Origin of the sequence: Pseudomonas frederiksbergensis (assembly GCF_003732665.1) — a bacterium.
Lineage (GTDB): Bacteria > Pseudomonadota > Gammaproteobacteria > Pseudomonadales > Pseudomonadaceae > Aquipseudomonas > Aquipseudomonas frederiksbergensis_G.
Genome location: NZ_MOBP01000012.1, coordinates 1 through 115,343, shown reverse-complemented (window position 1 = coordinate 115,343; position 115,343 = coordinate 1). Strand labels below are relative to the sequence as shown.

The following is a 115,343-nucleotide window of genomic DNA, read 5'->3' as shown; positions in this document are numbered from 1 at the left end:
CTGGGGCACGTTGACCGTGTAACTGGTGAACAGATTCGCCAACTCCGGAACACTGCGGCTCTTGCCGATGATGTTCATGGTTTCTTTGTACAGTTCTTCGTAACCCAGGTTGCCCCGGTCTTCGATCTGCAGGCGGAAACCGCCGATGGTGCCCAGACCCTGGACGGGCGGCGGCGGGAACACCGCGATGTAGGCGTCCTGAATGCCGCCGAACTTGGCGTTCAACGAAGCGGAAATCGCCCCGGCGGACAGGCTCGGGTCTTTACGCTCATCGAACGGCCGCAAACCGATGAAGGCGATGCCGGCGTTCGGGCTGTTGGTGAAGCCGTTGATCGACAGGCCCGGGAACGCTACGGCACTGTCGAAACCTGGCTCGTTCATGGCGATGGTGCTCATGCGCCGGATCACGTTTTCGGTGCGATCCAGGCTGGCGGCGTCCGGCAATTGCGCGAAGGTCACCAGGTACTTTTTGTCCTGGGTCGGCACGAAACCGGTGGGCGTGGTGCTGAAGCCCATGTAGGTCATGGCGATAAGGCCGGCGTAGACCAGCAACGCCACGCTGCTGCCCCGAATGACCTTGGCCACGGCAATCACGTAGCCATGGCTGGCCTTGTCGAAGAAGCGGTTGAACGGCTTGAACAACCAGCCACCCAGCAAGCGATCCAGCACTTTGGAGAAGCGGTCTTTCGGTGCGCCGTGGGCCTTGAGCAACACGGCGGCCAAGGCTGGCGACAAGGTCAGGGAGTTGAACGCCGAGATCACCGTGGAAATGGCGATGGTCAGGGCGAACTGTTTATAGAACTGCCCGGTCAAGCCCGAGATAAACGCCGCAGGGACGAACACCGCACACAACACCAGTGCCGTGGCGATGATCGGGCCGGTCACCTCGCCCATGGCTTTTTTGGTCGCCTCGACCGGCTCCAGTCCCGACTCGATGTTGCGCTCGACGTTCTCCACCACCACGATCGCATCGTCGACCACAATCCCGATCGCCAGCACCAGCCCGAACAGCGACAGCGCATTCAGCGAGAACCCGAACAGGTGCATCACGGCAAACGTACCGATCAGCGACACCGGCACCGCCACCAACGGAATGATCGAAGCGCGCCAGGTTTGCAGGAACAGGATCACCACCAAAACAACGAGGATCAGCGCTTCGAACAGCGTATGCACCACCGCTTCGATGGAGCTGCGCACGAAGATCGTCGGGTCATAGACGATTTCGTAGTCCATGCCTTCCGGGAAGTTTTTCTTCAGCTCCGCCATCTTCGCCCGCACCTGGTTGGAGATGTCGATGGCGTTGGAGCCCGGGCGCTGGAAGATCGGCATCGCCACCGCTTCCTCGTTATTGAGCAACGCGCGCAAGGCGTACTGGTTGGAACCCAGCTCGATCCGGGCAATGTCTTTCAGGCGAGTGATTTCGCCGTTCGGGCCGGCGCGGACGATGACGTTTTCGAACTCTTCTTCGCTGACCAAACGCCCCTGGGAGTTGATCGACATCTGGAAGCTCGTGGCATTCGGTGCCGGCGGCGAACCCAGTTGCCCGGCCGCGACCTGACGGTTCTGCTCGCGTACGGCGTTGACCACATCGGTCGCCGTCAGATTGCGCGAAGCGGTTTTGTTCGGGTCGAGCCAAATACGCAGCGAGTAATCGCCGATACCGAACATCTTCACATCCCCGATACCGTCCAGGCGCGAGAGCTCATCCTTGACGTTGAGGATTGCGTAGTTCGACAGGTAGAGCATGTCGTAGCGCTTGTCCGGGGACACCAGATGCACCAGCAGTGTCAGCTCCGGAGACGCCTTGTCGACGGTGATGCCGATGCGCGTCACTTCCTCGGGCAGCTTGGGTTCGGTGCGGGTCACACGGTTCTGCACCTGGACCTGAGCGTTGTCCAGGTCGGTGCCGAGGGCGAACGTCACAGTCAGGGTGAGTCGGCCATCAGCCGTGGATTGCGAGGACATGTACAGCATGTTCTCGACGCCGGTGATGGCTTGCTCCAACGGCGCGGCGACGGTTTCACCGATGACTTTCGGGTTGGCGCCGGGGTAGTTGGCGTGAACGACGACGGTCGGCGGCACGACTTCCGGGTATTCGCTGATCGGTAACTGGAACAGCGAGATGGCGCCGGCAATCAGGATCAGCAGCGACAGCACCGCCGCGAAGATCGGTCGCGTGATAAAGAACTGGGAAAACTTCATGTCGAGGCTCCTTATCCGCGGGGTGCGGCGACAGATTCCGCTTTCACCAGGGCAGGTGATTTGGCGGAATCCGGCTGATTGGCGGCTTCGATGGCCTGACGTTTTTGCGCCAGGATCGACACGATTTCAGGACTGGCCATTGGCGCATCTTCAGGGCTGATCACCGCGCCGGGACGCACGCGCTGCAAGCCGTTGATGACGATGCGATCTTCTTTTTGCAGGCCGCTGCGCACGATGCGCAAGCCTTCAAGCTTCGGTCCGAGATCGACGCTGCGGTAAACGGCTTTGTTGTCCTGATCAACCACCAGCACGAATTTTTTGCCGAGGTCGGTGCCCACCGCTTCGTCTTTAATCAGCAGGCCGGGATAGGCGGCGCTGCCCACCAGTTTCAGGCGCGCATAGAGGCCGGGGGTGTACTGGCCGTCGGCGTTATCGAACACTGCACGACCACGGATGGTGCCGGTTTTCGGGTTGACCTGGTTGTCGACAAAGTTCATCTGCCCGAGGTGACTGTTGCCCTCCTCGTTCGACAGGCCCATGTACACCGGCGTCGCTTGACCGCGCTGGCCCTGGCGGGACAGTTGGCTGTACTTGAGGAACATGCGTTCGTCTGCGTCGAAATAGGCGTAGACCTTGTCGGTGGAAACCACGCTGGTCAGCGGTGTGGTGTCGGCGGTCACGATGTTGCCAGCGGTGATTTCCGCCCGGCTGACCCGGCCGCTGATCGGCGCGGTGACGCGGGTGAAACTGAGGTTCAGGCGCGCCAGGTCCAACTGTGCCTGGATGGCATCGACCCCGGCCCGGGCTTCCTGGGCGGTGGTGGTACGGGTGTCGGCCAGCTCGGCGGAGATCGCGTTGCTGCTCAACAAGCGCTGGCCGCGCTGCGCTTCGTTGCCGGTGCGGATAAGGGTGGCGCGAGCCTGTTGCAACTGCGCCTCGATGCGGTGCACTTCGTGTTCGAACGGACGTGGATCAATCTGGAACAGCAAATCGCCCTTCTTCACCAGCGCGCCGTCAGTAAAGGCTACGCGGTCTATCTGCCCGGTTACCCGTGGGCGAACCTCGACGGTTTCCGGTGCTTCCAGGCGCGCGGTGACTTCGTCCCATTCGGTAATGGGTTGCTCCAGCACCTTGGCCACGGTGACGTGCGGCGCACCCGGTGCCTGGGCGGCGCTGGGTGAGCGTTCACATGCGGTAAGCACCACCAGCGCCAGTGCAGCAAGGGGATAACGCAAAGGTTTGAGTGACTGTTCCATGGGGGTGTGTCCGCCAGACGGGTTAGGAATTTTCCGGATTCTCGGCGTCGCGCGAGGTCGCGACGAATTGAACGGAGTGAAGTTGGCTATCATCATTAATGATGGTCGTCATGTTTGAGGGCAAAAAAAGGGATTGAACCCGCTTAAACCCTGGTATTGGTGAGCACGGTGCAAACGGAATCCAGCGCCGGCCCCAATGCCTGCGCAGCATTCAACGCCCGCTCGGTGGGCACCATCCTGCGACCGATGCGCTCGAACAACGGGTCGTTGAACAGCTTGCGCAATCGCACCAGCGCCGCGCTGACCGCAGGCTGGCCCAGGGATAGTTGCTTGGCGGCGCGGGTGAGATTGCGCTCCTGGATGAGCGCCTCGAACACCACCAACAGGTTCAGATCGATACTGCGCAGATCATTGCGATTCATGAGTCCGGTCCACGTAGAGATTTTCGACTTGAGCCACAGGCTCGGGATCCGCCAGACTTGCGCCAATACTGGCAAAGCCGTTGCAGCAACTTTATATGACGATCATAATCAATACCAGCCTCTCAGCGAAGCTTTTCCCTAGCGTCGCCAAACTGGCTACAGGAGCAGTCTCATGAAAGTCACGAAAGACCAGGCCGCCGCGAACAAAGAGTCGATCCTCAAGGCTGCATCCCGGCTGTACCGGGAAAAAGGTATCGGCGGCATCGGCATCGGGGAACTGTCGCGTTCGGTGGGCCTGACCCATGGCGGCTTCTACGGACAGTTTCCGGGCGGCAAGGAGCAACTGGCCTCCGAGGCCGTCAGCCGGACATTCGAGTCCAATCTCATGGACTGGCGCAACGCCAAATCCATTCCCCAACTGATCAAGAGCTACCTGACACAAGCGCACGTGGACAACTGGACCGAGGGCTGCCCCATCCCCGCATTGGCCGCCGATGTGGCTCGCACGGGGGGGACCGTCAGCAGTTCCTTCACCCTGGGCGTCGAGGGTTTGATCGAAACGCTGATGAATCTGGTCGAGGGGGAAAGCCATGAGGCGAAATACCAGGAATCGATGCGCATCCTGTCATCCATCACCGGGGCAATACTGATTGCCAGAGCGCTGGACAAACCTGAACTGGCCGAACAGTTCCTGCAATCGGTTATCAATGCATGGCCTATCGTCCCCGAAGAAGAGCCGGCAGTCGAAGTCGAGCGTGCCTGAGCACACGAAAAGAGAAGCCACAAAAACGCGTAACAAAAGCGCCACTCAATGAGTGGCGGGCGATGTTCCGCAAGGAGCAGATATTGAAGTTCGCTTGTTTTTTAGCTCAACCCGCAGAAGGCGCAAGGGCTCCCTTGCGCTTGGCAAGATGAGCAACGGTGAGCCAGCCAGAAGCCAACGCCAGCAGCAATGCACACGTCGACAGAATCCCGCCGACCCAATTGGGCGCTGCATAACCGAAGCCTTGGGCGATCACCCAACCGCCCAGCCAGGCGCCGATAGCGTTGCCTAGATTGAACAACCCGATGTTAACGGACGCTGCGAGGTTGGGCGCCCCGGCGGCACGCGCCTTGTCCATCACCAGACGCTGAATCGGCGACACACTGGCAAAGCCGAATCCGGCCATCAGGAACACACACAAGGCTGACGCAACGCGGCTTTCCACGACGAAGAAAAACGCGAACAGCACCAGCGCCTGCCCCGCCAGGGTCACGTACAACAACGGCATCAAGGCGCGGTCGGCCAGTTTGCCGCCCAGCAAGTTGCCGATGAACAATCCCAGGCCAAACAGAAAGAGGACACCGGTTACACCGTGGTCGGTGTAGCCCGTCAACTCCGTCATCATGGGTGATATGTAGGTAATTGCTGTGAAGAACGCGGCGGGCCCGAGCACGGTAATGCCCATCGCCAGCAAAACGTGCACGTCGATGAAGGCTGAAAACTCGTGGCGCAGACTGGGAGCCTGGTGCGGCTTACCCTTCGGCACCAGCAATGCCAAGGCTAGCATCGCCACGACACCGATCACCGTGATCGCCAGAAAGGTTGCACGCCAGGACACCATCTGCCCCAGCCAGGTGCCGGCGGGCGTGCCGATCAGATTCGCCAGCGTCAAACCGCTGAACATGAAGGCAATGGCGCCGGTGCGACGGTTAGGTGCCACCAACTCTGAAGCGAGGATCGAGCCGATGCCGATGAAGGCGCCGTGTGTCAGCGAAGTGACGACTCGACCGGTCAAGGCCCAGGCAAAAGTCGGCGCGAGCGCGGTCAATAGATTGCCGACGATGAAGAATCCCATGAGCGACACCAGCATGGTTTTCTGAGGCAACCTCGCGCCCAGAATGATCAGCAGCGGCGCCCCTACAAACACCCCCAGTGCATAGCTGGTCGCCATATAGGCAGCAGCGGGTATGGAAAGGTCGAACTCGGCCGCAATCCCGGGTAGCAAACCGACAATGACGAACTCGGTGACACCAATGCCGAACGTAGCAATGGCCAGAGCCCAAATGGCAGCAGGCATGAAAAGTCCCTCTCAATTAAAGTGCGTGGTCGATAGGGGACTCTATAGGCATAGTACCTAATTGGAAATTAGGTACTATCAAGGGACATAGATACCAATTGGTAACCATAAAATGCCGAAAATCGATGATGTTCATTTAGTGTTTGACGCCAACTGCGCACCCCGCCGGGTCATGGGGCTCTTCGCCGTCAAGTGGGTCAGTATCGTGCTGCATGCGCTCGATCGCTGGCCGGGCGGACGTTGCCGTACCGGGCAATTACAGAGGGCGTTGCCCGGTATTTCCAAGAAAATGCTGGTGCAAACGTTGCGCGACGTGGAGGCCCGGGGCTTGGTCACGCGGCACGTTCACACCGTCGTGCCGCCCAAAGTGGAATACGAACTCACGCCCCTGGGTAAAACCTTCGCCGAAGCCGTGGAAATGCTCTATCGCTGGGGAGAGGAACATCAGGAAGCCTTGGACGAACTGGAAACCAATATGGCCAGCGCCCAGGCACTTATCGAATCCTCTGGCGACGAGCCAGTGTTGGAAGAAAACTGACCAGCGATGTCCTGAGTCTCTTGGCTGAGCGCAGAAGACCTTCGTAAACCTCCCTGCCCACGACCTTTCGGATGGCGTAAGCCGGGCTGTTGCACAGTGAGCATGCAACTTGACATGCGGAGCGTATGCAAAATAGTATGAACACATACGCCGCGTATAAACTAGCTGCCGCACGGACAGGCATCGTTAACCGAAGACCACCCTACCTAACGCGCCAGCAATCAGGAGCATTTATGATCGACAGCCTCACTGGATACCAGTCGCCGTCCATGATCACCGACACGGCAACCCGGGAATCGCTCAATGCGTTTATCACGAATATGTGGCGACCGGGGTCTTTCAACGCAATGGTGACGGCTGGACCTGGCTGTATTGGGGCGGCGGCGAACCGCAGAAAGTAGCCCGGCTGTAGTCAGCCAGATCTTGATTTCCCGCCCCTGTTTATCAACCCGCCATTAGGATTGCACCGGAGGCAACAGATGCCTTTTTTCAGAACGTCTGCCTTTCATCTTGACGGTGCTGCTCTTGAGAAGTGCCGACCCGCCGATTTTTTTGCCTGCGATACCTTGATGCAAGAGGACGCCGGCGCGCCTGACGCTACGCAGTCCAACGAACTTCACGAACTACCGACATCCCCTGCTCGACCACAACAAGGTCCGCCAGTGGCATCACCTGATTGCGGCTGAACGATACCGGGATATTCCGAACACGCGGTGGAACCCTGTGGACCGAGCCGGCATATCCCCATCCCGCCTATGTGCAACCTACGATCCACGCAGGTGTTTCCAAGTGGCGCTCTTGTCAGAGTGCCTTGGCCGAGTCGCGCAGCAAATACTTCTGGATCTTGCCCGTCGAGGTTTTCGGCAGCTCGCCGAACACCACGGTTTTGGGTAGCTTGAAACCCGCCAGATGCTCACGGCAGAACTGAATGACGTCGTCCTCTCGTGTGTCCTCATGCCCGACTTTGAGCGTGATAAACGCGCAGGGTGTTTCGCCCCATTTGTCATCCGGACGCGCAACCACTGCCGCTTCCAGGACCGCCGGGTGGCGATAGAGGACGTCTTCGACTTCGATGGTGGAAATGTTCTCGCCGCCCGAGATGATGATGTCCTTGAGGCGATCCTTGATTTCGACATAGCCGTCGGGGTGCCGAACCGCCAGGTCGCCGGTATGGAACCAGCCGCCCTTGAAGGCTTCGGCCGTGGCTTCGGCGTTTTTCAGATAGCCCTTCATTACCGTATTACCGCGCATGAAAATCTCACCCATGCTGTTGCCATCACAAGGCACGGGTTCCAGTGTTTGCGGATCGGCAACCATCAGCCCTTCGAGCGTCGGGTAGCGTACGCCCTGGCGCGACTTGATCTTCGCACGCTCATCCAGTGGCTGCTGATCCCATTGCTCATGCCAGGCGCACACGGTTACCGGACCGTAGACTTCGGTGAGCCCGTAAACGTGGGTAATCTTGATGCCCATTGCCTCCACCTCACCAATGACCTTGGCCGGTGGCGCCGCGCCCGCCACCATGGCGTTGACCGGATGATCGATGACGATCTTGGCCGAGTCCGGCAGGTTGACCAGCGCATTGAGGACGATGGGCGCACCGCACAGATGACTGACCCGATGTTTGTGAATCAGTGTGAGAATTTTTTGCGGGTCGACCCGACGCAGGAACACATGAGTCCCGGCCAACGCGGTGACGGTCCACGGATAGCACCAGCCATTGCAGTGGAACATCGGCAACGTCCAGAGGTACACCGGGTGGTTGCCCATGGCCCAGGTCATCTGATTACCCAAGGAATTGAGGTAGGCGCCACGGTGGTGGTAAATCACGCCCTTTGGGTTACCGGTGGTGCCGGACGTGTAGTTGAGGGAGATGGCTTGCCACTCGTCCTCGGGCCATTGCCAGGCAAACTGCGGGTCGCCCTCAGCCAGGAACGCTTCGTAGTCCAGTGCGCTGACGGCACTGCCTTCGCCGTACTCCGGATCGTTCACATCGACCACCAGCGGCGGATGGGAAAGCCCGCTCAAGGCCTCTCGGATTACCGCGTGGAACTCACGGTCGGTGATCAACACCTTGGCCTCGCCGTGATCCAGCATGAAGGCAATGGCCTGCGCATCCAGGCGTATGTTGAGGGTATTGAGCACCGCGCCGATCATCGGCACACCGAAGTGCGCTTCGAGCATCGCCGGGATGTTGGGCAGCATGACCGCCACCGTATCGCCCTTGCCGATACCCCGCCCGCTGAGCGCACTGGCCAGGCGCCTGCAGCGTTCATAGGTTTGTTGCCAGTTGCGCCGTACAGCACCGTGGATCACCGCCGGATACTGACCGTAAACAGAGGCCGTACGCTCGATGAAGCTCAGTGGCGAGAGGGCGATATGGTTGACTGACGAGGGCGCCAGTCCCGTTTCGAAAATCGACATGACGTTATCCTGTGAGGAAGGCGCCAGCCGTGTAGCGATGCTGGCAACCATCCGATGGCTGATTCTTAGCTCTGATCAGGTTTCGAGAACGTCCCCGCTTTATCGACGGGGACGCTACAACGGCTCAGGCAGTCTGCTTGTTGTTTTTGCGCAAGAACGAGCGCCAGGTCATGGCCCAGTGTTGCGGGTCTTCCAGGGGCGCGCTTTTCATCCGGTGAATCGCCTGGTTGTGCGGCGAGGTCTTGACGATCTCCGGGTTCGAGTAGGCCTCATCGCTAATGTGCGCGAGCACGGCAATCCACGTATCCAACGCTTCCTTGCCATACATTTCCCCCGCCTCGGGCGTGAAAGGCTCCGGCACCAGCCACGGATGATGGCTGCTCCACATCGGATCGATGCCGAAATCGCTCATGCGATTCTGCACGTCGTGGACGTCGACCCCGGTGTCTTCCTTGAGTTGCTCAAGGCTGTAGCGCGTCATCTCCATCCGCGGACTGGTGGCCTCGGGGTGGGAACGGGTTACGCCGCGTATCGCCAGCAAACCTTTTTCCATGTAGTTGTTGGCCAGGACCGAGATATCCGACGCTTCGGCCATGCCTTGCGCCCCCATAGCCCGCGACCAGGCGTAGGCCTTGAGGATGACGGGAACGTTGCCCCAGAACTCACGGATCTTGCCGGCGCTCTGCGGACGATCGTAATCCAGGCTGTAGCGCTCACCGTCGAACGCCACCACCGGTGCCGGCAGGAACGGCGCGAGTTCCGCCGAACAACCATAGGCACCCACGGCCGGGCCGCCTACTCCACTTTTCGGTGCGCCGAATGTTTTGTGCAGCATGAACATGCACGCATCGAAACCGAGTTCGCGAGCACGAATCTTGGTCATCGCGCCATTGAAGTTGGCGTGGTCGTAGAAGCACAGTCCGCCCGCCTCGTGCACCACCTGCACCCACTCGCGGATTTGCGGGTTGTAGACGCCCATGTCGTCGGGGTTATTCACCATCAACGCGGCGGTGCGATCAGACACAGCGGCCTTGAGTGATTCGAGCGACGGGTAACCGTTCTCCTCGATCATCAACGTGATCACCTTGAACCCGGCCGCAGCGGCGGTCGCTGCACTGCTCGGGTGCGTCTGGATCGTGGTGATGATCTCGTCACGCTGCGCCAGTTCGCCACGGGAGGCGTGGTAGGCACGGGTCACGGCGCAGTTGGTGTAGGCCGCATCGGCACCGCCACCCGCCTGGAAGATGAACTGATCCATCCCGGACAATTCACGCAGGATCGTGTCCATGCCATGCACCACTTCCAGCGCGCCTTGCAGGGTGTCTTCGTCCTGATACGGATGCACATGAGTGATTTCCGGGCGCCACGCCATCGCCTCGTTGATCTGGGCGTTGTACTTCATGGTGCAGGTGCCGAACAGGCTGATGTTCATCATGCCCAGGGTCTGTTGCGACAAACGCAAGTAGTGGTACAGCACCTCGGGCTCGGACATTTCCGGCAACGCCGGTTTGCGCGTGCGGCGCATATTTGCGGGAATCAAGCCGTCGGCACTGCCGACAGCGGCTTGCACCTCGGCTTCCACGTCAGAAAAAATCACGCCGCGACGGCCGGGATAGCCCATCTCCAGAATGACCGGTTCGCTCCAGACGGGAGCGTGGTATTCCTTGAGTGTCGTGCTCATTGTGCGATTACCTTTTTGAGTGCAGCGGTCAGACGCTCAAGGTCTGCCTGGGTGTGAATCTCGGTGACGCAGTAAAGGGCGCTGGCGCCCAGCTCCGGGAAGTCCTGTGTCAGGTCTTTGCCGCCGAAGATCCCGAGGGCGAGAAGCCGCTTGTTGATGTCCTTCACACTGAGTCTGGTGGCGTCGAAATTCACCACGAATTCCTTGAAGAAACCGCTTGGAAACGTCACGCGCACGCCTGGAATCTCAGCCAGCAGCTTCGTGGCAAAGTGAGCCCGTTGCAGGATCACTTTGCCCACGTCTTCAAAGCCTTGGGGCCCCATCATTGCCATGTACACGGCGTTGGCGATGGCCCACATGTACACCGAGTGCCCGGTCCAATCGTTGCCCTTGTCACGCAAGCCGTATGAAGATTGCTCGAACAGGCTCAGGCCAAAACCATATTCACCCGGCTTGGTGGTTTCGCCGATGCTGATGAACAGCGTTGGGTACTGGTGGGCGTACAGTTCTTCGTCGCGCGTCGCGATGAAACCGCTGACGCCGCCACCGCAATTCATATGCACCCCGAGTGGCTGCGTGGTGCCAACCACGATGTCCGCTCCGAAATCGATCGGTGCAGCCAGCACGCCCAGCGAAATAGGGTCGACACCGACGATCACTTCGGCACCCGCCGCATGGGCCATGGCGGCAATGTCGGCGCCTTGCTGTTCGATCACCCCGAAGTAAGACGGCGTTTCGAAATAGACGGCAGCGGTTTGCTCGCCGATCGAGGCGCGAAGATGATCAAGATCGAGCAAGCCGGTTGCCGGGTCATAGTCGACGAGGCGTACGACGATGTGGCTGGGCATGTCGACCGGTTCGCAGTAGTTGCGAATGATCGAAAGCCGCTCCGGGTCGATGGCGCGGACCACCGCCACTTCGTTGCGCCCGGTGATGCGTGTGGCCATGCGAATGGCGTGGCCCGCGGCGCAGCCCCAACTGCGCACCGGCAGGCCCACCAGGTCCATGTTCAGCAACTCGCCGAGCTGACTGCAGAACTCAAACCAGGCCTGGTTGCGCCCATGATCGGAGCTTGGCTCGCCGAACACCGACGTCAGCCACTCGTTGCGGCGCACAACCTCGTCGCACGCCGCCGGAACGTGGTGCTGCCAACAGCCGGCGCCCAGAAAGTTGAGATTTTGCTCGCACGTTTTGTTCTTCGATAGCGTACTGACCAGGTGCCGACGCAGCTCGCTCTCGTTGAGTGCCGGCGGCAGGTTGATCGGACGTTGCAGGCGATGGCCTTCGGGAATTTGCTGGAACAGTTCCTCGATGCTGGCGACGCCGATTGAATCGAGCATCTCCTGCTTGAGGGCGGGAACGGAGTTCGCCATGTAGGGGTGGGCAACATGATTACTCATGGGGTTATCCTCGTTTTTTCGGATGAAACAAATGATCAGGATCGAACCCTGAAAAAGACGGACCGGTCGGGTCCTGTGTGCACGCGTGTATGGCCACTGAGCATGGCGTCGATTTCGGCGTCGCCGGTGTCGACGCGCAGGCAGCCGGCGTCGAGGGAGATGAGCTTGTCCATCGAGGTGATCACGATGATGTTTTCGCGCCCGGTGCGGCGGATCACCTCGGCGCTGAGCTGTTGATTGCCGCGTCCGAACAAGCTGCCATGGCCGCCAAGCACGCCGACGATGATCCGTGTCTCATGGCCTTCCATCAGGCTGATCAACGCTTGCTCGTTGAGGTCGGCGCCTATCAGCGCGCCGTCCATTACCGCATCGACGCCAAGCAGCGTCGACGGCAGGCCGAGTTCGATCATTACCCGCCGTGTCGTGGTGCCGGGCCCCAGCAGGTAAAGGCAGCCGACTTTCATCTGGCGGACGATCTGCCGGGCCACGGCGTCGAGCGCCAGGTTTTCATTAAGGACGGAACCGGCCTTGGCGTTTTGCACCAGGTGACGCTCGTGGGGACTGAGCGCGTAGCCATACAGGCGCGCCGACATCTGATCAGTGCGCATGGCGGCCTCATCAATGTCCATGACCTCGGCCTCGCGAAAGCGCACCCTGGACTCGCCGGCCATGACACGTGCCGCGAGGCTTCCAGCGTTCTCGGGATTGGTGGCGAAGACGGCGGAATACATTTTCACGCCCGTCGGAATACCGAGGATGGGCACTCGATCGCTGACCATTTCCAGCACATCACGCGCAGTCCCATCGCCCCCGGCGAACAGCAACAGATCGACGGCAGCGTCTGCCATGACGAGCGCAGCCTTGCGAGTGTCTTCGGGCCGGCTCGATCCTGGTGAGGGGCGGTAGACGACAACAGGTTCAAGACCGGCTGCGCGGGCGATGTCTTCGCCCAGCGCCCCAGCGCCAGTCATCAATCGAAATGGCGTGGCCGAGGTCAATGCCGCCAGGCGCTTGAGCGCGAGAGCTGCCCGTTCGCTTGAGACCGGCCGCGCGCCACGGCGAATCGCTTCCTGCAAAACCTCAGGACCATCGGTGCCCTTCAAGCCAACACGCCCGCCCATGCCGGCAACAGGGTTGACAATCAGCCCGATGGTTTTGCCCTGGCCGGTGCTGAGGCTTGAAATATCGGAGTCGCGCTGCTCACGCATTGCTCGGTATCCTGTGCTGAATGACGGCGTTTCAGCGCCTGAGCAGCACACTGCCCAGACACATTGCATACGCCACGTATGTCAGCCACAATACGACATGCACAGCGTATGTCAACTCACATACGCCACGAATGTTATTTTTTATAAGGAAGAGGACTGATGGCGCAGAAGCGTGCGGACATGATTACCGAGACCCGCGGCAAGCTGATCAAGGCGGCGCGGGACGCATTCGCTGCGAAGGGTTATGCGGAGAGTTCGATGGATGATTTGACCGCTAAGGCCGGGCTGACCCGTGGCGCGCTTTACCATCACTTTGGTGACAAGAAAGGCTTGCTTCAGGCCGTCATCGCCCAAATTGATGAAGAGATGATGGCGCGACTGTCGGTCATCATCGCGCAGGCGAGCACCACCTGGGACGGCTTTATCGATGAGTCCATCGCTTATATCAAGATGTCCCTGGAACCTGAAATCCAGCGCATTGTGTTCCTCGACGGCCCATCGGTGCTGGGCGATCCCTCGCAATGGCCAAGCCAGAATGCTTGCATCCGCAGCACCCAGCGCAGCATCCAGAAGTTGATCGATGAAGGCACGATCCGCACGGTCAACACCGAAGCGACAGCACGCCTGATCATGGGCGCCCTGCTTGGCGCTTCCTTGTGGATTGCAAACGCTGAGGATCCGCAAACGGCTTCAGAACAAGTGGCCGAAGGTTTTGTGGCATTGGCTAGCGGATTGCTGCTGGAGAATAAAACGGCGTAATGCTTGCGGCTCGCAGAGGATGCGGTGTTTTTAAGGGTTCAGTCTGTTAAGCGCATCTCGCAACTCTGCATTACTGCCGCCCAGAGCGCTCGTTGCAATGGCCGCATTGCGCAGCAGAATTGATGCTGCGTGTTGGACATGCTCTTGCAGCAGGCGATCAGATGGGCCTGATAGTGTGAGTGCACCCTTAAGCTCGTAGCCGATCGAAAATACGGGGACCGATACAGCCGTCGTTTCCGGGTCCCGCTCACCAAAAGAACTGGCCCAAAAACGCTCACGTACGTCCGTCAAAGTTGGATCTCCCTGTCGAGAGAAAGCGCGAAGAATCTTCCCTGATGCACCGGAATGCAAAGGGAAGCGCGAGCCTTCCAATACCGAAACCCGCACGGCTCGTTTAGGCTCAACTCGAAACAGCACCACCCTGCTGCCGTTCTCAAGTACGTAGAAAGAGGACGTTTCACCGCTCTCCTCTGCTATTGACTCTAATAATGGATGGATGACATCACGAAGGCGGAAAGAGGCCTGGTACAACTGTGACAAACGAAGAGGCTCAGGCCCGACCGAATAACTACCGTCACTGAGGCGTCGCACAAAACCAGCCTTCTCCAACGAAGCAATCAAGCGCAGTATCGTACTTTTGTAGAGCCCGGTTCGCCTCGCCAGTTCGGCCAATGTCAGGCTTTCCTGTTCGACCTGAAAGGCCGCGAGAATCGAAAAAGCTCGATCGACAGCGGCGACTCCGCCACCTTCCACGCCGTTGGATTGATCAGAAAGGCTTGTTTCAGATTCGATGTTCATAGCTACTCAACGTCAGGTCTGAGCCCGAAAGCGATTCAGCGTCAGTCAGACAGCTATAATCGCCCGCAAGACAATTTCAATGAACTTAAGATACCTCCTGAGCAGCTATGGGGCCAGCGTGTCACTCCTCGCGCAGAAACAGGCGTAACGACACAACCATAGCTGCGGCCACAAACATGATGCATCCCATCACCATCAGCCCTGCTGTGAACGAGCCTGTGTAATCTTTGAGAAACCCCATCAGATAAGGGCCGACAAAACCACCGAAGGCACCAATCGAGTTGATCAAAGCGATCCCACCCGCGGCTGCCTGCCCCCGAAGAAACTTGCCTGGCAGGGTGTAAAAGATCGTTTTACCAGCAATCGTGCCAACCAAGGCCAACGTGATACCAGCCAATGCGGGAATCAATGCATTCATTTGCAATGCGAACAACAGCGCCAATCCCGCAAGCAGCATCGCAAGCGTAAGGTTGAAAATGCCCTTGCCAGTACGATCAACATGCTTGGCCCAGATCAACAGGCCAATGGTAGCGAAAAAGTAAGGAATCGCTGCTACCCAGCCGATCATGCTGACTTCTACGCCATGCGCCTTGAGCATCTGTGGCAACCAGATACCGATACCGTAGGAGCCCAAAGTAAAGCTGAACGTAATCGAGCTGAGAATCCACACCCGGGGATCCTTTAGCGCCATCTTGAAGCCGTGGCTGTGATGGCCCTTGCTTTGTTCTTCAGCCAGCATGCCGGCAATCAAATCACGTTCGCCAGGTGTCAGCCATTTGGCTTCTGCCGGATGATTGGTCAGCACTTTCAACGTGATCAACCCCAGGATGCAGGCTGGAATTCCTTCAATGATGAACATCCACTGCCAGCCCGCGAGTCCGAGGAAACCATGCATCTGCAAGAGCCAAATGGACAATGGCCCCCCTACCAGAAATGAAATAGGTGTGGCCACTGTGAACCATGCGAGCACCCTGGTGCGGTACTGCGCAGGAAACCACAACGTTAGGAAGAAGATGACGCCCGGAAAGAAACCTGCCTCGGCGATACCGAGGATCAGCCTTACTACATAGAAACTGTAAGGCCCGACCACCAGAGCCGTCGTGGCTGCGGCCAGTCCCCACGTGATCATAATCCGGGCCATCCACAGCCTGGCGCCGAATCGATACATTGCCAGGTTGCTGGGCACTTCGCACAAGCAGTAGCCAAAAAACATGATCCCTGCGCCAAGCCCGAACTGAGTAGCGGTCAGCCCCAGGTCACCGGTCATTTGCAGCGCGGCGTAACCTACGCTGGTGCGATCCAGGTAATTAAAGAAATAGGCAAGCGCAAGCAACGGAATCAAACGCCACGCAGCCTTGTGAAGGACGCGGGTTTGTTCTGCATCAAGAGGTTGCGCCGCGAAGCCTTTGGGACTTTTCGCAGATGTCGTCACAACAGCCATGACTGGTTTCCTCAGCTTTATTCTTATATGGCTGACGGCCGGGGAAACCATCAGCAAATTTGCTACAGGTTTGAAGGTCAGCGGACGATGCCGCGCCCCCGTAAGGACTCGATGTCCCCCGCGCAATAACCCATCTCTTCAAGTAGCTCCTCTGAATGGCTGCCTAACTCAGGCACATTCAGGCGAGCATCCATGCGCCGGCCGTTCATCTCGAACGGCAGCATCGGCACCTTCACTTCTTCGCCGTTTTCCAAAGAGAGATGTGCCAGGCCTCCAGAGGCATTCAGGTGTGGATCCTCGAACAGATCCTGGGGGCGCTGGATAGGAGAAAAAGGCAAGCCTGCTCGCTCGCACATGGCCATGACGTCATGTTTGCGCAGGCTGGCGAGCCGTTCCTTTACCAAGGGAAGGATCTTTGAACGGGCTTGAACACGTTGAGTGTTTTTCGCGAGATCGAGGTCACGGCCCAACTGATCGAAGCCGAAGGCATCGCAGAAACTGACCCATTGACTGTCGCTGACCACGCCCATGAAGACCTGCTCGTCATCCAGGGTGCTGAAGACGTCATAGATTGCCCACGCTGAAAGACGGCTGGGCATTGGAGCTGCGGGCTTGCCTGTGGTCGCCATTTGCATCATGTGCTGGCCGACTAGGAAAGCTGAGTTTTCAAAAAGGCCCGTTTGGACAAATTGCCCCTCACCGGTGGCCTTGCGTTGCCAAAGCGCTGCGAGGATTGAGATGGCGCTGAACATCCCCCCCATCACATCGTTAACCGAAGCACCCGCGCGCAATGGGCGACCTTCCGGGCCCGTCATGTAAGCCAGGCCGGTCATCATCTGCACCACTTCATCCAGCGCAGTCCGGTGCTCATAGGGGCCAGGCAAAAAACCTTTCATGGAGCTATAGATGATGTCGGGCTTGATAGCTTTCACGCCTTCATAACCCAGCCCAAGCTTTTCCATCGCGCCGGGCCGAAAGTTCTCGGTGACCACGTCCGCGCTTTCAATCAGCTTGCGTACCGCGGCCATGCCCTCTTCTGACTTGATGTCCACAGCAAAGCTTTTCTTATTGCGGTTGTAGGTCATCCAGTACCCCGCGCCAGAACCCGTCAGGCGGCGCGTGTTGTCGCCCTCAGGAGTGGGCTCGACTTTGATGACCTCCGCACCGAGATCGGCGAGTACCAAACCGCAAGTGGGGCCCATGACCATGTGCACGAACTCGACAACACGGATGCCAGCCAGCGGTAATGCCTGGATGTTCTGATTTTGCGTGCTCATCGAGCACCCCCGGCGTAGTGGAAGTTTTTACCCACGCCAGCGTCCGGGATAAACCCGTATAGCGGTTCACCAGGCAACCCTTGTTTAAGCCACTCACGAGCTGCCACCAGCTTGTCGATGTCGACACCTGTACGCAGCCCCATGGATTCGAGTAGATAGACGAGATCCTCGGTAACAATATTTCCCGAGGCGCCTGGTGCGTAGGGGCATCCTCCAAGGCCGCCCTGGGAAGCGTCGATAATCGTGACGCCTGCATCCAGCGCGGCAACCACGTTGGCCAGCCCTTGTCCGCGAGTGTTGTGGAAATGCGCACTGCCCGCTTTGGCTCCTATCTCGCTGCGCAATCGAGTGAAAAGACGGCGGACTTGAGCGGGATTTGCATAGCCGACAGTATCGGCCAGACCGACCTCATCAACGCCCAACTCCACCATGCGCAACGCCATGCGAATCACGTCGTATTCCGGGACTTCACCTTGAATGGTGCAGCCGAATACCGTAGACAAGCCTGATTCGATCTCGACATGCGGAAAGCGCTCGTTTCGAAGAGCGACAACGGAGCTCACCTCTTCGTAAACCTGCTCGTGGGTTTTTCGAATGTTGGCAAGTGAGTGTGGCTCGCTGACCGAGATTGGCATCGTGATTTTCTGAACACCAGCCATGAACGCTGCTTGCGCGCCCTTGAGGTTAGGCACCAGGGCGGTGACGAATACATCCTGTCTTTGCCGAAGATGAGCGACCAGCTCTGCTGCGTCAGCCATTTGTGGCAGCAGCTTGGGCGAAACAAAAGAGCCGACCTCGATTTCTTGAAGCCCGGCATCTGCCAGCGCAGTCAGCCACTGCTTCTTCAGCTCAGTGGGCATCGCTGCATTGACGCTCTGCAACCCATCCCTTGGGCCTACCTCGCTGATCAGAATATCTATGTTGTTTTTATCGTTCATCGCCGGCTCTCCGGGTGTTAATGCCATTCGTTCTATTGGACAGAACAACGTTCTGATTAAAATAATGGTCTTATCATTTCTAACTGTCAACGCCTCCCATCTGGAAATACATTGATACAGGCTTTTCACTTGAAATGATGCGGGCACGGTTGGTTCTGATTAGTGCCATACGGCAGAAGATGGGTTGACAGAACGCTAGATTAGATCAACATTTGTTCTGTCAGGAGACATATTATTCTGTCTGACAGAACAATAATAACGCTACGAACAAGCTCTCCCACCCTAGAAGGTCGATAGCTGCCTTGTTCGGCGCCAGTGTAGGAGTCGATTCTGTGAGCCTTTATGCCCCGCCGCGTGATTTAGCGACTCGCGTATTTACTACGTTGCCTGAAACGTTCTGGAAGGACGGTGACTCCGACTGGGTGCGCGCAAACAAGCCAGGACAGAAAGTCAAAAGCTTTCTGGAGGGGCCATCCTTCGACGTAAACGGAAATCTCTACGTAACGGACATTCCCTACGGTCGTATTTTTCAAATAGACCCACAGGGCAATTGGACGCTGGTTGCGGAATATGACGGTTGGCCGAACGGACTGAAAGTCCATCGGGACGGTCGAGTTTTCATCGCCGACTACAAGCAGGGCATTCTTGTACTCGATCCATACACAGGCTCAATCGCCCCATTTCTAACGCACAGCCGTAGCGAAGGGTTCAAGGGCGTAAACGATTTGTTCTTTGATGGAAGCGGAAGGCTTTACTTCACCGATCAAGGTCAGACCGGCCAACAGGATCCTACGGGTCGAGTGTTTGCCTACGACCTGGATAAAGAAATCCTGACCCGTTTGATAGACAACGGCCCAAGCCCTAACGGCTTGGTCATGAATCTCCAACAGAATGCGCTATTCGTTGCGATGACACGCGGCAATGCAATCTGGCGTCTGCCGATTCAAAGCGATGGCGGAACCAGCAAAGTTGGCATCTTCACCGCCATGGCCGGAGGTGTCAGCGGGGCCGATGGCCTGGCACTTGACTGCGTGGGTAATCTTTACGTGTGCGATGCCGGGAATGCCTGTGTCTGGGTTTTCGACCCACATGCTGTCCCGCTCTATCGCATTCGATCCTGCACCGATGGACGCACCCTGACCAACCTGGCGTTTGGTGGTGAAGGCAACAAGCAATTGTTCATCACTGACTCCTCTACCGGCTCGATATTGGTAGCCGATCTCGAACACGCCGGTCTGCCCATGTTTTCCCACGGCTAACCCCATGAAGCGGCGAACTCTGTGCGCTGCCCGCACGGGATTCGTTCGGCCAGAAAAAAGTGCGCGCTCACTGCGCCAGCCCTACAAGACTAATAAAAGGCACACCCATGTTGATCTTCTTAAGCTACGCAATGATTGTTTGTTTCATGTACCTGATCATGAGCAAACGCCTGTCCCCCTTGGTAGCGCTATTGCTCGTCCCTGTCGTATTCGGGTGCCTGGGAGGCTTTGCGACGCAACTCGGCGCAATGATGTACGACGGCGTAAAAATGCTCGCGCCGACAGGAATCATGCTGACGTTCGCGATCCTGTATTTCTGCCTGATGACGGATGCGGGGCTGTTCAATCCACTGATTAAAGTATTGCTGCGCTTGGTAAAAGGCGACCCTCGCAAGATCGTTGTCGGTACTGCTGTTCTGGGACTGTGTGTCGGTCTTGATGGCGACGGCGCAACCACCTACATCATCGCCACTGCGGCCTTCTTGCCGTTATACCGGCTGACGGGCATCCGGCTGCAGGTGATGGCGACCGTTTTGCTGATGGCCATCGGCGTGATGAATATCCTGCCGTGGGCAGGGCCGTTTTCTCGTGCGGCCAGTGCCATGCATGTGGACATCACAACGCTGTTTCTGGACATGGTTCCGATCATGATCGCCGGTGCTGTCTGGGTGCTCTTCGCCGCTTGGTGGCTGGGACGCATGGAGTATCGTCGGCTCGGCGTGGTGACAGTCAGTGAAGAGCAGGTGCTTGAAGGTTATGCGCACATTCGCCTCACCGATCCGAAGTTTTTGTTCAACGTCGTGCTGACCCTGACACTGATCGCCGGCATGATGCTCAGCCTGATGCCCCTGCCGATTCTGTTCATGCTCGCCTTTGGCCTGGCTTGCCTAGTCAATTACCCAAGCCTGAAACAGCAGAAAGAAGTCATCGCCCGTCATGCCGACAACGTCTTGGCCGTCACGTTGCTGATCTTCGCTGCGGGTATATTCGTCGGCATCATGAGCGGCACCGGAATGATCAAGGCCATCTCGGACAACCTCATCATGATCCTGCCGGAACAGGCCGGCCATTACATGTCGTTGATCACGGCGCTGCTGAGCATGCCGTTCACTTATGTGCTGACCAACGATGCGTTTTACTTTGGCGTGTTACCCATCCTTGCGGAGACGGCCGCTCACTATGGGATTGGCCCGAATGAAATGGCAATTGCGTCACTGATTGGCCAGCCAGTCCACCTCCTCAGCCCTCTGGTTGCATCGACTTACTTGCTATGCGGGCTATTGGATATCGACTACGGCGATAACCAGCGAGTCTCTCTGAAATGGACGTTCGGAACGGTCTTGGTGATGCTTTTGGCTGCAATCGCGATTGGGGCGATAACCGTCATTAACTGATGGGTGACATGCGCCAGCTCAATTCCCTGGCGCTATTCATGTCCTACGGACTGTACTGCCGATTTACGCAAAACCCAATGTGTTTTAACCGGAAGAGTTTGGTTAAAACTTAATTTGCTAATTGATGTGTAGCGACTACGGCGCCCTGTTCACTGGGGCGCTCAAGATAATGTATTTCCTTACGATCAGCAGCGGGCTGTTGCCCAAACTCACGTTTGAATGCTCGTGAAAAGTCTGAGCTTGATGAAAAACCGCAGCAGACAGAAACTTCAGTCACGCTAATGTTTGTCTGCCTGAGTAGCGATCGGGCTTTCTGCAATCGGAGGCTTCGATGATATGCCTGCGGCGAGGCATGGTGAGTTCCTGTGAGAGAGTCAGCACCTGATGCTCGTCTGGCGATCTGAAAGGATCAAGCAACAATACGAATTCGAGTCTGTCCTGAAAAGGGACTTAAAAAGGGACTTAAATGTACCGGCTTCTACTGGATTTCAGTGGTTTTCCGCAGAAACGAAAAAAGACGCCTAAGCGTCTATTTCGCTAACCCCCAGCGTCCGGTGGACATCTGTGGATCAATATTTGGAGCGGGAAACGAGACTGAAATCCGCGCTCTTTCTCCTTGAAAGCATTGACCTTTTTGTGTGGTCCGCGCTTTCGATGTACGGGATGATGTACGTATTTTACAAGGCTGCAAAGGAGTCTTTTTTGACAAATTGCTTCAGCATTTTTAACGAACACACTCCTTGTAGCTGATCGACGAATTGAGGACGAATTGAGTCTGCTGCGCAGAAAGGCGGGCAGCATCCGGCCAAAAGCAGCCGCCCACGCATGGCCTTTTCCAGCCCAAAAAGATAATAATCGGAGCGGAGACGGCCTATTGAAAATTGGCTACATGGCTGAATACGTCTCTTCTTCAGCATTCCATTATCGAAATCAGAGTAAGACTCATGGGCGCGCCCATCATTATCGGCAACAGCTATGACCTCTGGGTCAGCAACAGCATGAAAGATACTTTTTGCGAGGTACTCACCGCAGTCGCAACCTTGGAAGGCCATGATGTGAAGGCCATATATGAGGAGGCACCAGGTGTGGCCGGCACCTATGGTGTTCCAGGCGTGGGTATCCTTCTCGACGAGTTCTATCTCTATCTTGGCGGATTTTCCGGGGTTCGACGCCACCTCGATGTTTGCCGAGTACGGCTAGACGAAGTCAGAGAATCTTGCGGACTGTCGCCAGTTGCTGCCGAACGCATGGCACACCTACTGGCATGGGTCGCATACCATATGGATGGCAACCCGATCCCTGTAGGCGGCTCTTTCTATGAGAGCTGGCCTCCTGACGCAGCTGAAACAAGGTAATACCCGCCTGCTTTCGGCCATAAGCGGCCAGTCGGCTCAAGCCTGCCTGGGCCGTAACAAGGCATACGCACGAGAACGGGAAAGGTCACCTGCAGAAAGACCTGGCGAAGTCTAAAGACTGATATCAAATCGTTCTACAACTTCACTGCAAACCCGCGACGCACACAGCCTCCCTACGCACCTTTCAAATGTGCATAGCTATCAACGAAACGCTTAAATTTATGTTGGCCGCACGTATACGCTCCGTACTTCGCGGGCAATGCCTCACTCACACAAGTGGGCACCGGCTCGACAATCGCGTCGAAGTCCAAATCAATAAAGAAAGGTATTGAATAACGCTCCAGGCCGCTCGTATTGATCACACGATGCATGGTCGAGGTGTAGCGGTCATTGGTGAGGGTCTGAACCAGATCACCAATATTGACGATAAACGTACCTTCAACCGGTGGCGCAGTGACCCACTCCCCCGCACGGTTCATGACTTGCAGACCGCCAACGGCATCCTGGGACAGGACCGTCAGGAAACCATAGTCCGTGTGAGCCCCAATACCGATCTCTTCTTGGGTCACCCTTCCGATCTGGGGTGGGTAACGCAAAACCCGCTGAATAGTGATGGGCTTGCGCTGACGCTGTTCAAAGTAGTCTTGCGCTAAACCCAGGCTGAGCGCAATTCCGCCAATCAGCTTTCGTGCGAGCGCCAGTACCGCGCAGTGATAAGCCTCGGCGACCTTCTCGAATTGCGGCAATGCAGACGGCATTTGATTAGGGCCAAAAAAGGGACAAACCTCATCGTAATGGGCTCCACAATCAAAACACTCTTTGAAATCGCGGGTATTGGCCGGGTCGACGTTTTCCGCGTACATCGGTATGTAACCCCGTAGCGTGAGGCCGGAGTTCACGATATTGAGTTTGTTTTTTTCCTCGTAAGGCAGTTTGAAAAAGCGTTTGGTGAAGGTGTACATCTCATCAATCAATTGCTGATCGATGCCATGATTTTTTATATAAAAAAATCCCACCTTTTCGCAGGCATCACCTATTTGAGTGGCCACCTGCAGCGGATTTTCACCGTTGATCAGCGGCGCTATATCGATGACGGGGATCTCAGTGAACGCGGTCTGTTTGCTCGCCAAACGAATATCAAATAACTCTGTCACTTTTGCTTTCCTCTGCAAAACATCAATAGGACAGAAGATTCAGAAAGCACAACGGCGCCCTCTTTCATCTCACTGAATCACATCTGAACCGTCACCTTTAAACACTCACTGTTCCATTCAGGTCTTCGTTTCGATTGGGCGGATGTTAATCCTGGATTTTTTGTCACGCAAGCAAAATGTACACATGTGTCAGGAATCGTTGACACAGATGTACATTTATTCTAACTTCAAGTCACCGAGCCAGATGAAGCCCACCTTGGAGCGCACTGCGATGTCCAGCGATCCCTTGCTGCAACCCTATAAAATCAAGAACCTGACCCTTAGAAACCGGATCATGACCACCTCCCATGAACCGGCCTACCCTGTGGACGGCATGCCCAAGGATCTCTACCGCGCTTACCACGTGGAGCGCGCAAAAGCCGGAGTCGCCCTGACCATGACGGCCGGTTCCGCTGCCGTCTCAAGGGACAGCCCACCGGTGTTCAACAATGTGCTCGCCTACAAGGACGAAGTGGTCGGATGGCTGAAAGACCTGACCGATGAATGCCACGAACACGGTGCAGCGGTGATGATTCAACTGACGCACCTGGGCCGTCGCACCCGCTGGGACAAGGCCGACTGGTTACCCGTGGTGTCGCCTTCGCACCGCCGCGAGACATCGCACCGTTCCTTCCCGAAGAAAATGGAGGAATGGGACATCGAGCGGATCATCAAGGACTATGTCGACGCCGCGGAGCGCATGAAAGCGGCAGGTCTCGATGGCCTGGAGCTTCAGGCTTACGGCCATTTGATGGACCAGTTCTGGTCGCCGTTGACCAATGACCTCGACGGCCCTTACGGCGGCTCGCTGGAAAACCGCATGCGCTTCACCTTCGACGTCTTGCGTGGCATCCGCCAGCGGGTCGGCGAAGATTTTCTGTTGGGCGTTCGCTACACCGGTGATGAAGAGTTGCCCGGAGGCTTCACGGCCAGAGAGGGCATGCAGGTGTCTCACATGCTCAAGGACAGCGGGCTGGTTGATTTCCTGAACGTCGTGCGCGGTCACATTGATACGGATGCCGGCCTGACCGATGTGATCCCGATTCAGGGCATGCGCAACTCACCGCACCTCGACTTCGCGGGTGAGATTCGCTCGTCAACCGGCTTCCCGACCTTCCACGCCGCCAAGATCCCCGATGTGGCCACCGCGCGCTACGCGATCGCCTCGGGCAAAGTGGACATGGTGGGCATGACCCGGGCGCACATGACCGACCCACATATCGTGCGCAAAATCATCGAGAGGCGCGAAGAAGAGATTCGCCCGTGCGTAGGTGCCAACTACTGTCTGGACCGCATCTACCAGGGCGGTGCGGCCTATTGCATCCACAACGCGGCGACGGGTCGCGAAACCACCATGCCCCACGAAATTCCTAAAGCCGCCGTCAGGCGCAAGGTGCTGGTAATCGGCAGCGGCCCGGCGGGGCTGGAAGCAGCTCGGGTCGCCGGTGAGCGCGGCCATGACGTGACGGTGCTCGAGGCGGCTGACCAGCCCGGCGGGCAGATTCGCCTGACGGCGCTGAGCGAGCGACGTCGCGAGATGATCAGCATCATTGATTGGCGCATGGCGCAATGCGAACGGCTGGGGGTGAAGTTTCATTTCAACACCTGGGCCGAAGCCGACACCGTGCAAGCCTTCGAACCAGACGTGGTCATCGTTGCCACCGGCGGCCTGCCGGATACCGAGGTGCTCAGCGCAGGCAACGAACACATGGTTTCAACCTGGGACATCATTTCCGGCGACATCAAGCCGGGCCGCAACGTATTGATCTTCGACGATGCGGGGGATCATGCCGCCCTGCAGGCTGCCGAAGTCATCGCGCAAAGCGGTGCGACCGTGGAGATCGTCACACCAGACCGCTCGTTTGCACCTGAAGTCATGGCCATGAACCTGGTGCCCTACATGCGCAGCCTGCAGGACCTGGCCGTCACTTTCACCGTCACCTATTGGGTCGATACCGTGGAAAAACGCGATGGCGGGCTTGTTGCCACCTTGGGCAGCGATTACGGCAAGGTTCACAAGCAACGCGTGGTCGATCAGGTGGTCGTCAACCACGGCACCCTTCCTCTGGACGATTTGTACTTCGACCTGCGTCCGCTCTCCAGCAATGGCGGCGCGGTGGAGCAGCATGACTTGATCGCCGGCACGGCACAGAACATCGTCACCAATCCCGAGGGGCGCTTCCAGCTGTTCCGGATCGGCGATGCCGTGTCAGCTCGCAATACTCACGCGGCCATCTACGACGCTTTGCGCCTGGTGAAAGACCTCTGAATCCAGGCCTCCCTTCCGGGTGGAAGGGAGGTTCGCGATTAAAAACTGAAGGCCCTATAACGGGCCTTCAGTGCTAATTATTGCCCCGATTACAGACCGCCCCGCGCCACTTCAGCGCCCGCCTGGACCGCTCGGCCGACGATGGACTCGATGTCTTGATCGGCCATCGACTGCAACGCGGCTGCCGTCACACCCCGGTATGCCATCAACGATTCAATCATTTGCCGCGGATCGCGGTTGGCCAACATCTGCTTGCCGCCCACCACCACGCCTTGTGCTGCACGCTGCGCGATGGCAAGAGGAATTCCCGCCGCCACCGCCTGATTAGTCAGCGCCATCTGCAACATTGCCGGGAACGCCGGCCCCGTCCCGGACAATGCGCTGAGGTAATCAATACCGTCTTCGTCAGGCAGTTCGTCCGCCGCACCGACGCACTCGAATAAACGCTGCACCCATTCGCGGTCGCGTGCAACAAGGTTTCCGACACAGTACCAGGGCGTGAACGACTGTCTGATTTCCACGGCTGCATTCGGCATGGCCCGCACTATTACATCCGCCCCGGTGGCCGCGCTGATGGCTGCCGCCGAAACGCCAGCCATGAGAGAAATCACTAGCTTGCCACGGGCGTTGATCTGCAGCTCGCGAAACTGCTCCGGCCGGATGGAGAGCACGACAATATCGCAGAGGTCCACCAACTGCTGGTTGTCGGCGAGCAACTTCACACCTGGCTCGCAGGTACTGACACCGGAGCGGTTCGAAATCAACAAATGGTCAGGCTTGATGAAACTGCTTTCGAGGAGCGCCTCGGCAATTGCACGCCCGAGCCAGCCGGTGCCCCCAATGATACCCAGCATTCTATTCCCCATCGGCAGCGGACTCCTCGAATGTTTCGATCAACGAAACGAAAACGCCGGCCTCCTTTTCTGCGTAGCCGAACTTTCCATAGAAGCGATCCAGCTCGCGCCGTTTCGGTACTTTGCCGGTAAACACGCTCACGTACTGAGGAATCCGTCGAAATCGAACGATGATATCTTCATTCGTTTTCATGGAGATGTAGCCAATCTGCGTGAGGTAGATCGTCCTGGCCCGAACATCGGCCCCCTCGCCGTCGTAGCCAAACCGTCGGAACATCGCGGCCAGGGCATTAATTCGCGCCTCATCGGCCAGAGCGATTTCTGCTTTGACCTCGTCCGATTGCAGCGCCCAACTGCGCACCGCAAATTCGAACTGTGAGTCGAACAGCTCGGGGTTCACCCAGCACTCGAAGACGTTGAGAATCGCTTCGGAAATACTTTCCGCATAACTCTCACATTGGCTGATCATACCGCCGGTGTTCTTGTCCCGCCATCGAGCGAGGAGCGCCGCGAGCAGCTGTTCCCGATCTTCATAGAACCAATAGAAGCTGGTGCGAGACAAATTCAAGCGTTTCGCCAGCGGCATTACCCGCACAGCATCCACACCCGACTCTTTAAGGGCATCGTAGGCTGCGTCCAGCCAACCATCGACGGAGCCTCGCCAGCCTGCGTCCTGTGCTTTGGTTTTCGCCCTTCCTGTCTGTGACATTCGGGTTGCACCTTTAATTAAAAATTCAGCCCCACTGTACACTCCTCAAGCCGGTGGCGTACACGGCATGTACAGCGGCGTACATTTTTTAGACACTGATCCGCATTCGATCTCACAACGAACTACCACACTGGATACCGCCCGAGCCGGGCGACTGGTCACTTATGATCGGCTGTCGATTCCATCTTTCAGATAACAAAAGGTTATCTTTGCCCCTATAAAAAAGTTGCTAGACGATGAGAACCAATAAAACCAAATAATGGTTCTACCAAAAAACAATAATAGGTAGGTGCCATGAAGTTTAATAATAAAGTGGTGATCATCACCGGCGCTGCCGGGGGCGTCGGACAGGCGTTAGCATTACTGTTCGCCCGAGAAGGCGCAAAGCTTGTTTTGTCTGATCTTGATGAAGCTGGTTGCAAAACAATTTCCGCCAAAGTTCGTGACCTTGGCACTGAAGTGCACTACGTGGCTGGCGACTTACGCCGTAAAGAATATTGCGAAGCGATTGTCCAAACTGCCGTCGATGTTTTTTCGGGAATCGACATTGTATTGAACAATGCGGGCATCATTCCCCGCGGCACAATTGAGGAAACCACTGACGACATGTGGTTCGACGCCATGGGCGTAAACCTGAATGCGGTGTTCTTCATCTGCCGTGCCGCGATACCGCACATGAAAAATCGCCCGGGCGCTGCAATCGTCAACACATCATCTGTATGGGGTATTTATCCCGGCCCAGCTCACGTGGCGTATTGCACAAGCAAAGGGGCCGTCGCGGCTTTAACTAAAAATCTGGGCCGCGATTGCGCCCCTTTGGGCATCCGTGTCAACGCCGTGTGCCCGCACGAAATCAATACCCCGATGATACGCAGTGGCTTTGAGCGTCGAGGCCTGGATCCGGATAAAGCCGTGCAGGAACTGAACAAGAGCGTGCCATTGGGCCGTATCGCCGAGCCTGGAGACATTGCGGATGTCATCGCATTCCTGGCGTCCGACGAGGCCAGGTACATCGCCGGTGAAACGGTAGAAGTCACAGGCGCCAAGCCGGTATCCGGCTAAGGAGAGTAGCGATGCTCAAAGGTAAAAATGTAGTGGTGACCGGGGGCGGCAGAGGGATTGGCCGAGGCATCACCGAACAACTGCTGGAGGCGGGAGCTTCTGTGTTGATCGCTCAGCGTCAGGCACTGGACGCCGACTTGCAGAATCACCCTCAAGTCTGTTTCGTCGAGGCTGATCTCGCTTCGATGGAGTCACCGAGTTTGATTGCACAGTTTGCCCAGGAGCAGCTTGGCGGAATCGATGTATTGGTCAACAACGCCGGGTTCATGTTCGAGAAGTCCGTCGATGATATGACCGAGCAGGACTGGGATCGCATGATGGCTGTCAATCTGCGAGCGCCCGCGTTCCTGTGTAAGGCGTTGGTGCCTCAGATGCGTCAGCGAGGCGGTGGCAGCATTATCAACATCGGGTCGATCGAAGGGATAGGCGCCAACCCTGAACATGCCGCGTACTGTGCGTCCAAGGCGGGCATCCATGGGCTGACTCGAGCCTTGGCAATCGATCTCGGCCGCGACGGCATTCGCTGCAATGCCATTGCTCCGGGGTGGATCAACTCCGAGCTGAGTGATGCATACCTCTCAGCTCAAGCGGATCCGCGTACGGCTCGCCAGGCACTCCTGCGCCTTCACCCGGTCGGACGTACCGGGTTGCCAGCGGATGTGGGTGGGGCAGTCGTTTTCTTGGCCTGCGAATCATCGGCCTTCATCACCGGGCAGGTGCTGGTGGTGGATGGGGGGCGCACGGCGAAACTACCACTGCCGTTTTGATCGAATCCGCGCGAGCTGCAACGGAGGGAGGGACTTACCCTCCTCCGCTGCAAGATTCTGCGGTGGGATTTAATCCCTGAGCCCATGGCAGTCCGGTTGAATGCTCACGCCTTCGCTTTGATCGCATAAAGCCCACCGATAATCACCAACGCTGCGCCAACAACCAACCAGGTATCCGGGTGCTCGGCAAAAACGATTACACCAATCAACGTGGCGAACACCAGAAGCGCATAGTTGAAAGGCTGCAAGGTTGAAGCCGTCGCGTATTTCAGTGCTTGAATGAAGAGAATCTGTGCGACGACTCCCGTCAATGCCAGAATCCCCATCAAGAGGCCCTGGATCGGAGTCGGAGAAACCCATGCAGGCAGCCCCGCAAATGTGACCGTCAAGGCACCCACACACGCCATAAAGAGCATGTTCGTAGCAAAGGAGTCGTGCTGGCTGATTCGACGCGTCAGTACGTTGAATACCGCGAACGCCAAAGCAGCCAGCAGTGGGATCAGCGCCGCGAGTTCAAAAACTCCCGCGCCTGGCCGGAGGATGACCAGTGTGCCGGTGAATCCTATGGCCGCCGCAATCCAGCGCCGTAGACCTATGAACTCCCCAAGCACGGTCCCCGCCAAAGCCAGTGTCATCAGCGGAAATACGGCATAAAGTGCGTGCATTTCGGCCAGCCCCAAATATCGTAGCCCCACCGCAAACAGCAGTGTTTCACCCACGGCTAACAGCGCTCGAATGATTTGCAGCCAAGGGTGCTTACTGCGAAACGTTGCCTGGCCCCTGCCTAGGTAAGCGGCATATCCGAGAGCAAAAACGACAAACACCCAATAACGCACCATGACCAGTTGGGCGACGGGGAAGTCTTTGACCAGCACCTTGGTTACGCCGTCCTGGCTGGCGAAAATCAGCATTGAAAGCAGGCAGAGGAAAATCCCGAGTTGGGGCCTCGCGATCCCGGGATTAGCAGCAACGGTGGGCGTCGCTAAATGCACAATATTTTTTGTTCGGTCGCTATTCAATCAACCTTTCCTTCGTAGATCGTTCCGATCAGACTTTGAAGTCGGTAGATAGCCGACGACTTGAAATTGTCAGCCTTCTCGTCCGGCCCAAAACTCGTGCCAGCGAATAACCGAACTGACGCCCAGTTTCGTTATTATCCTGGGGGGTAGCTTGCTGGGGCCTGGCGCGTGACTGAAGCTATCGAGAAACTCCGAACGCGTACCCGAGGCCAACTCCGCAGCCATCACACCGGCCAGGGTGCTTTTCACAGTACCCAGTCCGTTTTCGCAGCAAGCCGAGTACAGGTTTTCTTCAATCTCGCCAAATGCAGCGGCGCTGTTACGACTCAGACACAGACGGCCGGCCCAACTGAATTCCAACGCGGTGGATTTCAATTCGGGAAAGCGCGCATCCAGGGAGTGTCGCTGTTCTTTGGCCACCGCCGCTACCCGCTCTGGAGTGACCTGGATACTCGGGTCATAGGTGAACTTGGTCCGGATGACGATACGCGAGAGACCGTCTGAAGAGATCTTGCGGACGGTCGCGCCCATTGGGTCCGCCGGCAACAAGGCCCATTTAGCTTTGCCGGGTACGTCTTTCCTGAGCTCATTATCACTGTACGCGGCCGTCATGGAGGCATAAGTGAAGACGTGCAACAGTCGTCCTTGATAATGGCCAAAGTCTTCAATGTGCCCGTTAACCCCCAGGATGACCTTGGGTGCATGCACCGTCCCGTTATGAGATAGAGCGCTCCAACCGCTACCCTGCCTGGTCAACTCAACAATCGGAGAGCGTTCGAAAAGCGTGATTTTCCCTTCGAGCCCTGCTGCCAGGTCTCTAATGTATTGCGCGGGTTGAATCATCACGGCGCCCGGCGTGTATATCCCACCGTGATAATAGGTAGACCCGGTGATTTCGCGCATTTGCGCAGCATCGAACATCTGGAACTTCTCGCCAATACGTTCAAGGGATTGAGCGTAATTGACGTTCAGTTTCAATCCCCGCTCAGTGGCGGCCGCGTTGATCTTCCCGGAAGGGTCGAACGTGTCGGCAGACATGCCGTACTCCCGCGCAGCGGCAGCGGCAAAAGCAATCGCAAAGCGGTTCTGCGCAATTTCCAGCGCCGTTGCAGACTCACTCGCCACCGAGTATTCCCCGGACGACAGACTGTGCGGCACATCGATCATGAAACCAGAGTTTCTGCCCGCCGGCCCCTTGGCGACTTCATGAGCATCGACCACGACAATGCTGTCACCGGGGTGCAGCTGTGAAAGTCTGCGAGCGGCGGACAGGCCGGCAAAACCGGCCCCGATAATCAGCCAGTCCGCCGTCACATTTCCATCAAGCATGCGGACAGGCGCAGTGCGTTCGGAAATCGCCTCCCAACCTGAAACCCCGGTATCTACCGGCAGGCGCTTGATGGTATGGGTGCTCATTTTTCGGTCTCTTCATCCGACCGATCAGACACATCGATCCAGATGGTTTTGATTTCGGTGTACTGGTCATGGGCGAAAATGGATTTGTCCCGACCGCCGAAGCCCGACTCCTTGTAGCCACCGAAGGGTGTCGATGCGTCGCCCTCACCAAAACAGTTCACAGTGACAATGCCCGCGCGAATTTCTCGCGACAACTTGATTGCCCGCCGCAGGCTGCCGGTATATACCGAGGCCGCGAGGCCGTAGACCGTGTCATTGGCCAGGGCAATGGCTTCGGAGATCGTGTTGAAGGTGGTGACCGAGAGAATCGGGCCGAAGATCTCTTCCTGGAACAGCCGGTTGTCTCGACCGACACCGTCAATCACCGTCGGCTCTACAAAGGCGCCGTCTTTGGTCGCGCCACCGTAAACCACTTCAAGCTTTCCGGCGGCGGCGTGCTCAAGGTACGACTTCACTTTGGCAAAATGCTCAGGGCTGACCAGCGACCCTACGCGGTTTTCCGGATCGAGTGGATCGCCCATTTTCCATTCGCGGATGTAGGCGCCCATGCGCTTCAGCAGCTCGTCCTTAACCGATGCATGGACGATCAGACGAGAAGTTGCGGAGCAGTTCTCGCCCATGTTCCAGAACGCGCCATTGACGACATGCTGAGCCACGAGATCCAGGTCTTGGGCATCGTCCATCACCACGGCCGGATTTTTTCCGCCGCACTCGAGGACGATGCGTTTCAGGTTCGAATCGGCGGCGTAATGCAGGAAACGACGGCCGGTCGCGGTGGAGCCGGTGAAGCTGACCATGTCGACATCGTTATGCAAACCAATCGGTTCACCGACGTCCTTGCCCGTGCCGGTGACAATGTTGAGTACGCCGGCAGGTACGCCGGCTTCAAACGCCAGCTGCGCGACACGCAACGTGGTCAGCGAGGTTTGCTCAGCAGGTTTGACTATGACCGAACAGCCCGCAGCGAGCGCCGGGCCGATTTTCCAGGCCAGCATCAGCAGCGGGAAGTTCCAGGGCAATACGCAGCCCACCACGCCGATTGGCTCCCGAACCACCATGGTCAGCGCGTCGCTGCCCACCGGAGCGGTGTTGTCGTAAATCTTGTCAATCAGTTCTGCGTGCCAGCGGATCGTGTGGATGGTGTCCGGGATGTCGACCAACTGGCATTCACTGACCGGTTTGCCGCTATCGAGACTTTCGAGGACAGCCAGTTCGTGTTGATGGCTTTCAAGCAGATTTGCAAACTTCAACAGGACCGCTTTGCGCTCCCGCGGAGAAACAGATCTCCAGCGTCCATCCTCAAAGGCCTCCTTGGCATTGCTCACCGCGAAGTCGACATCCTCGGACGAACACGCTGCGACGTCGGTCAAAAAGTCACCGGTCGCCGGGTTGTTCGTGGCGAAGGTTTTGCCAGAGATCGCAGGCTTGAATGCGCCATTGATGAACGCCTTGGACGGCAACGCAATGTCTTTGGCCAGCGCGGCATATTCGGCCTTGCTCAGAAGATCACCCATGGCTGGCTCCCGAAGAAATATTGGCTACGTTACGTTTGAGTTCAGTAATGACCGACGAGATACTCTGCTTTTCGTCCGCTTCCAGTGGCTGCAATGGCAGGCGCACGTTACCGACGTTCAATCCGGCAACTTCGCAGCCGTACTTGATCGACTGCACGAACTTGCCACCGTCCAGGGCATTCATCAGCGGCATCATTGCCGACATGATTTGACGGCCTTTATCGAAGTTCTTTTCGATCACGCAGGCTTCATAAAGCGCAACGTGTTCCCTGGGCAGGAAGTTAGAACCTGCGCACACCCAACTGCGGGCGCCCCAAGCAAAAAACTCGAGGGCCTGGTCGTCCCATCCGCAGGACAAGGCGATGTTGGGGAACTGCCGGGCCAGCATATGCACCTGACCCATGTCGCCGGAACTTTCCTTGATGGCGACGACGTTTTTCGATTGGCTGACACGCGTGAAATATTCTTCATCCATCGAAACGCACATGCGTCCCGGATAGTTGTAAAGCATGATCGGCAAGCCTGCTGCGCGATCGATAGTCAGCGCGTGAATCGCGTTTTCCTGTGAGGTTGGCAGCGCATAAGGCGGGGACGTGACGAGAATGGCGTCCGCTTTGATCGCTTTGGCATCCTTGGCGTACTGAACCGCATCTTCGGTGCGAATCGCCCCGGTACTGACGATCAGTTGCACCCGAGTGCCAATCACATCTTTGGCGTAGGCTGCCAACTCGGTGCGTTCTTCCGCAGTCTGCGCATAATACTCACCGGTCGACCCACCGATAATAATGCCGTGCACCTTCGCCTCGATCAGCGACTCCAAAACTTCCGAGTACACGTTCCAGTCAATCTCCCCATCAGAGTTATAAGGAGTTACTGCTGGCGTATAAATACCTTCAAATTTCAAGATAAATGCTCCGAATGCGAGTTAGGTGGGAGATCAACGAACGCGTCAGCTTTGATGCCTTGAGGCGCGACAAGAATCTTCATGTTTTCACGGGACGGTTCCCCCTGCTCAAACACGAGATCAATTGCGGCACTTTGCTTAACTGTTGAATCCAGACTGGCATGGGCCAAGAAGTCGGTCAATAGAGTGTATTTCCCGCGCATACATTTTCAGATGGATGCTTCACACGCCCTTGAAAATATCTTTTCCTTTGTTTTCAATAGTTTGAAATTTCCTTGCCGATGCCAAGACCTCAATCGATAACATTTGATTATGCATTGATAAGAGTAAATGTTTCTTGTTGATGCATGATTGCCGTCGTAGCCTTACAACAGCGATATTCTACTGACGAATTGGAAAATAGAATTTCTCGTACATTCGTTCCATTAGTTGGAAACTGTTTGTTCGGGGTCGAATAAGGTGCTGTAGCAACATTGCCCCGGATGCAAACATCGGCATTTCAGAATTGTCTGCCTTAATAAGGACTCGAACGAAATGAGTGCACGGATGGCACCGCCATCCAAGAAGGTACATTTTGCTTAAGACGCTTTCTGGACGTGGCAAAACGTTCCGGTTCGCGGATAGAAGCAGCACGGTTTGATGGGCTTGCATCCACAGGCGGTACTGCGAACTCAAGACCGTTTGGCCTCATCTCGCTGAGCAGGCTGAATGTGTCGCCCCCTTGGTATTTTGGAGTGTGTTGACCGTGAGCACTAAATCGGCAGTTTCAAATCTAATCGCGCAGCGCAAGCCTGACCACGCGCTGCCAGGTGCCCTTTATAGCGATCCCGACGTTTACAGGCAGGATCTGGAACGGATCTGGCACAAAAGCTGGATCTTCGCAGGGCACACATTTGAGCTGGAGAAGTCGGGTCAATACCTGTCGCTGCAAATCGGCGATTACCCTGTCGCTATCGTGCGCGGTGCAGACAGGCAGATTCGTGCGTTTCACAACGCCTGTCGCCATCGCGGTTCCAAGGTGTGCCCGGAAGCCAGCGGCAAGGTCGCCAAGCTGGTGTGCCCTTACCACAAATGGACATTCGAACTGGATGGCCGCCTGCTGTTCGCCGGCAACATGGCGGACGATTTCGACAAGTCTCAGCATGGGTTGAAGTCCGTGCACTGTGAGGTGGTCGAAACGTATATCTACGTGTGCGTGGCAGATATCGCCCCAGACTTTTCGTCGTTCAGAAAATCCGTCACCCCTTTCGTTGCGCCGCATAACCTGGACGACTGCAAAGTCGCGTTTGAGTCGAACATCATCGAAAAAGGCAACTGGAAACTGGTTTTCGAGAACAACCGCGAGTGCTACCACTGCGATTTTACTCACCCGGAATTGATGCACTCATTCGTGGACAACCCATCAGTGGGCGGCGCTGGAGGCGATGAAGATCTCGAACTCAAAGAGCATTGGGATCGCTGCGAGGCGGCAGGTTTGCCGAGCCGATTGGTCATGGATGATGACGGTCGCTTCCGCATGACGCGCATCCCCCTTTTTTCCGGGGCCGTCAGCTACACCATGGATGGCAAGCCTGCGGTTGCCGGTCGCTTGGATACTACCGGTGAAGCCAACATCGGTGCGCTGCTTTACTTCAACTATCCATCCACCTGGAACCACTTTCTGGGCGATCACGCGCTGAGCTTCCGCGTTCTGCCCATCGGTCCAGGCGAGACGATGGTCACTACAAAATGGCTCGTCAAGAAAGACGCGCAGGAAGGTGTCGACTACGACATCGATCGCCTGACCAAGGTTTGGCTTGCAACCAATGACCAGGATCGCACCTTGGTTGAAGGCGCACAGGTGGGTGTCAGCTCTCCAGCTTTCGAGCCAGGCCCTTTATCGGTGGCCAGCGAAATCGGTGTGTGCCAGTTTGATGACTGGTACTGCAAAACGATGCTTGAGCAGCTCAATGACACGATCCCGTTAAGATCTGTCGGCTAAGTGCAGGACTGCCGGTGGTGAGAACCACGAATGATCACCACCGGTATCTTGATTCGGACCTTCAATCCACACTCCCTCCCCGCCACTGCCCGTGCTCCTTTCTTCCAGGCGGCTCAGGAAAACTGGGCCAGAATCCAGTCGCGTAGCCGGCAACAAGCGTCGTCATTGATCCGGTCTTCACGAAATGTCAGATAGTGCTGACTTTCATGGAGAACCACTTCCTCTTCGATCGGCCGAATCAGCGTGCCGTTTTCAACCAGGGTTGCAACCAGATGATTCCATCCGAGGGCTACGCCCTGATGGGTCAGTACCATGCTGATGACCAGGTTGTAGTCGTTGGCGTTGAAAACGTGAGGGCTGTCGTGGGGGCGTTTTTCGATATCAACATCGTGATAAGCCAGCCAAACGCCCCAATCAACGTGCTCCGCCACCTGGGATCTGCCATATGGGCTTAGGTTAAGCAAAACCCCGTCGCGTAATCCTTCGAGGCTGGACAGCTCAGGGTGCTCCTCTTTGTAACGAGGTGTGCACACCGGATAGATGACGTCGTGAAACAACGGATAACTGCGGTAACCATCCTGAATCCTGGCCATTTTGGTGATGAAGATGTCTGGAGTGACACCCGGTTCCATCGACAGGAAGTTTTGAGTGGTGACCAGATTGAGGTCGATGTCTGTGTTCCTGGTAAAAAAACCTGGCAACTTCGCTGCGAGCCAGAGGGCTGAAAACGCCGGAGAACAGCAAAGTGTTAATGTGCGCTTGCCTGCATTGTTGGTGCGAATGCGCTCCGCCGCCTGGGAAATGTTGACGAAAGATAATTGTGCTGCATCAAAAAAGATCGATCCGGCTTCCGTCAACTCGACTGCTCGCCCCACCCTCTTGAAGAGATCCACCCCAAGGTACGTTTCAAGCTCCCGAATCTGACGACTGATTGCCGCTTGCGTAACGCACAGCGCTTCAGCCGCACGCGTAAAGCTTTGGTATTTGGCAGCGGCTACGAATGACTTCACTGCTTTCAGGGACGGCATTTTCAGCAGCGTCATGTCTGGATCGATGTGCTTAACCATAACCTAGAGTATTGAATATCCGGTTCGGGGCCGTTTGGAGGGCCGTTAGCGATGAGATCGGCGAGAAGGTTCCACCTAGAGCCTACGCCGGAGCGTAGCTGAAACAGAGGGTCTAAGACAGGGCCAGCAGTAGTCGCCTTCGCAAACAGTACTTTCGTAGTCGCAAATTGACACGATTCATTTATTGATAACATGACGTTATTGATTGGCGGGAAGAAATGTTGTTAGACGCTGACTCTATAAGGTAATAACTTGGGTCTCAAGGCAGCGATTAATACAGCGCCGATAAAACAAGAATAATAAACATCACATAATAAAGAGGATGGTCACAATGACTAACTCGCAACCTTTCTCCCCGCTTGACTGCCCCCATAAGCACCGTCTTCACTGATCAAGATACGTATATCCAAATTCTTGATCTTACGTCGTATTTGCAGCAGGAGGGGTTATGAGTCTTGGTGACGAGATACTCTCGGTAAAAAACATTTACAAAGTCTTTGGTGCTCAGCCAAAGCTCGCGATGGAGATGCTGGCTCGCGGTGCTGATAAAAGTGAAATCTTCAGCAAAACCGGGCAAGTCGTTGGCGTTTTTGATGCCAGTTTCTCCGTAAAACGTGGAGAGATTTTCGTCATCATGGGGCTTTCCGGTTCCGGGAAGTCGACGATGGTGCGGTTGTTCAATCGCCTGATCGAGCCAACCTCGGGAACCATTCATCTCAATGGCCAGGAAATCACCGGTCTGTCGGATGCTGATCTCCTCAGCGTTCGCCGCAAAGACATGAGCATGGTGTTCCAGTCGTTTGCCCTGATGCCCCACATGAGTGTGATCGACAACGTTGCCTTCGGCCTGGAAATCTCGGGCGTCGAGGAAAGTGAACGGCATAAGCGTGCACTCGATGCACTCAAACAGGTGGGGCTCGATGGCCACGCCTACAGCTATCCGCACCAACTGTCCGGCGGTATGCAACAGCGGGTAGGCCTGGCCCGAGCGCTGGCCAATGACCCCGCCATCCTGCTGATGGACGAAGCCTTCTCGGCACTCGACCCGTTGATTCGCCACGAAATGCAGGGCGAACTGATCCGCCTGCAGGCAGAACAGCATCGCACCATCATCTTCATCTCCCATGACATTGAAGAGGCGATTCGCATCGGCCATCGCATTGCAATCATGGAGGGTGGCCGGGTGGTACAGATCGGTACCCCGCAAGAGCTGCTTTGCAGCCCCGCGAACGATTACGTCAGAGCTTTCTTCAAAGGCTTTGATGCCTCGAAGATCCTCAAAGCTGGCGACGTTGCCAAGATCTGTGCCGAGCATCCGTATGCCATGGATCAATCTACGCCTACGCTGCGCGACGATGTACTCCTGCAGGACGTCTTTCACATTGTTGCTGATGCCATTAATCCAGTTGCTGTGCTGGATCGTCAGGGTGTGTTCAAAGGCACGATCTCCAAGAGCCTACTGCTTCAGACAATGAGCCGGCACTAATAATCTCTATTTGCTCGCTTGCCAGGCTCGGATATTCAGGTGATGACATGAACGAATTCAGTTTTCTAGACCCGTTTCAATCCCTCAACGTCCCTTTGGGCCAATGGGTAGAAGTTGCCCTGAATTACCTGGTTCATAATTTCCGCGAGATATTCCGTTCGATTAGATGGCCAATTGATCAGGTACTTAACGGAATTCAGTTCGGATTGTTGGCAATTCCTCCATCAATATTCATTATTTGTGCGACGCTCCTGGGCTGGCAGGTGGGAGGGAAAAAGATTGGAATTCTTTGTTTCGTCACCCTCACCCTCCTGGGAGTGATCGGCGTATGGAGTGACGCCATGGTCACCCTCGCCTTGGTGCTCACTTCACTGTTCTTCTGCGCCGTTATTGGCATACCGCTGGGAGTCCTGTGTGCCCGGAGTGACCGGCTGGAAATGCTTCTGCGGCCGGTACTCGATGCCATGCAAACACTGCCCGCATTTGTTTACCTGGTACCCGTGGTGATGCTGTTTGGTATCGGCAACGTACCTGGGGTGCTGGTCACGATCATCTTTTCGGTAGCGCCATTGGTCAGGCTTACCAATCTGGGCATTCGCCAGGTACCGGAAGACAAGATCGAGGCGGCCCGAGCTTTTGGATGCACCCCTCGCCAGATGCTGAGGCGGGTCCAACTTCCATTGGCGGCACCGACGATCATGGCCGGTCTGAATCAGGCATTGATGTTGTCACTTTCCATGGTCGTGATCGCATCAATGATTTCGGTGGGGGGCTTGGGAATGATGGTACTTCGCGGGATTGGCCGGCTCGATATGGGCTTAGCGACCGTCGGTGGACTGGGCCTGGTACTGCTGGCGATTTTCCTCGACCGCCTGACCCAGGCCATGGGCGAACGCAGTAACAGGGCAACCAAAGGCGAACACTGGTATCAGACCGGTCCAGCGGGTGTCGTTTATCGTCTGAAAAGAAAGAACTCCATTACAAAGATCGAAGCTAGTCCCAAAGAAAGTTAATTCGCTTAGCGGCGCGTTGTGAACCAAAAGAAATGCCAACTTCTTAACAGCCAAGGTAAACGATAATGAACTTCACAACCTTCGGAATAAAACAGAAATTCATTCATTCTGTGGCGCTTTTAGTTTTAGCGGTATCACCTGTGTTCGCATCGGCCGCGACGGCGCAGGAACCCGGAAAAGGTGTATCCATCACCCCGATCTTTCCATCGATCGCCGAAGAGCGGTTTCGTGGAGAGATTGCAATGGCGGGTCTCAAAGAATTGGGCTACGACGTTGAAACACCAAAGGAAACCGAGTATTCCACCATGATGGTTGCGATTGCCAATGGTGACGCGGATTTCTCGGTGCATCTGTGGGAGGAACTGCACAAGTCTTTCTACGAGAAGGCTGGCGGCGATGAGGTGATGGTGAAAACCGGCTCTATCATGCCGGGCGTGTTGCAGGGCTACATGATTGATAAAAAAACGGCCGACGAACACCACATCAGCTCGCTCGCAGATTTGCAGAAGCCGGAAATTGCCAAACTGTTCGATGCCAATGGTGACGGTAAAGCTGACCTCACGGGTTGCAACCCAGGTTGGGGCTGTGAGCTCATCATTGCGCACCACATGAAAGCCTATGACCTGACGAAGACCGTTTCCAATAACCAAGGCTCCTATTTTGCCTTGATGGCGGACACCATCGCTCGCTATAAACAAGGCAAGCCGATTCTTTATTACACTTGGGTACCTCAGTGGATCTCCGGTGTTTTGGTCGAAGGTAAAGATGTTGTGTGGTTGACCGTGCCCCGTACGGATCTTCCAGGTGGCAAAAACGATGTCAACACGACCTTCAATGGTAAAAACCTGGGCTTCGCGGTAGACAGTGTCAGAGCGGTTATCAATAAAGAGTTCGCCGAGAAAAATCCGGCTGCAGTGAAGTTCCTGTCTGAAATGCAGATCACTACCGACGATGAAAGCGCGCAAAATCTGAAAATGCACAATGGCGAAAAAAGTGCAGCTGACATTACTCGTCACGCCAAAGAATGGATTGCGGCCCATCGCGCGAAATACGACATCTGGCTGGCAGACGCACGCGCCGCGGCCAATACCGCCACCGCAAAAAACTAGTCCCGTCATTTGAATCTGCATAAAAGGTTGCCCTTCCCCGGGCAACTTTTTCATCCGCTTCGGTGTTCATCATTCAGGAATCATGAAATGCAGTTGTATTCATTCGTCCAGAATTTCAGTTACAAGGACGCGCCCCTGTATACTCGCGAGCTGGTTAAAACCTGCCTGCTCGACATCATTGGTGTGGCCGCCGGTGCTCGCGACAATCAAACCAGCGTGATGCTCAAAACCTACGCTGACACCCATTACGCTGCCAGCAAATTGTCCAGCCGCCTCTGGTTCGACGGCAGATCCGTCCATCCATTGGGCGCCGCATATGCAGGCGGTTTCTGCGTTGATAGCCTGGATGCACATGAAGGTCACTTCACCTCCAAGGGGCATGCGGGAGCAACCGTTGTCCCGGCCATTGTTGCGTTGGTCGATGCGTATCTCGGTCAGGGCAAAGACATCAGCGGCGAAGAATTCCTCAGCGTACTGTGCATCGGTTACGAGACCGCGTTACGGGCGGGCCAGGCATTGATGGCTACTGCCCCTGAATATCATGCCTCAGGGGCTTTTTCCGGGATCGGGGTTGTTTGCGCTGGCGCCCGCTTGCTGAAGCTTGATGAAACGACGTTCCGTCATGCGCTGGGTATCGCGGAATACTTTGGTCCGAGGTGTCCGATGATGCGACTGGTGAGCTTCCCGACGATGTTGCGTGATGCCCACGGTGCCGGCGCGTATGCCGGACTGAATGCACTACTGATGGCACAGCTCGGTGTCACTGGCGCTCCTGCCGCCACCGTTGAACCTTTGGAAACTTCCACTTTCTGGCAGGACATCGGAACCCGCTGGGAGATCGACGAGCAATATTTCAAACCGTGGCCAGTATGTCGCTGGGCGCAACCGGCGCTCACAGCCATGAGTGATTTGATGCGGGCACATCCCGTCATCACTGCCGAGTTGATCGAGACCATTGATGTTGAAACGTTCCACGAGTCTGTGTGTTTGCAGGGGCACTTTCCGAAGAATGCCGACGAGGCCCAGTATGCGCTGGCGTTTCCCTTGGCTGCCTTGATCGTTCGCGGAAAGCTCGGGCCTAAAGAGGTCACCGGGGATTCCATTCATGCGCCAGACATCTTGAGTGTCAGCGCGAAAATAACCCTTCATGAGGCGCCTGACCTTTCCGCTCGGTTCCCGAAGGAAATTCTGTCTCGCGTCACGGTTACCCTGAAAGACGGCACGCGTCTTACCAGCCCGACCGCGACGGCCAAGGGCGACCCCGGCCACCCTATGTCGAGTGACGAATTCACCGCTAAATACCATTTGCTGGCTGATGACAGCTTGGGGACCACACTCAGCAATGCCATCAAGAACAGTGTTGAAAAATTGCCCGGCAGTGATGACTGCCAATCACTCTTTGCTTTGTTGCTGTCAGCTCCAAAAACCGCTGCCTAGACTGCGCTACGGTATCCCGGCTATTCGGTCAGTGGTCAAAGAGGATTTATGCCATTCGTATTCGAGAGCGTGCTCAAAGACAAGAACATGGGGTACTCCTATACGGCGCAGAAACCAATAAAGCCGCAGGCGGTGACTCGTGTAGCGTTCGTGCTATTGAACAATTTCTCGATGATGTCGTTCACCGGCGCTATCGATGCGCTGGTGACTGCGAACCTGATTAGCGATACACCGGCGTTTGATGTGTTGACTGTGGGCATCAGGAGCCGTCTGGTGATGAGCGACCTGGGAATTGCGATTTCAGCAGACCTGGAGCTACCACAACTACCGGACTGGATCGACGTTCTCATCGTCGTCGGCGGATTGCGCGTGAAGCTGATCAGCGACTCGCTATTACGGCGCAAGCTGCGTAACGCCGCCTCCCTTGGCGCGACCATGGGCGGTTTGTGGAACGGGGCATTTTTTCTGGCAGAAGCTCAACTGATGGACGGCGTCGAGTGTGCCTTCCATCCCGACGGACGAGCGATGATGGAGGATGTCTTCCCCAAGGTGCTGGTCTCTCGTCGAACGCACGTAATCGATCGAAACCGTATCACGTGCGCCGGCGCCAGTAGCTCGTTACGCATGATGCTGGAGCTCATCACCGCTAAACAAGGCGTGTCAGTGACCCATGCTGTCGAGGAAATACTCAGTTGCGACCAAACCTCTGAAGTCTCCGGGATATCGACTGTCATAGTTGACTCTGACCCCACCTTGCCCCAGACCCTGAAGCTCGCTTTGGAACTGATGCAAAAGAACATCGAAGAGCCGCTATCGATCGACGAACTAGCTGAGTGTGTGAACATTTCCCGACGACAACTGGAACGTCGCTTCTGCCGTTTCGTCGGCGCTACACCCACGCGTTACTACCTTGAGCTGCGCTTGACTCGAGCGCGGCAACTTATTCTGCAGAGCAATCGGCCTATCACCGATATCGCGATTGCGACCGGCTTCTGCAGTTTCGCCAACTTCCATATGCGCTTCCGTGATTTCTTTGGCGTCGCGCCAAGCAGTTATAGAGCGACGTATGAGCGCAGGCGCTAAGTTTTCCGCACTGTCCAAGCCGAACAAACGATGGCGAACATCATCGATAAGGATTACCGAGAATTATGAATGCGCCATCGCGGGTGTTGGTACCCACGGCTAACCACAGCGAGCGGATGTCTACACGCGTCGCCTTCCTGATTGCAGGCTTACTCATGTCCGCATGGGCGCCTATGGTCCCATTGGTTAAAGCCCGCGCTGGCCTGGACGATGGCGGCCTGGGGTTGTTGCTGCTTGGGCTGGGCGGTGGATCTATTGTGGCCATGCCCTTCGCTGGATATCTCACCGCACACTATGGATGCCGCCCGGTCGTCATCTGGGCGACGATTGTCTTGTGCGCCGTTTTTCCACTGTTGAGCACCGTGGCGTGGTTGCCCGGACTGGTCATCGCCGTCGTTGTTTTCGGGGCCAGCATGGGCATGCTTGATTGCGCCATGAACATACAGTCCGTCATCGTCGAGAAAAACAGCGGGCAGGCACTTCAGTCCGGCTTCCATGGCCTTTACAGCGTCGGAGGCATATTGGGCGCCGGGGCGATGACCGCTTTGCTGACCCTGGGCCTGCATCCGTTGATTGCTGCGATATGTGTCGTTGCCGCCGTCTTAGGAGCGCTCTACAAGGCAGCGCCTGCTTTGCTGACATATGGCACTGAACGGGGCGGGCCATTGTTCGCGGTACCCAGGGGGATCGTGCTGTTTTTAGGGGTGCTCTGTTTCATCGTCTTCCTCACTGAAGGTGCAATGCTCGACTGGAGCGCGGTTTTCCTTGTCTCGAATCGCGGGTTGGAGCCGAGCATCGCCGGCTTGGGCTACGCCTCCTTCGCCGCTGCGATGACTGTGGGCCGCCTGACAGGAGATGCCATCGTCAGCAAACTGGGCGGCGTGCGCGTCGTTGCGCTTGGCGGACTCTGCGCAGCCGCAGGCATGATCGTGTCGCTTGGAATCGATGGCTGGGCCGCGTCCCTGATTGGCTACGCGCTGGTGGGTGCTGGATGCTCAAATATCGTCCCTGTGCTCTTTACCGCTGTAGGTCGCCAGCAACGAATGCCACAGGCGGTAGCCATCCCCGCTGTCATCTCGATGGGCTACGCAGGGATTCTGATAGGTCCCGTATTTATCGGGGCGATCGCCCAACTGAGCAGTTTGCCATTCGCGTTGGGCGGGTTGATCTTTCTACTGGTATTTGTCAGTGCGACGGCCAGATTGATTCGTCATTGATCCAACGACAAGGCGAGGCACGTCATCCGAACAATCGGCCCCTGAAAAAGACATGCGACATGCCGCTGAACGATTTAGCCAATCTGTTGCGTCGACCGGTTAAATTCACAGTCGTTTTAAGTCCTTTGTGACAGGCAGAAAACGGCCCAGAGTGTGTAAAAACGCCTTCGCAAACCCTTGCTATGATTTCTGAGGATTTCATCGCAGGGATCGCCCATGAAGCGCTTTATCCAAGGTGAACATCGAGGCCAAGGCACCTTACTTCCCGAGAGCCTCGACGACTACGTCAGCGATACCAATCCGGTGCGCGACTTCAAGACCATCGCCAGCTTCCGAAAAGACAACAGCAAGCCCATCCGAGGCGTCTGTCGCCAGTTCGTTGTGCTGTGCCAGCAGCTGGGACTGTTCGGAGAACATCTGGTCGCCATTGATGGCAGTAAATTCAAAGCAGTCAACAACCGCGACCGCAATTTCACCAGCGCCAAACTGAAGCGGCGAATGGAAGAAATTGAATCGAGCATCAACCGTTACCTAACGGCACTCGATGCTGCCGATCGGCAAGAACCAACAACTTCCGAGCCCAGTGCCGTGCGGCTGGAAGAGAAAATCGCCAAGCTCAAAACTCAAATGAAAGAGCTTCAGGCGATCGAAATCCAGCTCAATGAATCCCCCGATAAACAGGTCTCACTGACCGATCCAGACAGCCGCTCCATGATGACGCGCGGCACGGGAATCGTCGGTTACAACGTGCAGACAGCGGTCGATGCTCAGCACCACTTGATCGTTGCGCACGAGGTGACCAACGTCGGCTCTGACCGCGATCAACTCAGCTCGATGGCCAAGCAGGCCCGCGCGGCGATGGCGTCAGATACGTTGTCGGTGGTGGCTGACCGAGGTTACTTCAAAAGCGAACAAATCCTGGCTTGCCACGATGCAGGCATCACCGCCTATGTGTCCAAGCCGATGACCTCAGGAGCCAAGGCTGACGGGCGTTTCAATAACGATGCCTTCCTCTATGACGCGGCAAAAAACGAATACATTTGCCCGGCTGGAGAGGCGTTGATCTGGCACTATTCGTACGTTGAAAAAGGCATGAAGCTACACCGTTACTGGAATTCGAAATGTAGAGGCTGCGCAATGAAACCGCAGTGCACACCGAGTACGGAACGGCGGGTTCGACGCTGGGAGCATGAAGCCGTACTGGAGGAAATGCAGAACAGGCTGAGCAACGCGCCGAAGATGATGCGAGTCCGCAAGCGTACGGTCGAGCATCCCTTCGGGACGCTCAAACAATGGATGGGGGCAACGCACTTCTTGACGCGAAAGCTCAACGGGGTAAGCGCCGAGATGAGCTTGAACGTGCTCGCCTATAACTTGAAGCGAGTCATGAAAATTCTCGGTACCAGCGGTTTAATGAAGGCGCTGTCGGCCTGAAGAGGTCTGTATTTTGGCCACCCAGCAAAGTAGACGCGGCGCTAGCGGCTCCCAGGCCCTCGTGATGATCCGCAGAACTTGTTGTGAGCAATTGCTCAGCTAACAACCGTCAGCGCTGCGCGCCGACAGTGTTATCACGGTGTTCAGCATTGCCCACTCATCAAGTTTGGCGGTCCCCCACCAAAGCAGCCGACTCACAAGCCCCAACCTGCGGCACCAAACGAATATCCACACGCCGGTTGGCCGAGCGCCCAGCCTCGGTCTCATTACTGGCAATCGGCTGATTGGCCCCGAAGCCCTGCACCGCAAAGCAACTGTCGGCAATGTCGCCCATGCTCTGCATCCAGTCCCGCACGGCTGAGGCACGGGCGTGGGACAGGGCCAGGTTCTGTTCGACAACTCCCGATGCATCGGTATGCCCGGCGATTACGATCAACCATCCCGGCAGGGCTTTGATGCCGACCAACGCATTGACCAGCACCTTGGTCGAGCCAGGCTTCAACGTTGCGCTGCCGGAATCGAACAGGGACAGGCTGTCCAATCTCATAGACTCGGGCATGAGGGTTTCATGGTCTGGACCTGACAGCCATGTCTGCCAGACACCTATGACCAGGGCAACGAGAAACGCCCCGGCGAACAACGACATGACCATACGAGGCCTGCGCGATTCCACTTCAGGAGGCGGCAGAATCACGACCGGTGCTACCGCCGCAACCCCGAAGGCCACCAGCCCCCTTCCGCCCGATGAATAACTCTGCTCCAGGCGCTGGATCAAACCACCGACCTGATAGCGCAGCGCCTGCAACGCCAGCAGCGGACTGGGCAGTTGAAGAAGCAAACACGCCTGCAAACGCGCCAACTGGGTATCCAGTTGAACTAGCTCAGGACCACTGTTTGCCGTCATCACCAGACCGCGCAGCAGCAGTTGCAGTTGATCAAACAACCATTCCACCAGATCCAGGCGCACCGACTCCATCAGTGGCCACAACCGAGACCACTCCCGACCCAGAGACTCAAGCAACACCACGCCTTGGGTGATGCCTTCCAGTCCGAAACGCTGACCACGCGCCAAGGTGAAAAAACAGGCCGTTTGCAGGTCCGCTCCGTTTTGCTGGAACAGCGCCAGACACAACTGCTCCACCCTGCCCCAGTCCACATCAGGGCAAGCGGGGTGGCTGAGTTTGGCCAACTCATCGCGCAAAGCCGTAAACTCGCCGTAGCCGCGCGGATCGCCGCCGACTCGAATACGCATTTCAAACAACGCCGTCATCCAGCTTCCCTTCCGTTATCGGTTCAAGGCTTCGACAGGTAGTGCTGTCGTTTCAAGTGGCGCACCAACACCTTGCCCTCGGGCGCCAGGGTGGTGCCGAAGCTCATCCGCTGCCCATCCTTCAACTGCATGTCCAGGGCGTATTCCAGATGCCCCGGCAGTACCTGGGGCAGCAGTTCGATGGCGACTGCCGCCAGACGCGGTTCGTACTTGAGCAAAGTGTTGTTCATGGTGCCGATCAATCCATGGGCTGTGGCGGGTAACCCTTGCAGGATCACGCTCATGTCCGGCAGCCCATAATCCGGCAGATGGCTGATCGCTCCAGCGCGGCTGTTGAGGATGCGCTGCAGATTGTCCAGCACGGACAGGATGTGCTGGTCCTCCTCGCTGACGCGATGCAGGTCCAGTTCACCCGAGAAATTTTGCAGCAGCATTTCGTATAGCGAAGGGTTGTACTCGGTCATGGTTCACTCCTTCGCCAAGGGCCGCAGGGTCAGGCGGTTATCCCCCAGTTCGATCACCCTCGCCCGATCCGGATCCAGATCATCGCGCGTCAGCGTCAGGCGCCAGGTGTTCATCCGGGTATCGGGGCTGCGGAACAGTGCCACCACTGTGACAAACCGCGCATCCTTGTGCATCGGCACGTTCAACTGCGCGCCCTCCTCGGGTTTCACCACGACCGACCGCTTGTCCAGCAACACGCTGGCCAGCAGTTGATCGTCATGCCCCAACACACCCTCATAGGTCGCCTGCTCCACCGCTTTGTGGTCGCGCAATTGGTACACCCGCACCAGGGTCGGCACCGACAATGCGCTCATGTCCGTGGCGTCAGTGTTCAGCGCCGTGCGCGCACTGAAATCCAGGTGCAGGGTTTTCACCTGCTTGTAGAAGATCGCCTTGGCGGTGGATGCCGTGCCATCCGCGACGGTCTGGGCCAGCCCACAACCACCGAGTGGTAGCGCAAACGCCGCCAGCATCAAAAGACTAAAAACGGTACGCGACATGCTGTGTCTCCCTGTTCCGGGGATTAATCGAAAGACCTTGGTAGCGGCCCAGGTTGATCGTGACGGTGTCGTGTTCCGCCGCCTGCCAGGCATCGCACCCCAAGCCCAGAACACCGGTCATGCCAAGTCGAATGGGCGCCTGGCCCAGCACCGGCGCAGGCAGGCTGTGTACCGGCAGTGACAACTGCAGTTTCGCGGTGCACCGCCACCCCAGGTACACACGCAGCAGCACCAACAGATCGCTGTGCAACGCGCCACCGGGCAACCAGCCACTGGCTTCCAGCGCGTCTTCGGTAAACAGCGCCAGGCTCAGCTGGCTGTTGACGTCTCGGCCGACCGGTCCCAGCGGTGTGCCTTGGTACAAACTCACCGGGCGCCGGGCGCAAAGTCTGGCCGGCGCAGTCAGCGCAATAGCCTGCGGCCAATGCGGGGTCACCTGGGCCAGGGTGTTGGGGGCCAACAACTTGACCAGCGCGACGACGCCTTCAGCATTGCGCGTGGGCAGGCGCATCACACCGAGCAAAGCGAGAAAACGCGAAACCGGCGTGTCGATGTGCCGGGCGGTGCCGGGAATGCCCAGGCCGATCAGACCTAGCAGGCATTGTGAAGTGGCATCGGTGCCGCCCGCTTCGAACGTCGCCGGGTAGGAATACTTGCGCCAGATCCGATAGAACTGGGTGAAGATCCGGTGATTGAAAATATCCAGAAACGCTTCCAGCGCTTCATGCCCTTCACGACGCTGGGCAATGTCATCCAGAAAGACAGTGGGCATGGGCGAGTCGACCCCGTACAAGCCGAGCAAACGGGTGCGCACCGTCGCCGGACGCTCCGGATGCTCCTCATCGGTTTCAATGGCCTTCAACTCGCCCGCTGGAAACCCCATGCCCGGATCGGGCCGAAAGCGCACTGCGTCATCGGCCGGGTGAGCGGTGCTGCCCAAGGGTGGGTGATCGGGCAAGGCCTGCTCCAGCAACTGACAAAAGCGGTACAGATTAGCCTCGGCGACCTGCTCCCGCAGAGCGTCGAGCAAACCGGCAGCTTTCAACCGGGAATACGCTGACTGTGTTTCTCGTTCCATCGCAGGCACTTTCCAGTAGGTTGCAGGATCAGCGTGAGCTGGGTGAACAGATGAATGTCGGCGTACAAGGAAAAGAAGCGGTTGAGCATTTCGCCGAACAGGCTGATGTCGCCCTCCCCCGAAAAACCATTGGCATCCAGGGTGATTTCGATATCCACCCCGCGCAGCAGAAAGCCTTTCTCGAAACGCTGGATCAGGTGGTGACGGACCTCGACGATCGCCGCCAGGCGACGCCGGTTAAGTTCGCTGCCTGTCCAGTCGTACAACGCCAACGTGCCGCGCAGCACCTCAGCGTTGTCGAGCATCGGCAGGAAGTTCGAGCCCAGATGACTGAGCACTCGCCAGTGAAAGCGATCGCGGTTCGGCGGGTAGCACGGCGGGGTCGGCGCACACAGATTGCGCACGCGCAAACCGACCTGGGTGGACTGCACCACGGTATCGAGCAAGGTGCTTTGCAGCGCCTTGCGCGGCAACTGACCGTGAGTGCCGGTCAAGCGCAACGACAGGCTTTCGCGCTCGCGCAAACGGTCCTTATCAAAGCCCTCGCCGCCCAGGATCAGCCAGGTGTCATGCAAGCCATTGGCGGCCCGCTTCAGGCGCGTATGAAAGTAACGCTCAGGCGCCTCGTCACGCAGCATGCCGCCCTTGTGGCGGAAACTGGTGAACGGTACGTAATCCTGACGTTCGGCGTTCTTTGAGGCCGTCACCCGGTCCACGGAATAGATTTCCGTATGGCCATCCTGCAATCGCATGGGACGCAACAGGTAGTCGGTTTGCAACGGCGCCAGGGTCAGCGGATCGGCCTCCATCGGGAACAGATTAATTACCGGCACAGCGTGCAGTCGGATGTGCTCGCGGCTCAGGTCGAAGGTCGGCGGCCAGGGCTCACGCAATACGACCTCGAGTTCGAACCAAGGGGTGCCGGGCGCTATCTCCAACTGCTCCAACCCACACAGGGTTACGAACATGAATTTTTCGCGGAAGGTGAAGTACTCCAGCAACAACTGATAACCGCTGAACGCGCTGTCGCCCTTGGGCCACAAACGGTCCTCATCGGCAAACCCCTTGGGGGAAAAATGGCCGCTCAAGGGTCGGCGTTCGGTTTGCCCGGGGCAGCGTACGTACAACGCTTGCACGTTCAGGGTCAGCGCCTGATGCAGCGCGCTGGCCAACGGTGCGTCGGCATTCAGGTACAGCGGCAAACGGCTCAGGTCGAGCTGGCTCCAATCGGTCAATGCGCCACAGGTAAAGCGCAGGCGCAGCAGCGAGCGGCCATCCGGTTCATGGCCCCGCCCCACCGACGTCAGCGCCAGTGGCCGCAGGGTCAGGTCCTGAGTGGTGGTGTAACGGCAACGGGTGCCCTGCGGCCCGACGGGTTGAGACAGCACCTCAAAACCCTGAGCAACCAACTCGCAGCGCTTCATCTGCTCAAGGTCGGGCTCCAGTTCGATGACCGACAATGACGGAATGGTGCGCAGGTAATGCGGCCATAGCAGGCTGACCAGCCCTTCGGTCAGTTCCGGCAAGTCATCGTCGAGCTTTTCGCGCAGCCGTCCCATCAGGAACGCGAAGCCCTCGAACAGGCGCTCCACGTAGGGATCCTGCGCACCCGGTTTATCCAGATTGAGCTGCGCCGCCCGGTCCGGGAACGCGTCCGCGAACTCCTTGCCGGCCTCGCGCAGATAGCGCATTTCGGCATCGAAGTAGCGCAGTGTCAGATTGTCCGTGTCCAAAGAAAGAATCCTGATGAATGAGGGTCAGCCGCACAGCACTGCGGCGCGTACTGGGTCGATGGCCACCAGTGCAGCCAGTAAGGTTTCCATCCGTCGCGCCAGGATGGGTTTGTCGGCATCGTTGCGCTGAGCCTTCAAGCGCAACAGTTTGAGCAGCCGCGCCTTGACCTCGAAATTCAACGCCGGCTCCCACTCGGCCAAGGCCTGTCGCTGCGCCGTAGCGTCCAGCTCCCCCAGCAGATGGATGGCGAGGTCACTCTTGCCGTACTGTTCGGCAACCCGCGCCATTAGCAGGCGCAGCAGCCAGCGTTGGCGCCCGGTGTCGACGCCAGGGCGTGCGGCCAGCCAGGCCAGCGCGTGGTCCACACCGTCGCTGTCGGCCTGGGCCACGGCCTCGCCCTCCAGGGACAGGATGTCGCCATCGCCGCTGGCCGCCGCTACAGACGGGACAGGCAACCATTGCCGGGGTTGATTGCCGCTGACGTGTTGGGCAATCCATTCGCGGGTGGTCTCATCAGCGAACGGACTGCCATCGGTCCAGCACAGCAGTTCCAGACCCGGCAGGCGTTCAAGAAACATCCCCAGATCACGCTTGATGATATCGGCCCAGCGATCCTGCGGCGCCGGTTGTTTGCTCAAGGCCTGATACAGGTACCACTGCAGGTCCAGCCAGAAATGGTTCACTCCTTCGGCATAGATCCGCTCGACCTGTTCGATCAATTCAGTCCAGCTCTGCTGCAGGTACAAGCGCTTGAGCTGTGCCCGATAGTCAGCCCGAGGCGGCGCCAGACGCGTGTTGCCTTTAGCCTCCTGCGGGGGCGCCTGATGCACCGTGTCCCAGCGCAAGCTCTTCATCAGGCGGTGAGCCGCCAGCCAGCCCTCGGGTTGCTCCCGCAGATACCCGGCCAAGGCCCGACCGCTGTCCAACAAATCACGTCCGGATTTGATCGCTGTTGCGGGCGATGCACTGCCATGCGCAGTCGCCTCATGGCTGGCGCTGTTCTGCGGGACCAATGCGTCCATACCGCCGGACTGCGCCAGCCTCGCGGACAACGCGGCATACAGTGGCTCCAAAGTCGGGCGCTGATCCGGCGGCCAGGCATCCAACCCACGCTCCAGCCAGGCGAGTGCCGCGGCGGTACGCTCGGCCTCGACCTTGACCACCTCCGGGTACAGCGACAGCGTGTCCAGCACCTTGGCGCTGGCCAGCCATTCCAGGGCCATCTTGCGGCTGTTGGGGCGAATGGGCAGGACCTCGTTGCCGAAGCACTCGATCAGCGCCGCCAGCAAACTCAGGCCATCGGCCAGCCCGACTTCGCCGTCTCTGTGCAATCGCGCCCACAGGTAGTAAGTGGCGACACGCAGGTCCTTGCAGCGGTGCATCAACAGTTTCTGCGCCAGTTGGGCAACCTGCTCGGCATCGGCGCCCGACAGTCTGTTGACCTCTTCGCGCATACGCTGGAAATCATCGTCGTAACCTGGGTCTTCCCCGGCGGGAGACTCGGCGCTGATGGGTTGCAACCAGGGTTGCCAGTGGGCGGCCTGTTCCCGTGCAACGGACAACGCATCACGTGTTCCCAGGCAGCGGGCGATCAAGGTACGCAGGCTCATTCGAAGCCCCCAGTCTGCGGATAGGGCTCCATCGGAGTTATGTTGTTGAATGCCTGCTGTAATAGAGCACGATTCATTTCTTGTTCTCCGCAGCTAAGCGAATATCTTGAAGCCTCTTAAAACTAGGGTTACGCCCATCAGCCGTCACGCTCCCATCAGGGTAGGTGTGGCGGGTATAGTTACCCTCTTTCTTCACCTTCGGTCCTACCGAATACAGCACATAGTTGGCGTGTAGCAGGGGTTCGAATATTACCTTTCGCGCATTTAGGGAACGGTAGTACAAGTAAGTTTCACCTTCGCCGAGTATCCAAACGAGTTTTTTATGTCCGCCAATAAATTGCTCACTGAATCGGGGGTAATAGTCCTCCCTGATCATCACATCACCGTCGATTTTTATCGTCGGCTGAAAAGCAGAACGTTGTTGTGGCAAGTGCTGATCGAACATCACAATAACGCCCCCTCCAGGCCCCGCTTTAACGTTCTCTCCGAAGTGTGAGGTGTTGGCGTAGGTGACGCCAAAGGTCACATTGCTCAGTTGCCACTGACATCTGCCACCACCATTTACGGAAATCTTCGCCTCATACAGGTCGCTCTGCCCCTGCTGTTGCGGCTGAACTGTGGTGACTAGATAGCCGTCCTCTTCATACGTGGTCCAGTCCGGCCCGGAACGTTTGATCGGGCATTTCTCCGAGCGGTACGTCACCTGCATGGGTTCCGCCGCCAGATTCGGGGGGACCTTCACCGTCATGCTGACCTGCTCACCGTCCGGTGGCGGAGAAAAGGCCTGATACTGGGCGCAACCGCTGAGGCTGAACAGCAGCAACAGTGCGCCGCTCGTATGGTTTAGGCAGGCATTCATAGGCTGTGTTCCTCCGTGCAATGCGTCGGGAAACTCAATGGTCACCGCTTCCGGGTAGCGGGTGGAGATGGGTTGGGTGTAACCCTCATGATTGGTCACGCCCTCGTACACCGTGCGTTCTCGGGTGGTGATGCGATAGCGGACGAAGGGCTGGGCGACCCCGCTTTCCTCGACCGTCCGATAGGTCGGGTGTTGTATTGGAAATTGCGCCGGGTGGATCAGAATGTTCATGGTTTCAGGTCTTCCCTGTGGCTGATGTGTTTGCTGGGCCGCAGCATCCCGGATGCGTCGATTCAGGCTTGGGTGATCTCGATCATCACGCCGAACTCGCGCTCACGGCAGAAACGCTGCAGCGCCTCAGGTCCACCTTCCAGTTCTTGAGTCATGCGCAGTGCCATGGGTAACAACTTCTGCAGGGCAAGGAACTGCTCGTTGCGTTGCCTTTCCGCCTCGGGGACGCCCGCGCCATACATCTGCTCCTCGAACTTCGCCCGTTGCGCCTTGCGCTCCAGTGGCCGCTCAGGGGCACTCAGCTCCAGCAATTGGTTGTGCAGGAAGGGTAAGTACGCAGCGATCATCGAGTGATCCATCGGGCTGCTGCGTTTGGTGCTGCGCTCGGGGTTGGTGTGTGACGGAAAGAAACGCGTCAGGCTTTCGCGGTTCAACGAGCGGATCAGGGCCTTGTGGTCTTCGCGGGCGAAGCGGCTGAATTCATCGCTCAGACTGGGGACCAGGTAGATACGCGTGCGGTGCGGCAAAGGCCTAAGAATGGTGGTGTGATAAGGCGCACCCAGGCCTTCTCTACTACGCTCGGCGGGGTTATTGGAGGCCCGTGACTCCAAATGCTGGTCGGCGCGGTAGAACATGGCGAGCTGCCCGTGATGCCAATAGGGGTCGCCAAAACGCACCAGTTTGCCGGCCAATAGGTCACCCACGGACCAGATGTAGCCCAGGTCATGGCCCAGTGGGCCCATGACGTCGTACAGCCAGTTATCCAGCTCCGCCTCGGGCGGCACGCTGGTGATAGTGTCCGCGTCGTTGACATGGCGGAAATGGGTCACCGCTTTCAGGCGCTCCAGTGCCTTAGCTGTGAATGTGCGGGGCATGCCGTAGGTGTAGAGCAAAGGATCGCTATCTTTCAACTCCGCAGAGTGGATCAGGGCAAGGGCACCGCCTAAGCTATGGCCGCAAATGAATAACTGTTTATCCACCAAGGCTTCCTGAATTTCAGTGAACCGTTTAGGAAACAAAATTTTAGCCACCTCAAACGCGTTCAAAAACCCATAATGCACATTGCCGACATCAGTCAACGGCGTACACGCAGACTTCAAGTCGCAGCCGCTGCCATCGGCCGGCATCGGGCGGTACAGCACATCGGTCAGCCAGTCCTTGGGCTCCTGCGTCCCGCGCCACACCACGACCACTTGAGTCTTGTTTATGCAATAAAACAGCTGGGTGTTTTCGATGATGAGCCGTGGAATGTCCGACTCACCTAACGGCCGCTCGGCCATCAGCGAATCAAGCATCACCGCCGTGGTGTAGCGCTGGTCGAAGGGGACGTCTACCACCAGTGCCGGCAGGCGTGTTCCTCCGGCGTCGATCATCATCGGCGTGCGCGACAGGTCCAGGCACTGGCGGAAAAAAAACTCCTCCACCGAGCCTGAGACGGTACTGGGATCGGTGTCCGGTCGTTGCTTCAACATGTTCTGGGCGACGACGCTGTAGGACAGATTGGCCATCAACCCAAGGTTATAGGCATTGGCCATGCTGTATTCGGGTTGGTGATGCAGCACCAACGACCAGGCACGCAAGGGGCACACTTCCAACACATGACGGCGATTCAGTGCTTCGTAATCAACCGTGAAACCGCTGAATGCCGGGTCCGGAAAGTGAAACGCCGGGGGCCGCTTCGGGTCCACCAATGGCGGGTCAAGAGTCGGCAATTGGTCGCATAACTGGCCGATACGCAGGTAGTGATAGCGGTGACCCGCCGCAAGCGCCTTCTCCTCTTCGGGGGAGAAGGTCGAGCGCTGTGGACCATACAGCGGGGTGCGGCCACCGATGACAGGCCACGGCGGTTCGGCACGCTCGCCACGCAAGCGACGAGTTTGCAATAGCTCGGCCAGCGGATTGGCCTGCAACTTCAGGGTAATGGGAATCGGGTGCAGCCCCTCAATACGGATCACGCCCTGGGCATCGCTTTGCCCCGAGCATTGAGGGAAGCAGCCCTCACGGATGGCGTCGTTGATCGCCTGATAGGGCATATTCGCCAGGGGATCACCCTGCTCGTCCAGCAACTGGAATTCGACCCAATGCTGTTTCTGTTTCGGTCCTGTAACCACCTTACGTGGGTTGAGGGTATCCGTACGGTGCCGGGTGTCGTTCATATCGATCCCTGAATAGCGGTATTTATTGAGTGATTGCGCAGAAGTCGACGGTGATTTTTCAGGTAAAGAGCGGCCCGGCCACCCTCCCCCCATGTCACGCTTTCTAACGCCACTACCGCTCATCCTGTGCAGGCTCATTCAAAGACACCGATCTGCGCATACGGCACTTCTGCGGCGCCCTCATTGAGGAATATCTGCTGGGGCAACTTGAAGCCCCTTAATTTGAGCAACGCCATCGGCCCCGCATCCAGCTCGGTGCGCAAGTGCCAGATCAGGTTCACACCGTCGGGGCCTTGAGCACCATGCGGTAGCGGCTGTCCCCGTCGTCCAACGGCGTGACTTGGGCTTTCTCCAACAGACGGATCAGGCCCCATGTACCCGGGTAGTCGCCAAACAGCCGTTCACCGGCCAGCAGACTGGTCCAGCTCAGGCTCACGCCGGGGTAGTCGCTGCGCCCCGGCCAGCTGAAGCGCTGCCAGCTTTCCTTCTGATTGAAGTACTGGTGCTTGTCGCCGTTGAGGATGAAGGTGGTTTGCACCACATCGCGCACCGGTTTGCCTTGCAACTCAAAGCTCAGGCCCATGCCGCCGTCGGTGTAGAGCACATCGGCCAGGGCGCTGAGCTGGTTGATGGCGCCGAGAAACTGCGGGTTGAAACGCAAGCCCTGACCGTGACGCGGGTCCGCCACCCAACGGTTGCCCTCCTTACGCAACACGCCGCTCAACTGGTGCTGTAGAAACTGCTCGATGCGCCCGGAGTCGGCCCGAATCATCTGCCCCAACATTGGCAAAGACGCGTCGCTGGCGGTTGCGGCAAAGGGGTAGCGGCTGGTGAAGGCTTCGTTCCAATGGCTGACGATCGAGCGCTGCCACTGGCTGTTGAGCCCTGCCGTCGAGGGTTGCAAGACCCGTTGCCAGGCCTGTTCCAGCGGCTGCACAAAAAGAGTCTGCGCCGCTCCGCCCCACTCGGCGCCCAGGCTGGCGGCCATCAGGCTGCCGTAGGCTTGGGTGTCGGTCAGGTCGATCCTGCGCCCCTGAAATACGGTTTGCGCCAGCGTCTGGGTCATTTGCAGCGGATCGGGCGCCGTACTGACTTGTTGCAGCTTCAGACGTACCCGTGTCACCTGAGTCAGGAAGGCCTGGAGAGTCAGGCCGTCATTGTCGTTTTTGCCTTCAGGACCCTTGCCCAACAACGCCAACAGCGGGCCGAAGGTCGCGTCCAACGGACTGCTCGGTAAGTGGACCAGTTGGTCGATTACCGGTGCCTTGTCCTGTCCGATGAGCTTTTGCGCCGACTTCACCAGCGAGTCGGCCAAGGCCTGGGTTCGGGCGCCTGCCTGACCCTGATAGGCCAGGGTATTCATCAGGGCAATCAGCGGTGATTGGCGCACATCGCTCATCAGCGTCAACTGGTCGATCACCTCGTCGAGGCTCCCAGCCTCCTGCCAGCGCAGGCTGTTGAGCAGACTCAGCCAGGCGCTGGCGTAGTCCTGAAAGTAACGTTCGGTGAGACGCTCGCGCAGCCGCTCCGGGCTCAGTCGGGTGTCGAGGTCGGAGGGCTTGTCGCTGAGTACCCAGTCGATTTCCTCGCGCCGCGCCTCGGCGATTTCATCAATAGCCTGGCGCACCTGCCCCTCCCAGGCCTGGCGGGTGAACACACCCGGCACGCGGGCGGCGGTAGCGAACAGCGCCGATGCATCGGTGTCACCCACCAGTTGGGGCAGGCTCAGGTCCGAGTAGTGATTGGCCGCATCATCGAGCAGTTGTTGGTACAGGCTGGCCTCGGCATTACGTTGCCCCAACTGGCCAAGCAGAATCTGCCGGACTTGCGCCACCAGCCTCGGGTCGGCCTCGATCCGCCACGCCGGATTCGCGGCCAAGTGTTCGCCGTAAAACGTCCAGAGGTTGGGCGCCAGGCTTTGCCAGAGCCCAGGCGACAACCCTTCGCGCGTGGGCTCGGCATCGCCGAGGGTCTTGACCAGCAGCGCGGCATCCGCTTTTTCCGGACGCGCCATCATCAAGTAAGCCTTGAGCTGGTTGTAGGCGTCGTGGGCGCGTTCGGCACGTTCAGGGCTGTCCGGAGGCAAGATGAGCAACGCGCTGAGCTGCTGGTGTAGTCGGGTCGCGGCCGGATCACGAATCAGGCGATTGTTGGCCTCGACATAACGCGGCCACAGTGACTCGAGCAACGCCTGATTTTGATTCAGACCAAAACGCTGATACCAAGGCACGCCGTGTGCGGCGCGGTAATCCAGACGAGCCAGCTCCCGCACCAGATCGTTGAGCGCACTCAATTGCTCGTCGCCATTGCCCGGTTGTTGCAACGCCGCCAGCGAGGTCTGAACCTGATCGATCAGTACACGATTGCTGACGAACGACAGCAACAGTCCTGCGCCCCACACCAGCGCCAAACCCAACACCAACGCGTAAGCGACGCGCGTGGCGTTCCAGCCCAGGCGACGATGAGAGAAAGCCTTGTCGCCGAGCACGCCATCCCAGGTCGGAGCGGCTTGCCAATGATGATCGACGGGGGCCTGACTTGCCGCCGACAACGGCAGGCTGAACCACAGTCCTCGCAACCGCACACCCTGGACGTACTTTCCTGACAATGGCACCAGCGCTTCACGCCAACGGGCAATGCCTTCGGCCTGCAGATCGCGGGAAAGGCGAAGCAGAAAATCATGGCCCATCACAGCGCTCACCTGCGCCAGCCCCTCACGGCGCAAGCGCTCCAGCAGGCGAGCCAAACAAGACGCCAACGCCGTCGCCGTCACGCGAGATGGCAGCAGGCAACCGACCGGTTGAACCTTGCGCTTGTCCTGATCCCACTCGCTGTCGCACACCTGCCACAGGTACAGTGGCAACTGCCAGCGCTGTGAACGGGCAAGGTCCCTTAGATGATTGACCCCACGACTCATCGCCCCGTCATCGGCGCTCTGTTCTTTGTTCAAGGCCCAGACCACGCCGTCCAACGCGCGCCAGCGACTCAGCCCAGCCCATCGCTCAAGGAATGCTTGATCCAGCACCGCCTGCGCACTGCCGCCCCATAGCAGCACGGTGTTTCGCCCTTCCAGCCAGAACTGCTTGGCCAGGGTTGGGGCGATGGCTTCGATTTCGGCGGGCTCGCCGACGACCAGAAGCAGGCGGACTTTGCGGCGCCAGAAGTAGCCGTAGCCGCTGCGTAGGTGGTGGCGTAGCTCTGGGAGATGAACAACCGGCTGACGAGGCAAAGCCATCTGTGCATCTGCCGGGGGATAGACCTTATCCGCACGCCACTGCTCGCGGTGGTTTTGACGATTCAGATGCGCCAATAGCCGTGGTGCCAGAAAGCCAACCATTATGATGGTGATGATCATTAAAAAAGCGAACAGCTTGTGGTGACTCTCGACCAACCCGGCTCGATTGCCATACGTCCAGATCGCGCAGCCCAGCGCGGTTACAAGCGTAATGATCCACACTGCTGCCCCCGCGCGGCGCCATGAATTATTCCAAAATTTCATGCCAACTCTCCCGTGGTAACCGTGCTTATCCAGCGCCGCGATTCTTCTCGGGCCAATACCAACAATGGCTTGCGCTGATGCCGGACCATTTCCACACCAAGCGCAGTTACCAGCCAATGACCGAGTGGCCCCGACAGCCCGCACAGACGTTCCTGATTCCATTGCTGCTCCGCCTTGAGCGAAGCACCATGGGCGCCGGATACAGCAAGCATTTTTCCGCTCAGTGGCTGCCAGTCGGCGGCGTCGGCCAACAGACCAGTTGCTAGGCGAGCGCTGACTTGGGTTTGCAGAAACAACGGTAATTCACGGTCCAACGTGCCGATATCCAATGGCATTGGCCGTAACAAGCCAGCCGTTATCGGTAGGTCCAAGACGATCGCCAGACTGTCCGGGCATAGCAGCAAAGCGGCAAGCCCGTCGGAGTAAGAATCCTCACCGTGAACCTGGAGCACCAGGATCAACTCAATGGCTGCGCTCGAAGTCTTCAACGTTTCATCGATCCATCGGTATGACAATTCACCAGCCAAGGCGAGCGTTGCAGGTAGCGTCCGGCTCATCGTGGTGCTCCAGATCTGCTGCCATGCATCGCGCAAGGCTTGGTATTCCTCAGGATCGACATCGCTCAGCAGGGTGACGCGCAGTTCCTGCCCCGCAGGCAACGCATGCAGTGCCGGCACCAATGCCTGGGTCAACATCTGCAACCCAGCTTGAGCGCGCTTCGGCCCTACAGGTAAAGCCGCGATACGCCGTGCTTGCCCTGCACGGGGAAGGAAGTCAAAGAAACCCTGAGCCAATACGCTCGCAGACACCTGATCAGGCAGCAGTACACAACTGGCAGACACTGCCAGGTAGCGCTGCGCCCAACCCTGCCAGGAATGCTGGGCATTTTGCGCCTCCTCCTCCAGAAACTGGTAACGGCTCAGCGCACTCCCGTAGGCATGGGCACGCGCACCGAACGCCAGGATCCAGACCACCCATGGCGAAGCGGACAATGCCCAAATATTAAGCGTACGCAGTAACGGCATCTGTTCGGAGGCATGCAGCAAAAACAGCAGCACGCCGACCAATACCGCCATGATAGCCGCCAATAACCAACGACCCAGCACAGGCGATTTTGGAACTTCCACCACATGAGGTGCCTGACGATCCCAGCCCATGGCTAATCCACCCCGCAATCGGGAGCGCTGGAAATCACTTGGCAGTCGCACTCACAGCGGCAGCCGTTGACCACCATCGCCTGATCCCCCTCAGACCAGTTCGGGCAGCCTTCGACAATTGGGTTATCTCCATGAATCGGGCAACTGACTTCGTCGCCTACCAACGCCACTGGCCGACCATTAACGATCATTGTGGACGAGGCCGATATCACTTCTCCATCGTGGGTGGTTTTATCACCCAACAAAACAAATCCCTGGGACATTCAAGTTAGTTCCAATAATTAAAAACTGGTCAATTTGCACCGCAAAGGCTGGCGAACCAATCAGTAAACGTGGCAAGAAAAATGCACTTCATTTCTTGCTTTGCGCAGCCTGGCGGATGGCTTGCAACTTACGGAAATTCGGCTTGGATTGACCATCTGCCAAAACACTTCCATCGGGATAAGTGAAAGCAGTATGGTTTCCCTTTTTCTTCTCTTTCGGTTGTACCGAGTAAACCAAGAAATCAGAATGCAGAACGGGTTCGAAATGCACCTGCCGAGCCTGTAAGGCCTGATACATCAGATAGATATCGCCTTCACCCGCAAGACTGACTCGTTTGATATATCCGCCTAAAAAACTCTCCTTTACCCAAGGGTAGTAGTCCTTCTTGAGTGTCAAATCCCCATCAACTTCGATATCCGCCCCCCCTTGTGACGAATTGTTGTGATCGAATATCACTACAACACCGCCCCCCGCCCCCCAAGTTACGTTCTCACCAAAACGAGTGGGATCCGCGTAAGTGACACCAAAAGTCACGTTGCTCAAACGCCACTGACAGGCACCGCCACCATCGATGGGCAGCCTGACTTCATAGATATCACTCTGCCCCTGACGCACGGGCTGCATATCGGTACGCTGATAGCCATCGCGTTTATAAGGCTCTCCCCAGGCGTTGCGACTGAAGAAGGTGCAAAGGGTCGAGCGATACATCACCTGCATAGCGCGTGCTTTCAGGTCCTCAGGCACTTTCACGGTCACCGTTATCCGTTCGCTATCAGGCGGTGGGGCCAAGCTAAGATCCTTGGCGCAGCCAGTCACGCTGACAAACAGGCTGAGCAGCACGATAGGCGTTCTCTTGAGCATGGTCTTGTCCTCTATGGCTCTTGCGGGCTTAACCGTAGATTTTTTCGTAATAGGCCTCGGGGTCGGCCACGGCATCGAAGCGCTGCAAGGCCTCCTCGCCGCCTTCGGTTTTCCGGGTAACGCGCAAGGCTTGGCTCAACTGGTTCTGCAGGTCGAGAAATACGCGGTTGCGGGCCAGTTCATGCTCTGGAGTGCTCTCGGCGTTGGCCGTCATCTGCTGTTCGAATTTTTGCCGTTGCGTTTGTCGATCCAGCAACGGCTCGCGCACAGGGTCGATAGATTCCAGCAACTGGTTGTAGATATAGGGGTGGTATTCCGACATGAAGTGATTGAGCACGCCCGTCAGCCGACCTGGTTTAGGGTTGCCATGGGGTGCGAAGAAGCGGGCCCGGCTTTCGGCGCTCAACGAGGTGGTGAAACACTGCTGATCGTACTCGGCCTGTTGGTCGGCGGCCTCGCTCAAGCTGGGCACTAGGTAGAATTTGGTCTTCTCTGGAAGGCGGCGGGCGATGGTGGTGTGATAGGGCGCGCCGAGCCCGTCCTTGTTGCGATACGCCGGGTAGTGCGACCCGCGAGCCTGCCGGTGTTGATCGGCTTTGAAGAACATGGCGATTTCGCCATGATGGCAAAAGGAGTCGCCGTACTTGAACAGCGGGCTGGTGGCCAGCTGAAGCAACGACCAGGTAAATCCCAGGGTTGTTCCCAGCGGTCCATAGAGGTTGTACAGGTAATTATCCAGTTCGGCCTCGGGCGGCACGCTGGGGATCAGGTCGGTATCGTTGACATGACGAAAATGCCTGACCTCGCCTAGGCCCTGCGCGGCCTTGAGGGTAAAGGTTCGCGGCATGCCATAGGTGTACAGCAGGGGATTCTTGTCTTTCAGCGATGCCGCATGGATCAGCCCAAGGGCACCGCCCAGGCTGTGTCCGCAGATAAATAATTCCCTATCAGCGGCTATTTCAGGAATCGTTTCGCCCAGATGCTCGGCATAGAGTCTCCGGGCCACTTCGAACGCATCGCGAAAGCCCAGATGCACATGGCCCTGCGGGGTCAGATCGGCGCAGGGTACCTTGGGCTCGCAGTTTGCCGAAACCTCTGATTTGACTGGGCGAAAGGTCACGTCCGTTGCCAGATCGGTAAAGGGAAAAGTCATCTCGGTGCCCCGCCAAGCCACCAGCACCTGGACGGCACTGATGGCGTAGAACAGCTGGGTATCGCCTTCTGGAGGATAGGCCTGAGTGGTATCCAACGGTTTGACCGTTGTATAGCGATCATCGAAGGGCACGTCCTGGACCAGGCAAGGGCACATCATTTTTCCATCCCAAACCCCGGGGGTGCGGGACAGGTCAAGACATTGCTGTTCGAAAAAACCATCGACGGATCCACGTTCCTTTTTGGGCAACGTGCTGTAAGCAAGAATACTCATCAACCCCAGGTTGTAAGCGTTGGCCAGGCTGTACTCAGACTGGTGGTGCAGGACCAGCGACCAGGCACGAAACGGACAAACCTCCAACACATGACGGCGATCCAGTTCCTCACCGCTGACCGTGAAACCCTTGAATTTCGCGTCCGGGAAGTGATAAGCCGGAAGCAGTTTGCGATCAGCCAAAGGCGGGGCGAAGTCCGGTTCCTTGTCGCACAGTTGGCCGATGCGCAGGTAGTGATAGTCGTGACCCTCCGCTTGAGCCTGTTTCTCAATCGGCGAGAAGCCCGAGCGCTGCGGACCGTACAGTGGAGTGCGGTTACCGATTCCTGGCCGAGACGGCTCGGCACGTACGGCACGCAGGCGACGGGTTTGCAGCAGCTCGGCCAACGGATTGGCCTGCAATTTCAGGGTGATGGGGATCGGGTGCAGCCCCTCAATACGAATCACGCCCTGAGCATCGCTTTGCCCCGGGCATCCGGGGAAGAAGCCCTCACGGATGGCGTCGTTGATCACTTGATAGGGCATGTTCGCCAAGGGCTCGCCCTGCTCGTCCAGCAATTGGAATTCGATCCAATGCTGTTTCTGTTGACCGCCAGTAAAATCCTTGAATGGGTTGAGCGTGTCAGTACGATGATAGGGATAGTTCATGTCAGTCCTTGAAAATTTATATGTGTTGAACAACCATTCAGCCACTGAATTACTATTAAAATGACAGCAACCACAACTAAGAGAAACGCAGCCTACCCCTAAAGAATATTGACAAAAACTTTAACATTTCAGAAAGCAACAACAACGTAATCATCAAGACAGCCGACGTAACACCTACGCTTTTCGAGAACCACAAAACAAAAGACAACGACGGCACGACAAGTATTAATCTGAGCGGAATTTGAGCATAGGCTAAACATGGGGCTTGGCTCGACCCTCGAAAAAACAGATACACTGAAAAAAACATTGAAATATTTAAAATCAACCCAAACAACAAAAACAACACCGCAACCAAGCCATGTTCCACACTTAGCGGTACGAGAGATTGAATGTCACTGTAAAATGGAATCCTCCCATTAGAAAAACCGAGGTAACAGAATCGGGCAATATAAAATAAATCCATAGTCCCCCAGAACAAGAAGATCCATCCTGTCTTCATTTGCCAACCCCCCTTTTTTAATATACGTCATCAGCCATCCCCGGTTGCCAATACCAAGACTTCCCACCTTTAAACCAAGTATCATCCCCCTCCAGGAATGTTTGAGTTATGCGTCGTTCTTCTCCATACCGGCGAATGGCAGATTGCGTTACAAGAACTTCGTAGGCATCCTCAGGCAGAGGTTTCCATACCTGAATTTTGTCGCGTTTAGTGTTCATGTAGTCTTTGCCTTCCGACCCGAAAAGCCGCCCCTCATCGCCCATAGACACGAGTCGATTGATTACCATAAGAGCGGTGTTTTTCAATCCATGATAATCGTGATCAATTGTCACCCAATGTCCTGGACCTGACTCTGGTAATTGTTCCGGAAGTTCAACCTTTAACTCTCCGGGCACCAAGGTATGAACACTCATGGTCTGACCATCCTTGTTGGTCACCCCATTAAACACCTCCCCTTGTTGGGTGGTGATCTGGTAACGGGTGAATGGCATCGGCGCCTGAGCTTCATCCTTCAAGGTATAACCTGCGGAGTAACCCGCCGGCAGCGGTGACGCCGGGGTATCCAGACTTGTAGCCGCGAGTTTTTGCACATGCGAAGCTTTAAGGTAGATATTGCCGGGGGCGCCTATCTCGATTTCGCCGCCCTTCAGGCGGATGTACGCACCACCGCAGTTGAGCACCAGTTCTTCGGGGGCGCTGATTTCCACACGCCCTTCGACGCTTTCGATCTTGATATCGGTCTTTGCCAGAGCGTGGAGATTGGCGCCCTGGGCGTGTAATTCGACCTTGCCTTGAGACGCCTTGAGTTGCAGGTCGGCACGTTGTGCGAACACGCTGACGCCACCCTCGGCGGCAGCAGTGATGTCGTGCCCGGCGCTGATGTCAGTGTTGTGCGCGGCCATAATACCCACACTCTCCCCTCCGGAAGACAGGCATACGGCTTTAGGGCTGAGTACACCAATACCCGCCGGCGCATGTAGCAGAACACCCGGTTGTGCCAACCCCTTGAGTGCCTCAACCAAAGCTAGTTGGCTTCCAGTATCGCTAGGCTTCACTTCAGCGTTACGGGCAGCCTGAGCCAGGGAGCGCCCCAGCGACAACGCACTTTCGAGTTGCTCAATAGCGGCCTCCATATCGAGTTGTTCACCCCGAGCCTGACCCTGTTCATCAGCACTGATAAACAACCCTTTCCCACCACGAATCGCCCCCCAACCATCCGTGCGCAGCTCAAATCCCTCCCCCCGCTTCTTACGCTCGGCATCCACCAAATGCCCCAGATTCAACTGGCTCTTGCCACTGTGCTCAGTACTGAGCTTGACGTGCTCCTGCCCCCGCGTGTCGTCCATGCGCAATTTGTTGTTGGCCGGCGTACGCAGCACGTTGCGTTTGTAGTTGCGCAGGGTCACGTGGTCGACGTGCTGGCTGTCGTGCAGGGCATGGGCGATGTAGGGTCGGTCGGGGTCGCCTTGTTCGAAGGCGATGGCCACTTCGGTGCCGGGAATCAGCGGCAAGTGCAGGCCGTGGGTGTCGCCCGCATAGGGACGGGCCAAGCGCAGCCAGAGGCTTTCTTCACCGGGTTTCCAGCTGTCGCGATCGAACAGGAAGTTCACTCGGTAGCGCCCTTCCAGATCGATATGCGCGTAGGGGTCGTTGGCCTGTGGGCTGGTGACGCGGGCCGGTACGGTGCCGGCGATTTGCGGTTTGGGCAGCAGCGCCGGGCGAAAGCACACGGTTTCTGAATAAGGCATGGCCTGAAAGGTGGCTTCGAAACTGCGATCCCGGGCGGCCCTGGTGGTCAGGCAAGTGATTACCGCACCCGGCGTGAAAGCCTGCGGTGCGCCGCCGGAGACGTTGAGCACCTGCCCCGGTGCCAGGATCGCGCTGCTGCTGATGCCGCTCAGCCGAGCCTGATCGTTGAGGTAACGTTCGTGCCCCAGGCGCGCAAAGAAATAGCCGCTTTCGCTTTGCAGGTCTTCGTCCTGGGCCTGGGCATCGCCGAGCACGCGGTACGGTTCGGCGTAGTGGTAGGCCTCGCCGTAAGTGGTGGTCGCGCCCCGACTCTGGTCGATCGCACCGCTCAGGTGCGCGCTGGCGTCGCGGTGCTGGTAGGCGCGGATATGCACCTGTTGCTCGACCACTTTGTGGCTGGATTGCAGTTGCCACACCGCGTCCTGCCCGCTGCTGACCAGCCCGGATAGCGGGCGATACGGCAGCTCGACGTCGAACTGGTAGTGACGCTGGTCGTCGCAAAATTCGACGACGTCGATGCTCAGGCGCTCATCGCTGGTGAAGCGATACCAGATACCCACCTCGGCCAGCAGACGAGCAATAAAGCTCAGGTCGCTTTCGCCGTATTGCATCACCTGCTCGCGTTTGGGGTAGTCGCGTTGCAGGCGAAAAAGAAAGTCCTGGCCTTCAAAACCATGGCGGCTGCGCAGGATGCTTTCGACGATCTCCGGCACCGACTGATGCTGATAGAGGCGGAACTGCTGGCCGCGATCGAGTAACGCCAGACGCGGCTGCAAGGTGATTTGATAGCAGGCTTCGTCGTTGGAACCGGACTGCCGCTTGAAGCCAGTGACGACGCCGTGCAGCGTACGCAGCGGCTTGACCTCGGGCGTGCTCAACCCTGTGAGGGGCACAGTTTGCGGCGCGGCGCGCAGGCTGAAACTGGCGTCCTGGCCCAGCAAGGCGTCGGCGGGCAGGTCACGCTCGGTGCAGGTGAATTCCACGCGATAGATGAAGGGTTGACTCAAGCGTTCCTCGCCTTCAAACGTCAGAACGTCGAGCAGGGCTTCGACGTTGCGCACATTCAGGGTGTGCCGGCTGTGGTCGAAAACGGTATGCAACCCATTAGGCAACATGGCTAGCTCGCACTCGCTTCGGGCAGTGATGAAATCAAGGTGCAACCGCAGGCGCAGCGATGCCCGTGAAAGGCCACCGGAATACCGCTGTCGTGAAACGTTGGGTGCCCCTCGGCAATCTCTGTCCGACCATGGATCAGGCAATCTACCGGGTCGCCCTGGCGAGCGACGCCAATACCCCTGAATACCATGACGGTGGAACCCGATAGAACAGTGCCGTCGCGGTTCGTTTTGTCGCCGATGCGAATGATGTTTTTCATGGCTTACCCCAACAGTTGCCATTCGATGTTTTCCTCACCGACGGTGATTCTGTCGGGCAGCAGGAAACGGATGTCACGCCTCCGGACGTTCAGGGTGGGCATGAGCTGATCCTTCTCGAAACGGCGCACGTCACCGCGTGCCAATTCAAAGCCAGGCGAGCCAATTACACGTATTGCCTGCCAGTAGCCGGTCTGCGGACAGGCCTGGCCGCTGAAGCAAGTGGGTGCCGGGTAGCTGACCTTGATGAACGCGGGGGAATCAGGCGTGGGTTTGCCGGTCGCGGGCTCAAGCAGCTTGGCCTTGGCCAAGCGCTGGATCAGCGCTTCGCTCGGTTTTGGCGGCGGGATGTTGGCCAGGCGTGCTTCCAGCCATTGCAGTTTGCCGTTCCAAGCGGGCAGCTTGGCCGGTGGCAACGGGAGAATTTCGTTGATCTCGGGGACTTTGGGGTCAGCATATGAGTATCTTGCGAGCACCCTCCAGATGGTTTTATAGCGTTCAGCGCGCTCAAGGTCTGCCTGTTGGGCGAGGTAATCGGACCTATTGGAGGGAAGTGGGCCGCGAAAGGCGTCATCCAACCAGCCAGCAGAGCCTTCATCACCTGCCATCACTCCCATCTGAAATGCCTCGACCGCCTCCCGATACTGCCCCTTATTTTTGAGATTGACAGCTAAGTCGGAAGCCGCATCGCCATGCCCCTGTTCGGCTGCACAGCGGCGCATCTGCTGGGCAACATCCGGCGCAATGTCGATGGGGGCGAGCTTGTCCCCCAGAACGTACTGGGCTTGGGCACTGCCCTGATCAGCCGCCGTGCGGTAATAGCGCAGGGACATTTCCGGGTCCTGCTTCAACCCGGCTGAGCCGTTCTTCAGGAACAGGCCGATAAAGTAGTACCCGGTCGCCACATTCGCGTCGATCAGTTGCTGGCTTAGGTGCAGGTGCTCCGCACCACGGAGCTTGAAGTGGCCGCGCATAGTGCCGTTTTGCAGGTTGATATTGGCCTTGTAATGACCGTTCTCGGCGGCGATGCGGTACAGGCGTTCGATCTCCATGTCGACCGCCTTGTCCTGTTTGAGCTGGTTGTTCTTCTGCAACCAGCGCGCGTACAGGAACAGCTCATCGGCCTCGGCGGACGGCGCAGGGATCTGCTCGTGTACACAAGTAAACGCCAGATTGGTTTTGATCTCGGTAAGCGGGTTCAAGGGCGTGTCCTTCGTCGGAAAAGTCAGTGCACTGCCAGTGCCGCAAGCAGTCAACAGCAGGCTTGAGAGCAAGAGAGTCAGACGCATCAGTCGAGGTCCTTCAAGGTCTTTTCGCCGTAATAGAATTCGACGAGCGGAGCGTCGGGCGTCAACTTGTTTGACTGGAAGTCTTTGTTGTCCTTGATGATTTTCTGCCAAGCCTTGAACGCCGCCTCCGGATCATCCTGCGCCCCCCTCTTATCTGTATGCAGATTCCATAACCGGCGCCGCATGGCCTGAGTCACACTCATCCATTCATGGGCAATGTTCAGCTCACTGTCCACCTGCATGCTGCGGGTGTTGATGTTGGCCGAGCCGTGGGTGGTGAACACGTCATTGACGATCATCAGCTTGGAGTGGATGTACACCGGCATCCACGGCTTTCCGGCCGGCGAATCTGGGGCAACCAGCGAGCACAGGTGGACTTTCAAACCAGGCACCTCCTGCGGGCGAATCGTACTGTCCTGGATTTCCTGGGTTTGCTGATCGAGCTCGGCCTGCCTTTTAGCCAGTTCCATCTGCCCTACGTGATCGCGCGGATCAGGTCGTGGCCGGGGTGGGGCATCTTCTTTTGCCTGTTTGATGAGCCGCAGCTTCGTCACCTCGGGTATGGTCTCGGCGCGGCCAAGGCTTTCGAGCATGCGCTGGGTGTTCACAGTGCCCGCACCCATGCCGTCATTAGTCGCGTTGGTGATCACGAACAGGTGCAAGGCGCCATGCAGGCCCGGATCACGCCCTTTGCGGGTCTGGACTTCCGCCGCGTTTTTGATGGCCTCGGCCAACGGCGGCCAGCGAAAGTACTGGTTCTCGATGTAGATGAACTGGGTCGCGTTGTTGACCGCCTTAAGGTAGAGCTTCTCAATATCACGCTTGCCCGCTTGCGCCTGGGTGCGCACAAGTTGGGCCAACTGCCGGGTGGCGCCAGGAGTGCATTGCAATTGTGGCCCAACCTGTTTGGCCTGGCGCAGATTGAGTAAGTCCTCGCCGGTTTCCTTGAGCCAGGCGGAGGCGAAGTTATGGTGTAGGTGTTCCAGAATCGGCCCGCTGACTTGGCTGGAAATATCTTGCCGTGGAGTGTGACCACGCGGGCCACTGTTGGGCGCAGGCTTGCTGCCTTCGACGCGGTTCAGCGCCGAGTGGTGGTCAGTGTCCCAGTACTCGTCGAGCATGTTGTGGCCCATGACAAAGCCAACGGCGCTATCCGGCAATTCATAGTCTACAAGGACACTTTTTTGATGATGCGTAACGGTCCACTTAAGTGTGCTCCGCATTTTTCCACTGATTTTCGGGTCGAGACTTTCATGTTTCACCTCATCGGCAATCCTGGACCTTTCATCCAAGCTGAAACCGCGACTGACGAACAGGGGAATCCTGTCCGCTGCTCGATGAGCGGCCTTACCGTCCGCAACCGCACAGTCGGAAAACCACTGGCGGTCAGCGTCGTATTGCGCCTGGGTAGAACTCTGCAGCGCCCGATCCTTGATACGAACCGTACCTTTACCGGGCAGGTTCGCCTCGCCCGCGAAGCCTGCAGAGTTGAGCGGCATTTCCCATCCCAACACGCGAACCTTGACGCCTTCTTGAGCCTTGGTCTTAAGCAGCGCGCCAATGCTCGGGGCACTGCCGTCGCGGATAAAGTACATTGAGGGCTGAAATCCCCAGCAGATGATATCGATGGATTTCTTGGCCTGAGCGATAGCCAGGTGCACGGCTTCGAAGGCTTCCTCACCGTTGATTAACGGTTGATAGGTTGCCGCCACAGGGTGGTACTCACTGTTTTGCACATACCAGGGCGACGTACAGGTCGCCTGCTGGGTGTGTTGCAAGGCGATGGGTACAACGATGTCGGGTTGAGTCATGAGATTTTCCCTTCCTGGTCATTGATTACACTCATCACTGCGGCGTACAGGGCACGTTGATCCGTGTGCGATGTGGGTTGGCTGACCTCGGTATCCGTTTGCGAGAGATGGTTGTGCAAACCACCATTGGCCAGGGTCGCTTGCTCGGCATTGCGATAATCGCTGGGCACCGGTATCTGGTAGCTGACTCCGTTGGCCATCTCCATTCGATACTGCTGGGTCACCACCTCGTGATCGATTAACACTTGCCCGGTCTTGTCCAGCACGCCCTGCTTGAGCACTGCGCCGTCGGCGTAGAGTGTGTAGGGCATGCCTGTCCAGCCTTGACTGGAGGCATTGGGGGTTTGCGGCACGCTGAACCGCAACGGTTGTTTGGACAGACTCTGTGGATATTCTGGATGCGAAGCCCCCATGCTAGCTGGCCCCAGATAGTCGAAGTGCGCCGACTTGATGTTGTAGTCCCCCAGGGTCCCTGACTCGATGCCGCTCTGATCGAGCGTGATGTAGCTGCCACCGGCATTCAGGATGATTTTCTTTTTCGCGACGATGCGGATTTCATCTTCGGTGCTGATGATCTCCAGGCCATGGCGAGCCATCAGTTCCAGCGTGTCGTTTTGCGCCTGGACTTTGACCGGCCCCTGGTTGGCGATGAGCTTGATGCCCAGCTTGCGTACGAACAGACTCAACCCCTGCCCTACGCCCATGAACAACTTCTTGACCACGCTGATATCGGCGTCGGCACCGGCGTTGATCATCAGGTTGTCTTGCGCCGCCAATTGCAGGTGTTTGCCGCTGGTGAGCGCCATTCCCTGGGGGGCACTGAGCAACAACACGGCGGCTTTGAGTTCGTCGAGTTGCTCGCGCATGAACGTCACTTGCGCTTGCACGCAAGCTGGGGTGGCGTGGGCCGCCTGGGCATCACTGGAAAGTCCTTCCAGTTGATCGCCCGCCTTCTGTAAGCGCCCTATAGCCGCCGCCATTTCGAGGGCTTGGCCTTGGGCCTTGGATTGCGCATCAGCACTGATGAACAATCCTTTACCGCCACGAACCGTTCCCCAACCATCCGTGCGCAGCTCAAACCCCTCCCCCCGCTTCTTACGCTCGGCATCCACCAAATGCCCCAGATTCAACTGGCTCTTGCCACTGTGTTCAGTGCTGAGCTTGACGTGCTCCTGCCCCCGCGTGTCATCCATGCGCAGTTTGTTGTTGGCCGGCGTACGCAGCACGTTGCGTTTGTAGTTGCGCAGGGTCACGTGGTCGACGTGCTGGCTGTCGTGTAGGGCGTGGGCGATATAGGGGCGGTCCGGGTCGCCTTGTTCGAAGGCGATGGCCACTTCGGTGCCGGGAATCAGCGGCAAGTGCAGGCCGTGGGTGTCGCCCGCATAGGGACGGGCTAGGCGCAGCCAGAGGCTTTCTTCGCCGGGTTTCCAGGTATCGCGATCGAACAGGAAGTTCACCCGGTAGCGCCCTTCCAGATCGATATGCGCGTAAGGGTCGTTGGCCTGCGGGCTGGTGACGCGGGCCGGTACGGTGCCGGCGATTTGCGGTTTGGGCAGCAGCGCCGGGCGAAAGCACACGGTCTCTGAATAAGGCATGGCCTGAAAGGTGGCTTCGAAACTGCTATCCCGGGCGGCCCTGGTGCTCAGGCAAGTGATTACCGCACCCGGCGTGAAGGCCTGCGGTGCGCCGCCGGAGACATTGAGCACCTGCCCCGGTGTCAGGATCGCGCTGCTGCTGATGCCGCTCAGCCGAGCCTGATCGTTGAGGTAACGTTCATGCCTCAGGCGCGCAAAGAAGTAGCCGCTTTCGCTTTGCAGGTCTTCGTCCTGGGCCTGGGCATCGCCGAGCACGCGGTACGGTTCGGCGTAGTGGTAGGCCTCGCCGTAGGTAGTGGTCGCGCCCCGGCTCTGGTCGATCGCCCCGCTCAGGTGCGCACTGGCGTCGCGGTGCTGGTAGGCGCGGATATGCACCTGTTGCTCGACCACTTTGTAGCTGGATTGCAGTTGCCACACGGCGTCCTGCCCGCTACTGACCAGCCCGGATTGCGGGCGATACGGCAGCTCGACGTCGAACTGATAGTGACGCTGGTCGTCGCAAAATTCGACGACGTCGATGCTCAGGCGCTCATCGCTGGTGAAGCGATACCAGATACCCACCTCGGCCAGCAGACGAGCAATAAAGCTCAGGTCGCTTTCGCCGTATTGCATCACCTGTTCGCGTTTGGGGTAGTTGCGTTGCAGGCGAAACAGAAAGTCCTGGCCTTCAAAACCATGGCGGCTGCGCAGGATGCTTTCGACGATCTCCGGCACTGACTGATGCTGATAGAGGCGGAACTGCTGGCCGCGATCGAGCAACGCCAGTCGCGGCTGCAAGGTGATTTGATAGCAGGCTTCGTCGTTGGAACCGGACTGCCGCTTGAAGCCAGTGACGACGCCGTGCAGCGTACGCAGCGGCTTGACCTCGGGCGTGCTCAACCCTGTGAGGGGCACAGTTTGCGGCGCCGCGTGCAGGCTGAAACTGGCGTCCTGGCCCAGCAAGGCGTCGGCGGGCAGGTCACGCTCGGTGCAGGTGAATTCCACGCGATAGATGAAGGGCTGGCTCAAGCGCTCCTCGCCTTCAAACGTCAGGACGTCAAGTCGCGCCTCGACGTTGCGCACATTCAGGGTGTGACGGCTGTGGTCGAAGAAAGTCTGCAATCCGTTGGGCATATTCACACTGCCACCGCGACGGACTGAGCCGTGCCCTGAACATCGGTGAAATGCAGGCTGATCCCTTCAGCGGTGCAGTAGCCCAGGCGCACGCCCTGAGTACGCCGTTGCGCCGCCCGACGCTCAAGCAATTGTTGGCTGAGTACCGGCAGGATCTGCTCATTGAGCAGGCTGTCGATGTTGCGCGCCCCGGAGTCGGGTAACAGGCAGGCGGCCACCAAGGCCGCGTTCAGCGCATCGTCAATCTGGCAATCCAGGCCGTAATGACGCTGCAGACGCTTGCCGACCTGGGCGAGTTTGATGGCGACGATGCGCGTGAGGGCATCGGCTTTCAGAGGGCGATAGATCAGGGTCTGGAAGCGTGCCAGCAGCGCCGGTTGGAAGTGTTCACGCAGGATCGGCCGCAGCCGTTCATGCAGCACGCTGTCCGGGGCATCAGGTTGCTCCTGCAAACAGCTTTGCAGCAGGTCGCTGCCGAGGTTGGAGGTCATGAGAATGACGGTGTTGCGAAAGTCGATCTCGCGCCCTTCGCCATCGCGCATAAAACCGCGATCAAAAACCTGATAGAACAGATTCAGTACGTCGCTGTGGGCCTTTTCCACCTCATCGAGCAGCACCACGCTGTAGGGCCGCTGCCGCACGGCTTCGGTCAGTACGCCGCCCTGGCCATAACCGACATAACCGGGTGGCGAGCCTTTGAGTTGGCTGACGGTGTGGGCTTCCTGGTACTCGGAAAAATTCAGGGTGATCAGCGATTTTTCGCCACCGAACAGGCTGTCGGCCAAGGCCAATGCGGTTTCGGTTTTACCGACGCCGCTGGTGCCGACCAGCAAGAACACGCCGAGCGGCGCCTTGTCATCGGTGAGCCCGGTCTTGGCGGCACGCAAGCGCTGGGCCATCGCGCTCAGAGCCGGCGCCTGGCCAATCACGCGCTCGCCCAATTGCTGCTCCAGCATCAAGAGATTGGCCTGTTCATCCTTGAGCAAACTGCCCAGCGGCACTCCGGTCCAATCGGCAATCACTTCCGCCACGCATCGGGCGTCGACATCCAGAGACAGTAACGGCCGGTTGCCTTGAATGTCGCTCAATCGCCGTTGCAACTGCTCGCAGATATCTCGCCGAGGCGGCTGCGCCTGGCGTGCATCAATCAGTTGCTGAGTCAGGTCCAGCTCTTGCTGATACTGCTGTTCCAGATCGATGTGCTGGCGCTGCAGTTCAGCGTGTTGGGCCGCGATCATCGTCAAGCGTTCATCGGCGCTGCAGCCACCCAGCCCCTGATCCTGTTCCAGCGCGTGACGCTCCAGTTCCAAGGCCACTTGCCGGGCGCTGAGGCGAGTCAATGCCTGTGGCTCGCAGTCCAGGCTCATGCGGACCCGGGCGCTGGCGGTGTCCAGCAGGTCGACCGCTTTGTCCGGCAGTTGGCGACCGGTCAGGTAGCGCCGTGAGAGCGTGACCGCCGCCTGCACCGCCGCATCCTGTATATGCACGCCGTGATGCTTGGCGTAGCGTGCCTTGAGACCACGCAACATCAGGCTCGCGTTGGCATCATCCGGCTCATCGACCTTGACCATCTGGAAGCGCCGTTCCAGGGCGGCATCGCGCTCGAAGTATTGTTTGTATTCGCTCCAGGTCGTCGCGGCGATGGTGCGCAACTCGCCACGGGCCAAGGCAGGCTTGAGCAAATTGGCCGCATCGGCACCGCCGGCCTGGTTGCCGGCACCGATCAGGGTGTGGGCTTCATCGATAAACAACAGCACCGGATTTTCAGAGCGCTGCACGGCGTTGATCACGTCTTTCAGACGTTGTTCGAACTCGCCTTTGACACCGGCACCGGCCTGCAACAAGCCCAGGTCAAGGGTGCGCACACTGACCGACTTCAGGCTGTCCGGCACCTTGCCCTGGGCGATGCTCAACGCCAGTCCTTCAACCAGTGCCGTTTTACCAACCCCAGGCTCGCCGACCAGGAGCGGATTATTCTTGCGCCGGCGACTGAGGATATCGATGACCTGGCGGATTTCGTCGTCACGGCCAAACACCGGGTCGAGCGTCCCTTCTGCGGCCTTGGCGGTGAGGTCCTGGGTGAATCTGTCCAGCACCGCCTCATCCTTGGTAGCACTGGTTGGCAGCATGGCGAGTTCACCGGAAGACTCAGCGGCGCGGTCCCAAACGGCTGAGACCTGCGACTCGGGGCGCTCTTCAGAGGTTTGATCCAGCAACACCATCAATCGCTGCAACTGAGCCTCACTGAGGCTGAGCAACGGCCATGCGGCTTCGCACGCCAGCAAGTCAGGTGTTTCTATCAACGCGCTCAGCAGGTGCACAGAGCGCAGGCTGTCGTTGTTGTCATCCAGCGAGGCACGCAACCAGGCATTTTTGATCAGTTGCTGCAGCGGGTCCGAGAGTTGCGGCTTGCTCTGCACACTGCGTGGCAGGCGATCGATATGTTCGATCAGTCCGTGCCACAGCGTCTCCAGATTCCATTCGTAGCGACGCGCGATCACGATCAGATCACCTTCACCCTGCCCCAGCAACTTGAGCAGCCAGTGCTCGATGGTGATCTGCGCATGCGCACGGCTTTGGCACAGCGAGGCCGCCGCACTCAGCGCCTGGGCGCAATAAGGGTTAAGACGGCGAAGCAATCGGGTGGAGTTCTGTGCCATGCGGTTACATCCTGGTTCTGGGATCTGGGTGTGTCGTCGACAAGTCAGTGCGGATGGAAACTCGATGTGTTTGGCTGAACGCCCGCGCACGGACGCTCAATCCTGCACACCGGGAAGCAGCAGGCGAACGCGCGCCTGCTGCCGATCCCCATCAAGCGCTTTGGCGCTCGCTCCAGGCGTCGGAATGGATGATGTTGCCGTCCTTGTAGGTCCAGATGACCTTCTCGTAACGCAACTCGATCTGCTCAAGATGGTTGTGTTTTTCTTTACTCTGATCTTTGATGTCGTGCATTTTCGGCGCGACTTTCACCACCTTGACGTTTTCCAACCGGGTGATGAAGTACTCGACTTCCTGCCCGGCATCGTCGATGCGATACCACTTGAACTCGGCGCTCTTGAGGGTCTGACCGGAGGTCACCGCCTTATAGAGATACGGGCTGGACGCATCGATTTCCTTGGAAAACAGAAACGGGGTATGAACCCGCGTACCGGTCAACTTGCCGGTGTTGTTGTCGGTGGGGATGTACAGGCTGTGGTCCTGGGCGACCACTTCGATGCTGCCTTCGCGTTTTTGCACGTCCACCGAACCTTTGATGGCGGCGCCACCATCGTCTTGCAGCCAGAGGTAAACGGGAATTGCCATGTGAAGCTCCTTTTCTCGAAGATCTAAACGTCGCGGGATGCGACGGGAGGTTGCCTGTCCGGCCCAGCGGTCGGGAGCGCACAGGCCCCGTCCTCCGGCACCAGACGGATATCGACGCGGCGATTGGTGGCACGCCCTGCCTCGGTGTCATTGCTCGCAATCGGCTGGCTGGCGCCAAAGCCCTGCACCGCAAAACAACTGTCGGGAATGCCGCCCATGTGCTGCATCCAGTCATGCACGGCGCTGGCTCGGGCGTGGGACAACCGAAGGTTGTTGCCGGCGTCGCCGGTGGCATCGGTATGCCCCGCAATAACGATCAGCCAGCCCGGTTGTGCCTTGATATCGACCAACGCATTGATCAGGACTTTGGTTGAATCCGGCTTGAGTTGAGCGCTGCCGGTTGCGAACAGCGACAAGCTGTCCAGCCGCACAGGTCCGGCAATTCCCGTGGACAGCGCTGCTGGAGGCTCAACATGTTTGGCCAGCACCGCGAGCAACGGCGCGCGCAGACGCTCGCCGCGATACAGGCCCAAACCAAACGCCAGGGGTTCACCGTGGCGGTAGTAGGCATCCAGGCGCCGGGCGTCTTGACGCAGTACGGTCACGGCCTCTTCGCGCCGAAGAAACTCGCGTTGATCACGATGGGCCGGTTGCGCGATGGCGGCATAACGATGCAAGTCGTCAGTGATCTGGCGCACCAGCAAAGTGTTCTGCCACGCCGAGCTGGCGAGTGCGACGACACCCGCTACCGCGAACAACCACATCGCAGCAACGCTAGCGCGCTGTAACGGAGAACGCAGCGGGCGGAGCGGCAGCCGATTGAGCAAAGGGTCCGGGAACGGCAAGACCGCGTCCGCCACGATCGGCCTGTTGTCAGCCAGCGCCACCTTGCTGTGCAACCATTGCTGCCACAGGTTCATCTTCACGGCCTGCGGCAGTGCCGGTACCAGTTTGACTGCGCAAACCGTGGCCAAACCAGGCGCGTTGCGAATGGCGAGGTGTCGCAACACTGCGTCATTCAGCCAGGCCACCACACTGTTCAGTTGGATACTGGCGTGCATTCGGGCGGCTTGGAGGGAGGAGTCAGCGGTTTGTCGCTGCCACTCGGACAAACTCACGCATGCCCCCTCGTCAGACACTCGCGCGTCGGTCTGGCCGCAGTCCCAACTGAACCATGGCTCTTCGCCGTGCAAGGTTTGCAGGTAGCTCACCAGTAACAGCGGCAACTCGATCCCGCGCTTGCGTGCCACGGTAACTTGGTGGCTGAAGGTGCGCACCTGACCGCCCAGTACACCTCCGTCACTGTGTGCGCCTGGGTTGACGATGAGCATCACGCTGAGTTGCCCGCCCCAGCCGGGACGCAGAGCCAGGAGGCCATCGCTGACGGGCACCAATTGATTCAGGCTCGGCACGCGCACATAGCAACCTTGCTCGGTCACACGCAGGACGACCTGATCCTCGGAAACCGCACCGAAGAGTCCATCCAGGCCATCACCACAGGTCAATACGACCGGCTTCCGAAACGACGCCGCAGGCAAGTTCTTGAGATCGACCAGCCCTAGCGATCCACGTTGTTGCGCGGCATGGCGGTTCACCAGAACACAGGCCAGCAACACAGCGCACAGCGTGGTCAGCCCCGCGATGGAACGTATCCAGGCAGTGAGCGGCAGAATGACTAGCAAGGCGAGGACCAGTGCACCCACCCACAGCCAAAGCGCTCTTTGCAGTGTGAGAGTCATCCGAGCCTCACGATTGATCAGGCAAGAGCGAGGCAATCGCACTGCTCAACAGATGATCCATGGCCCACCATGTCGCCGCGAGCAACAGCACCACTGCCAGCCCATGGATCAGTGGTGATCGCAGCCAGGCCAGGCCTGCAAACAGGTCGCCATTGCCCGACTGCGTTATCAGGCCTTGGCTGGCCTTGAGTGGCGCCACCTGCGCATTGAGCGCCTCCACTAATTGCTCACGCTCGGGGTCAGCCAGATCGCTGTAACGACCGCGAAAACCCAGCATCAGCACCCGTTGGAATGCCGTCAGTACCTGGCGATCCGGCGCGGGCTCGCGCAAGACTTCACGCATGTCCTCATACAGAAATTCACCCGCCTGATGGCGATTGAAAAACCGGGCTTGCAACGGCTCGCTAGCCCAAGACGCGTGAGCGTCACCTTTGGCACAGGTCAGCACGGTCTCATCGAGCAACGCGCATTGAGCATGGCTGATGTGATCGATGCTGCGCTGATTCAGGCCCGACAACTTGAGCCGCTGCCGCACCTGCTCCACCTGATCTTCGCAAAACTGCCACAGGTTCAGGCTGTGCTGCACCGAGGCGCCCTGGCGTAACTCAACCACTAACAGGTAGGTGTCCTGCAACAGGGCATCGATGTCCACTGCGGCGTTCTGTGCTTTGGAAGCGGTCAGGTTCATGAGCGCAGCACCGCGAACAGTTCAAGTTTCACGTCGGCCAAGGTGCTTGGGACGTAGAAAGCGCAGACCCCTTCGTCCAGCACTGCCCGCCCCTTGGCATGAGCGAGATCAAGCACGAAGTATTGATTTTCCAGACGCAACGGAATCGCTGCCGGCACATGGCTGAGGGACTGCAGCGGAACACCGTCGAGCGCCGCGTTGACCAGGTAATCGACAGCGTCAGGCGTGCCGATCTTGCACAGGCGCGGAAACTGCTCCTGCAACTGCGCCGCCGGTAAACGGCAGCGCACCGACAGATAGAAATCAGCACCATCAGGCTCACGCAAGCGAGGGTCATTCAACCGGACCTGCCAACGATTGGCTCCTTGCTCCTCCAGAACCAAGGCAATGACCCGCGACGGCAGACTGGCTTCCAGCAACAGGGAGATGGTGTGCATCAGCGGCGGGAACACTGCCTCCAACGACTCGTGGCGATAACCCGGAACTTTGTCGAGATCATGTTCCAACGAGAAGGTCAGCAGGCTGCCGGCCAGCTTGATCAGCTCCTGGTAAACCTGCTCGGGGTGCCGCGCGGGAAACTCCCGTAGATCCGCCAATACAGGCTGATAGGTATTCAAGGCATTGAGCAGCCAGAACAACGACACATCGGCCACGGCAAAGTCAGCCATGCGCTGGTTGCTCTCCCGACGCATCCCCATGAGCCTTTGCCGTTTGGTGGATAACTGCGTCAACAGGTTTTCCAGCTGATTCATCAACCCAGGGTGCGCAGCAAAGCTCAGCAGTGGCGGCACATAGGCCGGGTCGAGGCTCCAGGCACCCTGCCCATCGCGCACCAGACGCGCGACCGGGCACGTCATGTAATCCGCGTTGTCGTCATGCTGCCAACGCAGGCTCAGCGCATGCTCCAACACGCCGATCGATTGCACCTCGTCCGCATAGATGTCCTGGACCTCGCGCCACGATTGACGATAGCGCGTCGGTCGATCGGCTCTGCCACTTTCAAACAGACAGTTGTTGCCGTTGGCCTGCTCGAGCGGCAAGGCCAGGTGCACGATCACTTCCTGATCATCGTCCACCCGCAGAAGCCTCAGCTCCAAAGCGCAGGGCAAGCGGTCTACCTGTTCAGTATCGATCCACGTACCGTCGGGCATCCGCACACGGAGCTGAGTCGCCTTGAGTTTGCCCAGACGCAAAGCCTGCGGGTCAAACCCCACTGCCTGAACTCCCCAAGGATGTGCCAGGGTCAGATACGCGAGCTGCTCGTTAGCCCACGTCTCCCAGCGCGCCTGCTGCTGGAACTGTTGCGGCGACAACAGCGCCCCGGCGGCCCATAGCGGGCGATCGATTTTCATGACGACGTTTCCCTACAACCGAATCAGGCTTTTGCCTTGGGCATCTGCGAAACCAGCGACAGGTTCACGTCCATGCCCTCGACCTGGAAGTGCGGCACGGCGTACAACTTGACCCGAAAGAAACCGGGGTTGTCCTCGATGTCTTCGACCGTCACCTTTGCATCCCGCAGCGGGTGCGAGGCCTGCAAGTCATCGCCCGGGTCAGTCATTTCGGTGACCAGCCCGCCAATCCACTTGTTCAGCTCCAGCTCCAGCAACCGACGGTCTTTGGTAGTGCCGATGTTTTCGCGCTGGATCAGCTTCAGATAATGGGCAATGCGTGAGAGAAGGAAGATATAAGGTAGGCGCGCATTGATCCGACTGTTGGCAGTGGCGTCAGACGTATCGTAAAGCGCCGGTTTCTGCGCCGAGTTGGCCGAGAAGAAACACGCGTAGTCGCGGTTTTTGTAGTACGAAAGAGGAATGAAGCCCAAGTTGGCGAATTCGAATTCGCGGGTTTCCGGGATCATCACCTCGGAAGGAATCTTGACCTGATTGCCGGTGCCCAAGTCATACAAATGGATCGGCAATTCGGTGACCGCCCCACCCGACTGCGGCCCACGAATCTGCACACACCAGCCATTGGCGATGAAGCTCTTGACCATGTTGGCCGCGAAGGCAAACGAAGCATTGGTCCACAGGTATTTGTCATGATCCGGCCCCTTTACGCTTTCAATGTAATTGAAACTGCGCACGGGAACGGTGTCAGGCCCATAGGGCAAGCGACCCAGGACACGCGGCATGGTCAGACCGATGTAACGCGCGTCGTCACTGTCACGGAACGCTTTCCACTTGATGTATTCGGCTCGTTCAAAGTAGTTACCGATGTCCTTGATCGCAGCCACCTCCTCCATGGAGGATTTGCCAAAGAACGCCGGACCGACGGAACCAATAAATGGCATATGGGCCGCTGCAGACACCTTCGAAATATTGCGCAACAGGGCGATATCCTGAGGACTGCGGTCGAATTCGAAGTTAGAGATTGCCGCCGCAATCGGTTCGCCACCCGGGGTGTCGTAATCCTGCGTGTAGGCGTGGAAATACAAGCCGCTCTGAGCGATCTCCGGCGCGTCCTCGAAGTCCTGCACCAGGTGATGCTTGCTGATATCCAACAGCTCTACACGGACGTTCTGACGAAAATCGGTCTGATCAATCAGCGACTTCACCCCACGCCAAGTTGACTCGACTTGTTGAAAGTCCCGATGGTGCATGATTGCATCCAGTTGCTGACTGATCTGCATATCCAATGAAGCGATATGTTCGTCCAGCAGAACCTTATCCAAACGCTCAATCTTTTGTGGCGATTGTTTAAGTAACTTCAAAAACACACTAACGGCAGCCGTCACCCGTTCATCGACCGAAACCTCGGACAATGCCTCCGAATTCTGGAAAGCATCAATGCCTCCCAGCTCAGCAACAGGGTTCAGATTAATCTTGTTAAACAGAGCGCCATAAACACTTTCGCGATCTTCAGACAATACGGTAGCGCCGCGCAATTGCACGCTGGAGTTTTCTACGGACATGATTGAATTTCTCTTGATGCTACTGGTATGAATTAACGTTCTTGTTTGGGAGCCAATGCGGCCAACTCAGCTCGCAGTTCGTCACTGAGCGCGTCATCCTTGAGGATGCGCTCCAGCTCATGACGGAAGGTCACGTTATCCAGCAGGTTCGACTTGAGATCACGCAACAGATTGCGCATCGCCAACAAGGCGCGCAGCTGCGGAACCTGCCGCGCCACTTGCTCGGGCTCGAAATCCTTCATGCTCTGGAAATTCAGCTCGACCGAGATATCAGACACGTTATCGGTCAAAGTGTTATTGACATCGAACTTTACCCTTGGCGCAAATTCGCCAAGGACGCTGTCAAAGTTATTCTTATTGATGTCAATCTTGTTTCGCTCGGAAAGTGGACGCTGTTCTTTCCCGTTGCTGTAGTTACCCAGCACCATCAGTTTCAGCGGCAACTCGACTTGTTTCTGAGCGCCTCCGGTATGCAGATCAAGTTTGATATTGACCCGTGCCTTAGGCACCTCATTTTGGAAGCTGTTTGAAGCCATAATCCCTCCCCAGGCATTTATCGCAGAGAATATTGTGCGGCAACGCCTCCAACTGGCTCATTAGAGAGTTCAGCAACCGCAGCACGTGAGTTTCACTTTTTAGTTTAGGGAACATAAAACACTTACAAGAGGAGCGTTATGTCCTTGCGCACCACGATGGATTATTAACTGAGTAATTCAAATGATTTTCGTCTGCCCAAAACTACGAAAGGGAAATTTCGACAGCGCTGCAGGGATGTTTCCTACAAGTCAGATTATTAACTATCAAGCAATCATGGCTGACAGAAGTTTTCTGGTCAGGTTCGGACGCATCCGAGCTTCTCGTGATGCTTTGCGCAGCCGAATTCGATGGTGAATCTTTCAAGAAGAAGTGACGAAACAGAGAGCAGCATATTCTGTAGGAAAATAGACAGATACGTGTAAGCAACATCTTCGGTATCGGTCGTGAATGAATGTTTAGTCAGGGGTTGAATCACATTTGTTTAAAATGACTTCTGATCGCATGGAGCGATGATTTGAAAGGGAGAATGACTCAATCATGGTCAAAGGGATGGACGACTCGCGAGACGCTGAACCGGCTTTCAGTATGCGTCGACATAATCGTCGTACCTCTGGACAACGGTTGCGACGGTTGCTTCATGAGTACGGTATTACACCAATAGGTATCGCAGAATTCCTTGGGGTCAGGCCTGCATGTGTCACCAACTGGTTTGTGCGCGGGATTCCCCGACAGCGCATGAATACGATTGCACATTTGCTGAGTGTCAATGTGGATTGGCTATCGACTGGTGACGGGCTTGATCAATGTATTGGGCTATTGCGAAAATCGATCGATTACGGACAGGAGAGTTGTTCGATTCAAAGCACCTGATGCTCGTCTGGCGACATGAAAGGATCCAGCAACGATACGAATTCGAGCCTGTCCTGAAAAGAGACTTAAATGTACCGGCTTCTACTGGATTTCAATGGTTTCCGCAGAAACGAAAAAAGACGCCGAAGCGTCTATTTCGCTAATCCCCAGCGTCCAGTGGACATCTGTGGATCAATATTTGGAGCGGGAAACGAGACTCGAACTCGCGACCCCGACCTTGGCAAGGTCGTGCTCTACCAACTGAGCTATTCCCGCGTCTTGGTGTGGCGCATTCTATAGAATCCAGAAGCCCCGTCAACCCTTTGATTCAAAAAAGTTTTATTTCTTTTCTACGTCGGTCTTCAGATGCGGCCAGGCAGCCCGCAGATATTGGACCATGGACCACAATGTCAGGCCTGCCGACACCAGCAACAAGGCGTAACCCACCAGTACCCAGAACGTGAAGTCCGAGGGGTTGGCCAGCAGGATCACCAGCGCGAGCATTTGCGCGGCGGTTTTCCATTTGCCCAGGTTCGACACAGCGACGTGAGCGCGGGCGCCGAGTTCGGCCATCCACTCTCGCAATGCCGAGACGACAATCTCGCGACCAATAATGACCGCGGCCGGCAGCGTGAGCCACAGGTTGCCGTGTTCTTGCACAAGCAGCACCAGAGCGACGGCGACCATCAGCTTGTCGGCCACCGGATCGAGGAAAGCCCCGAACGGTGTGCTTTGTTCCAGACGGCGGGCCAGGTATCCGTCGAGCCAGTCAGTGGCGGCGGCGAATGCGAAGACCGAACTGGAGGCCAGGTAGCTCCATTGATAAGGCAGATAGAACAGTAAAATGAAGATCGGGATGAGCAGGACGCGTAGAACGGTAATCAGATTAGGGATATTCATCGGCACAACTGGCTACGAGGTGAATTGGCATTCTACTCGCTGTGTAGATTTGCATAAATCGACTCAGCGAGCTTTTTACTGATCCCGGGTGCTTTGGCGATCTCTTCGATGCTGGCACGAGACAGCTCCTGCAATCCACCAAAATGTTTCAACAAATCGCGCCGACGTGTCGGCCCGACGCCCGCAACGCCTTCCAGCGTGGACGTTCGACGGGTTTTGCCGCGCCGTGCCCGGTGCCCGGTAATGGCGAAACGGTGAGCTTCGTCGCGAATCTGCTGGATCAAATGCAACGCGGGGGAATCACCGCGTAACGTGAATTCGTGTGCAGCATCATTCAAGTACAGGGTTTCGAAACCGGCCTTGCGCGTCGCGCCCTTGGCCACGCCCAACAGAATCAGGTCAGGCACCGCCAGTTCGTTGAGTACGTCGCGAGCCATGGACAACTGACCTTTGCCACCGTCCACCAGCAGGATGTCCGGCAGCTTGCCCTCGCCTTCCTTCAACTTGCTGAAGCGTCGGGTCAAGGCCTGGTGCATCGCCGCGTAGTCGTCGCCCGGCGTCACGCCTTCGATGTTGTAACGACGGTAGTCCGACTTGATCGGGCCTTCAGGACCAAACACCACGCAGGACGCCACAGTAGCTTCACCGCTGGAGTGACTGATGTCGTAACACTCGAGGCGCTGCGGCGGCTCATCCAGGTTCAGCACCTCGGCCAGCGCATCGAAACGCGCCGCGACGTGCTGACGGTTGGCCAGCCGCGCGCCCAAGGCCTGCTCGGCATTGGTGACTGCGAGCTGTTGCCAGCGCGCGCGCGTGCCACGTACCCGATGACTGATGGACAGTTCACGACCGCGCAGCTCGTGGATAGCCTCGATCAGCACCGGGAAATCCTCATGGACTACGTTGACGATCAGCTCGCTCGGCAAGTCCCGCTCGGGACTGCTGATGAAGTACTGGCCCAAAAACGCGGCCATGACCTCGGAAACGTCTTCCTCAATGCCGACCTGCGGGAAGAAATTCTTGCTGCCCAACACCCGGCCACCGCGCACGCTGATCAGGTGGACACAGGCGCCGCCCGGGTTGATGAACGCGGCAATCACATCGATATCGCCCGTCCCGCCTTCCATGCTCTGCTGGTCCTGAACCCGGCGCAGCAACGAAATCTGGTCACGCAGTTCAGCGGCGCGCTCGAACTCGAGGTTAATCGCCGCCTCCTCCATGCCGGCGGACAACTCGTCCGTCAGCGCGTTGCTGCGGCCCTCGAGGAACATCACCGAATGTCGCACGTCCTCGGCATACACCTGCGGCTCCACCAGCCCGACACACGGCGCCTTGCAGCGCTTGATCTGGTATTGCAGGCAAGGTCGGGTGCGGTTTTTGTAGTAACTGTCTTCACACTGACGAACGAAAAAGGTCTTTTGTAGCAGGCTCAGGCTTTCACGGATGGCGCCTGCGCTGGGATAAGGCCCGAAATACTTGCCCTTGGCCTTCTTCGCCCCGCGATGAATGCTCAGCCGTGGGAACTGGCCATCCGAGAGAAAGACATAAGGATAGGATTTGTCGTCGCGCAGCAGGATGTTGTACGGCGGGCGCCATTCCTTGATCAACGTCTGCTCAAGTAGCAGGGCTTCGGTTTCGTTGGACGTGATCGTGGTTTCGACCTGGGCGATACGGCCGACCAGCGCAGCAGTCTTGGGCGCCAGGCCGGTTTTGCGGAAGTAACTCGCCAGGCGCTTCTTGAGATTCTTGGCCTTGCCGACATAAAGCAGGCGCGCGTCGCTGTCGAACATGCGATAGACGCCGGGGCGTCCGCTCACTGTCGACAGAAAGGCACTCGGATCGAAGACTTCAGTCATTTTCAGAGATTGGCATCAACCATGCCGTGACGGACCGCCAACAGTGTCAGCTCGACATCGCTGCTGATCGAAAGCTTCTCGAAAATGCGGTATCGGTAGGTATTCACGGTTTTCGGTGACAGGCAAAGTTTGTCGGAAATGATCTGGACCTTCTGGCAGCCGACAATCATCAAGGCGATCTGGATCTCGCGCTCCGACAAGGCGTCGAACGGCGAATCGTTGGTCGGCTGGAACGACTTGATCGCCAGTTGCTGGGCGATTTGCGGGCTGATGTAGCGTTGTCCGGCAAATACCAGGCGAATGGCCTGGACCATTTCCGGCAAACCTGCGCCCTTGGTCAGATAACCCGCCGCCCCGGCCTGCAACAGCCGTGTTGGAAACGGGTCCTCTTCGCACACAGTCACCGCGACGACTTTGATGTCCGGATGACTGCGCAGCAGTTTACGCGTGGCTTCAAGACCGCCGATCCCGGGCATCTTGACGTCCATCAGTACCACATCGGGCTTCAACTCACGCGCCTTGAGCAGGGACTCCTCCCCTGACTCGGCCTGGCCGACTACTTGCAGGCCATCGATGTCAGCCAGCATTCGTGTAATGCCTGTACGAACGAGATCATGGTCATCGACTACTAGCACCCTAATCAAGCAGACACCTCGCGATATGGTCGTATGGGGTTGCCGAACACCTTAGCAAAAAGCGACTGGCAGACCTAGCGGCAAGCATCATATAAAAAGTTTCCATTCATCTTTCAAGGCTTGCCCTCTGTGTGTTTCAGCGACGAAGGACATCGATTGGGCGCTGCATTCTCAGGAAAAACTCGTCCTCACCGACCACCTCCAGCCCCATTCGCTCATACAACGCCTGCGCCGGATTATTTTTGAAGACGGTCAGGCGCAATGCAGGTCGTCGCTCCTCCCGGGCCAGCGCCAATACCTGATCGATCGCCCAGGAACCGGCGCCCTGCCCCCGGAACGCTTCAATGATGTGCAGTTCACGGATATACAGGGCCTTGGCATCACGGCTCAGGCTGACAAAACCCACCGGGACTTCGCCCTGCACGATCAGCCGGTTTTCCCGCCCCGCCCACGCCACGTCGAAAGCCTCGTCCAGCCACAACAGGTCGTACTGAATGTAGTAGCGCAGCATGTTTTGACAGGTCAGCTCGCGGGCGAACTCCAGATCCCCGGATGTCGCCGCCCTTAATTCGAACACCATTCAACACTCCAAAACGTCATTGTTCCTGGCGAGCGCCAAGTGTGTCACACCCCCTTCTGGCGCCTAGGCGATAGAAAACGCCGTCGGTGCCCGATAGCATTTTCTGATTGAATCCGCCCACTGCCCTCTAGTAAGCTCGGCGCATTCATTGGAGACAGACCATGTTCAACGCCCACTCACAGCTTCGTACCGTCAGCGCCCTGCGCTCGATGGCGGCTGTCCGGGCGAATGACGCTTGTGCTCCGGTCAGCTTTTATTTTGGGTATTGGTTTAGCCACTGGCGCGCCTGATACCCACACGGCGCCCACATTAAACGGGTCGCCACCAGAGAATTCTCAACCTCCGGTCGGCCTCCCGACCGGGGGTTTTGTTTTTTCAGCCCCCATACTTTCAGCAACACACCAGACAACTTGAGGATCCACACCATGAACTACGCCACTTATTACCGTTACGACAGTTTTACCGCCTGGCGATTTACCAGCCTCCGCTCGGGACAGCCTGCCGCCTCCGATCGGTCACCCACAGGTGGCAAGCACACACACGCAGCCAATCCGGCCAATTGTCGAACACCCCAGTAGGGCCGAGCACGCGGGAACGCACCCGCAGCCAGCCCAGGAAGCCTGAATATGAACTCGTCCGTCTCTGCTTTGCCACTGTCCACCTTGAGCCCGGCCAATGAAGCGCTGACCCAGCGTCTGCCCAGCTCATTGCAACTCAAGCAGCAATTGCCACTCAACAACGCACTGACCCAGCAAGTCGCCGCCCACCGCGAAGCCGTCCGCGCGATCCTCAACGGCGAAGACTCCCGCCTGCTGGTCATCGTCGGCCCCTGCTCCATTCACGACCCTCGATCCGCCCTCGAATACGCAACCAACCTGGCCCGCCTCGCCGCGCAAGTCAGCGATCAAATGCTCCTGGTGATGCGCGCCTATGTCGAAAAACCCCGCACCACGGTGGGCTGGAAAGGCCTGGCCTACGATCCACAACTGGACGGCAGCGATGACATGGCCGGCGGTTTGACCCTTTCCCGCGAACTGATGCGCGAAATGCTTCGCCTTGGCTTGCCGATTGCCACCGAACTGCTGCAACCGATGGCTGCCGGCTACTTCGACGACTTGCTCAGTTGGGTCGCCATCGGTGCGCGCACCACCGAATCACAGATTCATCGTGAAATGGCCAGCGGCCTGAACATGCCCGTAGGCTTCAAGAACGGCACCGATGGCGGTGTCACCGTTGCCAGTGACGCCATGCGCTCGGCCGCTCACCCTCATCGGCATTTCGGCGTCGATAGCCAGGGTCACCCTGCAATCATCCAGACCCCCGGCAATCCTGACACCCACCTTGTGTTACGGGGCGGGCACCAGGGGCCGAACTACGACCGCGACAGCGTTGCGCGAATCAACCGCGACCTGACCAAACTGAAGATTCCGACACGGATCATGGTCGACTGCAGCCACGCCAACAGCGGCAAAGACCCATTGCGTCAACCCGCAGTGTTCAATGACGTGCTTGAACAGCGTCTGCAAGGTGATCGTTCGCTGATCGGCATGATGATTGAAAGTCATCTGTTTGAGGGCTGCCAACCGTTGAGTTCGTCCTTGCAGTACGGCGTATCGGTAACCGATGGCTGCCTCGGCTGGATCGGGACGGAGCAATTGCTGCGCGAAGCCGCTGATCGACTCCGCACACAGCAACCGGCATGACCCGCACGCCCTTCCAGTCCTCAAATCGAGGATTGGAAGGCTCTGCATCGACCTACTCCTGCACCTGCACCAGAACGACATCTGACAGCTGACTCACATCATCGAGACGTTCTACGGAATAACTGACGCGGACCGTCTCGCCCTGGTGCTCTCTCCAGAACCGGTAAGGCACGATAAACACCAGCGGTTCACCGGCCATCTCCCGGGAAATGTCCCGCTCATCCCGATGACTGAAGTGAACACCATCACACTTCAGATATACCAACTCCCCCTCTTCGGTCCGGGCATCGTCAATCACGATGGTGACACCGTCGATCGAGTCCTGCAGGTCCAACCAACCTTCTTCAGCCTCCAGTACCACGGGGGCCAGCAGCGGAGCACGCTCCAGGGGGCCGATGGACAATGTCAGAGGCTCGGAGTAATGCGGCGCCTGCCCATGCTGCTCGATGCAATAGGTAATGGTCACCGTCGATCCGAGGGCTGGCGCGATAAATTCAGGATCCACCCAGAACGACAGTTCCTGTCCCACCGCAAAGGCTTCGATATTCAGCCGATCGTTGAAGCTCGTTTCAGCAGTCTTGCCTTCCCAGAACAACAGTACCCGGTCACCCGCAGCCATCCGCGCATAAGGTCGAATCGTTACCCGCGCCCCCTCCGTCACCCGGTCCGGGTCAAGCGTACCGCCCACGGCCTCGTTCACGATCAGTGGCATTAACGCGGTGTGAGTATCGCCAATGTTCAGGTGTAAACGCCCGGACTGCATGGATTCGGGTAAATAACGACTGGTGAGCGTGTAGTAAACGTCCAGCGAACCGCCATCCAGTGCGCTGATGTGCGCACTGCCGATCGTAAAGACAACCTCGCTGCCGACCTGCCTCTGACTGACGAAACGCAACGCTTCGTGCCGATACGCCTGTCCTTCCACATCAAGACCAGACCAGTGCAGCACCAACCTGTCTCCGCTCGCCATGCCGGGATAGGGCAAGATCTTGACTACCGCCTTCTGGCAGGCCGGATCGAGAACAGCGTTATCGGCCTGCATCAACTGTGGGGCTGCCAGCGCCGGTTTTCCTGCATCTACTTCATATTTGCTCATTCATTGACTCCATTCCTTGGAAAGACACGCCGCCCTGCAGGCCGGCATCGAACAGCGCCTATTTAATCCCATCGCGCTGATCGGCGATGTCAGGCGATCCCCACAGATGACGTCGACAAATCTGCGGACCCGGTAGGCCGTTGGTGAGAATCACTCCTGACTGCGCAAAAAGATGTCGAAATATTCCGACGCAGGCTTCACCCAGATCCGAATTTTCGTACTTTTTCTATACCGTTTTCCTTCAATTACAGCGTCTTTTTCAGACATCGCCTGGCTGCCGGAGTGTTTTAGAGTGGAGCCCTGCGCACAACCACGAACTTCTGCGAAAAAGGTACGAACATGCAACGGAATGCGACAACTCAACACCCGATCCTGCTGGTCCATGGACTCTTTGGCTTCGACCGTATCGGCAAGTTCGAACTGTTCCATGACGTCAAGCAGGCCCTTAGAAGCCATGGGGCAAGAGTCTTTGTTCCTCACCTGTCAGCCACCCATAGCAATGAAGTGCGCGGCGACCAGTTGCTGACCCAGATCGAGCGGGTACTGGAGGGCACCGGCGCGAGCAAGGTCAACCTGATCGGCCACAGCCAGGGGGCGCTGGCCGCACGTTACGCGGCGGCCGTCGAGCCAGACCTGGTGGCGTCGGTGACGTCCGTCAGCGGACCGAACCACGGCTCGGAGCTGGCGGATTTTTTGCGCAGGGCCCTTACCCCGGGGCGTTTGCCGGAGCATGTGGCGAGGAAAGTCGCGACCCTGTTTGCGGATTTCCTGTCATTGTTGAGCGGCAATCTGAACCTGCCGCAAAACGCTATTGCGGCGCTCAATGCACTGACCACCGAAGGCGTCGGCGTTTTCAACGACAAATACCCTCAGGGCCTGCCAACAACCTGGGGCGGCAAGGGGCGGGAGGTGGTCAACGGCGTGCGGTATTACTCCTGGAGCGGCACCTTGCAAGGGACCGTCCTGGATGAAGGGCTCAACGCACTGGACCCGACCCACGTCTTCTGCCGGGCGTTTTCTGAATATTTCATCACTGAAGCCGAGCAAAACGATGGGTTGGTGGGGCGATTCAGCTCCCACTTGGGCAAAGTGATCCGCTCCGACTATCCGATGGACCACTTGGACAGTCTCAGCCAGACCACCGGGCGCGGGCGCAAAGGCGTCAACCCGATCGAGTTGTACGTCCTACACGCCGAGCGCTTGAGAAATGCGGGCCTTTAAAGCCTTCCTTTTATGCGGATGCGCCGTTGCCCGCCCTGCTTGAGATGGAACTTTGAGAAGAAATAGGTCACTGAATCCGGTAGGCTCAGCACTTTACTGAACATTGAAAGGAGAATTTTCCCATGGCTAAAGCCACTGCCCGTCACATCCTTGTTGCCAGCGAAGCCAAGTGCAACGAACTCAAGGCCCAGATTGAAGGCGGCGCTGATTTCGCCGAAGTTGCAAAGGCCAACTCCACTTGCCCGTCCAGCCGTCAGGGCGGTGACCTGGGTTCGTTCGGCCCGGGCCAGATGGTCAAGGAATTCGACACCGTGGTCTTCAGCGCGCCAATCAACGTCGTCCAAGGCCCGGTCAAAACCCAGTTCGGTTATCACCTGCTGGAAGTCACCAACCGCCAGGATTAATCTGACGCCTGTGTGTTCTGCGCAACGGCCCGCCTTTTGGTGGGCCGTTGTGTTTTGGTTACGTGTTTCGACTGGCGACTGACGCGCCGCTAGCGTACAAATTGTGGTTATCGATCACCCGGCTCTAAGGCTGACAATGCGACTGGCTTTCCCCACTTTGATATTCACTGCCGTGGCCCTGCTGCTGAGTGCCGCTGGTGTGAATGCAGCACCGCAACACGCATTGACCGTGTATGGCGAACCGGCGAAATACCCCGCTGGCTTCAGTCATTTCGCCTATACCAACCCGCAAGCCCCCAAGGGCGGCACCATGCGCCGCTCGGCCATCGAGATCGGCCACTTCGATCACATCCTGCCTTATATCGACAAAGGCATTGGTGTGACCCAGATTGATGGCCTGCTCTATTCGCCGCTGGCCCAGCGTTCGCAGGATGAGCCTTACACGGTGTACGGCCTGGTGGCGCAGACGATGGAGCGCTCCGAAGATGGGTTGTCCCTGCGTTTCAACTTGAACCCCAAGGCGCGTTTCGCCGATGGCACGCCGATCACGGCCGAAGACGTGCGCTACACCTACGACCTGCTGATGACCCAGGGCAGCCTGCGCTATCGCACCCAGTTCGCCGACGTCAAAGGCGTCGAAATCGAGTCGCCCCTGACCATCCGGTTCGACTTCAAGAGCAACGAAAACCGCACCCTGCCCCTGGATATCGCGACCTTGCCGGTCTTCCCCGAGCATTGGTGGAAAACCCGCGACTTCGCCAACGGCGGTGGGTACGAGGCACCGCTGGGCAGCGGCCCATATCGGGTCGGCAAAGTCGATTCCGGGCGCAGCATCACCTTCGAGCGCAACGCCGACTGGTGGGGCAAGGACCTTGCCGTCAGTCGCGGCCTGTATAACTTCGATCATTTCAGCATCGAGTACTTCGGCGATACCGACGTAGCCCGCCAAGTGCTGCGCGGTGGCGCCTACGACTACAACCGTGAATTCTCCGCCACCGGTTATTCCATCGGCTACGAAGGTCCGGCCCTGAGCGACGGTCGTCTGCAAAAGGCCCATCTGGCTACCGAAGCCCCGCAAACGGCACAGGGTTTCGTCTTCAACCTGCAAAACCCGATATTTCAGGACCGTCGTGTGCGCCAGGCCCTGGCCATGCTTTGGGATTTCGAGTGGAGCAACCGGCAGATGATGCGCGACCTGTACATCCGTCAGCAGAGCTTCTTTTCCAATACCGACCTCGCCGCACGAGAGCTGCCGGATGCCGCCGAGCGGGCGATTCTGGAACCCCTTCGCGGACAGATACCCGACGAAGTGTTCACCAAGGTTTTCGAAGCACCGAAGACCGATGGCAGCGGCGTGATCCGCGACAAACAGTTGCAGGCCCTGGACCTGCTCGAACAGGCCGGCTGGAAACCCGACGGCGATCAACTGGTGAATGCCCAGGGCGAGCCGCTGAGCTTTACCTTCCTCACCAGCCAGAACGGTATCGACCGGCTGCTGCTGCCGTATAAACGCACGCTGAAACAGATCGGTATCGATCTCAATATCCGCCGCATCGACTCGTCCCAGTACGTCAACCGCCTGATGTCCCGGGACTACGACATGGTCATCACCGGCTACCCGGTGACCACCTCCCCCGGTGGCGAACTGGTCAACTATTTCGGCTCAGCCTCGGCCAACGACCCCGGCGCCAACAACTACATGGTGCTGAAGAACCCGGCGGTAGATACGCTGGTCAGCGGCCTGATCCGCGCCAACACCCAGGCCGACATGCTGCGCTACGCCCACGCCCTGGACCGGGTGCTGCAATGGAACTACTACTGGATTCCCAACTATTACCCGCCAGGAAGCTCGACTGTGTGGTGGAACCGCTTTGGCATTCCCAGTGTGCAAGCCAGCAATGACGAAGCCATCGAGAGTTGGTGGGAAGTGAGCTCCACGCCCCTGACCAACGAGCAGATGACCGCCGAACTGATCAAGCGCGGCAAATCCGGAGGGCCGCACTGATGTGGGCTTACATACTGCGGCGTTTGCTGCTGATCATCCCCACGCTGGTGATCATTCTTCTGGTCAACTTCGTCATCGTCCAGGCCGCGCCCGGCGGGCCGGTGGAACAGGCGATCGCGCACCTGCAAGGCATTGGCGGCGCGACGGTCGGCGGCGGTTCAAGCGAGACCATGCACGGCAGTTCCCGGGCCAGCCGTGGCCTCGACCCGCAACTGATCAAAGAAATCGAAAAACAATACGGCTTCGACAAACCGGCGCCGGAACGCCTGTGGCTGATGCTCAAAAGCTACGCACGGCTGGATTTCGGCAAGAGTTTCTTCCGCGGCGCCACGGTGACCGACCTGATCCTGGAAAAAATGCCGGTGACCATTTCCCTCGGGCTCTGGGCGACGTTAATCACTTATCTGGTGTCGATCCCCCTGGGCATTCGCAAAGCCGTGCATCACGGCAGCCATTTCGACATCTGGAGCAGTACCGCGATCATCATCGGCTATGCGATGCCGGCGTTCCTGTTCGCCATGTTCCTGATTGTGGTGTTTGCCGGCGGTACGTCACTGAACTGGTTCCCGGTGCGCGGGCTGGTCTCGGACAACTTCGAATCGCTGTCGACCGTGGGCAAGATTGCCGATTACTTCTGGCACCTGGTATTGCCGGTCACTGCACTGGTGATCGGCGGGTTCGCCACCCTGACGATCCTGACCAAAAACTCTTTCCTCAATGAAATCACCCGCCAATACGTGGTCACCGCCCGGGCCAAAGGCTTGAGTGAACGCCGGGTGCTCTACGGCCATGTGTTTCGCAACGCGATGTTGCTGGTGGTGTCGGGGATTCCCCAGGCGTTTATCAGCGTGTTTTTCGCCGGATCGTTGCTGATCGAGGTGATTTTTTCCCTCGATGGCCTCGGCCGCATGAGCTACGAAGCGGCGGTGTCGCGGGACTATCCAGTGGTATTCGGTTCGTTGTTTATCTTCACCCTGTTTGGCCTGCTGATAAAACTGGTCGGTGACCTGTGCTACACCCTGGTCGACCCGCGTATCGACTTCGCCGCGAGGAATGCCTGATGTTCAAGCTCTCGCCCCTGGGCCGTCGCCGTTTCCAGCGTTTCAAGAAAAACCGCCGGGGCTGGTGGTCGTTGTGGTTGTTCATCGGCCTGTTCCTGCTGACCCTCGGCGGCGAACTGATTGCCAACGACAAGCCGCTGATCGTCAGTTACCAGGGCTCGTTGTATTTCCCGGCATTCAAGCGCCACACCGAGCAGGAATTCGGCGGGCAACTGCCGTTCCAGGCCGACTACCGCAGCGACTACGTACAGAAGCTGATCAAGAAAGACGGTGGCTGGCTGCTGTTCCCGCCGATCCCGTTCAGCGATGACACGCCCAACTACGACCTGAACAAACCGGCGCCGAGCCCACCGTCAAAGGTCAACTGGCTGGGCACTGACGATCAGGCCCGGGACGTGCTGGCCCGGGTGATTTTCGGCGCACGGGTGTCGATCCTGTTTGCCTTGATGCTGACCTTCGTCAGCGCGCTGATCGGCATTGCCGCCGGTGCCTTGCAAGGCTATTACGGCGGTTGGGTCGACCTGCTCGGCCAGCGTTTGCTGGAAGTCTGGTCGGGGCTGCCGGTGCTGTACCTGCTGATCATTCTGTCGGGGTTCGTCGAACCGAATTTCTGGTGGCTGCTGGGGATCATGGCGCTGTTTTCCTGGCTGGCCCTGGTGGACGTGGTGCGCGCCGAATTTCTGCGCGGGCGCAACCTGGAATACGTCAAGGCCGCCCGGGCCCTGGGCTTGAGCGACCGCAAAGTGATCGTGCGGCACATCCTGCCGAACGCCATGAACGCGACCTTGAGTTACCTGCCCTTTATCCTGACCGGGGCGATTTCCACCCTCACGGCATTGGACTTCCTCGGCTTCGGCATGCCGGCCGGCAGCGCCTCGCTGGGCGAGTTGATCGGCCAGGGCAAGCAGAACCTGCAAGCACCGTGGCTGGGGCTCACGGCGTTTTTCACCCTGGCACTGATTCTTTCTTTACTGGTGTTCATCGGCGAGGCGTTGCGCGATGCCTTCGACCCACGTTCATGAAGCGGACCGTTGATATGAGTGACAACCTGATCGAAATCCGCGACCTCAGCGTGGCCTTCAGTGGCCAGACCGTGGTGCGCAAGCTGTGCCTGGACATCCGTCCCGGCGAATGCCTGGCGCTGGTGGGCGAATCGGGTTCGGGCAAATCGGTGACGGCCCATTCGATCCTGCAACTGCTGCCCGAAGAAGGCACTGAAACCAGCGGCAGCATTCGTTATCGCGGCCAGGAACTGGTGGGTGCCGATACCAAGGTGTTACGCAAGTTGCGCGGCGACCGGATCGCGATGATTTTTCAGGAGCCGATGACCTCCCTGAATCCGCTGCACAGTATCGAAAAGCAAATCGGCGAAACCCTCCTTATTCATAAAGGGCTCGCAGGCAAGGGCGCACAGGCGCGGATTCTCGAACTGCTGGAACTGGTGGGTATCAAGAACCCCCAGGAACGGCTCAAGGCGTATCCCCATCAACTGTCTGGCGGCCAGCGACAACGGGTGATGATCGCCATGGCTCTGGCCTGTGAACCGGAGCTGCTGATCGCCGACGAACCCACCACCGCGCTGGATGTGACGGTGCAACGCAAGATTCTGCTGCTGCTCAAATCCCTGCAACAGCGCCTTGGCATGTCCCTGCTGTTGATCAGCCATGACCTCAACCTGGTGCGCAGCATTGCCCAGCGGGTATGTGTGATGAAGGCCGGGGAAATCGTCGAGCAGGCGCCTTGCGAGACGCTGTTTACCGAGCCGAAACATCCCTATAGCTGCGTGCTGCTGAACGCCGAACCTGAAGGTGAAGCCCTGCCCCGGGACGAGCGCGAGAATGTGCTGGAGGTGGACAACCTGCAGGTCAAGTTTGCCCTGGGTGGCGGGCTGTTCCAGCGCAAGACCTGGTTGCACGCGGTGGACGGCATCAGCCTGAACGTGCAGCGCGGCAAGACCCTGGGCATTGTTGGCGAGTCCGGCTCCGGCAAATCCACCCTGGGCCAGGCAATCCTGCGTCTGCTCGATTCCGAAGGCAGCATTCGCTTCCAGGGCGAAGCACTTGATGGCTTGACGCAAAAGCAACTGCGACCATGGCGCAAGAAGATGCAGGTGGTGTTCCAGGACCCCTTCGGCAGCTTGAGCCCACGGATGTCGGTGGCGCAGATCATCAGCGAAGGCCTTGAGGTGCATAGCCAGTTGACCGCCGAGCAATGCAAGGCCGAGGTGATCCGGGCGCTGGAAGAAGTCGGCCTCGACCCGCAAAGCCGTCACCGCTATCCCCACGAGTTTTCCGGCGGCCAGCGGCAACGTATTGCCATCGCCCGGGCGCTGGTGCTCAAGCCAGCGCTGATCCTGCTCGACGAACCGACTTCGGCCCTGGACCGCACCGTGCAAAAACAAGTGGTCGCCCTGCTCCGGGATCTCCAGGAAAAACATGGTCTGACCTACCTGTTTATCAGCCATGATCTGGCGGTGGTGCGCGCCCTGGCCCACGACATGATCGTGATCAAGGACGGCAAGGTGGTTGAAAGCGGCGCCAGCCATGACGTGTTCGACTCGCCGCAGCATCCGTATACCAGGGAGCTGCTGGCGGCGGCGCATCAGGCGTAGGCCTTGAAACCGAGGTGCGGCCTTCGCGAGCAAGCCCGTTCCCACATTTGAAATGCATTCCCCTGTGGGAGCGGGCTTGCTCGCGAAGAGGCCCGAACAGACAACACACACTCCGGATATGACCGATATGAACACCACCGAAAGCCTGAAGGACTACCAGCGCGTACGCATGCTGGCGATCCGCTCTCTGTTCGAGATCATCGAGCAGTCGAGCGAAGGCACGGTGATTGTCGACCGCGACGCCAATATCGTCTGGATGAACGAACGCTACGCCCGGCGTTTCGGCCTGGAGTCGGCGCAAGTCGCGATCGGCAAGGCTTGTGAAAGCGTGATCCCCGGCAGCCTGCTGCGGGAAGTGGTGCGCACCGGCCGCCCGATCCTGCTGGACATGCAGGACACCCCCAAGGAGCCGCTGGTGGTCATGCGCCTGCCGATCCATGACGATGCCGGCGCGGTGATCGGCGCCATCGGTTTTGCCCTGTTCGACGAGTTGCGCAGTTTGTCGCCGATGCTCAAACGTTACCTGCGCATGCAGGAAGAACTGGCCTCAACCCGTTCCCTGCTGCGAGCGCGGCAGACCAAATACAACTTCGCCCACTTCATCGGCACCAGCGCCGCCAGCCTGGAAGTCAAACGCCGGGCGCGGCGCAGTGCCAGCGCCGAATCGCCGGTGTTGCTGCTCGGGGAAACCGGCACCGGCAAGGAGTTGCTGGCCCAGGCGATCCACGGTGCTTCGCCACGGGCGCACAAGGCGTTTGTCAGCATCAACAGCGCGGCGATTCCCGAGGCATTGCTGGAAGCCGAATTCTTCGGCACCGCACCTGGTGCGTTTACCGGCGCGGACCGCAAGGGCCGGGTCGGCAAGTTGCAGATCGCCCAGGGCGGCACTTTATTTCTCGATGAAATCGGCGATATGCCCCTGCCCCTGCAAAGCAAGTTGCTGCGGGTGTTGCAGGAAAAAGAATTCGAGCCGGTGGGCTCCAACGAAGTGATCCAGAGCGATGTGCGGGTGATTGCCGCCACCTCCACCGACCTGGAAGCGGCGATCAAGCGCGGCGAATTTCGTGCGGATTTGTACTACCGCCTCAATGTCCTGCCGATCCAGGTGCCACCGCTGCGTGACCGCCTCGACGACATTCCCGCCCTCAGCGAAGCGATCCTTGAAGACCTGCGCAGTCAGCATGAATTGAATCGCGAAGCCCTGGAGTTGCTGGGCCAGCACGCCTGGCCCGGGAATATTCGTGAGCTGCGTAATGTGCTGGAACGGGCGGCGTTGCTCAGTGATGACTTGATGTTGAATGCAGACGATATCCGAGCGGCGATTGGGACGTTTACCCCGGTGACGCGGGTGGTGGCGCAGGCGATTGAGTCCGTCGGCCATGAGACGTTCAGTGAGGCTCGGGAGCGATTTGATCGGCAGTTGATTGAATCTGCCCTGGCGCAATGCGGGGGCAAAGTGATTGAAGCGGCGGCGCGGTTGGGGCTGGGTCGGTCGACGTTGTATAAGAAAATGGTGGCGCTGGGGATTGCAGAGTCTCAATAAAGAGACTTGTGTCTATATTTAGAGAAGATCAAAAGCTTCGCGAGCAAGCCCGCTCCCACATGGGATCGCGTTTCAATGTGGGAGCGGGCTTGCTCGCGAAGAGGCCATCCCAGCCAACAAACATCTCAAAACCGAGACAAACAACTCAAACCATTCGTCCAAAAAAACATTTATTCCTTAAATTTCAACTACTTAATCGATTGGCACGATTCCCGCTAAAGCCCTCTCCCACAAAAGATCCACCCTACAAAAATAACAATCCCAGGAGACACACCCATGAGTGTGATCATTGCCTTGGCAGCCCTCGCGCTGCTGATGCTGGCTGCCTACCGTGGCTACAGCGTTATCCTCTTTGCCCCGATTGCCGCTCTCGGCGCCGTTCTGCTCACCGACCCATCCGCCGTCGCCCCCGCGTTTACCGGGGTGTTCATGGAGAAAATGGTCGGCTTCATCAAACTGTATTTCCCGGTGTTTCTGCTCGGCGCGGTGTTCGGCAAGCTGATTGAGTTGTCCGGCTTTTCGCGCTCCATTGTGGCGGCCGCGATCAAGCTATTGGGCACCCGCCAGGCAATGCTGGTGATCGTGCTGGTCTGTGCCCTGCTCACCTACGGCGGCGTGTCGCTGTTTGTCGTGGTGTTTGCGGTTTACCCGTTTGCCGCCGAAATGTTCCGTCAGAGCAATATTCCGAAACGGCTGATCCCGGCGACCATCGCCCTCGGCGCGTTTTCCTTCACCATGGACGCCCTGCCCGGCACCCCGCAAATCCAGAACATCATCCCCAGCACTTTCTTCAACACCACCGCCTGGGCTGCGCCGTGGCTGGGTTTGATCGGCACGATTTTCGTGTTCTGCACCGGCATGCTGTTCCTCCAGCGCCAGCGCAACAAGGCCCAGCGCGCCGGTGAAGGTTATGGCACCGAGTTGCGTAACGAGCCGGAAACCGCCGAAGACATCAAGCTGCCCAACCCGTGGATCGCCCTGTCGCCGCTGCTGGCGGTGGGCATCATGAACCTGCTGTTCACCCAGTGGATCCCGCAGTGGTACGGCAAGACCCACAGCCTCGCGCTGCCGGGCATGGCCACGCCGGTGACCACCGAGATCGCCAAGCTCACCGCCATCTGGGCGGTTCAAGCGGCGCTGCTGATCGGCATCCTCATGGTGCTGGCGTTCGGCTTCCGAGCGATCAAAAGCAAACTGGCCGAAGGCAGCAAAAGTGCGGTCAGCGGCGCACTGCTGGCGGCGATGAACACTGCCTCGGAATACGGTTTTGGCGCGGTGATCGCGTCCTTGCCCGGCTTTCTGGTGCTGGCCGACTGGTTGAAAAGCATTCCCAACCCGCTGGTCAACGAAGCGATTACCGTGACCCTGCTGGCCGGTATCACCGGTTCCGCGTCGGGCGGCATGAGCATCGCTCTCGCGGCGATGGCCAATGACTTCATCGCCGCAGCCCATGCCGCCAATATTCCGCTGGAAGTACTGCACCGGGTCGCGGCCATGGCCAGCGGAGGCATGGACACTCTGCCGCACAACGGCGCGGTGATTACCTTGCTCGCGGTCACCGGCCTGACCCACCGCGAAGCCTACAAAGACATTTTCTGTATTACGCTGATCAAGACCCTGGCGGTTTTTGTGGTGATCGGTACTTTCTACGCCACTGGCATTGTGTGAGGTATTCATGACAAATCTGACTGGCAAGACCGCATTGGTCACCGGCTCCACCAGCGGTATCGGCTTGGGCATCGCCCTGAGCCTGGCCAAGGCAGGCGCCAACGTGGTTCTCAATGGTTTCGGCGATGCATCGAAGGTGATTGCCGAAGTGCAGCAGTTTGGCGGCAAGGTCGGGCATCACCCGGCGGACGTCAGCAAACCCGAGGAAATCGCCGAGATGATCGCCTACGCCGAGCGTGAGTTCGGCGGTGTCGACATTCTGGTGAACAATGCCGGAATTCAGCATGTGGCGGCGGTGGAGGACTTTCCGCTGGAGCGCTGGGATTCGATTATCGCGATCAACTTGTCATCGGTGTTCCACAGCACTCGCCTATGCCTGCCACGCATGCGCGCCAAGAACTGGGGGCGGATCATCAACATCGCCTCGGTGCATGGGCAGGTTGGTTCGGTGGGCAAAGCCGCGTACGTCGCCGCCAAGCATGGGGTGATTGGGTTGACCAAAGTGGTTGGCCTGGAAACCGCAACCACCCAAGTGACCTGCAACGCCATCTGCCCGGGCTGGGTTTTGACGCCGTTGGTGCAGAAGCAGATCGACGATCGTGCGGCCACCGGGATCGACCCGCAGCAGGCGCAGCATGATTTGCTGGCCGAGAAGCAGCCGTCGCTGGAATTCGTGACCCCGCCGCAACTGGGTGAACTGGTGTTGTTTTTGTGCAGCGAGGCCGGCAGCCAGGTGCGGGGCGCGGCGTGGAATATTGATGGTGGGTGGTTGGCGCAGTAATCAACCAATTGACCGCGTTATCGTTCTTCGCGGGCAAGCCTCGCTCCTACAGGAGCCCACCGTTTCTGTAGGAGCGAGGCTTGCCCGCGAATGGATCTGAAGGCAGAACAAGAGGCAAGCCATGTCCGACATCCTTTGGCAACCCAGCGCCGAGCGCATCGGCAAGACTCGCATGGAGGCCTTTCGGCGCTTCGTCAATCAGCGGCATCACGCCAAGATCGACGACTACCCTGCCCTGCACCAATGGTCCATCGACCAGCGCGAAGCGTTCTGGCAGGCGATTGTCGATTTTTTCGATATCCGCTTCCACGACCAACCCGACGCGGTGCTGCGCGAAGGCCCGCAGATGCCCAGCGCCGAGTGGTTTCCCGGCGCGACCCTGAACTTCGCCGAGCACCTGCTGCGCCGTCGCGACGATGCCGTGGCAGTGGTCGCGGTGGCGGAAAACGGTCAGCGCGAACAACTGACCTGGGCCGAACTGGCCAGCCATGTCGCCGGTTTGCAGAACAGTCTCAAAGCCGCTGGCGTCGGCCTCGGCGACCGGGTGGCGGCGTGTATGCCCAACACCTGGCAAACCCTGGTGGCGATGCTGGCCACCACCAGCCTCGGCGCGATCTGGTCCTGCTCTTCGCCAGACTTCGGCACCCAAGGGGTGATCGACCGTTTCGGCCAGATTGAACCCAAAGTACTGATCACCTGCGCCGGCTATCACTATGTGGGCAAGGACATCGACCAGACCGCCAAGGTCAATGAAATCCTCCAGCGCCTGCCGTCCCTGCAGCAGTTGATCATCGTGCCGTACGCCCGGCCCAAAGCGCACATCGCGGATTTCCACACACACGCCAACGTCACGCTGTGGGACGACTTCTACGACCTCGGCGACGAGCCGGATTTCGTCCCCGTGCCGTTCGCCCATCCGCTGTACATCCTCTATTCCAGCGGCACCACCGGCGTGCCGAAATGCATCATCCACAGCACCGGCGGCGTGTTGCTGCAACACGTCAAGGAACATGGCCTGCATTGCGACCTCGGTCCCGGCAGCCGCTTGTTCTACTACACCACCTGCGGCTGGATGATGTGGAACTGGCTGGTCTCGGCCCTGGCGGTCGGCAGCGCCGTGGTGTTGTACGACGGCTCACCGTTTCACCCAGGTCCGGAGCGCTTGCTCGATTTGATTGACGACGAGCGTATCAACGTCTTCGGCACCAGCCCCAAGTTCCTCGCAACGTTGGAAAGCAGTGGTTTGAAGCCTGCACAAAGCCATGACCTGGGCAGCCTGAAAACCCTGCTGTGCACCGGTTCGGCGCTGTCGCCACAGAGCTACGATTTCGTTTACCGCGACTTCAAGGCCGACGTGTGCCTGGCGTCGATGTCCGGCGGCACTGACATCGTGTCGTGCTTCGTCAATGGCAATCCGCTGTCGCCGGTTCGGCGCAGCGAGATGATGGGCAAGAGCCTGGGCATGGCGGTCGAAGTCTGGAACGACGCCGGCCACCCGGTGATCGGCGAGAAAGGTGAACTGGTCTGCACTCGACACTTCCCGGCGATCCCGATTGGCTTCTGGAACGACCCGGTCGGGGAAAAGCTGCGCGCCTCCTACTTCAGCCAGTTCCCCGGCGTCTGGGCCCAGGGCGACTACGCCGAACAACTGCCCCACGGCGGCATGATGATCCACGGCCGCTCCGACGCCGTGCTCAACCCCGGCGGCGTGCGCATTGGTACGGCGGAAATCTACCGTCAGGTGGAGAAAGTGCCGCAAGTGCTGGACAGCGTGGCCATCGGTCAGCAGTGGCAGGATGACGTGCGGGTGGTGCTGTTTGTGCGTCTCAAGGACGGCGTCACGCTCGATGAAACACTGCAACAGCAGATTCGCCAGGAGATCCGCGCCAACACAACACCCCGGCATGTGCCGGCGAAAATCGTCGCGGTCACCGACATACCGCGCACCATCAGCGGCAAGGTCGTCGAATTGGCGGTCAGGAACGTGGTGCACGGGCAACCGGTGAAAAACACCGATGCCCTGGCCAACCCCGAAGCCCTCGAACAATTCCGCAACCGCCCCGAGCTCAAAGACTGAACGCCCTCCCCCGTAGGAGCTGCCGAAGGCTGCGATCTTTTGATCTTGCTTCTTAACATCAAGATCAAAAGATCGCAGCCTTCGGCAGCTCCTACGGGGAGATGGTGTTAATCCATGAGCCCCCATTCCCCGCGCGGTGGCTGGGTTGTGGGCGATGTATCGGTGTGAAGCTTCAACCGCAACCGCAAATTATTCACCGAGTCCGCATGCTTCAACGCCTCATCCTCGCTGATCGCCCCGTCCACAACTAACCCGTAAAGTGCGCCATCAAACGTCTGCATCCCCAATTCCACTGACTTTTCCATGATCCCCTTCAGCTCATCAAACTCGTTACGCCGGATCAGGTCGGCGATGGTCGGCGTGCCGAGCATCACCTCCACCGCCGCCCGGCGTTGCCCGTCGAGGGTGCGCACCAGGCGCTGGGAGACGAACGCCTTGAGGTTGTTGCCCAGGTCATGCAGCAGTTGTTCCCGGCGCTCTTGCGGGAAGAAGTTGATGATGCGATCCAGGGCCTGGTTGGCGTTGTGGGCATGCAGGGTAGAGATCACCAGATGGCCAGTGTCGGCAAAAGTCAGGGCGTGTTCCATGGTTTCGCGGTCACGGATTTCGCCGATCAGCACCACGTCCGGGGCCTGGCGCAGGGTGTTTTTCAACGCGGCGTGAAAGCTGCGGGTATCGACCCCTACTTCCCGCTGGTTGATGATCGATTTCTTGTGGCGATGGATGTACTCCACCGGGTCTTCGATGGTGATGATATGGCCGCTGCTGTGGCGGTTACGGTAGTCGATCAGGGCTGCCAGGGACGTGGACTTGCCCGAATCGGTGGCGCCGACGAACAGCATCAGCCCTTGCTTGAGCATCACCGTTTCCAGCAGCACCGGCGGCAGGTTGAGGTCTTCGAATCGCGGGATGTCGAGTTTGATGTTGCGCGCCACGATCGACACGTCGTTGCGCTGTTTGAACAGGTTGATGCGGAAGCGTCCGACCCCGGCCAGGGAGATGGCCAGGTTCATTTCCAAATCCCGATCGAACTCCAGACGCTGTTCGGCGTCCATGATGGACTCGGCGATGGCCGCGATTTCCCCCGGTTTGAACCGCTGATCGGACAAGGGTTTGAGCACACCGTCGAACCGTGCGCTGGGTGGCGCACCCGTGGAGAGGTAAAGATCGGAACCCTCCTGGCTGGCCAGTTGCCGCAACAATAAATCGATTTCCATGGCAAAAAGCACCCGCGAAGCATTCAATGAACAGATATGGCCCGAAACCGTGACGCATCGGACCATCCAGCGTCTACCACCTTGCAAGGATAGTAGACGTCGCCACACCGACTGACATGCAGGACATCTTGATGAACGCATCACCGACCGGCAGCGATGCCCAGGCCCTGATCGCCCGACTGGACTGGAGCCGCAGCCCCTTGGGCGCCGCCAGTACCTGGCCGCAGAGCTTGCGCACCGCGGTGGACATCGTGATTCATTCGCCGATGCCCATGCTCTTGTTGTGGGGGCCGCAACTCACGCAAATCTACAACGACGGCTTCGCCCTGCTGTGCGGCAGCAAGCATCCACACGCTTTCGGACAGCCTACGCACCAAATCTGGCCTGAATTAAAAGACTTTACCGACCCGATCTACAGCGCCGTCCTACAGGGCCAAGTGCGGACCTACAGCGAACAGCGCTTTACCCTACAACGCGACGGACGAGATTCGGACTTCTGGCTGGACTTGACCTACAGCCCGATCCGCGATGAAGACGCCGAGGTCGCCGGGATTCTGGTCACCGCCATCGAAACCAACGAACGACGGCGCATCGCCCTCGAACTCGAACAGCGCTCCGCCGCCAGCCTCAAGGCCCAGAAAGAAACCGAACAACGCCTGCAACTGGCCTTGGCCGCCACCGACGCGGTCGGCACCTGGGATTGGGACATTGGCGAAGACCGCTTTATCGCCGACGCGCACTTTGCGCAACTGCACGGCGTCGACCCGGCCAAGGCCAGTCAATTGCCGATCAGCGAGTACCTGCATGGCGTGCACCCGGAAGACCGCGGCATGGTGGCGCGCAGCATCAAGCATTGCATCACCCACGGCACCGAGTACGCCGAGGAATATCGCCTGCTGCAACCCGACGGTGAGCTGCGCTGGGTGTTCGCCCGGGGTCGCTGCTACAAGGATCACCATGGCCGGCCGATGCGTTTCCTCGGCGCCGCCCTGGACCTGACCGAACGCAAAAACACCGAACAAGCCCTGCGCCAGAGCCAGACCGAGTTGCAGTTGATCATCAACGCGATGCCGATCCTGATCAGCTACGTCGACCGCGAAGAACGCTTTCGCCTGAACAACGCCGCGTACCTCGACTGGTACGGCCTGACGCCCCAGGAGCTGTTCGGCAAGACCATCCAGGAAGTGCTCGGCGATGAAGCCTATGCTTTGCGCGCCGAGTACATCGCCGAGGCGCTGGCCGGCCGGCCCTGTTCGTTCAGCATCGACGCCGCGCACCGTGACGGCAGCATTCGCAGCGCCCTGATGAATTACCTGCCGCGCCACGGTGCGGACGGCGCGGTCAACGGTTTTTACATCTTCGTGATCGATGAAACCGAGCGCAAACAGACCGAAGAAGCCCTGCGCAACCTCAATGAAACCCTCGAAGAACGCGTGATCGCCCGCACCCAGCAACTGGCCGAGGCCAACCAGCGCCTGCAAAACGAGATGTTCGAGCGCGAGCGTGCCGAGGATGCGCTACGCCATGCGCAGAAAATGGAAGCGGTCGGCCAGCTCACCGGCGGCATCGCCCATGACTTCAACAACATGCTCACCGGGATCATCGGCAGCCTCGACCTGATGCAGCGTTATATTGCCGATGGCCGCGCCGCCGAGATCGGGCGTTTCACCGAAGCGGCGGTGTCATCGGCCAATCGCGCCGCGGCCCTGACCCATCGTCTGCTGGCGTTCTCCCGTCGCCAATCCCTGGACCGCAAACCCCTGAACGCCAATGAGCTGATCCATTCCCTGGAAGACTTGCTCAGCCGCACCAAGGGCGACCATATCGAACTGGTGCTGCAACTGGCCGACGAGGTGTGGCCGGTGAGCACCGACGTCAGCCAATTGGAAAACGCCCTGCTCAACCTAGTGATCAACGCTCGGGACGCGATGCCCGATGGCGGCCGCTTGCTGATCGAAACCGCCAATGTCTATCTCGACGGCAGCGACCTCACGCCGCTGGAGTCGGTGAAGGCCGGGGATTACTTGATGATCGCCGTCAGCGACAACGGCACCGGCATGACGCCGTCGGTGCTGGCCAAGGCCTTCGATCCGTTCTTCACCACCAAACCCATCGGCCAGGGCACGGGTTTGGGCTTGTCGATGATCTACGGTTTCGCCCAGCAATCCGGCGGCCATGCCAGCATCGACAGCGTGCCGGACCAGGGCACCTGCGTGCGCCTGTACTTGCCGCGCCTGCACCTCGGCGCGCCCCAGGACACGTTGCTGCCGGTCAGCGGCGACGCGCCTTCGGCGATTGCCGGGGAAACCGTGGTGCTGGTGGAAGACGACCCGGCGGTGCGCATGCTGGTGCTCGATTTGCTGAATGAATTGGGCTATCACGCCCACGAAGCCGAAGACGCCAGGGCCGCCCTGCCCTTGCTCGAATCCGATTTACGGGTGGATCTGTTGGTGACCGATGTCGGCCTGCCGGGGATGAACGGCCGGCAACTGGCGGAAATCGCCCGTCAGCATCGCCCGGACCTCAAAGTGCTGTTCATGACCGGTTACGCCGAGAAAGCCGCCGAGCGCCAGGGCTTTCTGGAGGAAGGCATGGACATGGTGGCCAAGCCGTTTTCCATCGACCTGCTGGCCAACAAGATTCGCACGATGATCGGCCAACCGGAGTGAGTTAAGGCATAATCCCGCGCCCCCGCTCCCCCCGACATAGCCCACCACCGTTACAAGGTCTGCCTAATGAAAGCTCAAGCCCGCCATATCCTGGTGAAAACCTCGGAAGAAGCCGAACAGCTCAAACAACGCATCGCCAAGGGCGAAGCCTTCGATGTGCTGGCCAAAAAGTACTCCACCTGCCCGTCCGGCAAGCGCGGCGGCGACTTGGGTGAAGTGCGGCCGGGGCAGATGGTCGGCGTGATTGATGCGGTGATTTTCAAGAAACCGCTGCGGGTGGTGCATGGGCCGATCAAGAGCAAGTTTGGCTATCACCTGGTGCAGGTGTTTTATCGGGATTGAGCGGTTGGCTTGAGGGCCCCTTCGCGAGCAAGCCCGCCCCCACAGGAGATCGTATTTCAATGTGGGAGCGGGCTTGCTCGCGAACCGATTGCGCAGCAAGCGGCCATTCTCCGCTTACCTCGGGATCAATGCGCCCGGTACTTGAATGACTTTGCTCGCCAACCGATGCCCCGCCTCTGCCGCCTCTGCCGGGCTGCCGCCCTTGAGCCGGTTCGCCAGGTACGCCGCACTGAACGAGTCCCCCGCCGCCGTGGTGTCCACCACGCGCTCGACCTTCTGCGCCGGCACTTCGAACGACTCACCACCACAACGAATCAAACAAGCCTCAGCGCCACGCTTGAGCACCACTTCCGGCGTGCCGATCTGCGCGTACGCCTCAAACACTGCATCGCAATCGGAAAAATGGAACAACGCCTGTTCGTCATCGACGGTCAGCAGCGCCAGGTCCACGTAGGGCAACACACTGCGATACGCCGCCCGCGCCTCTTCCAGTGACGCCCACAAGCGCGGTCGATAGTTGTTGTCGAAGACGATCCGCGCATCCCGCTGCCGGGCTTCGATCAGGGTTTCCAAGAGTTTTTCCCGACCTTGATCACCGAGCACCGCCAGGGTGATGCCGCTGAAATACAGCACGTCGTAATCCGGCAATGCCGCCAGGATCGGCGTGGCCGCCGGGGTGGTGAAGCAACTGCGCACGGCGGCTTCGTTGCGCCAGTACAGGAAGCGGCGCTCGCCGGCGGCGTCGGTCTGGATGCAATACAAACCCGGCAAGCGCCCGGGCAAGCGCTGGACCAGGTCCAGGCCGATGTTCTCGGCGGCCCAGCTCTGGCACATGGCGTCGCTGAAGCTGTCATCGCCCAGCGCCGTGACGTAATCCACCGTGCCACCGCCCCCCAGTTCCCGGGACAGGTAGACGGCGGTGTTCAGGGTGTCGCCGCCGAAGCTTTGTTGCAGGCTACCGTCGGCGCGCTGCTGGAGCTCGATCATGCACTCGCCGATCAGCGCGATGCGCGGGGTGTTGGGGCCCAGGGTGTTGATGGTGTTCATGGGGGAATCTCGCAGTTCGGTGGTGTCTGGGCGGGCCTCTTCGCGAGCAAGCCCGCTCCCACAGGGGAATGCATTCCAAATGTGGGAGCGGGCTTGCTCGCGAAGGCCGCGCCGCGGTTTCAGGCCTTAGAAACAGGTGTCCATGGTTTCGATCACCTGCAATTGCTCATCCACCAGACATCCGGTCCGCCATTTATCAAACGTCAGGCACGGGTGCGATGTGCCGAACGAAATGATGTCCCCGACCCGCAGTTCTACGCCTGGGGCAACGGTCATGAACGCATGCTGGTCCATCACCGCCGTAACTTTGCAGGCGCTCACATCGTCGCCAACCGCTGGAATCACCCCTGCCTTGTAGCGCAACAACGGCACCGGCAAACCGGCGTCATAGGCAACGTCGCGCTTGCCGAGGGCGATCACCGCAAAACCCGGCTCCGGCAACGACTGCACATGCGCCCAGACTTCCAGCGCCGGGCGCAGGCCTTCATGCAAATCGCTGCGACGGTCGAGCACGCAGCATTGCGCTTCTTTATAGATGCCATGGTCGTGGGCCACGTAGCTGCCGGGGCGCAGCACGCTGAGGAAGCGTCCGCCGGCGTTCTGCTCTTCAAAGGACTCGGCGATCAGGTCGTACCAGGCCGAACCCGAGGCGGTGATGATCGGCTTGGGAATGGCGAACGCGCCGCTGTCCTGTAACTGCACCGCCAGGCGCACCAGAGAGGCGGCGAATTCGCGGATACCGGTCTCGGCGTGGTCACCGTGAATCACGCCTTCGTAACCTTCGATGCCGGTCAGCGCCAGCGCCGGTTGTGCGGCGATGGCCTTGGCCAGTTCGATCACTTCCAGTTCAGTGCGGCAACCGCAGCGGCCGCCAACCACGCCGTACTCGATCATCACGTTCAAACGCACGCCGCGAGAGGCGAAGTACGCGCCGAGGTCGGCCACGTTGTCCGGGTGATCGACCATGCAATGGAAGTCGAAAGCCGGGTCCGCCAGCAAATCGGCGATCAGCGCCATGTTCGGCGTACCGACCAATTGGTTGGCCATCAACACCCGGCGCACGCCATGGGCGTAGGCCGCGCGGGTCTGGGTGGCGCTGGCCAGGGTGATGCCCCAGGCGCCAGCGTCCAGTTGCCGACGAAACAGCGCCGGGGTCATGCTGGTTTTGCCGTGGGGCGCCAGTTCCGCGCCGCTGTTGCTGACGAACGCCTGCATCCAGCGGATGTTGTGTTCCAGCGCTTCACGGTGCAACACCAGCGCCGGCAAGCTCACGTCGCGCACCAGGTGCGCGCCGGTCTGGGCAAAGCCTTTTTCTACGGCAGCAGAAGACATGATCCAACTCCTTACATTCGCGGCCGCACGCAGCCGCGGTTATTCGTTGATACGCCGGGCGAGGTTGTTGGCGCTGTCGATCAGCACCCGGCGATATTCGTTGTAGTTGTTCTTGGCATCGGCCCGTGGAGCGACGATGCACAGGGTCGCAATGGCCACGCCGTTGGGGTCTTTGACCGGGGCGGCGAAGCAATGGGTGAAGGTGTCGGCGACGCTATCGAACGAGAAAAAACCGTCGATCCCGGCCTGGCGGATTTCCTGGAGAAACTGTTCCAGCGGCAGGCGTTCACCGTTGGGCAGGATGAAGTCGTCGTGGTCGATCAGGTCGACGATGGCCTGGTCGCTCAGGTGCGACAGCAGCAGGCGCCCGGACGCGGTCCAGGGAATCGGCGCGTTTTCGCCGATGTCCGAGGAAATGCGGAAATGCCGCTCGCCCTCTTTCATCAAGGCCACGGTGTATTTGCGCCCGTTGAGCAGGCACATCTGCGCGGTTTCATGGGTCTGGCTGACGATTTCCTGCAAGGCGTGATCGGCCTCGCGGGTCAGGTCGAAATGGCGCAAATGCGCCTGGCCGAGGAAGTACAACTGCCGGCCGAGGTAGACGTGACCGTCCTTGCCCACGGGTTCGAGGATGCGCCGTTCGAGCAGCGAGGCCACCAGTTCGTAGACCGTGGATTTCGGGCTGCCGATGCCACTGGCGATTTCGTTCGGGCGCAGCGGTTGGCCGATTTCCTTGAGGAAATCGAGAATATCGAACGCCCGGTCCAGACCACGTGCCCGGCGCTTGATGGTGTCTTCGGTCATGTCTTCAGGTTCCCATTCAAAGTGCCGGGAGTTTAACCAGAGTGCGGTGGTGATTGTTAGGGCGCCTTCGCGAGCGAGCCCGCTCCCACATTGGAATGCGTTCTCCTGTGGGAGCGGGCTTGCTCGCGAAGCAGTCACCGCCAATCTCAAGCCTTTTTCTTGTACGCGATGCAGTCAATCTCAACCTTGCAATCCACCATCATGTTCGCCTGCACGCAGGCCCGGGCCGGGGCGTGTTCGCTTTTGAAGTACTCGGAGAACACTTTGTTGAAGCTCCAGAAATCCCGTGGATCTTCCAGCCACACGCCGGCGCGCACGACGTCTTCGAGGCCGTAACCGGCTTCTTCGAGAATCGCGATCAGGTTCTTCATGGTCTGGTGAGTCTGTTCGACGATGCCGCCCACGATGATTTCGCCATTCAGCGCCGGCACTTGGCCTGACACGTGCAGCCAGCCATCGGCTTCAACGGCGCGGGCAAAAGGACGAGGCTGGCCGCCACCGGCGGTGCTGCCGGCGCCGTAACGAGTAATGCTCATGAGTGTTTCTCCTGATTGAAAATTGAAAAGTTAAAAACGGGTGTTCTTGAGAAATTCCGCCAGGCGTGGCGATTTCGGGTGTTCAAACAATTCCTTGGGCGGCCCCTGCTCTTCGATCCGGCCCTGGTTCATGAACACGATCTTGTCCGAGACTTCGAAGGCAAAGCGCATTTCGTGGGTCACCAGCAACATGGTCATGCCTTCATCGGCCAGGCCTTTGATCACGTTCAGCACTTCGCCGACCAGTTCCGGGTCGAGGGCCGAGGTCACTTCGTCGAACAGCATCAGGCTCGGGTTCATCGCAATCGCCCGGGCAATCGCCACGCGCTGTTGCTGACCGCCGGACAACTGGCCGGGATAGTGATCGCGGCGTTCATACAGGCCGACGCGCTCCAGCCATTTTTCGGCCAGCGCCACGGCTTCATCCTTGTGCAGCTTTTTGACCTTGAGCAGACCCAGGGTGACGTTCTGCAACGCGGTGAGGTGCGGGAACAGGTTGAATTGCTGGAACGCCATGCCGGTCATCGCACGATGGCGGGCGATGACTTTTTCCGCGTGGCGCACGCGTTTGCCGTTGACCTCGTCATAGCCGATGGATTCGCCGTCGAGCAGGATCTGCCCGCCCTGGAACTCTTCGAGCATGTTCACGCAGCGCAGCAGCGTGGTCTTGCCCGAGCCGCTGGAGCCGATCAGCGTGACCACGTTGCCGCGCTGCATGGTCAGGTCGACGCCCTTGAGTACTTCAAGCTTGCCGTATTGTTTGTGCAGGCCGCGAATGTCCAGCAGGGCCTGGCCGTTTGGTGCAACAGAAGTCTGAGTCATGGCAATGCCACCCGCTTTTCAATGTGCCGGCCGAGTAATTCGATGGCGTAGTTGATGACGAAAAAGAGGAAACCGGCGAACAGGTAGAACTCCAGGGTCATGAAGGTCCGGGCGATGATCTGTTGCGTGCTGAGCAGCAACTCGGCGACGCCGATCACCGAGAGCAAGGTCGAGGCCTTGACGATTTCGGTGGATGAGTTGACCCAGGTCGGCAGGATTTGCCGCAGCGCCTGGGGCAACAACACGTAACCCAGGGACTGATAAAACGTCAGGCCAATCGCCTTGCTCGCTTCCATCTGCCCGCGTGGCAGGGCTTGCAGTGCCCCGCGCACAATCTCGGCAACGTGGGAGCCGCAAAACAGCGTCAGCCCCAACGCACCGGCCTGAAACGCGCTGATCTGCCAGCCCAGCGCCGGCGCCATATAGAAGCAGGCCAGCACCAGCACAAACACCGGCGTGCCACGGATCAGGTCGACGTAGAAACGAAACGGTGCGCGCATCCAGACATTGCCGTAAGTCAGCACCAGGCCGGCGACGATGCCGATCAACGTACCGAGCAAAATCGCCAGGGCCGAGCACTGCACCGTGACCAGAAAGCCTTGCCAGAGCACTTCCCGCGCCACCCACAACTCATGCACCCAACTTGGGGATTCGTACATGGGAGGCTCCTATCGGCGGATCGCCAGACGCTGCTCGAGATAACGCAGGATCATGGCAATGAGGTAACAAGCCGCAACATAGAGCGCTGTGGTCACCATCCAGGTTTCAATCACCCGGTAGCTCTCGACATTGATCTTGCGCGCGTAATAGGTCAGTTCCGGCACCGCAATCGCGGCCGCCAGCGAGGTGTCCTTGAACAGCGAGATGAAGTTGTTCGACAACGCCGGCAGCACATTGCGCAGCATCACTGGCACGGTGACATAGGCTTTCACCTGCCACTCGCCCAGGCCGATCGCCAGTCCTGCTTCGCGCTGGCCTTTGGGAATGCTCAACAACCCACCACGGAACACTTCGGTCAGGTACGCCCCGGCATACAGCGACAGGGTGACGATGAACGAAGGGATCTTGTCCAGGCGAATGCCCAGGCTCGGCAAGGCGAAGTAGATCAACAGAATCAACACCAGAATCGGCGTGTTACGGATCACCGTCACGTACACCGACGCCAGCACCCGCAACGCGCGATGCCTGGATAACAAAGCAAACGCCATCAGCAGGCCGATCACGCAGCCGATGGCGATCGACACCAGCGCCAGCTCAAGGCCCAGACCGAGCCCCGCCAGCAAGGTGTCGAAATCGCGCCACACGGCGGCAAAGTTCAACTGATAGTTCATGGTCAGCAGTACCTTGAGCGGGGCGCCTTCATAGCCGCCCCGCTCATACTCAAGAAATGGAAACGTCGCGAGCGAAGGAAAGACAAGGCGAAAACAGGCGAGAAAGCGGAGTTGGCTTTAGCCAATGAGCATTTCGAGTCTGTTTTCAACGCAGTATTTCCGAGCGCAGCAGTTTTCATTTGAATTCGACGGGGAAACCGATAGCTGGGGTCGGCAGATCGACGCCGAACCACTGCTTGAACGACGCCGCGTAGGTCGGGAACTCGACGCCGGTCATGGCTTCATGCAGCACGGTGTTGACGAAGTTCAGCCAATCCTGATCGCCACGTTTAACTGCGCAAGCGTAGGTTTGCGGGCTCCAGGCGTAGGTCGGGCTGCGATAGCGGCCAGGGTTCTGCACCATCAGGTATTTGACCGAGGACTGATCGGTGGCGGCGGTGTCGGCACGGCCCGAGTTCACGGCCTGGTACATCAAATCCACACTGTCGTACTGATCGACCTTGGCCTTGGGCAGCGCCTGATGCACCAGCTCTTCGGCATACACGTTTTGCAGCACGGCCACGGTCACGCTGTCGCCAGCGGCTTTGAGGTCTTCGATTTCCTTGTACTTGCTGTTGGCCGGCAGCAACAGGCCCACACCTTCGCGGTAGTACGGCAGGGTGAACGCAACCTGCTGCGCACGGCTGGCGGTGACGGTGATGAACTGGCAACTGATGTCGACCTTGTCCGTCAGCAGGTTCGGAATCCGCGCATCGGACGACTGCACCACGTACTCAACCTTGCTCGGATCGTTGAACAGCCCCTTGGCGATCATGTGCCCGATATCAATATCAAAACCCTGCAACTTGCCGTCCGCTCCCTGGAAATGCCACGGCGCGTTGGTACTGCCCGTCCCCACGATCAACTTGCCACGGGCCAGCACGCTATCGAGCTTACTGTCCGCCGCCTGGGCAACGCCCATGGCAGCAGCCGTAGCCGCAAAGAGAAAAACACACGCTTTGAACAAGGAAGGTCGGCGATGCATGGCAAGCACTCCAGAGTGTTGTGTATTCCGTTATACCGGATATAGGTGTGTAACAACGGAATAGACAGCAGAAAGTGTGCCATAGGATGTGGGGGTGATGTTGGGGAGATTGAAATGTGTTTTGAATCAAAGGGATGTGGTTTTGCGCGGTAAAAGCGTTACCGAACGCATGCGCGGGAGAGCGCTACCGGGGGACACACGTGGGCGGGTACTTGCACCACATTCGGCGGGTGGCGATTCAAAATGTGGCACCGTGCCGTTTGCGGGCCCACCTGTAATTTCTGACAGTAGACCCGCCCGCCACCCTCCTTTACCGTCAACAAGCCTTCGATGAATGTTGTGAAAAGGAGACTTCAATGACTTCGAACACCCCTCAAACGGTATTGGCCCCGACCTACCGCAAAGCCCTGAAAACCTGGCGTCCGGTGATTCTGTACTTCGGTAATGAGCACTGCCCTGCGTGTGAATACGCCGGGCCAGTGTTTCGGGCGATTGCAGAGCCGTTTAGGCATCAGGCGGATGTTTACATGTTGAATACCAGTGAATCGCCCCGGCATCCGAACGTTACGGGGACGCCGACGGTGTTGTTTTACAAGGATGGGCGCCTGGTTAAAAAGCTTAAGGGGATTGGTAGTCCACAATCGCTGGCGGAGGATTTTGTGGCGCATGTCGGGAAGGTGAAGCCCCGGCAGGTGGTGCGCAAACCGGGGCATGATCTGGCTTGGCTGCGGCGGACGTTGCGTGGCCTGTGTACCGTAGCGCGGGCGCGTTCTTTGGTCGGGGCTTGAGACTTTTGTTGTCGGGTAGATTGCATTCGCGATGTAGAAACGGGAACATCCTTTACAAACGAAACCGGGGACATCCTTTACGTTTTTG

At 58.3% G+C, this 115,343-nt stretch carries 91 protein-coding genes, 1 tRNA gene and 1 pseudogene (1 of these 93 running past the window's edge); 31 read left to right on the top strand and 62 right to left on the bottom strand.

Annotation, left to right across the window (positions count from 1 at the left end):
• From BK665_RS18225 to BK665_RS18215, 3 genes are all read right to left on the bottom strand, one after another.
• Window positions 1-2,202: the 5' portion of an efflux RND transporter permease subunit gene (locus tag BK665_RS18225; RefSeq protein ID WP_123407861.1), read on the bottom strand. The gene continues 990 nt to the left of window position 1, outside the view; only the first 2,202 of its 3,192 coding nucleotides appear in the window; the start codon lies at window positions 2,200-2,202; its stop codon lies beyond the left edge, outside the window.
• A gap of 11 nt (window positions 2,203-2,213) precedes the next feature.
• A complete protein-coding gene (gene mexE / locus BK665_RS18220) occupies window positions 2,214-3,458 on the bottom strand; it encodes a multidrug efflux RND transporter periplasmic adaptor subunit MexE (RefSeq protein WP_123407859.1) in 1,245 nt (414 codons plus the stop codon).
• A gap of 143 nt (window positions 3,459-3,601) precedes the next feature.
• Window positions 3,602-3,880: a LysR family transcriptional regulator gene (locus tag BK665_RS18215; RefSeq protein ID WP_123407857.1), complete on the bottom strand. Its 279-nt coding sequence runs from the start codon at window positions 3,878-3,880 to the stop codon at window positions 3,602-3,604.
• A 172-nt stretch (window positions 3,881-4,052) separates the two neighbouring features.
• On the opposite strand from BK665_RS18215, the gene BK665_RS18210 reads away from it, so the two are divergent.
• A complete protein-coding gene (locus tag BK665_RS18210) occupies window positions 4,053-4,643 on the top strand; it encodes a TetR family transcriptional regulator (protein WP_123407855.1) in 591 nt (196 codons plus the stop codon).
• 106 nt (window positions 4,644-4,749) lie between these two features.
• Here the strand turns inward: BK665_RS18210 and BK665_RS18205 are convergent, their stop codons facing one another.
• On the bottom strand, window positions 4,750-5,940 hold the full coding sequence (locus BK665_RS18205; protein WP_123407853.1) for an MFS transporter: 1,191 nt from the start codon (window positions 5,938-5,940) through the stop codon (window positions 4,750-4,752).
• A 112-nt stretch (window positions 5,941-6,052) separates the two neighbouring features.
• On the opposite strand from BK665_RS18205, the gene BK665_RS18200 reads away from it, so the two are divergent.
• Window positions 6,053-6,478 carry a winged helix-turn-helix transcriptional regulator gene (locus BK665_RS18200; RefSeq protein ID WP_123407851.1) on the top strand — a complete coding sequence of 142 codons (426 nt, stop codon included), beginning with the start codon at window positions 6,053-6,055 and terminating at the stop codon, window positions 6,476-6,478.
• Between the two features lie 801 nt (window positions 6,479-7,279).
• Here the strand turns inward: BK665_RS18200 and BK665_RS18195 are convergent.
• From BK665_RS18195 to BK665_RS18180, 4 genes are all read right to left on the bottom strand, one after another.
• The gene (locus tag BK665_RS18195; RefSeq protein ID WP_123407849.1) at window positions 7,280-8,902 is read right to left on the bottom strand and encodes an acyl-CoA synthetase; all 1,623 of its coding nucleotides are present in this window, start codon (window positions 8,900-8,902) and stop codon (window positions 7,280-7,282) included.
• 124 nt (window positions 8,903-9,026) lie between these two features.
• The gene (gene gcvPB / locus BK665_RS18190; RefSeq protein WP_123407847.1) at window positions 9,027-10,583 is read right to left on the bottom strand and encodes an aminomethyl-transferring glycine dehydrogenase subunit GcvPB; all 1,557 of its coding nucleotides are present in this window, start codon (window positions 10,581-10,583) and stop codon (window positions 9,027-9,029) included.
• A complete protein-coding gene (gene gcvPA / locus BK665_RS18185) occupies window positions 10,580-11,983 on the bottom strand; it encodes an aminomethyl-transferring glycine dehydrogenase subunit GcvPA (RefSeq protein WP_123407845.1) in 1,404 nt (467 codons plus the stop codon). The genes gcvPB and gcvPA overlap by 4 nt, the downstream gene beginning before the upstream one ends.
• A 35-nt stretch (window positions 11,984-12,018) precedes the next feature.
• Window positions 12,019-13,191: an ATP-NAD kinase family protein gene (locus BK665_RS18180; protein ID WP_123407843.1), complete on the bottom strand. Its 1,173-nt coding sequence runs from the start codon at window positions 13,189-13,191 to the stop codon at window positions 12,019-12,021.
• 159 nt (window positions 13,192-13,350) lie between these two features.
• On the opposite strand from BK665_RS18180, the gene BK665_RS18175 reads away from it, so the two are divergent.
• Window positions 13,351-13,950 carry a TetR/AcrR family transcriptional regulator gene (locus BK665_RS18175; protein ID WP_123407841.1) on the top strand — a complete coding sequence of 200 codons (600 nt, stop codon included), beginning with the start codon at window positions 13,351-13,353 and terminating at the stop codon, window positions 13,948-13,950.
• A 30-nt stretch (window positions 13,951-13,980) separates the two neighbouring features.
• Here BK665_RS18175 and BK665_RS18170 read toward each other — a convergent pair whose 3' ends face one another.
• The 4 genes from BK665_RS18170 to BK665_RS18155 form a co-directional block, all read right to left on the bottom strand.
• Entirely contained in the window at window positions 13,981-14,748 is a 768-nt protein-coding gene (locus BK665_RS18170; protein ID WP_123407839.1) for an IclR family transcriptional regulator, read from the bottom strand.
• Window positions 14,749-14,869: 121 nt separating this feature from the next.
• Window positions 14,870-16,189 (bottom strand): MFS transporter, encoded by a 1,320-nt coding sequence (locus BK665_RS18165; protein ID WP_123407837.1) that lies wholly within the window; start codon window positions 16,187-16,189, stop codon window positions 14,870-14,872.
• 77 nt (window positions 16,190-16,266) lie between these two features.
• Window positions 16,267-17,466, bottom strand: coding sequence for a CaiB/BaiF CoA transferase family protein (locus BK665_RS18160; protein WP_123407835.1), 1,200 nt, complete (start codon window positions 17,464-17,466; stop codon window positions 16,267-16,269).
• The gene (locus tag BK665_RS18155; protein ID WP_123407833.1) at window positions 17,463-18,404 is read right to left on the bottom strand and encodes a hydroxymethylglutaryl-CoA lyase; all 942 of its coding nucleotides are present in this window, start codon (window positions 18,402-18,404) and stop codon (window positions 17,463-17,465) included. Before BK665_RS18155 ends, BK665_RS18160 begins: the two co-directional genes overlap by 4 nt.
• A gap of 332 nt (window positions 18,405-18,736) precedes the next feature.
• Here BK665_RS18155 and BK665_RS18150 point away from each other — a divergent pair, with 332 nt between their 5' ends.
• Together BK665_RS18150 and BK665_RS18145 are read left to right on the top strand one after the other, a co-directional pair.
• Window positions 18,737-19,663 (top strand): SMP-30/gluconolactonase/LRE family protein, encoded by a 927-nt coding sequence (locus BK665_RS18150; RefSeq protein ID WP_123407831.1) that lies wholly within the window; start codon window positions 18,737-18,739, stop codon window positions 19,661-19,663.
• 107 nt (window positions 19,664-19,770) lie between these two features.
• Window positions 19,771-21,057, top strand: a complete 1,287-nt coding sequence (locus tag BK665_RS18145) for a CitMHS family transporter (protein ID WP_123407830.1) — start codon at window positions 19,771-19,773, stop codon at window positions 21,055-21,057.
• 109 nt (window positions 21,058-21,166) lie between these two features.
• On the opposite strand, the gene BK665_RS35380 is transcribed toward BK665_RS18145, so the two are convergent.
• On the bottom strand, window positions 21,167-21,457 hold the full coding sequence (locus BK665_RS35380; RefSeq protein ID WP_123407829.1) for a helix-turn-helix transcriptional regulator: 291 nt from the start codon (window positions 21,455-21,457) through the stop codon (window positions 21,167-21,169).
• A 544-nt stretch (window positions 21,458-22,001) separates the two neighbouring features.
• On the opposite strand from BK665_RS35380, the gene BK665_RS34315 reads away from it, so the two are divergent.
• Window positions 22,002-22,412 carry a hypothetical protein gene (locus tag BK665_RS34315; RefSeq protein ID WP_148053232.1) on the top strand — a complete coding sequence of 137 codons (411 nt, stop codon included), beginning with the start codon at window positions 22,002-22,004 and terminating at the stop codon, window positions 22,410-22,412.
• Between the two features lie 173 nt (window positions 22,413-22,585).
• Here the strand turns inward: BK665_RS34315 and BK665_RS18130 are convergent, their stop codons facing one another.
• The gene (locus BK665_RS18130; RefSeq protein WP_123407827.1) at window positions 22,586-23,566 is read right to left on the bottom strand and encodes an isopenicillin N synthase family dioxygenase; all 981 of its coding nucleotides are present in this window, start codon (window positions 23,564-23,566) and stop codon (window positions 22,586-22,588) included.
• A gap of 271 nt (window positions 23,567-23,837) precedes the next feature.
• On the opposite strand from BK665_RS18130, the gene BK665_RS18125 reads away from it, so the two are divergent.
• On the top strand, window positions 23,838-25,874 hold the full coding sequence (locus BK665_RS18125) for an NADH:flavin oxidoreductase (protein ID WP_123408422.1): 2,037 nt from the start codon (window positions 23,838-23,840) through the stop codon (window positions 25,872-25,874).
• 89 nt (window positions 25,875-25,963) lie between these two features.
• Here the strand turns inward: BK665_RS18125 and BK665_RS18120 are convergent, their stop codons facing one another.
• Window positions 25,964-26,740 (bottom strand): pyrroline-5-carboxylate reductase family protein, encoded by a 777-nt coding sequence (locus BK665_RS18120; RefSeq protein ID WP_123407826.1) that lies wholly within the window; start codon window positions 26,738-26,740, stop codon window positions 25,964-25,966.
• The gene (locus BK665_RS18115; protein ID WP_123407824.1) at window positions 26,730-27,437 is read right to left on the bottom strand and encodes a TetR/AcrR family transcriptional regulator; all 708 of its coding nucleotides are present in this window, start codon (window positions 27,435-27,437) and stop codon (window positions 26,730-26,732) included. The genes BK665_RS18120 and BK665_RS18115 overlap by 11 nt, the downstream gene beginning before the upstream one ends.
• Window positions 27,438-27,731: 294 nt before the next feature.
• On the opposite strand from BK665_RS18115, the gene BK665_RS18110 reads away from it, so the two are divergent.
• Together BK665_RS18110 and BK665_RS18105 are read left to right on the top strand one after the other, a co-directional pair.
• The gene (locus tag BK665_RS18110; protein WP_123407822.1) at window positions 27,732-28,499 is read left to right on the top strand and encodes an SDR family NAD(P)-dependent oxidoreductase; all 768 of its coding nucleotides are present in this window, start codon (window positions 27,732-27,734) and stop codon (window positions 28,497-28,499) included.
• An 11-nt stretch (window positions 28,500-28,510) separates the two neighbouring features.
• Window positions 28,511-29,266, top strand: a complete 756-nt coding sequence (locus BK665_RS18105; protein WP_123407820.1) for an SDR family NAD(P)-dependent oxidoreductase — start codon at window positions 28,511-28,513, stop codon at window positions 29,264-29,266.
• A gap of 104 nt (window positions 29,267-29,370) precedes the next feature.
• Here the strand turns inward: BK665_RS18105 and BK665_RS18100 are convergent, their stop codons facing one another.
• The 4 genes from BK665_RS18100 to BK665_RS18085 all read right to left on the bottom strand — a co-directional run bounded on the left by BK665_RS18100 (window position 29,371) and on the right by BK665_RS18085 (window position 34,119).
• Window positions 29,371-30,285, bottom strand: a complete 915-nt coding sequence (locus BK665_RS18100) for a DMT family transporter (RefSeq protein ID WP_123407818.1) — start codon at window positions 30,283-30,285, stop codon at window positions 29,371-29,373.
• Between the two features lie 69 nt (window positions 30,286-30,354).
• Complete coding sequence (locus BK665_RS18095) at window positions 30,355-31,701, bottom strand: NAD(P)/FAD-dependent oxidoreductase (protein ID WP_123407816.1); 1,347 nt, start codon at window positions 31,699-31,701, stop codon at window positions 30,355-30,357.
• Window positions 31,698-33,215 carry an aldehyde dehydrogenase gene (locus BK665_RS18090; RefSeq protein WP_123407814.1) on the bottom strand — a complete coding sequence of 506 codons (1,518 nt, stop codon included), beginning with the start codon at window positions 33,213-33,215 and terminating at the stop codon, window positions 31,698-31,700. Before BK665_RS18090 ends, BK665_RS18095 begins: the two co-directional genes overlap by 4 nt.
• On the bottom strand, window positions 33,208-34,119 hold the full coding sequence (locus BK665_RS18085; protein WP_123407813.1) for a dihydrodipicolinate synthase family protein: 912 nt from the start codon (window positions 34,117-34,119) through the stop codon (window positions 33,208-33,210). The genes BK665_RS18090 and BK665_RS18085 overlap by 8 nt, the downstream gene beginning before the upstream one ends.
• Window positions 34,120-34,864: 745 nt before the next feature.
• Between BK665_RS18085 and BK665_RS18075 the strand changes: the two genes are divergently transcribed.
• Window positions 34,865-36,100: an aromatic ring-hydroxylating oxygenase subunit alpha gene (locus BK665_RS18075; RefSeq protein ID WP_123408421.1), complete on the top strand. Its 1,236-nt coding sequence runs from the start codon at window positions 34,865-34,867 to the stop codon at window positions 36,098-36,100.
• A gap of 113 nt (window positions 36,101-36,213) precedes the next feature.
• On the opposite strand, the gene BK665_RS18070 is transcribed toward BK665_RS18075, so the two are convergent.
• A complete protein-coding gene (locus tag BK665_RS18070; protein ID WP_185076557.1) occupies window positions 36,214-37,167 on the bottom strand; it encodes a LysR family transcriptional regulator in 954 nt (317 codons plus the stop codon).
• A gap of 448 nt (window positions 37,168-37,615) precedes the next feature.
• Here BK665_RS18070 and BK665_RS18065 point away from each other — a divergent pair, with 448 nt between their 5' ends.
• The 7 genes from BK665_RS18065 (at window position 37,616) to BK665_RS18035 (ending at window position 45,946) form a co-directional block, all read left to right on the top strand.
• Window positions 37,616-38,653 carry a quaternary amine ABC transporter ATP-binding protein gene (locus BK665_RS18065; protein WP_123407809.1) on the top strand — a complete coding sequence of 346 codons (1,038 nt, stop codon included), beginning with the start codon at window positions 37,616-37,618 and terminating at the stop codon, window positions 38,651-38,653.
• A 47-nt stretch (window positions 38,654-38,700) separates the two neighbouring features.
• The gene (gene proW / locus BK665_RS18060) at window positions 38,701-39,666 is read left to right on the top strand and encodes a glycine betaine/L-proline ABC transporter permease ProW (RefSeq protein WP_123407807.1); all 966 of its coding nucleotides are present in this window, start codon (window positions 38,701-38,703) and stop codon (window positions 39,664-39,666) included.
• Between the two features lie 65 nt (window positions 39,667-39,731).
• Window positions 39,732-40,775 carry a glycine betaine/L-proline ABC transporter substrate-binding protein ProX gene (gene proX / locus BK665_RS18055; protein ID WP_185076554.1) on the top strand — a complete coding sequence of 348 codons (1,044 nt, stop codon included), beginning with the start codon at window positions 39,732-39,734 and terminating at the stop codon, window positions 40,773-40,775.
• Between the two features lie 87 nt (window positions 40,776-40,862).
• Complete coding sequence (locus BK665_RS18050) at window positions 40,863-42,212, top strand: MmgE/PrpD family protein (protein ID WP_123407805.1); 1,350 nt, start codon at window positions 40,863-40,865, stop codon at window positions 42,210-42,212.
• Window positions 42,213-42,260: 48 nt separating this feature from the next.
• On the top strand, window positions 42,261-43,295 hold the full coding sequence (locus tag BK665_RS18045) for a GlxA family transcriptional regulator (protein ID WP_123407803.1): 1,035 nt from the start codon (window positions 42,261-42,263) through the stop codon (window positions 43,293-43,295).
• Window positions 43,296-43,360: 65 nt separating this feature from the next.
• Window positions 43,361-44,512, top strand: coding sequence for an MFS transporter (locus tag BK665_RS18040; RefSeq protein ID WP_123407801.1), 1,152 nt, complete (start codon window positions 43,361-43,363; stop codon window positions 44,510-44,512).
• A 216-nt stretch (window positions 44,513-44,728) separates the two neighbouring features.
• Entirely contained in the window at window positions 44,729-45,946 is a 1,218-nt protein-coding gene (locus tag BK665_RS18035) for an IS1182 family transposase (protein ID WP_123407800.1), read from the top strand.
• A gap of 160 nt (window positions 45,947-46,106) precedes the next feature.
• Here BK665_RS18035 and BK665_RS18030 read toward each other — a convergent pair whose 3' ends face one another.
• The 30 genes and pseudogenes from BK665_RS18030 to BK665_RS17875 form a co-directional block, all read right to left on the bottom strand.
• Entirely contained in the window at window positions 46,107-47,216 is a 1,110-nt protein-coding gene (locus tag BK665_RS18030; protein ID WP_123407798.1) for an OmpA family protein, read from the bottom strand.
• Between the two features lie 23 nt (window positions 47,217-47,239).
• Window positions 47,240-47,680, bottom strand: a complete 441-nt coding sequence (tssE, locus tag BK665_RS18025; RefSeq protein WP_123407796.1) for a type VI secretion system baseplate subunit TssE — start codon at window positions 47,678-47,680, stop codon at window positions 47,240-47,242.
• 3 nt (window positions 47,681-47,683) lie between these two features.
• Window positions 47,684-48,220, bottom strand: a complete 537-nt coding sequence (tssJ, locus tag BK665_RS18020; RefSeq protein WP_123407794.1) for a type VI secretion system lipoprotein TssJ — start codon at window positions 48,218-48,220, stop codon at window positions 47,684-47,686.
• On the bottom strand, window positions 48,201-49,298 hold the full coding sequence (tssG, locus tag BK665_RS18015; RefSeq protein WP_123407792.1) for a type VI secretion system baseplate subunit TssG: 1,098 nt from the start codon (window positions 49,296-49,298) through the stop codon (window positions 48,201-48,203). The genes tssJ and tssG overlap by 20 nt, the downstream gene beginning before the upstream one ends.
• The gene (gene tssF / locus BK665_RS18010) at window positions 49,262-51,031 is read right to left on the bottom strand and encodes a type VI secretion system baseplate subunit TssF (protein WP_123407790.1); all 1,770 of its coding nucleotides are present in this window, start codon (window positions 51,029-51,031) and stop codon (window positions 49,262-49,264) included. The genes tssG and tssF overlap by 37 nt, the downstream gene beginning before the upstream one ends.
• 24 nt (window positions 51,032-51,055) lie before the next feature.
• Complete coding sequence (gene tssA / locus BK665_RS18005) at window positions 51,056-52,642, bottom strand: type VI secretion system protein TssA (RefSeq protein ID WP_123407788.1); 1,587 nt, start codon at window positions 52,640-52,642, stop codon at window positions 51,056-51,058.
• 73 nt (window positions 52,643-52,715) lie between these two features.
• On the bottom strand, window positions 52,716-53,732 hold the full coding sequence (locus tag BK665_RS18000; protein ID WP_259699623.1) for a hypothetical protein: 1,017 nt from the start codon (window positions 53,730-53,732) through the stop codon (window positions 52,716-52,718).
• A 62-nt stretch (window positions 53,733-53,794) separates the two neighbouring features.
• Complete coding sequence (locus BK665_RS17995; RefSeq protein ID WP_123407786.1) at window positions 53,795-55,888, bottom strand: Tle2 family T6SS lipase effector; 2,094 nt, start codon at window positions 55,886-55,888, stop codon at window positions 53,795-53,797.
• A 134-nt stretch (window positions 55,889-56,022) separates the two neighbouring features.
• A pseudogene (locus tag BK665_RS17990) lies at window positions 56,023-59,123 on the bottom strand (ImcF-related family protein).
• A gap of 260 nt (window positions 59,124-59,383) precedes the next feature.
• Complete coding sequence (locus BK665_RS17985; RefSeq protein WP_259699622.1) at window positions 59,384-60,544, bottom strand: KPHS_23130 family T6SS system protein; 1,161 nt, start codon at window positions 60,542-60,544, stop codon at window positions 59,384-59,386.
• A 2-nt stretch (window positions 60,545-60,546) separates the two neighbouring features.
• Window positions 60,547-60,807: a PAAR domain-containing protein gene (locus BK665_RS17980; RefSeq protein WP_123407784.1), complete on the bottom strand. Its 261-nt coding sequence runs from the start codon at window positions 60,805-60,807 to the stop codon at window positions 60,547-60,549.
• A gap of 88 nt (window positions 60,808-60,895) precedes the next feature.
• Window positions 60,896-61,669, bottom strand: coding sequence for a hypothetical protein (locus tag BK665_RS17975; protein ID WP_123407782.1), 774 nt, complete (start codon window positions 61,667-61,669; stop codon window positions 60,896-60,898).
• Between the two features lie 28 nt (window positions 61,670-61,697).
• The gene (locus BK665_RS17970) at window positions 61,698-63,743 is read right to left on the bottom strand and encodes a Tle2 family T6SS lipase effector (protein WP_123407780.1); all 2,046 of its coding nucleotides are present in this window, start codon (window positions 63,741-63,743) and stop codon (window positions 61,698-61,700) included.
• 516 nt (window positions 63,744-64,259) lie between these two features.
• Window positions 64,260-67,106, bottom strand: coding sequence for a type VI secretion system Vgr family protein (locus tag BK665_RS17960; protein WP_259699621.1), 2,847 nt, complete (start codon window positions 67,104-67,106; stop codon window positions 64,260-64,262).
• Between the two features lie 2 nt (window positions 67,107-67,108).
• A complete protein-coding gene (locus BK665_RS17955; protein WP_123407776.1) occupies window positions 67,109-67,366 on the bottom strand; it encodes a PAAR domain-containing protein in 258 nt (85 codons plus the stop codon).
• Window positions 67,367-67,369: 3 nt separating this feature from the next.
• Entirely contained in the window at window positions 67,370-68,653 is a 1,284-nt protein-coding gene (locus tag BK665_RS17950) for an SEL1-like repeat protein (RefSeq protein ID WP_123407774.1), read from the bottom strand.
• The gene (locus BK665_RS17945; protein ID WP_123407772.1) at window positions 68,653-70,464 is read right to left on the bottom strand and encodes a Tle5 family T6SS lipase effector; all 1,812 of its coding nucleotides are present in this window, start codon (window positions 70,462-70,464) and stop codon (window positions 68,653-68,655) included. Before BK665_RS17945 ends, BK665_RS17950 begins: the two co-directional genes overlap by 1 nt.
• On the bottom strand, window positions 70,461-73,172 hold the full coding sequence (locus tag BK665_RS17940) for a type VI secretion system Vgr family protein (RefSeq protein WP_123407770.1): 2,712 nt from the start codon (window positions 73,170-73,172) through the stop codon (window positions 70,461-70,463). The genes BK665_RS17945 and BK665_RS17940 overlap by 4 nt, the downstream gene beginning before the upstream one ends.
• 2 nt (window positions 73,173-73,174) lie before the next feature.
• A complete protein-coding gene (tssH, locus tag BK665_RS17935) occupies window positions 73,175-75,832 on the bottom strand; it encodes a type VI secretion system ATPase TssH (RefSeq protein WP_123407768.1) in 2,658 nt (885 codons plus the stop codon).
• 151 nt (window positions 75,833-75,983) lie between these two features.
• On the bottom strand, window positions 75,984-76,475 hold the full coding sequence (locus BK665_RS17930) for an Hcp family type VI secretion system effector (protein ID WP_123407766.1): 492 nt from the start codon (window positions 76,473-76,475) through the stop codon (window positions 75,984-75,986).
• A 23-nt stretch (window positions 76,476-76,498) separates the two neighbouring features.
• On the bottom strand, window positions 76,499-78,214 hold the full coding sequence (locus tag BK665_RS17925; protein WP_123407764.1) for an OmpA family protein: 1,716 nt from the start codon (window positions 78,212-78,214) through the stop codon (window positions 76,499-76,501).
• Window positions 78,215-78,221: 7 nt separating this feature from the next.
• Complete coding sequence (gene tssL / locus BK665_RS17920; protein WP_123407762.1) at window positions 78,222-78,902, bottom strand: type VI secretion system protein TssL, short form; 681 nt, start codon at window positions 78,900-78,902, stop codon at window positions 78,222-78,224.
• Complete coding sequence (tssK, locus tag BK665_RS17915) at window positions 78,899-80,254, bottom strand: type VI secretion system baseplate subunit TssK (RefSeq protein ID WP_123407760.1); 1,356 nt, start codon at window positions 80,252-80,254, stop codon at window positions 78,899-78,901. The genes tssL and tssK overlap by 4 nt, the downstream gene beginning before the upstream one ends.
• A gap of 23 nt (window positions 80,255-80,277) precedes the next feature.
• Window positions 80,278-81,816 (bottom strand): type VI secretion system contractile sheath large subunit, encoded by a 1,539-nt coding sequence (gene tssC / locus BK665_RS17910; protein WP_123407758.1) that lies wholly within the window; start codon window positions 81,814-81,816, stop codon window positions 80,278-80,280.
• Window positions 81,817-81,848: 32 nt separating this feature from the next.
• Window positions 81,849-82,352: a type VI secretion system contractile sheath small subunit gene (tssB, locus tag BK665_RS17905; RefSeq protein WP_123407757.1), complete on the bottom strand. Its 504-nt coding sequence runs from the start codon at window positions 82,350-82,352 to the stop codon at window positions 81,849-81,851.
• 1,050 nt (window positions 82,353-83,402) lie between these two features.
• Window positions 83,403-83,478: transfer RNA gene (locus BK665_RS17895), tRNA-Gly, on the bottom strand.
• A gap of 63 nt (window positions 83,479-83,541) precedes the next feature.
• Window positions 83,542-84,102: a CDP-diacylglycerol--glycerol-3-phosphate 3-phosphatidyltransferase gene (gene pgsA, locus BK665_RS17890; protein WP_054046593.1), complete on the bottom strand. Its 561-nt coding sequence runs from the start codon at window positions 84,100-84,102 to the stop codon at window positions 83,542-83,544.
• A 32-nt stretch (window positions 84,103-84,134) separates the two neighbouring features.
• Entirely contained in the window at window positions 84,135-85,958 is a 1,824-nt protein-coding gene (uvrC, locus tag BK665_RS17885) for an excinuclease ABC subunit UvrC (protein WP_123407753.1), read from the bottom strand.
• A gap of 2 nt (window positions 85,959-85,960) precedes the next feature.
• Entirely contained in the window at window positions 85,961-86,602 is a 642-nt protein-coding gene (gacA, locus tag BK665_RS17880) for a response regulator transcription factor GacA (protein WP_082356623.1), read from the bottom strand.
• Window positions 86,603-86,729: 127 nt separating this feature from the next.
• Window positions 86,730-87,173, bottom strand: a complete 444-nt coding sequence (locus BK665_RS17875) for a GNAT family N-acetyltransferase (RefSeq protein WP_123407751.1) — start codon at window positions 87,171-87,173, stop codon at window positions 86,730-86,732.
• Between the two features lie 626 nt (window positions 87,174-87,799).
• Between BK665_RS17875 and BK665_RS17870 the strand changes: the two genes are divergently transcribed.
• Window positions 87,800-88,876, top strand: coding sequence for a 3-deoxy-7-phosphoheptulonate synthase (locus BK665_RS17870; protein WP_123407749.1), 1,077 nt, complete (start codon window positions 87,800-87,802; stop codon window positions 88,874-88,876).
• Window positions 88,877-88,928: 52 nt separating this feature from the next.
• Here the strand turns inward: BK665_RS17870 and BK665_RS17865 are convergent, their stop codons facing one another.
• Window positions 88,929-89,972, bottom strand: coding sequence for a hypothetical protein (locus BK665_RS17865; protein ID WP_123407748.1), 1,044 nt, complete (start codon window positions 89,970-89,972; stop codon window positions 88,929-88,931).
• Between the two features lie 150 nt (window positions 89,973-90,122).
• Entirely contained in the window at window positions 90,123-90,428 is a 306-nt protein-coding gene (locus BK665_RS34480; RefSeq protein ID WP_185076591.1) for a hypothetical protein, read from the bottom strand.
• On the opposite strand from BK665_RS34480, the gene BK665_RS17860 reads away from it, so the two are divergent.
• The 10 genes from BK665_RS17860 to BK665_RS17815 all read left to right on the top strand — a co-directional run bounded on the left by BK665_RS17860 (window position 90,312) and on the right by BK665_RS17815 (window position 103,343).
• Window positions 90,312-91,193 carry an esterase/lipase family protein gene (locus tag BK665_RS17860; protein ID WP_123407746.1) on the top strand — a complete coding sequence of 294 codons (882 nt, stop codon included), beginning with the start codon at window positions 90,312-90,314 and terminating at the stop codon, window positions 91,191-91,193. The genes BK665_RS34480 and BK665_RS17860 overlap by 117 nt on opposite strands.
• A 122-nt stretch (window positions 91,194-91,315) precedes the next feature.
• Window positions 91,316-91,597: a peptidylprolyl isomerase gene (locus BK665_RS17855; RefSeq protein WP_123407745.1), complete on the top strand. Its 282-nt coding sequence runs from the start codon at window positions 91,316-91,318 to the stop codon at window positions 91,595-91,597.
• Between the two features lie 136 nt (window positions 91,598-91,733).
• Window positions 91,734-93,602 carry an extracellular solute-binding protein gene (locus BK665_RS17850; RefSeq protein ID WP_123407744.1) on the top strand — a complete coding sequence of 623 codons (1,869 nt, stop codon included), beginning with the start codon at window positions 91,734-91,736 and terminating at the stop codon, window positions 93,600-93,602.
• Window positions 93,602-94,663 carry a microcin C ABC transporter permease YejB gene (locus BK665_RS17845; RefSeq protein WP_123407743.1) on the top strand — a complete coding sequence of 354 codons (1,062 nt, stop codon included), beginning with the start codon at window positions 93,602-93,604 and terminating at the stop codon, window positions 94,661-94,663. Before BK665_RS17850 ends, BK665_RS17845 begins: the two co-directional genes overlap by 1 nt.
• Window positions 94,663-95,685 carry an ABC transporter permease gene (locus BK665_RS17840; RefSeq protein WP_123407742.1) on the top strand — a complete coding sequence of 341 codons (1,023 nt, stop codon included), beginning with the start codon at window positions 94,663-94,665 and terminating at the stop codon, window positions 95,683-95,685. The genes BK665_RS17845 and BK665_RS17840 overlap by 1 nt, the downstream gene beginning before the upstream one ends.
• 14 nt (window positions 95,686-95,699) lie before the next feature.
• Window positions 95,700-97,274: an ABC transporter ATP-binding protein gene (locus tag BK665_RS17835; protein ID WP_123407741.1), complete on the top strand. Its 1,575-nt coding sequence runs from the start codon at window positions 95,700-95,702 to the stop codon at window positions 97,272-97,274.
• A 127-nt stretch (window positions 97,275-97,401) separates the two neighbouring features.
• The gene (locus BK665_RS17830) at window positions 97,402-98,817 is read left to right on the top strand and encodes a sigma-54 interaction domain-containing protein (protein ID WP_123407739.1); all 1,416 of its coding nucleotides are present in this window, start codon (window positions 97,402-97,404) and stop codon (window positions 98,815-98,817) included.
• Window positions 98,818-99,093: 276 nt separating this feature from the next.
• Window positions 99,094-100,485 carry a GntP family permease gene (locus BK665_RS17825; RefSeq protein WP_123407737.1) on the top strand — a complete coding sequence of 464 codons (1,392 nt, stop codon included), beginning with the start codon at window positions 99,094-99,096 and terminating at the stop codon, window positions 100,483-100,485.
• 7 nt (window positions 100,486-100,492) lie between these two features.
• Window positions 100,493-101,266, top strand: coding sequence for a 3-hydroxybutyrate dehydrogenase (locus BK665_RS17820; RefSeq protein ID WP_123407735.1), 774 nt, complete (start codon window positions 100,493-100,495; stop codon window positions 101,264-101,266).
• Between the two features lie 121 nt (window positions 101,267-101,387).
• On the top strand, window positions 101,388-103,343 hold the full coding sequence (locus BK665_RS17815; protein WP_123407733.1) for an acetoacetate--CoA ligase: 1,956 nt from the start codon (window positions 101,388-101,390) through the stop codon (window positions 103,341-103,343).
• A gap of 107 nt (window positions 103,344-103,450) precedes the next feature.
• Here BK665_RS17815 and BK665_RS17810 read toward each other — a convergent pair whose 3' ends face one another.
• Entirely contained in the window at window positions 103,451-104,560 is a 1,110-nt protein-coding gene (locus BK665_RS17810) for a PilT/PilU family type 4a pilus ATPase (RefSeq protein ID WP_123407731.1), read from the bottom strand.
• 131 nt (window positions 104,561-104,691) lie between these two features.
• Here BK665_RS17810 and BK665_RS17805 point away from each other — a divergent pair, with 131 nt between their 5' ends.
• Together BK665_RS17805 and BK665_RS17800 are read left to right on the top strand one after the other, a co-directional pair.
• Complete coding sequence (locus tag BK665_RS17805; RefSeq protein WP_123408415.1) at window positions 104,692-107,229, top strand: PAS domain-containing hybrid sensor histidine kinase/response regulator; 2,538 nt, start codon at window positions 104,692-104,694, stop codon at window positions 107,227-107,229.
• Window positions 107,230-107,295: 66 nt separating this feature from the next.
• On the top strand, window positions 107,296-107,571 hold the full coding sequence (locus BK665_RS17800; protein ID WP_007898282.1) for a peptidylprolyl isomerase: 276 nt from the start codon (window positions 107,296-107,298) through the stop codon (window positions 107,569-107,571).
• 114 nt (window positions 107,572-107,685) lie between these two features.
• Here BK665_RS17800 and BK665_RS17795 read toward each other — a convergent pair whose 3' ends face one another.
• The 8 genes from BK665_RS17795 to BK665_RS17755 form a co-directional block, all read right to left on the bottom strand.
• Window positions 107,686-108,618, bottom strand: a complete 933-nt coding sequence (locus BK665_RS17795) for a sugar kinase (protein WP_123407729.1) — start codon at window positions 108,616-108,618, stop codon at window positions 107,686-107,688.
• Window positions 108,619-108,744: 126 nt separating this feature from the next.
• Window positions 108,745-109,950: an amino acid deaminase gene (locus tag BK665_RS17790; RefSeq protein WP_123407727.1), complete on the bottom strand. Its 1,206-nt coding sequence runs from the start codon at window positions 109,948-109,950 to the stop codon at window positions 108,745-108,747.
• Between the two features lie 39 nt (window positions 109,951-109,989).
• A complete protein-coding gene (locus BK665_RS17785) occupies window positions 109,990-110,754 on the bottom strand; it encodes an IclR family transcriptional regulator (RefSeq protein ID WP_123407725.1) in 765 nt (254 codons plus the stop codon).
• A 146-nt stretch (window positions 110,755-110,900) separates the two neighbouring features.
• Window positions 110,901-111,290 carry a RidA family protein gene (locus BK665_RS17775; RefSeq protein WP_123407721.1) on the bottom strand — a complete coding sequence of 130 codons (390 nt, stop codon included), beginning with the start codon at window positions 111,288-111,290 and terminating at the stop codon, window positions 110,901-110,903.
• Between the two features lie 30 nt (window positions 111,291-111,320).
• The gene (locus tag BK665_RS17770) at window positions 111,321-112,112 is read right to left on the bottom strand and encodes an amino acid ABC transporter ATP-binding protein (RefSeq protein WP_123407719.1); all 792 of its coding nucleotides are present in this window, start codon (window positions 112,110-112,112) and stop codon (window positions 111,321-111,323) included.
• Entirely contained in the window at window positions 112,109-112,771 is a 663-nt protein-coding gene (locus tag BK665_RS17765) for an amino acid ABC transporter permease (RefSeq protein ID WP_123407717.1), read from the bottom strand. Before BK665_RS17765 ends, BK665_RS17770 begins: the two co-directional genes overlap by 4 nt.
• A gap of 9 nt (window positions 112,772-112,780) precedes the next feature.
• Window positions 112,781-113,443: an amino acid ABC transporter permease gene (locus BK665_RS17760; RefSeq protein ID WP_123407714.1), complete on the bottom strand. Its 663-nt coding sequence runs from the start codon at window positions 113,441-113,443 to the stop codon at window positions 112,781-112,783.
• Window positions 113,444-113,618: 175 nt separating this feature from the next.
• Window positions 113,619-114,467, bottom strand: coding sequence for a transporter substrate-binding protein (locus tag BK665_RS17755; RefSeq protein ID WP_123407712.1), 849 nt, complete (start codon window positions 114,465-114,467; stop codon window positions 113,619-113,621).
• Window positions 114,468-114,823: 356 nt separating this feature from the next.
• Between BK665_RS17755 and BK665_RS17750 the strand changes: the two genes are divergently transcribed.
• Window positions 114,824-115,255 (top strand): thioredoxin family protein, encoded by a 432-nt coding sequence (locus tag BK665_RS17750; RefSeq protein WP_123407710.1) that lies wholly within the window; start codon window positions 114,824-114,826, stop codon window positions 115,253-115,255.
• Window positions 115,256-115,343: the final 88 nt, after the last annotated feature.

What these genes read in the sequence shown, in the direction of transcription:
- BK665_RS18170 (WP_123407839.1), bottom strand. Translation starts at nt 14,748, where the DNA reads ATGAACATCGAATCTGAAACAAGCCTTTCTGATCAATCCAACGGCGTG.
- BK665_RS18165 (WP_123407837.1), bottom strand. Translation starts at nt 16,189, where the DNA reads ATGGCTGTTGTGACGACATCTGCGAAAAGTCCCAAAGGCTTCGCGGCG.
- BK665_RS17840 (WP_123407742.1), top strand. Translation starts at nt 94,663, where the DNA reads ATGTTCAAGCTCTCGCCCCTGGGCCGTCGCCGTTTCCAGCGTTTCAAG.
- BK665_RS17805 (WP_123408415.1), top strand. Translation starts at nt 104,692, where the DNA reads ATGAACGCATCACCGACCGGCAGCGATGCCCAGGCCCTGATCGCCCGA.
- BK665_RS18125 (WP_123408422.1), top strand. Translation starts at nt 23,838, where the DNA reads ATGTCCAGCGATCCCTTGCTGCAACCCTATAAAATCAAGAACCTGACC.
- tssE (WP_123407796.1), bottom strand. Translation starts at nt 47,680, where the DNA reads ATGACCGAGTACAACCCTTCGCTATACGAAATGCTGCTGCAAAATTTC.
- BK665_RS18145 (WP_123407830.1), top strand. Translation starts at nt 19,771, where the DNA reads ATGTTGATCTTCTTAAGCTACGCAATGATTGTTTGTTTCATGTACCTG.
- BK665_RS18175 (WP_123407841.1), top strand. Translation starts at nt 13,351, where the DNA reads ATGGCGCAGAAGCGTGCGGACATGATTACCGAGACCCGCGGCAAGCTG.
- BK665_RS18045 (WP_123407803.1), top strand. Translation starts at nt 42,261, where the DNA reads ATGCCATTCGTATTCGAGAGCGTGCTCAAAGACAAGAACATGGGGTAC.
- BK665_RS17850 (WP_123407744.1), top strand. Translation starts at nt 91,734, where the DNA reads ATGCGACTGGCTTTCCCCACTTTGATATTCACTGCCGTGGCCCTGCTG.
- BK665_RS18160 (WP_123407835.1), bottom strand. Translation starts at nt 17,466, where the DNA reads ATGAGCACGCAAAATCAGAACATCCAGGCATTACCGCTGGCTGGCATC.
- BK665_RS34315 (WP_148053232.1), top strand. Translation starts at nt 22,002, where the DNA reads ATGGGCGCGCCCATCATTATCGGCAACAGCTATGACCTCTGGGTCAGC.
- BK665_RS18030 (WP_123407798.1), bottom strand. Translation starts at nt 47,216, where the DNA reads ATGACGGCGTTGTTTGAAATGCGTATTCGAGTCGGCGGCGATCCGCGC.
- BK665_RS17815 (WP_123407733.1), top strand. Translation starts at nt 101,388, where the DNA reads ATGTCCGACATCCTTTGGCAACCCAGCGCCGAGCGCATCGGCAAGACT.
- BK665_RS18065 (WP_123407809.1), top strand. Translation starts at nt 37,616, where the DNA reads ATGAGTCTTGGTGACGAGATACTCTCGGTAAAAAACATTTACAAAGTC.
- BK665_RS17775 (WP_123407721.1), bottom strand. Translation starts at nt 111,290, where the DNA reads ATGAGCATTACTCGTTACGGCGCCGGCAGCACCGCCGGTGGCGGCCAG.
- BK665_RS18035 (WP_123407800.1), top strand. Translation starts at nt 44,729, where the DNA reads ATGAAGCGCTTTATCCAAGGTGAACATCGAGGCCAAGGCACCTTACTT.
- BK665_RS17765 (WP_123407717.1), bottom strand. Translation starts at nt 112,771, where the DNA reads ATGTACGAATCCCCAAGTTGGGTGCATGAGTTGTGGGTGGCGCGGGAA.
- BK665_RS17985 (WP_259699622.1), bottom strand. Translation starts at nt 60,544, where the DNA reads ATGGGCTGGGATCGTCAGGCACCTCATGTGGTGGAAGTTCCAAAATCG.
- proX (WP_185076554.1), top strand. Translation starts at nt 39,732, where the DNA reads ATGAACTTCACAACCTTCGGAATAAAACAGAAATTCATTCATTCTGTG.
- tssJ (WP_123407794.1), bottom strand. Translation starts at nt 48,220, where the DNA reads ATGTCGCGTACCGTTTTTAGTCTTTTGATGCTGGCGGCGTTTGCGCTA.
- BK665_RS17860 (WP_123407746.1), top strand. Translation starts at nt 90,312, where the DNA reads ATGCAACGGAATGCGACAACTCAACACCCGATCCTGCTGGTCCATGGA.
- BK665_RS17870 (WP_123407749.1), top strand. Translation starts at nt 87,800, where the DNA reads ATGAACTCGTCCGTCTCTGCTTTGCCACTGTCCACCTTGAGCCCGGCC.
- BK665_RS18050 (WP_123407805.1), top strand. Translation starts at nt 40,863, where the DNA reads ATGCAGTTGTATTCATTCGTCCAGAATTTCAGTTACAAGGACGCGCCC.
- BK665_RS17950 (WP_123407774.1), bottom strand. Translation starts at nt 68,653, where the DNA reads ATGCGTCTGACTCTCTTGCTCTCAAGCCTGCTGTTGACTGCTTGCGGC.
- BK665_RS17855 (WP_123407745.1), top strand. Translation starts at nt 91,316, where the DNA reads ATGGCTAAAGCCACTGCCCGTCACATCCTTGTTGCCAGCGAAGCCAAG.
- BK665_RS17770 (WP_123407719.1), bottom strand. Translation starts at nt 112,112, where the DNA reads ATGACTCAGACTTCTGTTGCACCAAACGGCCAGGCCCTGCTGGACATT.
- mexE (WP_123407859.1), bottom strand. Translation starts at nt 3,458, where the DNA reads ATGGAACAGTCACTCAAACCTTTGCGTTATCCCCTTGCTGCACTGGCG.
- BK665_RS17940 (WP_123407770.1), bottom strand. Translation starts at nt 73,172, where the DNA reads ATGCCCAACGGATTGCAGACTTTCTTCGACCACAGCCGTCACACCCTG.
- BK665_RS17820 (WP_123407735.1), top strand. Translation starts at nt 100,493, where the DNA reads ATGACAAATCTGACTGGCAAGACCGCATTGGTCACCGGCTCCACCAGC.
- BK665_RS18210 (WP_123407855.1), top strand. Translation starts at nt 4,053, where the DNA reads ATGAAAGTCACGAAAGACCAGGCCGCCGCGAACAAAGAGTCGATCCTC.
- BK665_RS18090 (WP_123407814.1), bottom strand. Translation starts at nt 33,215, where the DNA reads ATGGGTGATCTTCTGAGCAAGGCCGAATATGCCGCGCTGGCCAAAGAC.
- gcvPA (WP_123407845.1), bottom strand. Translation starts at nt 11,983, where the DNA reads ATGAGTAATCATGTTGCCCACCCCTACATGGCGAACTCCGTTCCCGCC.
- BK665_RS18040 (WP_123407801.1), top strand. Translation starts at nt 43,361, where the DNA reads ATGAATGCGCCATCGCGGGTGTTGGTACCCACGGCTAACCACAGCGAG.
- BK665_RS17785 (WP_123407725.1), bottom strand. Translation starts at nt 110,754, where the DNA reads ATGACCGAAGACACCATCAAGCGCCGGGCACGTGGTCTGGACCGGGCG.
- BK665_RS18195 (WP_123407849.1), bottom strand. Translation starts at nt 8,902, where the DNA reads ATGTCGATTTTCGAAACGGGACTGGCGCCCTCGTCAGTCAACCATATC.
- BK665_RS18205 (WP_123407853.1), bottom strand. Translation starts at nt 5,940, where the DNA reads ATGCCTGCTGCCATTTGGGCTCTGGCCATTGCTACGTTCGGCATTGGT.
- proW (WP_123407807.1), top strand. Translation starts at nt 38,701, where the DNA reads ATGAACGAATTCAGTTTTCTAGACCCGTTTCAATCCCTCAACGTCCCT.
- BK665_RS18070 (WP_185076557.1), bottom strand. Translation starts at nt 37,167, where the DNA reads ATGGTTAAGCACATCGATCCAGACATGACGCTGCTGAAAATGCCGTCC.
- tssK (WP_123407760.1), bottom strand. Translation starts at nt 80,254, where the DNA reads ATGAAAATCGATCGCCCGCTATGGGCCGCCGGGGCGCTGTTGTCGCCG.
- BK665_RS17925 (WP_123407764.1), bottom strand. Translation starts at nt 78,214, where the DNA reads ATGACTCTCACACTGCAAAGAGCGCTTTGGCTGTGGGTGGGTGCACTG.
- BK665_RS34480 (WP_185076591.1), bottom strand. Translation starts at nt 90,428, where the DNA reads ATGGCTTCTAAGGGCCTGCTTGACGTCATGGAACAGTTCGAACTTGCC.
- tssC (WP_123407758.1), bottom strand. Translation starts at nt 81,816, where the DNA reads ATGTCCGTAGAAAACTCCAGCGTGCAATTGCGCGGCGCTACCGTATTG.
- BK665_RS17795 (WP_123407729.1), bottom strand. Translation starts at nt 108,618, where the DNA reads ATGAACACCATCAACACCCTGGGCCCCAACACCCCGCGCATCGCGCTG.
- BK665_RS17835 (WP_123407741.1), top strand. Translation starts at nt 95,700, where the DNA reads ATGAGTGACAACCTGATCGAAATCCGCGACCTCAGCGTGGCCTTCAGT.
- BK665_RS18180 (WP_123407843.1), bottom strand. Translation starts at nt 13,191, where the DNA reads ATGCGTGAGCAGCGCGACTCCGATATTTCAAGCCTCAGCACCGGCCAG.
- tssG (WP_123407792.1), bottom strand. Translation starts at nt 49,298, where the DNA reads ATGGAACGAGAAACACAGTCAGCGTATTCCCGGTTGAAAGCTGCCGGT.
- BK665_RS17845 (WP_123407743.1), top strand. Translation starts at nt 93,602, where the DNA reads ATGTGGGCTTACATACTGCGGCGTTTGCTGCTGATCATCCCCACGCTG.
- BK665_RS18105 (WP_123407820.1), top strand. Translation starts at nt 28,511, where the DNA reads ATGCTCAAAGGTAAAAATGTAGTGGTGACCGGGGGCGGCAGAGGGATT.
- BK665_RS18200 (WP_123407851.1), top strand. Translation starts at nt 6,053, where the DNA reads ATGCCGAAAATCGATGATGTTCATTTAGTGTTTGACGCCAACTGCGCA.
- BK665_RS17830 (WP_123407739.1), top strand. Translation starts at nt 97,402, where the DNA reads ATGAACACCACCGAAAGCCTGAAGGACTACCAGCGCGTACGCATGCTG.
- BK665_RS17960 (WP_259699621.1), bottom strand. Translation starts at nt 67,106, where the DNA reads ATGTTGCCTAATGGGTTGCATACCGTTTTCGACCACAGCCGGCACACC.
- pgsA (WP_054046593.1), bottom strand. Translation starts at nt 84,102, where the DNA reads ATGAATATCCCTAATCTGATTACCGTTCTACGCGTCCTGCTCATCCCG.
- BK665_RS17980 (WP_123407784.1), bottom strand. Translation starts at nt 60,807, where the DNA reads ATGTCCCAGGGATTTGTTTTGTTGGGTGATAAAACCACCCACGATGGA.
- BK665_RS17750 (WP_123407710.1), top strand. Translation starts at nt 114,824, where the DNA reads ATGACTTCGAACACCCCTCAAACGGTATTGGCCCCGACCTACCGCAAA.
- uvrC (WP_123407753.1), bottom strand. Translation starts at nt 85,958, where the DNA reads ATGACTGAAGTCTTCGATCCGAGTGCCTTTCTGTCGACAGTGAGCGGA.
- BK665_RS17810 (WP_123407731.1), bottom strand. Translation starts at nt 104,560, where the DNA reads ATGGAAATCGATTTATTGTTGCGGCAACTGGCCAGCCAGGAGGGTTCC.
- BK665_RS17760 (WP_123407714.1), bottom strand. Translation starts at nt 113,443, where the DNA reads ATGAACTATCAGTTGAACTTTGCCGCCGTGTGGCGCGATTTCGACACC.
- BK665_RS17970 (WP_123407780.1), bottom strand. Translation starts at nt 63,743, where the DNA reads ATGAACTATCCCTATCATCGTACTGACACGCTCAACCCATTCAAGGAT.
- BK665_RS17930 (WP_123407766.1), bottom strand. Translation starts at nt 76,475, where the DNA reads ATGGCAATTCCCGTTTACCTCTGGCTGCAAGACGATGGTGGCGCCGCC.
- BK665_RS17995 (WP_123407786.1), bottom strand. Translation starts at nt 55,888, where the DNA reads ATGAACGACACCCGGCACCGTACGGATACCCTCAACCCACGTAAGGTG.
- BK665_RS18000 (WP_259699623.1), bottom strand. Translation starts at nt 53,732, where the DNA reads ATGAACATTCTGATCCACCCGGCGCAATTTCCAATACAACACCCGACC.
- tssL (WP_123407762.1), bottom strand. Translation starts at nt 78,902, where the DNA reads ATGAACCTGACCGCTTCCAAAGCACAGAACGCCGCAGTGGACATCGAT.
- BK665_RS18215 (WP_123407857.1), bottom strand. Translation starts at nt 3,880, where the DNA reads ATGAATCGCAATGATCTGCGCAGTATCGATCTGAACCTGTTGGTGGTG.
- tssB (WP_123407757.1), bottom strand. Translation starts at nt 82,352, where the DNA reads ATGGCTTCAAACAGCTTCCAAAATGAGGTGCCTAAGGCACGGGTCAAT.
- tssH (WP_123407768.1), bottom strand. Translation starts at nt 75,832, where the DNA reads ATGGCACAGAACTCCACCCGATTGCTTCGCCGTCTTAACCCTTATTGC.
- BK665_RS17955 (WP_123407776.1), bottom strand. Translation starts at nt 67,366, where the DNA reads ATGAAAAACATCATTCGCATCGGCGACAAAACGAACCGCGACGGCACT.
- BK665_RS17825 (WP_123407737.1), top strand. Translation starts at nt 99,094, where the DNA reads ATGAGTGTGATCATTGCCTTGGCAGCCCTCGCGCTGCTGATGCTGGCT.
- BK665_RS17800 (WP_007898282.1), top strand. Translation starts at nt 107,296, where the DNA reads ATGAAAGCTCAAGCCCGCCATATCCTGGTGAAAACCTCGGAAGAAGCC.
- BK665_RS18095 (WP_123407816.1), bottom strand. Translation starts at nt 31,701, where the DNA reads ATGAGCACCCATACCATCAAGCGCCTGCCGGTAGATACCGGGGTTTCA.
- gcvPB (WP_123407847.1), bottom strand. Translation starts at nt 10,583, where the DNA reads ATGAGCACGACACTCAAGGAATACCACGCTCCCGTCTGGAGCGAACCG.
- tssA (WP_123407788.1), bottom strand. Translation starts at nt 52,642, where the DNA reads ATGAGCCTGCGTACCTTGATCGCCCGCTGCCTGGGAACACGTGATGCG.
- BK665_RS17975 (WP_123407782.1), bottom strand. Translation starts at nt 61,669, where the DNA reads ATGCTCAAGAGAACGCCTATCGTGCTGCTCAGCCTGTTTGTCAGCGTG.
- BK665_RS18115 (WP_123407824.1), bottom strand. Translation starts at nt 27,437, where the DNA reads ATGTCACAGACAGGAAGGGCGAAAACCAAAGCACAGGACGCAGGCTGG.
- BK665_RS17790 (WP_123407727.1), bottom strand. Translation starts at nt 109,950, where the DNA reads ATGTCTTCTGCTGCCGTAGAAAAAGGCTTTGCCCAGACCGGCGCGCAC.
- BK665_RS18155 (WP_123407833.1), bottom strand. Translation starts at nt 18,404, where the DNA reads ATGAACGATAAAAACAACATAGATATTCTGATCAGCGAGGTAGGCCCA.
- BK665_RS17945 (WP_123407772.1), bottom strand. Translation starts at nt 70,464, where the DNA reads ATGACTCAACCCGACATCGTTGTACCCATCGCCTTGCAACACACCCAG.
- BK665_RS17865 (WP_123407748.1), bottom strand. Translation starts at nt 89,972, where the DNA reads ATGAGCAAATATGAAGTAGATGCAGGAAAACCGGCGCTGGCAGCCCCA.
- BK665_RS18110 (WP_123407822.1), top strand. Translation starts at nt 27,732, where the DNA reads ATGAAGTTTAATAATAAAGTGGTGATCATCACCGGCGCTGCCGGGGGC.
- BK665_RS17755 (WP_123407712.1), bottom strand. Translation starts at nt 114,467, where the DNA reads ATGCATCGCCGACCTTCCTTGTTCAAAGCGTGTGTTTTTCTCTTTGCG.
- BK665_RS18120 (WP_123407826.1), bottom strand. Translation starts at nt 26,740, where the DNA reads ATGGGGAATAGAATGCTGGGTATCATTGGGGGCACCGGCTGGCTCGGG.
- BK665_RS17875 (WP_123407751.1), bottom strand. Translation starts at nt 87,173, where the DNA reads ATGGTGTTCGAATTAAGGGCGGCGACATCCGGGGATCTGGAGTTCGCC.